Origin of the sequence: Streptomyces sp. NPDC007971 (genome assembly GCF_042958635.1) — a bacterium.
GTDB lineage: Bacteria > Actinomycetota > Actinomycetes > Streptomycetales > Streptomycetaceae > Streptomyces.
Window position 1 is genome coordinate 1 of the sequence record NZ_JBIBJK010000010.1, and the last position, 114127, is coordinate 114127.

Genomic DNA, 114127 nt, shown 5'->3' on the forward strand with positions numbered 1-114127 from the left:
TTCTGGATCGCACCACAGGCCACCAGCACGACCGCGGCGATCGCGGCACCCGGAAGAAGGATCCGCAGCGTGCCGCGCACCAGGTCGGACCAGAAGTTGCCCAGCTCACCGGTGCGCGAGCGCGCGAAACCACGCACCAGCGCCACCGCGACCGCCATACCGACAGCCGCCGAGACGAAGTTCTGCACGGCCAGACCGGCGGTCTGCACGACGTGACCCATGGTCTGCTCGCCGTAGTACGACTGCCAGTTGGTGTTCGTCACGAACGACACGGCCGTGTTGAACGACTGCGCCGGATTGACCGACGCAAAGCCCATCGAGCCGGGCAGGATGCCCTGCAGCCGCTGCAGCAGGTAGAGGAAGAGGACACCGGCGACCGAGAAGGCCAGAACACCGCGCAGATACGCGGGCCACGTCATCTCGGTGTCGGGGTTGGCACCGATGCCCTTGTAGATCCACTTCTCCACCCGCAGGTGCTTCTCGGAGGAGTAGACCCGGGCCATGTAGTTGCCGACGGGGGCGTAGACGAGCGCCAGCGCGCCTGTCAGGGCGAGCAGCTGGAGCAGGGTGGCCAGAACGGGACCCATACGTGTCTCAGAACCTCTCCGGGAAGATCAGGGCGAGGACGAGATAGCCCAGCAGGGCGACGGCCACGACCAGACCGACGATGTTCTCGGCAGTCACAGCTTCGTCACCCCCCTGGCGACAAGGGCCACCAGCGCGAAACCCGCGAGCACGGTGACGACGAAGGCCAGATCGGCCATCGCGAACTCCTGGAGTGAGGTTCGGTGAATCGGACGATTCGAGGAAAGCGCCTGGTTGGCCGGTTCCGGTCGCCCGTTGACGACTCTCTTACGGAAGCCCGCACGGCCTTGACGGGGCTCTTACGGCTCCTGATCCGCACCGACGGGTGAGGAGCCGTGGCAGGGTCACCGCGGTCACAGCCGGAAGCGGAGCCGGCAGATCACCGCGTCCGTCTCGCGGCGCACGGCGTGTGCGACGACGGCGCCCCGCTGGTTCTGCAGCAGCCGCTGCCACAGCCGCTCGGGCTCGGCCTCCGGGATCAGGACGGTGACCCGGGTGCCCGCCGGCTCGGAGGCGGCCGCCTCACGGGCGTACGCGGCGATGGGACGGCCGAGCGAACGCCGTTCGCAGGTCAGCCGGACCAGGGGCACCCCCGGGTTCCATTCGGCCCAGGCCCGCTCCAGGGCGTGCAGGTGGGCGCGGTCCTCGGGGTCCGGGTAGCAGACGGTCACGGCACGGACCTCGTCGCCGAGCGAGGCGGCCGCGGTGAGCGCCTCGGAGGTGAGCCGGGACAGGGACGAGACGGGGACGATCACCAGCGAGCGGTCGCGGTGCGGGGCCTCGGGGATGCGGCCGAGCCCGAGCCGCTCGCCGATCCGGGCGTAGGCGCGGTGCACGGCGAGGAAGGCGGCGACCAGCACGGGCAGCGCCACCACGATCAGCCAGGCGCCGTCGGTGAACTTGCTCGCGGTGACGACGACGGTCGAGACGCCGGTGAGCAGCGCGCCGAAGCCGTTGAGCAGCGCCTTGCCGCGCCACCCCGGGTCTCGGTCCAGACGCCAGTGCCGGACCATCCCCACCTGGGCGATCGTGAAGCCGACGAAGACGCCGATCGCGAACAGCGGCACCAGGGTGTTGGTGTCGCCGCCCGAGAAGACGAGCAGGGCGGCCGCGATCACGGCCAGCGCCAGGACGCCGTGCCGGTGGACCTGGCGGTCGGCCTTCAGGGCGAAGACGTGCGGCAGGTAGTTGTCGCGGGCCAGGAGCTTGAGCAGCACCGGCAGGCCGCCGAAGGAGGTGTTGGCGGACAGTGCCAGCAGGATCATCGTCGCGAACTGGATGACGTAGAAAGCCCAGTTGTGGCCGAGCGAGGCGTCCGCGAGCTGGGCGAGGACGGTGACGCCCTCGACCGGCTGGAGGTGGAAGCGGGAGATCAGCACCGACAGGCCGACGAGCATCAGGCCGAGGACGGCGCCGAGGGCGACCTCCGCGCGCTGGGCGCGCCTGACGCGCGGGACGCGGAAGGAGGGAACGGCGTTGGCTATGGCCTCGACGCCGGTCAGGGCGGAGCACCCGGAGGCGAACGCCCTGAGGAGCAGCAGGACGCCCACCGACGTGGCGTTGTCCGCGACCACCGACGCATGCCCGGCGGCGGTCGCCGTGCTCGCCGGGTGGGAGCGGAACAGACCGACCGCGATCAGCACGAAGATCGCCCCGACGAAGACGGCGGTCGGCACGATGAACGCCTTCGCCGACTCCACGATCCCGCGCAGGTTGACGCCCGTGATCAGGACGAGCACCGCCAGGCACAGCCACAGCCGGTCGGCGTAGAGGGCGGGGAAGGCGGACGTCAGTGCCGCCACGCCCGCCGTGACGGCGACGGCGACGTTGAGCACGTAGTCCAGCACCAGCGAGGCGGCGGCCACCAGGCTGGTGCGCGCGCCCAGATGCGTCTTCGCGACGGCGTAGGAGCCACCGCCGTCCGGGAAGGCCGCGATCACCTGCCGGTAGGAGGCCACGAGCACCGCGAGCAGGCCGGCGATGGCCAGGGTCAGGGGGAGGGTGAAGCCGAGCCCGTGCGCACCGGCGGCCGCCAGCACGAGGACGATCGCCTCGGGGCCGTACGCCACCGACGCCATCGCGTCCAGGGAGAGCGCCGCGAGTCCCGTGACGGCGGTCAGCCGGTGGCGTTCGCCGGTATCAGGCGGCTCCTCGCCGGCGGGGACGGCGTCCGGTTCGGTGGTCAGGACGGTCATGGGTGCGCGCTCCTTTGCCAAAAGCCGCGCACAAGGCCCGAAGTGTGCGCGGTGCACCCAGGTTCTGACCGTTTCCCGCCGCGTTCGAGCATTCCTTGCGGCTTCTTCGCGCTCGCATGGCCGACCTTGACGTGATCTTGACGGTCCCTGGACCTGCCGGAGACCTCAGACCGGGGGACCGCCGCATGGCCTTCGCCAAGATTCACCCGAAAGACATCAGAGCCGCATCAAAATGCGCCGATACGGTCCTGCGCGTCTCTACATTCTCGGGAATGGGACGCCGCGACAACACGCGCAGGCCATCGGTCCGCGCTCGCGCCAGGACATCCGCGGATGCGGTGCACGACCGCCGCTGGGCGGGCGACGTCAGGGATGCCGTCCGGTGCGCCGGTATCCTGCTCGTCCTGCTGATGCTCGTCGACTGGGGCTCCGGCCGGATCGCACCCTGGCGCGTCCTGCTGTGGCTCGCGCTCTCCCTCCTGCTGTTCCTCGTGCTCTTTCCCGCCCGGATCTCGGCAGGCCAGGACTGGCTGGCCTGCCGACGGCTGCTGCGCGAACACCGGATCCGCACCGATCTGCTGGTCTCCGTCCGGTGCCTGGACGGCGTCTCCCAACGGCTTCAGCTGCGGGACGCGCTCGGCGCGCGGGTCGAGGTGGATCCCGAGACCCTGGTGCACAATCCCCAGCTGTGGCACCGCCTGGACGAGAGCGCACGCAAGGCCGAGGCCGGCGGGCTGCTGCTGTGCGGGCACACCGCGCTGGAGCGTCTCTCGGCCCGCGTGGACCGCGAGACGGCGCTGGCCGTGTTCAGGGCGTCCGGCCTGGAGTGACCCCGCGGTGTCACCACCGGCGAACGGGTCCCGCGGTGCCACCTCCGCGCACCGGCCCCGCCGTCCCACCACCCACGCACGGATTCCGCAGTGCCGCACCACCGCCCCCGAACGGCCCCCCGCCGTCTGGCCACCCGCCCCCGGATCCCGCCGTCTCACCACCCGTGCACCGGTTCCGCCGTCCCACCACCCGCACCCGGCCCCCGCCGTCTCACCACCCGTGCACGGGTTCCGACTTGTCCGCGCCCACGGACCGTCCGGCGAAGGGCAGCGAGACGACCATGGTCAGCCCGCCGCCCGGGGTCTCCTCGGGCGTGACGGTGCCGTTCATCGCCTCGGTCAGGCCCCGGGCGAGGGCGAGACCGAGGCCGAGGCCGGTGGAGTTGTCGGTGTCGCCGAGCCGCTGGAAGGGCTCGAAGAGACGGTCCCGGCCGGACGGGGGCAGCCCCGGGCCCCGGTCGATCACCCGCAGCTCCACCCGGCCCGCCAGGGCACTCGCGCTGACCAGCACCTTCCGCCCGGGCGGGGTGTGCCGGGCGGCGTTGCCGGCCAGGTTGGCGATCACCCGCTCCAGCAGCGGCGGGTCGGCCAGCACCGGCGGGATCTCCTCCGTGTCCGCCACCTCGACCCCGTGGACGTCCGCCAGTGCCGTGGGCAGGACCTCCTCCAGGAAGGTCGGGCGCAGGTTCAGGGGCAGGACACCCGCCTCCAGGCGGCTGAGGTCGAGGAGGTTCTCCACCAGCCGGTCGAGCTTGGCCATGGACTCGTCGGCGGTGGCCAGCAGCTCCTCGCGGTCCTCCGCGGAGAACTCGACGTCCCGGCTGCGCAGCGAGGTGACCGCGGCCCAGCCCGCCGCCAGCGGGGTGCGCAGGTCGTGGCCGACGGCCCGCAGCAGCGCCGTGCGCATCCGGTCGGCGGCCTTGACGGGCTCCACCTCGGCCGCCGCCTCGGCCAGCCGGGCCCGCTCGACCGCGGAGCCGACGTGCGCGGCGAACGCGGCCAGCACGCGCCGCTCCGACGAGGACAGGGTGCGGCCGCGCAGCACGAGGCAGGCGCCGCGGCCGGCGGGCACGAACGTCACTCCGTCGGTGCCCGGCGGCTCGTCCGCCAGCTGAGCCGACTCCATGCCGAAGGTCTCCCGCGTCCGCTCCAGCAGCGCGGGGATCGTCGCCTCGCCGCGCACGATGGTGCCGGCCAGGGACGACATGGTCTCGGCCTCGGCGGTGGCGCGGGCCGAACGCCTGGACAGCCTCAGGGAGCGGTCCACGACCCCTGCCACGGTGGCCGCGACGACCACGAAGACGGCGAGCGCGAGCAGCGCGTCGGGATCGTTCAGCGTGAAGGCGCCGACCGGCGGTACGAACCAGTAGTTCAGCAGCAGCGAGGCCGTCACCGACGCGATCACCGCCGAGGCGACCCCGCCTATGCAGGCCACCCCCACCACGGACAGCAGGAACAGCAGGGCCTCGCTGGTGAGGTCCAGCGCGCCGCGTATCTGCGCGAGGACGACCGTCAGCAGCAAGGGCAGCACCAGACCGGCCACCGGGCCGGCGATCAGCCGGGCCGTGGACAGGGTGCGGCGCCTGGACGGCAGGAGGGTGCCGAGTCCGGCCCGCTCGTGGGTGACCCGGTGCACGTCGATGTCGCCGGACAGCTCGGTCACGGTCTCCCCCGTGCCCGGCCCGGTCAGGAACCGCGACAGCCGGCCGCGGCGGCTCGTACCCAGCACCAGCTGGGTGGCGTTCTCGGCGCGGGCGAACTCGACCAGAGCGGTGGCCACGTCGTCGCCGACGACCGAGTGGTAGCTGCCGCCGAGGTCCTCCACGAGTCTGCGCTGCCGGGCCAGCGAGGCGGCCGACACTCCGCCCGCCAGGCCGTCGCTGCGGGCCACGTGCACGGCGAGCAGATCGCCGCCCGCCGACCGGTCGGCGATCCGGGCGGCCCGCCGGACCAGCGTGTCGCCCTCCGGGCCGCCGGTCAGCGCGACGACCACCCGCTCCCGGGTCTCCCAGACCCGCCCGATGCCGTGCTGCGTGCGGTACTCCTGGAGCGCCTCGTCGACCCGGTCGGCCACCCACAGCAGTGCCAGCTGGCGCAGCGCCGTGAGATTGCCGGGGCGGAAGTAGTTGGCGAGGGCCGCGTCGATCTTCTCGGGGGCGTAGATGTTGCCGTGCGCCATGCGTCGGCGCAGCCCCTCGGGCGGCATGTCCACCAGCTCGATCTGCCAGGCCCGCCGGACCTGCTCGTCGGGCACCTTCTCGTGCTGCGGGACGTTCGTGATCTTCTCGACGACGTCGTTGAGGGACTCCAGGTGCTGGATGTTCAGCGCCGTGACGACGTCGATGCCGGCGGCGAGGAGTTCCTCGACGTCCTGCCAGCGCTTGGGGTTGCGCCCGTCCCCGGGGACGTTGCTGTGGGCGAACTCGTCGACGATCGCGACCTCGGGGCGGCGGTCCAGCACCGCGCCCAGGTCCATCTCCTCGAAGACACCGCCGCGGTAGGCGCAGCGGGCGCGGGGGACGGTCTCCAGGCCCTCGGTCATCGCCTCCGTGTTCGGCCGCCCGTGGCACTCCACGAAGCCCACCACCACGTCCGCGCCGCGCGCGGCGCGGCGCCGCCCCTCGTCGAGCATCCGATAGGTCTTGCCGACCCCGGGGGCCGCCCCGAGATAGACCTTCAGCCGTCCGGGCCGTACGTCACTCATCGCCGCCGACGCGCTCCGCTCGCTGGATCAACTCCCCTGCAAGGAAAGGGGACTCTCCCCAAGGAAGCGTTCCGGCGGGCCGGCCGGTGCCGCCGTTAGCGGTTCCTTGGCGCAGGCCGGGAGGACCTTGACACTGTCTTGACGCAACCTGGGCCGATAGGGTGAAGGCGGTGTGCCGGGAAGTCTGGTCGGCGGGGAGCCGGAGTGGCTCCTTCTCAGGTCCAGGGAGACGGCATGCGCAGCGTCGGCACGGTACTCGGGTTGGTCGTTCTGGCCACCGTCGTGGCCACCTTCGCGCGCCGTTGGCGCATTCCCGCCCCCTCGCTGCTGGTGGTCGCCGGTCTGGCGGTGGCGCTGCTGCCGGGCACCCCGCAGATCGAGATCAGCCCGGAGGTCATCGGGCTCGTCGTACTGCCGCCGCTGCTGTACGCCAGCGCCGAGGACATGCCCTGGCGGGAACTGCGCGCGGTGTGGAAACCGGTCGGCATACTCGCCATAGGGCTGGTCCTGGCCTCGGCGGCGGCCGTGGCCGCGGTGGCGGTCTGGGTGACCCCGCTGTCCTGGCAGATGGCGTTCGTGCTGGGCGCGATCCTGGCCAGCACCGATCCGGTCGCCGTGACCGCGCTCGGCAGAAGGCTCGCCCTGCCGCCCAGGGTGCAGGTGCTCGTCCAGGCGGAGAGCCTGTTCAACGACGCGACCTCGCTGGTGCTGGTCCGGGTGGCGGCGGGCATCGCCGTCGCCTCCGCGGCGGCGAACTGGGGTGCGGCCGGCGGCCAGTTCCTGCTGCTCGCCGGGGGCGGCACGGTGATCGGGGCCGCGGTGGCCGGGGTGGTGACGCTGATCCGCCGACGCACCGAGGAACCGGTCCTGGAAACGGTGATAGCGCTGGTCACCCCGTACGCCGCCTATCTGCTGGCGGAGGCCGCGCACACCTCCGGGGTGACGTCCTGCGTGGTGGCCGGGGTGGTCCTCGGCGGCCGCGGCGACCGGCTCACCAACGCCCGCATCAGGCTCCAGCTGCACGCCGTCTACGGAACGGTCGTCTTCCTCCTGGAGAGTGTGGTCTTCTCCCTCATAGGGCTGGCGCTGCCCGCGGAGGTACGGGCGCTGGCCGACGGCGACCGGGCCTGGCCGCTGTACGCCCTCGCCGTCGCCACCACGCTCATCGCCGTACGGCTGCTGTGGCTCGCACCGCTGTCGGCACTCGTGCAGCGCAGGGGCGGGATCGGCCGCATGAACTGGCGGGTACCGGTGGTGCTGACCTGGGCGGGCACGCGCGGCGTGATGCCGCTGGCCGCCGCGCTGTCCATCCCCGAGATCGCCAGGGACGGCGCTCCCCTGGCGGACCGGCCCCTGGTCCTCGTCCTGACCACGTCCGTCGTCGTGGTCACCCTCGTCGTACAGGGCTTCACCCTGGCCCCGGTCGTGCGCCGCTCCGGCATCGCCCTGGAGCCCGCCCACACCGAACGCGAGGAGATCCAGGCCCGCTCCCGGCTCGCGCACGCCGGACTCGCCCGGCTGGAGGAACTCGCGGAACTGGAGGCGGTACCGGACGTGGTCGTCGACCGGCTGCGGCGCGGCCTGACCGCCCGCCTGGACGACGCCCGCGACCGCCTCGCCGAGAAGAACGGCACCGCCACCGCGACCGAGTCCGCCGACCTGGTCTACCGCCAGCTGCGCCGCGACCTGATCACCGTGGAGACCGCGGAACTGCAGCGCCTGTACGACGACCACAGCATCAGCGACACGACCCGCCGCCGCCTGCAACGCTCACTCGACCTGGAAGAGGCCCGCCTGGCAGACGCCTGACCACCCGAAGAGGCACCCCCGAAGGGGCGGGGGGAACTGCGCGACCAGCCCCCACCGACCCGCAGGAGACCACCCACCCGACGGCCCCCGACCGACCACACACAGCACACCCCGAAGAACCAGGGGCACAACACCCCGAAGGGGCGGGGGGAACTGCGCGACCAGCCCCCACCGACCCGCGGCCGACCACGGTCTTCCGGGTGCTCGGCGCCGAATGCGGGAGCCGCGGCGGGCGTCGGGCCCACCGGCAGCCCCGCTCACACCCGCAGCCGGTAGGGCAGCATGCAGACCACGACGTCGGTGCGGGCCCGCAGCACGGTCGCCAGCAGCAGGCCCCGCTGGTTCTGCAGGATCTCGTAGCGGCGGTGGCGGGGTTCGACCTCGGGGATCAGGACCGCGACCTGCCGTCCGCCCCGGGCCGCCCGCTGCACGTAGTCGACCATCGGCTGGACCAGCGAGCGGTGCGGGCTGTCGATGACGTCGAGGCGCACCCCGGGATCCCATCTCGCCCACGCCTCCTGCAGGGCACGGGTCTTGTCCGGGTCGTTGTGGACGGCGACGGCGACCACCTCGTCGCCCAGCGCGAGAGCGGCGCCGATGGCGTGCCGGGCGAGCTTGCTGACGTCGCCGAGCGGGACGATCACCAGGCTGCCGGCGTGCGGCTCGGGCGGGCCGGGGATGCGCCCGAGACCCAGTTCCTCACCGACGGCCGTGTAGTAGCGCTCGATGTGTGCGAACAGCAGCATCAGCAGCGGTACGGCGATCACGACCACCCAGGCGCCCTCCAGGAACTTGGTGAACAGCAGGATGATCCCCGCCAGGGTGGTCAGCACCGCCCCGGTGCCGTTGATGAGCGCGCGGTGCCCCCACCCCTGCGGCCGCTCGCCGGCCCAGTGCCGTACCAGGCCGAGCTGGCTGAGCGTGAAGCCGATGAACACACCGATCGCGAACAGCGGGATCAGCCGGTGGGTGTCGGCGTCGGACGCGATCAGCAACAGCGTGGCCAGCAGGGCCAGCGCCACCACGCCGTAGCGGTAGACGGGCCGTTCGGCGCGCAGCCCGAACAGGTGCGGCAGCCGGTGGTCGCGGGCCAGCAGGCTCATCAGCACGGGCAGCCCGCCGAAACTGGTGTTCGCCGCGAGCAGCAGGACCAGGGTGACGACGAGGTTGGTCGCGTAGTACGGCCAGCCGTCGCCGTAGGCGCCCGCGGTGAGCTGGGCCAGGACGGTGACGTCCCCGCGCGGGGCGACATGGTCGCGGCGGATCAGCACGGCCAGGCCGATCAGCATCAGGCCCAGCAGCGCGCCCAGCATGAACTCGGTGCGCTGGGCGCGGGTGACCCGCGGGGTGCGGAAGGTCGGCACGGCGTTGGCGATGGCCTCCACTCCCGTCAGCGCCGAGCAGCCGGACGAGAACGCCTTGAGGACGAGCAGCAGGCCGAGCGCCTCGTGCGGCGGGAAGGACTGCGCCGTGCCGACCACGGCCGCCGGATGCGAGCGCAGGAGGCCGACGGCGACGATCCCGAGGATCGCCACGACGAACAGCAGGGTCGGCAGCATCAGCACCCGGGCGCTGTCGGTCACCCCGCGCAGGTTCACGGCCGTCAGCAGCGCGAGGCCCACCAGGCACACCACCAGCTTGTCGTGGGCGAAGGAGGGGAAGGCGGAGGCCAGCGCGTCGGCCCCGGCGGTGAGGCTGACGCAGACGGTGAGGACGTAGTCGACGACCAGACTGGCCGCGGCGAGCAGGGCGGCGGCCGCGCCCAGGTCCTTCTTGGCCACCGCGTAGGCGCCTCCGCCGTCCGGGTGCGCGGCGATGACCTGGGCGTAGGACACGACGAGCACCACGAGCAGGAAGGTGATCGCCAGCGTGACGGGCAGGGTGGCGCTGAGCGCGCCGGTCCCGGCGGCCACCAGGGCCAGCACGATGGCCTCGGGGCCGTACGCCACCGAGCTGAGCGCGTCCAGCGACAGCGCGGCCAGCCCTTCCAGGCTGGTGAGGTGGTGTTTCTCCCCCTCGCCCGGGCGCAGCGGGACGCGCGGTTCCACCTCACGGCGTGCCAGGCCATACGCCATCGGGACCTCACCACGGACGGCAGAACGGTCGCCACCAGTGTCTCCGCGGGACCGCCGTACGGCTTCCCGGGAACGGCCGGCCGGGCGTGCCCGGGGCGAGGCGGAGCAGGCCCGGGGCGACCGGCGGAGCATGCCGGGGGCGACGGCGGGGACACGAGTCACCCCAGGAATCCGCAGAGAATGTGTGCAGGAGTGCCACATGGGCCGCACACAGTCTTCCGAAAGCCTCGTTAGCGTTGCCAGCCGCTCGGTCCCCCGTGCGAAACCGGCCAGGCCACGGATTCAGGCCACCGAGGCCGCAGGCGCCGTCCACTCAGGCGCCGTCGACCCAGGAAGACAGCAAATGGACTACTGCTCCTCGTGCCGTCGGCATCTGAACGGCGCCCTGGTGTGTCCCGGGTGCGGTGCCTACGCCCCGGACATCGCGCCCCCGGCCACCGTGTCCATGGGCCCCACGGGGTCATCCACGGGACCTATGGCATCCACGGAACCCATGGCATCCACGGGATCCAAGGCCCTTACGGGGTCCACGGCCGGTGCGGGCCCGTCGGCGGCGACCGGGACGCCGGCGCACAGGGCAGACCCGGCCGGCGCCTGGTTCGGCGGCGGTCTCCCCGACGGGCCCGCACCGGCTCCCCACGACGGAACTCCCCGCAACGAGGCGCCCCCCTACGGAGCTCCCCACGACGAGGCTCCGTCCGGTGACGTGGACGGTGTTCCACGCGCGTCGCAGGGGCGGGCCGCCCGGCGCCGCCAGCTGGCCCGCTGGAAGAAGAGCAAGCGCCGGGCCGCTGTCGCGACCGCCGTCGCGCTCGTCGGCGGCGGGCTCACCCTGGCCGCGCTGGACCGGCAGTCCCCCGACCGGGCCCAGGCGGCCTCGGCACCCGACAACCGGCCCATGGGCGCCACGGACGGACAGACCAGCGCCGAGGACCGTCCGGAGCAGGCGACACCCGGCACCCACCGGTCCGCGCGCACCACGGCCCCGGCCCACGCCCGGCGGGCCGTGTCCGACGCGCCGCGCGGGTACACCCTCGCCGCCTCGCCCCGGACGTCCGCGCCGGACACCCACACCGACGGCGCGGCCACCCCCGAACCCGCAGGGACTCCGGCCGCGCAGCAGCACGCCGCCGCGCCGACCTCCGGCGGCAGCGGTACGACGGCCGGGCAGCAGCCGTCCGCGCCCGCCTCCGCCCCCGCGCCCGCGCCCGCCCACACCTCCCCCTCGACCGGCGGTGGAACGGGCTCGACCGGCGGCAGTACGGGCTCGGGAACCTCTCCGGCGAGCCCCTCCCCGGCGGCGACCTCACCGTCCCAGCTCTGTCTGCTCGTGGTGTGCATCGGCTGACCGCCGTCCACCGGTCCGGGCCGGCCGGCACAGCCGAGGAACAAGGGAGCCTCAGTTGTTCCAGGTCTCGTCGTAGGGATCGTGCGGAGTGGGTACGGGCCTGGCCGCGGCGACCTTCAGATAGGGGATCGGGCCGTTGTTGACGGGGTCGCGGGCCGTCCTGGCGCTGTAGGTGCCCGTGACCTCCAGCCAGGCGTCCGGCTGCAGGACCGGGGGCAGCTTTCCGGTCAGGGCGATCTTCACCGGCTGGGCGTCCGCCGCACAGCAGTTGAGGGCCATGCGGACCAGGTACGGAGTGCCGTTACGGTCCAGGGCGAGGAAGCCGGTGACGCGCACGGAGCGGCCGTGCAGGGAGCGGCCGTGGCCGTAGGCCGCCCGGGAGGCGTAGTCGACCACGCTGAGCGGGACCGGGTCGCCCGCGGGCAACGTGCCGTACGCGTAGGGCTTCTGCAGGGCCGTTCCCGCACGCACGGCGCTGTACGAGCCCAGGGCCGGCGGGGCGACGAGGATCAGGGAGAGCAGCGGCAGCAGCAGAAGCCAGGAGATGCAGGGCTCGGGGTGGGAGTGCCCGCCGCCCAGGGCCCGGGCCGCCTTGGCGCGCCTGCGCTCGTACCACGCCGTCGCCAGCGCCGCCACGATCAGCACCGCGCCCGACGCCAGCAGCAGCGGCTGCAGACCCGCCTTGACGTAGCGCAGATAGAGATCGGTGGTGCCCGCGTGCAGCAGGGCGGCGCCCAGCAGGAACATGACCGCCGCCTGCGCCTGCCGGTTCACAGCAGCACCGCCCCGGTCAGCACGCCGCCCGCCACGGCGAGGACGAACGTGGCGGGGGCGAAGCGCAGCGCGAAACCTCGGCCGAACGTCCCCGCCTGCATCGCGAACAGCTTGAGGTCGATCATCGGGCCCACCACCAGGAACACCAGCTTGGCCGTCAGGGAGAACTGCGTCAGCGAGGCCGCGACGAACGCGTCCGCCTCCGAGCAGATGGACAGCAGTACGGCGAGCACGGCGAGGGCGAGGATCGAGAACAGCGGGTTGTCGGCCGCCGTGCGCAGCCAGGCCGCCGGCGTCGCCGCCTTCAGCGTGGCCGCGGCCATCGCGCCCAGCACCAGGAAGCCGCCCGCGTGCATGATGTCGTGCCGGACCGAACTCCAGAACGCCTCCCCCTTGGTGGCACCCTCGTGCGCACCGTGGGCCGGCGGGCGCAGCCAGTCCGTACGGCCCACGCGCTGCCACAGCCAGCCCATCGTGCAGGCCACGAGAAGACTGGCCAGGAACCGGGCCAGGACCATCTCCGGCCTGCCCGGGAAGGCGACCGCGGTCGCGGTCAGCACGATCGGGTTGATCGCGGGGGCGGAGAGCAGGAAGGCCAGGGCCGCCGCGGGGGTCACGCCCCTGCGGACCAGCGCGCCCGCCACCGGGACCGAAGCGCACTCGCAGCCCGGCAGCACCGCACCCGCCACCCCCGCCACCGGCACGGCCAGGGCGGGGTGGCGCGGGAGGGCGCGCGCGAAGAAGGACGCGGGCACGAAGACCGCGATCGCCGCCGAGAGCAGGACACCCAGCACCAGGAAGGGCAGCGCCTGGACCGTCACGGCCACGAACACCGTCATCCAGCTCTGCATCAGCGGAGTGCCGAGGGCCCCGCGGATCCGGGACTGGGCGAGCACCGCCAGCAGCAGGACCAACGTCAGGACGAGCGGGGAGCTGAGACGCTTGCCGTCCGGTCCAAACTGCTGGCCCTGCGAGCCGGACCGACTGTCCTGCGAGCCGGACCGGCTGTCGTGTGTGCCGGAATGCCCGTCCTGCGTGCCGGAATGCCTGTCGTGGTGCGGGTGCGGTTGTTCGCCGTCAGGCCGGTCCAGGTGCTTCTCGGGCCTTTCACCGCCCGCCTGTTGAACGGACGGGCGTGCCGGAGCCCGCTCGGCGCCGGGCGGGGCGTCTTCGGTGATGGCCACGGGTGCGTACCTCCGGCTGTGTCTCCCTCCCCATCACTACGCGCTCCCTGCCACAGGTGTTCACCTCGTTGCTGGAACCCATCGTCTCCTTGGGGCAGTCTTTTCCCTCGTGGCGAGTGTTCCGAATCAAGGCGGGCCAGGTGCCCCGCCTGCGCAGATGGTGGTGTGCGGCGACGACGGGCTCGCGTACCGGCTTGCCGCCGAGCTGCGCGGGGTCCACCGCGAGCGGGTCACCCTCGTGGTGCCGCCGAACGAACGCACGCTGCGGCCCCCCGTGGTCGGGCGTGCCCGGGCCGCATCGGCCGCGCTGTTCGACCGGGTGGTCAGCGCCACCGTCGGCCGGGCCGGCGGCACCGGTGCCGCCACCACGGCCGGCGGCGCTGCCACCGGCCAACGGGCCGACGGCGAACGGGTGCTGGAGGCCGCCGACCTCACCGAGGCGGTGCTCGCCGAGGCCGGAGTGGAGCGGGCCGCCGCGCTGGCGCTCGTGTACGACGACGACGAGACCAACATCCGGGCCGCGCTGACCGCCCGCCGCCTCAACCCGCGTCTCAGGCTCGTCCTCAGGCTGTACAACCGGCGGTTGGGCCAGCACATCGAGGAACTCCTCGACCAGGCCTCCGCATTGGCCTTTGGCTCGGGGGCGGAGGGCGGGCCCGTGGCCTCCACCATCGTGCTGTCCGACGCCGACACCTCGGCACCCGCGCTGGTCGCCACCGCCGTCGCCGGCACCAGCAAGGTCGTCCAGACCGACAGCCTGCTGCTGCGGGCCGTGGAACGGCTGCCCGACCGGGACGGGCAGATCACCGCTCGCGGGCTGTGCACCCTGGCCCTGCTCTCGGCGACCGTCACGGATCCCGCCGGGCCGGACGGCTCCGAGGGCAACGGCGAGCAGGGGCCCCGGCTGCTGCCCGACGACGAGGAGGTGCGGCAGGCCACCGGGCGGGCCGCCGTGGTGCTGGAGCAGGTGTCGTCGTTCGGCGGACCGGAGTCGGCCGCCGCCCGGCGCGGAGTGGGCCGCGTACCGCCGCTCGCCTCCCTGTTCTCACGGCGTCTGCGCTGGTCGCTGGCCGGGCTCGTGGGCTGTGTGGTCGCGCTCGCCGTCGCGCTGTGGCTGGTCACCGGGATCCATCCGCTCGGCGCGTTCTATCTGACGCTGCTGGACCTGTTCGCGATCGACAACCCCGCCATCGGCGCGCCGCTGGGGCGGCAGATCCTCCAACTCCTCTCCGGGCTCGTCGGGTTGCTGTTGCTGCCGGTGCTGCTGGCCGCCGTGCTCGAAGCCCTCGGTACCTTCCGGACCACCTCCGGGCTGCGCAAACCGCCCCGCGGTCTGGGCGGGCACGTGGTGCTGCTCGGGCTCGGGAAGATCGGCACCCGGGTACTGACCCGGCTGCGGGAACTGCACATTCCCGTGGTGTGCGTGGAGTCCGACCCGGACGCGCGCGGCCTTGCGACCGCGCGGCGGCTGCGGGTGCCCGTGGTCCTCGGGGACGTCACGCAGGAGGGGGTGCTGGAAGCCGCGAAGATCCACCGCGCGCATGCGCTGCTCGCGGTGACCAGCGCGGACACGACGAATCTGGAGGCCGCGCTGTACGCGCGGTCCGTGCGGCCCGATCTGCGGGTGGTGCTGCGGCTGTACGACGACGACTTCGCGACCGCGGTGTACCGGACGCTGCGGGCGGCCCACCCCCATGCCTCGACGCGGAGCCGGAGCGTGTCGTACCTGGCCGCACCGGCGTTCGCGGGGGCGATGCTGGGGCGGCAGGTGCTGGGGGCGATACCGGTGGAGCGGCGGGTGCTGCTGTTCGCCGCGGTCGAGGTGGACGGGCATCCGGAGCTGGAGGGGCGGACCGTGGCGGAGGCGTTCCGGGCCGGGGCGTGGCGGGTGCTGGCGTTGGAGGGGCGGGCGGATGTGTCTGCCGGGCACGTGCTGGAGAAGGGGGACCGGGTGGTGGTTGCCGCCACTCGCCGGGGCCTGGCCGAGCTGGGCTGAACCACCCAGGGGGCTCCGCCCCCCGGACCCCCGTTCTTGCCCACCCACCCGACTCGGTCGGCCGAAAGCCGCACCGCCCAGCCTCGCGCAGCCGGGAAAGCACCGGGCGGGGAGGAACCCCCCGGGCAGGCGGCGAACTCCCCATGGCTCCCCATGGCTCCCGGACAAGCTCCCCCGATGGATGGGGAAGCCACGCCGGTGGGGAAGCTCTGCGGTTGGGGAAGTCACGCCGGAGGGGAAGCCTTGCCCGGGGGGCCGGTGGGCAATCCTTGTCCGGAGGGCCGGTGGGTGGGTGGGCTTTGGTGGGGGGCTAGTGGGCCGGCATGTGGCTGCCCGCGAACTCCATCTCCAGTCTCAGCTGCTTGATCCGCTCGTCCACGACCAGTGATCCGTGTCCGGCGTCGTAGCGGTACACCTCGTGCACCGCCCCGCGGGACTCCAGGCGCTTGACGTAGTTGTCGATCTGACGGATCGGGCAGCGCGGGTCGTTGACGCCCGCCGAGATGTAGACCGGAGCCTTGACCCGGTCGACGTAGGTCAGCGGGGACGACGCCTCGAAGCGCTCGGGGACCTCCTCCGGTGTACCGCCCAGCAGCGTGCGGTCCATGGCCTTCAGGGCCTCCATCTCGTCGTGGTACGCGGTGACGTAGTCCGCGACGGGCACGACCGCGACACCCACGGTCCACGCCTCGGGCTGGGTACCGAGGCCGAGGAGGGTGAGGTAGCCGCCCCAGGAGCCGCCCGTGAGGACCAGCCGGGCGGGGTCGGCGAGGCCCGAGGAGACCGCCCAGTCGCGGACCGCTTCGACGTCCTCCAGCTCGATGAGGCCGACCCGGTGCTTCAGGGCGTCCGTCCAGGCGCGGCCGTACCCGGTGGAGCCGCGGTAGTTGATGCGGATCACCGCGTAGCCGTGGTCCACCCAGGCGGCCGGGCCCGCGGCGAAGGAGTCGCTGTCGTGCCAGGTCGGGCCACCGTGCAGGTCGAAGACCGTGGGCAGCGGGCCGGTGCTGCCCGCCGGCTTCTGGATCAGGGCGTGGATGCGGCCGCCGGGGCCGTCCACCCACACGTCCTCGACGGGCACCGACGGCGGGCACGTCATGCCGGGCGGGTCCAGGACCACGTCGCCCGTCGTGGAGCGGACGGCGGGCGGCTCGGCGGCCGACGACCACAGGTACTCCACACTGCCGTCGGGGCGGGCCGTCGCCCCGGAGACCGCGCCGGGCGGGGTGGGGATGCGGCTCAGGTCGCCGGTGCCCAGGTCGTAGCGGAGCAGCTCGCTGCGGGCCTCGAAGCCGTGGACGACGAGCAGGGCGCCGCCGTCCGGATACCACTCGGCGCTGACGTCGCCGGGCAGGTCGAGGTCAAGGGCGGTCTCCTCGCCCGTGGCCACGTCCCACACCATGGGCTCCCAGCGGCCGCGGCGCTGGTGGCCGATGAGTAGCCGGGTGTCGCCGTCCACGGGTGCGAAGCCGAGGACCTCCAGGCCGAGCTCCTCGGTGCCGCCCTTGGTGTCGTCCAGGTCGGCGACCGCCGTACCGTCCGGCCGCAGGACGCGCAGGGCCGCGTGCATGGCGTCGCCGTGCTCGGTGTGCTCGATCGCGATCAGCGAGCCGTCGTGCGAGAGGTCGCCGACGCCCGCCGACTCACGGTGCCGGTAGATCACGACCGGCTCCTCGCCCGCTCGCGCGAGATGGATCGTGGTGCCCTCCTCGTCCGTCGAGCGGCCGACCACCGCCGTGCGGCCGTCGCGGGCCAGTCCGAGACCGGCCGGGTAGGCGGGCTCCAGACCGGGCACGGCCGTCTCGTCCGCGCCGCCGGCGAAGGGCTGGCGGCGCCAGACACCGAACTCGTCGCCGTCCTTGTCGTCGAACCACCAGATCCACGCGCCGTCCGGCGAGAGCACGCCGTCCGTCGTGCCGTTGGGCCGGTCCGTCGCCTGCCGCTGCTCGCCCGTGGCCCGGTCCCAGGCGTACAGCTCGTACGTCCCCGTCGCGTTCGACACGAACAGCGAACGGTGCGGTGCGTCCTCCGCCCAGTCGGGCAGCGAGACCCGCGGCGCCCTGAAGCGCTTCTCCCAGTCCGGCATCTGCGGCATGTCCGGCGTCCTGCTCTCACTCTCGGCCCCAGTCATGCGCCCATAGTGCCTGGCCCGGCCGACAATTCGCTGGCAGGTCCACCCAGCCTGTGGATAACTTCCGGATCATGAGCACCAAGTCCGCACACACGACGGCCCCGACACCCCCCGACGCACCCCGGTCCGCCCCCGACGGCTGGCGCGAGGACAACCGGGCCATGTGGGACGAGAGGGTCCCCGTGCACGTCGCGAGCGCGTTCTACGACCTCGACGGCTTCCGCGCCCGCCGGGACGTCCTGCGGGACTTCGAGACCGCCGAGGTCGGCGACGTCACCGGCAGGTCGCTGCTGCACCTGCAGTGCCACATCGGCCTCGACACCCTGTCCTGGGCGCATCGCGGCGCGGCCCGCGTCGTCGGGCTCGACTTCTCGGCGCCGGCCGTCGAGACGGCCCGCGGCCTCGCGGCCGATCTCGGGTACGGCCCGGACCGGGCGGCGTTCGTGACCAGCGACGTGTACGACGCGGCCGGCGCCGTGCCCGAGCCGTCGTACGACATCGTCTACACGGGGCTCGGCGCGCTGTGCTGGCTGCCGGACATCCGGCGCTGGGCCGAGACCGCGGCCCGTCTCGTCGCACCGGGCGGCTTCCTCTACCTCGCCGAGTTCCACCCGATCACCGACGCGCTGGACGACGCGACCGGCTCGCGGCTCGTGCGCGACTACTTCGCGCACGACGCCCAGGTGTGGGACGAACCCGGCACCTACGCCGACCAGGGCGCCGAAACCGTCCACAACCGCAGCGTCGAGTGGCAGCACACCCTCGGCGACGTCGTCTCCGCGCTCGCCGCGGCCGGCCTGCGCCTGGACTTCCTGCACGAGCACGACGTCTCGGTCTTCCCGCGCTTCGAGAACTTCGAAATACGCGACGGCTACCACCGCTTCCCGGCGGCCCATCCGCGCATCCCGCTCCTCTATTCGCTCAGGGCGACGCGGCCCGCCTGAGGGTCCGGGAACCGGACCCCGCAAAAAGTCCGGTTCCGGACCGCCGTACCGTGGAGGGCGTGTACCGGTTTCTGCTGACATCGCGCTGGTGGGGCATCAACGTCTTCGTGCTGCTCGCCATCCCGTTCTGCATCTTCATGGGGTCGTGGCAGCTGAGCCGGTTCGAGGGGCGGATGCAGGACCACCGTGCCGCGACCGAGCAGGCCGCCTCCGACAGACGCGAGGCGGCCCGGCCTCTCGCGAAGATGCTGCCCGTCGACAAGACCACCTCGGGACGGCGGGTCACCGCGAGCGGCCGCTACGGCAAGCAGCTCCTCGTGCCCGGCCGGGAGCTGGACGGCAGGAGCGGCTTCTACGTGCTGACGCTGCTGCGCACGGACTCCGGCAGGGCCCTGCCCGTGGTGCGGGGCTGGCTGCCGGGCACGGCGGATGCGGCGAAGGCACCCGCGGCGCCGGCCGGAGAGGTCACCGTCACCGGTGCGCTGCAGGCCTCCGAGACCCCGGGGGACAACGGCGTCGGCGACGAGGGCGGGCTGCCCGCCGGGCAGACGGCGGCGATCAGCTCGGCCTCGCTGGTCAACCTGGTGCCGTACCGGCTGTACGACGCATGGGTGACGCTCGACAAGGCCGACGCGGGGATGAAGGCCGTGCCCGCGACCGCGCCGAACGGCACCGGTCTCGACCTGAAGGCGTTCCAGAACCTCGGCTACACCGGGGAGTGGTTCGTCTTCGCGGGCTTCGTGGTCTTCATGTGGTTCCGGCTGCTGCGCCGCGAGGTGGAGTTCCAGCGGGACGCGGCACTCGGGCTGGTGCCGGAGGAGGAGCAGGAGACAGCCTCCTCCACCCCGACCGCCGTCTGAGCCGTCCTGCGGGCCACCCGCCGCCGGTTGGCCCCGCTGGTCCGAGGATCCCCCGTTGACCGGCCCGCCGTTCCAGGGCCACCCGCCGGCCGAGGGCCACCCGCCGGTCGGTCGCGCTGCTGCGGTGGCTACGCCCCCGCCAGCACCCCCGTGTAGTACACGGTCCCGGCGCACGCGTTCGCCACGGTGGCCGACACCGTGGGTCCCGTCTGGGCGGTGTCGGTGACCAGGACGCTGCCGTCGGCCGTACCGCCGTCCTCGGTGACGAGCTGGGTCGTGGTGCCCGTCGTGGTGCTGCCGGGGTCCGTGCCCCCGGCCGCGGCGGCGTCCTGGCTGGGCGTCGGGTCCGGCGAGGGGCCGCCGCCGCTGTCCGAGCCGCCGGTGGTGGTAGTGGTGTCGCCGCCGCCGGTGGTGGGGCAGGTCGCGGAGGGGACGAAGGCGAACTTCTCCTCGTAGGCAGCGCCCGGCTGCAGGACCAGCGCCGTGACCTCCAGGGAGGGGTCGGGCAGGCCGGCCGCCGGGTCCCCGGCCGCGTGCCGCGCCGTTCCGATCTTGGCCGGGTCGGCGGCGCCCTGTGCGGCGACCGCCACGGTGCCCGGGCCGCCGACGGTACAGCTGCCGGAGGACGTGTTGGTGACGCGGAAGGTGCCGTAGACGACACCCGTGGAGTCGGGGGCGTCGACGCTCTGGGTGGCGGAGCCCAGCTGGGACGCCGTGCACAGCGGGGCGTTCGCGGCCACGGTGGCGGACGCGCCGGTGCCGCCGGAGGAGCTGCCGCTCGTGCCGCCGGACTTGGCCGGCGAGCTGCTCTGGCTGCCGTTCCTGCCGTGTCCCGGGGTCTTGCCGGAGGAGCCGCCGACCGTGCTGGAACCGCCGCCGTCCGGGCTCTTGCCCTGGCTGGTCCCGCCCTGTGCCTGGGTCGACTGACCGGCCATGGCGGTGTTGGGGTCGGTGCCGCCGGAGTCGGAGACGTGGATCAGGGCCGGGATCGCGGTGCCGATGAACAGGGCCGCGGCCGCCATGCCGACGGCGGCCTGGCGCTTGCGGACCCGCCGGGCCGGCACGGCCCGGCGCAGATGGTCCAGGCTGCCGGTGCGCGGTTCGATGTCGTCGACGGCGGAGTGCAGCATCCGGCGCAGGGCCGACTCGTCCATGTCGAGACCGTCGAGCCCGCTGAGCCCGTCGAGGCCCGGGCCGGGCCCCTCGGGGCCCTTCTCGTCGGGGCCGTGGTTCACAGTTCTGTTCCCAGCGTGCGATTGCTTGTGCTCTTGCTCGTGGCGCTTCGTCGGTTCGTCGTGGTGCTTCGCCGACTCTTCGGGGCGTTCCGCCGGTTCGGCGTGGCGCTTCGCCGGCTCGTGCCGGACGTCGGGCTCTTGGCCGTCATCGGAGTGGGGTTCACGGGAAGCGCCCCCGCCCGTGTGCTCGCTCATGACGGTGCCTCCATGGCCACCCGCAGTGCGGCGATGCCCCGCGAACCGTACGCCTTCACCGAGCCGAGCGAGATCCCGAGCGTCTCGGCGACCTGGGCCTCGGTCATGTCGGCGAAGTAGCGCAGTACGAGGACCTCGCGCTGTCGGCGCTGCAGCCCCTTCATCGCCTTGATGAGGTCACGCCGCTCCAGCAGGTCGTAGGCGCCCTCCTCCGCGCTCGCCATGTCGGGCATCGGCTTGGAGAGCAGCTTGAGGCCGAGGATGCGCCGGCGCAGGGCGGAGCGGGAGAGGTTGACGACCGTCTGCCGCAGGTAGGCAAGGGTCTTCTCGGGGTCGCGGACGCGTTTGCGGGCCGAGTGGACGCGGATGAAGGCTTCCTGGACGACGTCCTCGCAGGAGGCGGTGTCGTCGAGGAGGAGCGCGGCAAGACCGAGCAGCGAGCGGTAGTGCGCCCGGTAGGTCTCGGTGAGGTGGTCGACGGTGGTGCCCACGACCGCGGCGTCCGCGGCGTCCGTGGTGGCCGTGGTGGCCGTGGTGGCCGTGGTGGCCGTGGTCCCGTCGGAGCCGTCGCGCTGGCTGGGTATGCGGGCGGGCCGCGCTGCGGGCATGGGCGCGATCACCGGCATGCCGCCGGGAATGCGCGGCCGGAGCGCCGCGCGGGACGGCCGGAGCGCCGCGATGCCGCGGGCCGCACTGAGTTCGAGTACCTCTGCCACGCCAGTTGGACACGTCTCCCCCCGCCAGGGTTGTACGTGCCGGACGTCACATATGCGACAACCGACGGTGCTTCAAGAGCCGTCATGCGCCCCGCTCTTCCCCTATGTCCTATATGAACGGGCGCCCCCACGCCCCGATCACAGCGCCCCCACGCCAGGATCCTCACGTCTCACGCCCCGCAAGGGTGACCGCAAAGACGCTCCCCGCCCTCCGCGTGGTTGCGGAGGGCGGGGAGTAAAATCCTCTGTCGCCGCCGGTTACGGTTCAAGTGGTTCGGACCATGCTCCTGGCCACATTTCTTACATGGAACCTACAAACGTCTTACCCATGGCCCGGCCGTCCTGACGCGGCCCAGCGGCTCTACGGACGCGCTCCCGTTTCCCCGGTGAGGTCCGCGGCCACCAGCTCGGCGATCTGCGCGGTGTTCAGGGCCGCGCCCTTACGCAGGTTGTCGCCGCAGACGAACAGTTCGAGGGCGGTCGGGTCGTCCAGCGCCCGCCGCAGCCGTCCGACCCAGGTCGGGTCGGTGCCCACCACGTCGGCGGGCGTGGGGAACTCACCGGCGGCGGGGTCGTCGAAGAGCACGACCCCGGGCGCGGTGGCGAGGATCTCGCGGGCGCCGTCGACCGTCACCTCGCCCTGGAAGCGGGCGTGGACGGTCAGCGAGTGCGTGGTGATCACCGGCACCCGTACACAGGTCACGGCCACGGGCAGGGCCGGCAGTCCGAGGATCTTGCGGGACTCGTCCCGTACCTTCATCTCCTCCGACGACCAGCCGTCCTCCCGGAGCGATCCGGCCCACGGGACGACGTTCAGCGCGACCGGCTCGGGGAAGGGCCCGGTGTCGTCCCCGACGGCGCGCCGCACGTCACCGGGCTTGGTGCCCAGCTCGGTCCCGGCGACCAGGGACAGCTGGGCCCTGAGCGTGTCGACGCCGGAGCGGCCCGCCCCGCTCACCGCCTGGTACGAGGACACCACCAGCTCGCGCAGCCCGAACTCGGCGTGCAGCGCGCCGAGGGCGACGATCATCGACAGGGTGGTGCAGTTGGGGTTGGCGACGATCCCGCGCGGCCTCAGCCGCACCGCGTGCGGGTTGACCTCGGGCACCACGAGAGGCACGTCCGGGTCCATCCGGAAGGCACCGGAGTTGTCGACGACGACCGCGCCGCGCGCGGCGGCGATCGGCGCCCACTGGGCGGAGACCTCGTCGGGCACGTCGAACATGGCGATGTCGACCCCGTCGAAGGCCTCCTCGGTCAGGGCCACGACCTCGACCTCCTCGCCGCGCACGGCAAGCTTGCGGCCGGCCGAGCGCGGGGAGGCGATCAGACGGATCTCGCCCCAGATGTCCGCACGCTGGGACAGGATCTGGAGCATGACCGCGCCGACGGCTCCGGTCGCTCCCACGACCGCGAGCGTCGGCTTCCCGGTCAGCGCCATCAGCGGCCCGTGCCTCCGTAGACAACGGCCTCGTCGGTGTCGGAGTCGAGTCCGAAGGCGGTGTGCACGGCGCGCACGGCCTCCGGCACGTCGTCGGCACGGGTGACGACCGAGATGCGGATCTCGGAGGTGGAGATCAGCTCGATGTTCACGCTCGCGTTGCTCAGCGCCTCGAAGAAGGTGGCGGTGACGCCCGGGTTGGTCTTCATCCCGGCGCCGACGAGGGAGATCTTGCCGATCTGGTCGTCGTAGCGCAGCGAGTCGAAGCCGATGCCGGAGCGGTTCTTCTCCAGCGCGTCGATGGCCTTGCGGCCCTCGGTCTTCGGCAGCGTGAAGGAGATGTCGGTCAGGCCCGTGGAGGCCGCCGACACGTTCTGCACGACCATGTCGATGTTGATCTGGGCGTCGGCGATCGTCCGGAAGATGGCGGCGGCCTCACCCGGCTTGTCCGGCACACCGACGACCGTGATCTTGGCCTCGGAGGTGTCGTGTGCGACACCGGAGATGATGGCCTGCTCCACCTTCTGGTCCCCAATCGGCTCACTGCTGACCCACGTGCCCTGCAGTCCGCTGAAGCTGGAGCGGACGTGGATCGGGATGTTGTAGCGGCGGGCGTACTCCACACAACGGTGGAGCAGCACCTTGGAGCCGGAGGCCGCGAGCTCCAGCATGTCCTCGAAGGAGATCCAGTCGATCTTCTTCGCCTTCTTCACCACGCGCGGGTCGGCGGTGAACACGCCGTCGACGTCGGTGTAGATCTCGCAGACCTCGGCGTCGAGCGCGGCGGCGAGCGCCACGGCCGTCGTGTCGGACCCACCGCGGCCGAGCGTGGTGATGTCCTTCTTGTCGGCGCTGACGCCCTGGAAACCGGCGACGATGGCGATGTTGCCCCGGTCCAGGGACTCCCGGATCCGGCCCGGCGTGACGTCGATGATCCGGGCTTTGTTGTGGACCGAGTCGGTGATGACGCCTGCCTGGCTGCCGGTGAACGACTGTGCCTCGTGGCCCAGGTTTTTGATCGCCATGGCCAGCAGGGCCATGGAGATACGCTCTCCGGCGGTCAGCAGCATGTCGAATTCCCGGCCGGCAGGCATCGGAGAAACCTGCTCGGCGAGATCGATCAGCTCGTCCGTCGTGTCGCCCATCGCAGAAACGACGACAACCACCTGGTTGCCGTTCTTCTTCGCTTCCACGATCCGCTTGGCGACGCGCTTGATGCCCTCGGCATCGGCTACGGAGGAGCCTCCGTACTTCTGCACGACAAGGCCCACGTGCGCTCCTCGCTCGGTTCGTTTGTGTCGGCTCAGTCTAACGAGCGCCCAATTCCGACCACCGTGCTCCCGCATGGTGAGACGTTGGTTGCTCTCTTCACACCGCCTGCCCCGCGCACCGCGAGCCACGCGGAAAGTGCCCCGCCTCACAGAGACCCCGGTGCATCGGATGTCAGGGGAGGACACGGGCGGCACGTCCTGCCCGCCCGTACGACAGCTGAACGCACGGCGTCCTCGACCGGCAGCGTTGCCCACAGGCTGTGGACAACCTGGTGACGGTGCCGCCCGGACCGGCGGACCCGGGCCCTACGCCCCCGGGTGCATCCCCAGGGGCTCGCCGATCTCCTCGGCCATGACCTTGCCCGCCTCGAACTCCAGGGTCTCGTCGCCCATGGCCGCCTGGTCGGTGTCGAGGCCGTCCAGCTCGTCCAGGGGCTGGTTCAGGCGGACGTGGATGAGGACCGACTGAAGGGCGCGGAGGGTGGCCGAGGCCGTGGGGCCCCAGTTGGAGAAGTAGGAGAACTGCCACCACCACAGGGCCTCCGTGGTGCGGCCGGACCGGTAGTGGGCCATGCCGTGGCGCAGGTCGGTGATGATGTCCGCGAGGTCGTCGGAGATACGCGCCGGGACGGGGGCCTTGCGGGGCTCGTAGGGGTCGAAGACCTCGGAGTAGACGTCGACGGGCTCCAGCAGCCGGGCCAGGTTCTCGCGGAGTTCGTCCACGTCCGGCTCGGGGCCCAGGTCGGGCTCGTACCGCTCGTCGGGGACGATGTCCTCGTGGGCGCCCAGGCGGCCGCCGGCCAGCAGGAGCTGGGAGACCTCCAGGAGGAGGAAGGGAACGGCCGAGCCGGGCTCGTCACCCCTCGCCACCTCCGTGACGGCCACCAGGAAACTCTCGACCTGGTCCGCGACCTGGACCGCGAAGTCGTCCGGGTTCTGCGACGTGGCGTGCAGCGTGGCGTCAGACATCTAGGAGTCGTCTCCCCTCGAAGGCGCGGCCGAGCGTGACCTCGTCCGCGTATTCCAGGTCGCCACCCACCGGGAGGCCGCTGGCCAGGCGGGTGACCTTCAGGCCCATGGGCTTGATCATGCGGGCGAGGTACGTGGCCGTCGCCTCGCCTTCCAGATTCGGGTCCGTGGCCAGGATCAACTCCGTGACCGTCCCGTCGGCCAACCGCGCGAGAAGTTCTCGTATACGCAGGTCGTCGGGGCCGACGCCCTCGATCGGGCTGATCGCGCCGCCGAGCACGTGGTACCGGCCGCGGAACTCACGGGTGCGCTCGATGGCGACGACGTCCTTGGGTTCCTCCACCACGCAGATCACCGCGGGATCGCGGCGCGGGTCGCGGCAGATACCGCACAGCTCCTCCTGCGCGACGTTGCCGCAGGTCGCGCAGAAGCGGACCCGCGCCTTGACCTCCAGGAGGGCCTGGGCGAGCCGCTTCACGTCCGTCGGCTCCGCCTGCAGGATGTGGAAGGCGATCCGCTGCGCGCTCTTGGGACCGACGCCGGGCAGCCGCCCCAGCTCGTCGATGAGGTCCTGGACCACGCCTTCGTACAACGGACTGCCGCCCTTCTAGGAGTCTTTCGGTACGTACCGTAGTTGCCCGCGGCCCGTCTTAGAAGGGCAGGCCGGGGATACCACTGCCGCCGCCCAGGCCCTGAGCCAGCGGGCCCAGCTTCTGCTGCTGGAGGGTCTGCGCGTTCTCCGCGGCCGCCTGGACCGCCGCCACGATCAGGTCGGCGAGGGTCTCGGTGTCCTCCGGGTCCACCGCCTTCGGGTCGATCTTCAGGGCCCGCAGCTCGCCGGAGCCGGTGACGGTGGCCCTGACCAGGCCGCCGCCCGCCTGGCCGTCGACCTCCGTGTTCGCCAGTTCCTCCTGGGCCCGCTGCAGGTCCTGCTGCATCTTCTGGGCCTGCTGGAGCAACTGCTGCATGTTGGGCTGGCCACCACCGGGGATCACGATCAGCTCCTGGTTGTTCGTCTGCTCCGCCGTCTTCCGTTGTGCACGAGCCTACGTGGTCTACGCGACCATCGCCCCGCCACTCTTTCGAGTGACAACCGTGTCAGGCCTATACCTGATCAAGGCCCTCTTCCGGGCGGAAAAACCGGGAAAGCTACGTCCGGGCCACCCATTGGGCGGTAGGAAGGGTGCCGCGCGTCGACATGCAATGTCACGCGGTGTGACCGGCCGCGACCAGTGCCGTGTATCAGTGCCGTGTTCGGTGTCGTGTTCAGTAGGGAGTGCCGGGTGGGTCAGCCGGAGATGCAGCCCGAGAGGCCGCCTCAGGACGGGCGGGGCGAGGGCGCGGCCGGGCTGCGGCCGGGCGATCTGACCGGGCGGGAGTTTCCGCTCGGGGACTGGGCGGAGCCCGCCGAGCGGCTCGACGAGCTGTATCGCTGGGTGGAGGAAGGGGCACTGCGGACGGCGGACTGGTATCTCGCGGACCGGGTGTGGAAGCGGCGGGGGGCATGGGCGCTGCGGGCCGGGTCGGCGGCGGGTGCGGTCTGCGGGGCGACGCTCCCGCTGCTGGATCTGACCGGGGTGGTCGGCAAAGTCGCGCCCTGGGGCTATCTGGCGCTGATGATCGCGGTGGCGTGCGTCGGTGTCGACCGGTTCTTCGGCGTCACCTCGGGATGGATAAGGGACGTGGCCACCGCGCAGGCCGTGCAGCGGCGGCTGCAGGCGTTGCAGTTCGACTGGGCGTCCGAGAGCGTACGGGAGGTCCTGGGGCCCGCGGAGGGGACGGCGAGCGAGGCCGCGGAGCGGTGCCTGACGGTGTTGCGGCGCTTCTCGGAGGACGTGCTGGAGCTGGTGCGGACCGAGACGGCCGACTGGATGGTGGAGTTCCGCACGGGGCCGGCGCCGCTCGGCATCCAGGCGGCGGTGGCCACGGGCGCGCGCACGGAGTCCGCCGCGCCCGTAGGAAGGTTTCCCCTCCCCCCGGCGAACGGCACCCGCCCGAACATGCCGAGACAACGCCCCCCGGAGCCCCGGTAGGCGCCGCAGGCCGGGGTCGGGGCCGGGGCCGACCGGGGCCCGGTTTCACGCACCCGCGCCTGCGGGGTGCCACCGCGCCGACCGAAGGCGGCTTCCGGGGGTTCGGTCCAGCCGGGCGAGCGGGTCTTTGTGGGCCCGTGGACGGCGGATGGTGGCTCCTACGAGCCCCCGGTGGCTACGCGCACAGCTTCATGCCCTCCGGGGTCCAGCAGGGCACATGCCCGTGGGTGCGGACGATGTCCTGACCGCTGCCCCGCGTCAGGAACGTCAGAAAGCTGGAGGCCAGGGAGTCCGCGGGAGGCCGCCCGTAGGTGTAGGCGTACTCGATCTCCCGGTACGGGTACGTGCTGCGACCGTGCTCGATGGCGTCCACCGAGGGGGCGTCACCGTCGAGTTCCACGACGCGCAGCCCCTTCGCCCGGGCGGCCAGGTTGAGCTCGCTGTAGCCGACGGCGCCCGGCAGCTGCGCCACCTCGGCCAGCACCTGCCCCGTGGAGTCGAGTTCGCAGCGGGTCACCGGCGCCGTCGGATAGTCCTTGTGGACGCAGTCGACGGAGGAGTTCGCCATCTCGCCCCGGCCCAGCACATGCCGCTGGAAGACCTGCCGGGTGCCGGAGTCGGCGTCCCGGCTGACCAGGTGCACGAGCAGAGAACGGCCGCCCACCTGCCGCCAGTTGGTGATCTCACCCCGGTACAGGCGCCGCACGTCCGCCGTCGAGAGGTTCTTCACGCCCACGTCGTCGTTCACCACGAGCGCGAAGACCGACAACGCGACCCGGTTCTCGCGCAGTTCGGGCATGTCGGCCGGCTTGGGACCGTCGGACATGGCCACGAGCGGCGGCGACCCCTTCCCCTTCGCCTGGGCTCCGCTCGCCGCCAGGTCCCGTATGCCCGCGGTGGATCCGTGCGCGTCGACCGTGACGGACGAGCCCGCGCAGTCCTTCTCGTACTTCTTCGCGACCTCCTGCATCACCGGCTCGAACGCGGTGGATCCCGTGACCGTCAGCCGGCCCTTCGCGCAGCCGATCGGGGGCGGTGTGCCGTCGCGGGCCACGACGATCGCCGCCAGGGTCACCACGGACAGCGTCAGCATGATGGTGATGAGCCGGGACGCCCGGCTGAACAGCGGCGCCTTGTCGTCGGGTGTGGCGCTGCGGTTGGGGTGGACCTCGCCCTCCCTGATCCCGCCGACGATCCGGATGTCCCGGCCGACGTCCCCGCCGGACAGCAGCACGAGCAGCTTGAAGTGGTCCCCCTTGTTCAGCGGGACGCGCGGGATGTGCAGGGTGTTGCCCTCGTAGCCGAAGCCGCGTTCGGCGGTGAAGTGGTCCATCAGATGGCCGGTGTCGGTCGGCTGGGTGACGGAGACCCCGCGGACGGTGCGGTCCGTGAACACCGCTGTCAGACCGCGGGTTCCGGGGCTGGTGTAGTCGTCGCGGTCGATGCCGAGCGAGCCGTCGTTCTCGATGCGCAGCAGGACGAGCGTCGCGTCGCTCATGTCCGGCGCCCCGTCGAAGTCGAAGAGGAGGAGGCCGAAGCGGCGGTTGGCACGGCCGGAACGCACGTCGTCCCCTATGGGGTTGTCCATCTGCACGCGGTAGCCGATGCGTCTGCGGCGCGGCACCCGGCGCTCGTACCAGACCATGCCCGCGGACGCGACGATGCCCAGCACCGCCGTGCCGACGGCGACGATGTTCTCCGTGCTCAGCCACTCCATGGGGTGCCCCCGCCACTGCCCGGAGTCGGATGGTGGGGTCACGGTACGGGCGGAGAAGGGGACGAACCGGACGCGTCCGCCGAAGTTCGCCGAGCGTTCAACTGCCCCAGCAGGAACGGCCGTTTCATCTCACTGCTTGCTGTACGTCAGGCTCTCCCCGCCGCTCCTCTTCGCCCGCTTCAGCTTCCCGTCACCCTGCAGCGTGATCTCGGTGGCCTCGCCGGGGGAGCAGGACGAGGCCGGCTCACCGGAGGAGACCGTGGACGGCCCGATCTCCAACGGGCCGTTGCCGCCCGGCTGTTCGGCGAGCTTCGCCTCGAAGACGCAGTGGTACGTGCCGCCGCCGTCGGTGGGGCCGTCCGCGACGAGCGTGAGGACGGTGTCGCCGACCTTGCCCTGCCGGATGGTCAGCCGGCGGGTGTTGGACCCGTTGGAGTTGTCGATCGTGGTCTGCCAGGTGCCGAGATAGGAGTCCGGGATCGCACCGTCCGCGGGCGCGGAGGAGGAGGTCGACGAGGTCGGGGCAGGCGGCTGGGACGCGCCGCCCGGCGTGGTCGCGCCGCCGGTCGGCGTGTGGCCGGCCGACCCGGTGGCCGTGCTCTGGCCGCCCCGCTTCATCAGCGCGTACACCGATCCGCCCGCGCCCAGCGCCACGACCAGCGCGATCACGACGAGCAGCGCGGTCGACCGCCCGTTCCTGCGCTCCGGCTCCTGCGGCACGCCGATCGCCGGCGGACCGTAGGGCGGGGTGGAGCCGAGCCCGCCGCCGTAGGGGTTGTACGCCTGCTGCGGATAGCCGTAGGCGGCGGAGGAAGGCTGCGACTGCTGTGGCTGTTGCGGGTACTGCGCGTGCTGCTGTGACTGCTGCGGGTGTTGCTGTGGGTGTTGCGCGTGCTGCTGCGGATGCTGTTGGGGCTGCTGTGGATATCCGTACGGACCGGGCGTCCCGTACGCACCCGGCGCACCCGGCGCACCCGGCGCACCGTATCCGGGAGCGGGGGCGGGAGCGGGGCTGGAACCGGGAGCGGGAGGAGCGGTGGGAGCGGCGGGAGGCGCGGTCGGCGGCGGAGCCTGCCCGGAGATCACGGTCGGAAGACGGTCGACGGGCCCGCTGCCGTTCTGGACCGGCCCCGGCCCCGACCCCGGCCTGCCGGGATCCGCGGGCGCGGACGGCGGCACGGAGACGTCGTCGGCGGCAGAAGCATGCTCCGGCGAGCCCTCGGGCCCGCTCCCCTGCCGATGAACCCAGGCGGGCACAGGCACCCCCGGCCCCTCCCCACCCGGACCCGCACCTGCGCCCGGGACGGCAGGACCCCCCGGAGGGGATCCCACACCTGGCGACGGCACGTGCGCACCCGCACCCGCACCCGCCGACGCCGCTTGCCCCCCATTGGGGCCACCCGCACCTGCCGACGGTGCCTGCGCCCCACCGGAGTCACCCACACCCGCCGACGGTGCTTGCCGCCCACCGGAGCCACCCGCACCCGCAGACGGACCGGCACCTCCGCCCGAGGCCGCCCCCGCCTCCGCTCCGCCCTCCGGATCCTCGGTCTCCAGCAACTGCACCGCATGCCGCCCCAGCTGCGCCACCAGCGCCCCCGGCAGCCACGGGTCCCGGGAGCGACCCCCGGCCACCGTGTCCTCCGCGCCCGTCCGCTCCAGGATCCGGTCCAGCGAGGGCCGTGCGGCGGGATCCTTCCTCAGGCATTCCCGCACCAGGTCCGCGACGCCCTCCGGCACCCCCTCCAGATCCGGCTCCTCCTGGGCGATCCGGAACATCAGGGCGTGCACCCCGCTGTTGGCGCCCCCGAAGGGCAGGACACCGGTCGAGGCATAGGCGAGCACGGACCCGAGGCAGAAGACGTCGCACGCCGGCGTGATCCGGTCACCGCGCACCTGCTCGGGCGCCATGAATCCGGGCGATCCCACCAGCGATCCGGTGCGGGTCAGCCCCTCCCCCGCCAGCGTCTCCATCGCCCGCGCGATCCCGAAGTCGATCACCCGGGGCCCGTCGATGGTCACCAGGACGTTCGACGGCTTCAGATCGCGGTGCACGATGCCCGCCGCGTGGATGTCCTTCAGCGCATGGGCGAGGCCCGCCGCCAGGATCCGTACCGACCGCTCGGGCAGCGCCCCGTGATCGTGGCCGACGACCTGTTGCAGGCTCGGCCCGGCGACGTACCCGGTGGCCACCCAGGGCACCGGGGCCTCGGTGTCCGCGTCGAGCACGGGCGCGGTCCAGTACCCGCCGACCCGCCGCGCGGCCTGCACCTCCTGCCGGAACCGCGCCCGGAACTCCTCCTGCTCGGCCAGTTCCCGGCGGACCAGCTTCACGGCCACGGTACGGCCCCGGTCGGACCGGGCCAGGTACACATGCCCCATCCCGCCCGCGCCGAGCCGTGCCAGCAACCGGTACGCGCCGATTCGCTGCGGATCCCCCGGTCCCAGCTTCTCCATCCCCGCGCCGCCTTCCCCCCATAGGTCTGCAACGGACCGAGAATAGTGCGGCCCTACGGAGAGTCGCGCGGAGCCGACTCTACGGTTCCATAACAGCCCCGTTCGGCGGACCGCCTCGTCCAGGACCGCCGGCAGCCGCTCCACCAGCGGTACCGGGCCCCGTCGGCGGCCCCGTCGGCATCCCCGTGGCCAACCCCGGCAGCGGCACCGAAAACGGCCCGGGCAACGACACCGGCACACCGCCCCGAGCACCTGTCACCCGGCGCCCCCGTCGACAACCTGTCGCGGAATCACCCCGTCCAAGGAACAAGACGCCGATGTCGCGTCCGCATCCCGGACATTTACGCTCGCCCGCATGACCCCTCAGCCCAACCCCGACGCCGGCGCCGCAGTGAAGGCCGCGGACCGCTCGCACGTCTTCCACTCCTGGTCCGCCCAGGACCTCATCGACCCGCTCGCCGTCGCCGGCGCCGAGGGGTCGTACTTCTGGGACTACGACGGCAAGCGGTACCTGGACTTCACCAGCGGGCTCGTCTTCACCAACATCGGCTACCAGCACCCCAAGGTCGTCGCCGCGATCCAGGAGCAGGCCGCGAAGATGACGACCTTCGCGCCCGCGTTCGCCGTCGAGGCGCGCTCGGAGGCGGCCCGGCTGATCGCCGAGCGGACCCCCGGCGACCTGGACAAGATCTTCTTCACCAACGGCGGCGCGGACGCCGTCGAGCACGCCATCCGCATGGCCCGTCTGCACACGGGCCGTCCGAAGGTGCTCTCGGCGTACCGCTCGTACCACGGCGGCACCCAGCAGGCGATCAACGTCACCGGCGACCCGCGCCGCTGGGCCTCCGACAGCGGCAGCGCCGGTGTCGTGCACTTCTGGGCGCCCTTCCTCTACCGCTCCCGCTTCTACTCCGCGACCGAGGAGCAGGAGACCGCGCGGGCCCTGGAGCACCTGGAGACGACGATCGCCTTCGAGGGGCCGGGGACGGTCGCGGCGATCGTCCTGGAGACCGTGCCCGGCACCGCCGGGATCATGGTCCCGCCGCCGGGCTATCTGGCCGGTGTCCGCGAGATCTGCGACAAGTACGGCATCGTCTTCGTCCTGGACGAGGTCATGGCCGGGTTCGGGCGGACCGGCGAGTGGTTCGCGGCCAACCTGTTCGACGTCGTCCCGGATCTGATGACCTTCGCCAAGGGCGTGAACTCGGGATACGTCCCGCTCGGCGGCGTCGCCATCTCCCAGAAGATCGCCGAGACCTTCGGCAAGCGCCCCTACCCCGGCGGTCTCACCTACTCCGGACACCCGCTGGCCTGCGCCGCGGCCGTCGCCACGATCAACGTGATGGAGGAGGAGGGCGTCGTCGAGAACGCGAAGCGGCTCGGCGAGAGCGTCGTCGGGCCCGCCCTCGCCGAGCTGGCCGAGCGGCACCCGAGCGTCGGCGAGGTGCGCGGTGTCGGCATGTTCTGGGCGCTGGACCTGGTGAAGAACCGGGACACCCGGGAGCCGCTGGTGCCGTACAACGCGGCCGGGGAGGCGAACGCCCCCATGGCCGCGTTCACGGCCGCCGCCAAGCAGCACGGCCTGTGGCCCTTCGTGAACATGAACCGGACGCATGTGGTCCCGCCGTGCAACGTGACGGAGGCCGAGCTGAAGGAGGGTCTCGCGGCTCTGGACGCGGCGCTGACCGTCGCCGACGGCTACACCGCGTAGCCGAACCGCGTCTGCCGCCCGGGCGGTCCGAACGCGTAAGGTGACGTGCTCGTAAGAGATGGCGAGTATGTGCGAGTACGTCACCCGTACGCGTGAGGAGAGGCCCGGACGATGCCCGGCAACGGCGCCGTGACGCGCAGCACCCTGCGCCAGCAGATCGCTGATGCGCTGCGTGACGAGGTGCTGGCGGGGCGTCTCATGCCGGGGCAGGCGTTCACGGTCAAGGAGATCGCCGACCAGTACGGCGTCTCGGCCACCCCGGTGCGCGAGGCGCTGGTCGACCTGTCCGCGCAGGGCATCCTGGAGGCCGACCAGCACCGTGGCTTCCGCGTCCCCGAGTACACGCTCGCCGACTACCGGGCCATGATCGAGGCCCGCAGCCTGGTCACCGACGGCATGTTCCAGGCCCTCGCCACGGGCCACAAGGCCTTCGCCGGCGCCGAGGACCCGCGGACCGCGGCGTCCCTGGCGGCCGTGCGCAGGCGCGGCGAGGAGGCCCAGCGGGCCGCGGCGGCCGGTGATCTCACCGTGCTCATCGGCTACGACCTGCGCTTCTGGCGCGAACTGAGCGGCCTGTTCGGCAACCCCTATCTCGCCGACTTCCTGCACCGGCTGCGGGTGCAGTCCTGGGTGTGCGCGGTCCAGCACCTGCGCCGCCTGCCCGACGTCCGCGGCCGTCTGTGGTCCGGCCACACCGCCCTGGTCGACGCCCTGGCCCGCCGCGAGACGGAGACGGCCCGCGCGATCGTGGCCACCGCCAACGCCCACTCCCTGGCCCTCGTCGAACAGCTGGCGGCGGAATGACGGCCCACCCCGCGACCGCCTCATGACCGCCCCGGTCAACCCGTCCGAGTCTGGGTATGGGACCAGCACCGGGGGAGCCGAGCCCGTGCACAGGGGGAGCTGAGCCCGCCCCCACCGATTACCCTTCCCAGACCACCTGCTGCCGTGCGTGAAGCGCGCGCCCGCCGATGCGAGGAGTTCTCTTTTGGCCTGTGACCTGTGGCTGGTACCGCTCGTGGACGTGTTGTGCCACACCCCGGACAACCCGTTCGCAGAGGAACTCGGGCACTACAACAACGCGCTGGCCACGGCCGGTCTCCCACCGGTGCCGGTGTACCAGTACATGCCGGGCCTGTCCGGCGATGTCGCCCCGGTGGCCGGTTTCGACTACGACGCACTGCACTTCCTGCGCCGCGTCTACCTGCTCCAGGTGTGCGGGCTGCCGGTGACCCCGGTCGACGAACTCGGGGGCGACTACGAGCAGCTGCTGGAGATGTTCGAGTCGACGGCCAAGCAGTCCCACCTGGTCTGGCACTACGACCACGCGGGCGCCTACGTCCCCGTGGACTTCCCGCACCCGCTGGAGAACGAGGACCTCCTCGCCGGCGGCGGCCCCCTCGGCTCCTCGCAGACGCTGCTGAGGGAACTCGAGTACGTGGCCCCGTCGATCGGCATCGATCCGGCCAACCCGCCGACCGCCCCCGAACCTCCCTCCGCCCCCACGGAGTTGGAGGAACCGGCCATCCCCGGCCCCTACGACCCCAGCCCCTTCGCCCGCGAGCGGCACGTGTGGCTCGGTCTGCACGCCGCGGCGACGCGGTCCCTGGCCCAGGGCTCGATGATCGTCTTCAGCTGAGGGCGTTGCGCAACAGGAGCGTGTGCACCGGACGGTCGGGGCCGGTGGGCGGACAGCGCCAGCCAAACGGCCAGGTCTGACCGCTGAGCGCGGGCACGGGAATGAAGCTGACCCGGTACGGGCCACTGGTCAGCCGGGTGACCTCGGGCGGCCAGGGGTGGTGGGCGGTGCTCCCGGGCGCCACGAGGAAGTAGACACAGCGCCGCCCGCTGCCGGACTCCACGACGGGCCCCGGGCTGCCTCCGGTCATCCGCGCGAGCCGGTCGGCGACGTCCCGCCCGTGGTCCGCGTCGAGCCGTACCACGTCGAATTGGACCCCTGCCTTGCGGAGTTGGATGCCGGTGGCGGGAATCCATTCCAGGACGGGGTGACTTTCCGTATTCATGGGACCAGTGTCAGTGGCGGCCACTACGGTCTTCCATAACTCTCCGTCGACCCTTCGAGACGGTCGGGAGTCGACGCGCCGCGGCCTGGGCCGACTTCCTCACCCACGCCGCGAAGCAACCGCGTTCCGCTTCGCGAACGACCAGGTGACCGCCGTCAGCAGGGGCGGGACGGCGAGGAGCGGCGCGTAGGCGAAGCCCCAGACCACGCGTGGCGTACCGCTCGCCACATACGTATGGCTGTCGACGGTGAGGGCGACCACCACCTGCCACACGGCCACCAGGACCAGCACGCCCGAGGCCGTCCAGGCGACCCCGGCCAGTGCACGGGGCCGCAGCGGCCGCCACCGCTCGCCGACCAGCAGCAGCGGGAACAGCGCGGCCAGCTCCGTGACGACGGACAGGCCGACGACGTAGGCGACGCCCCAGCCCGGTATGCCGTAGACGTCGCGCAGGATCCGGTCGCTGTAGCCCACGTAGATGCCAGAGGCCATGGCCAGGCGCCACAGGCCGGAGGGTGCCGCGCACCAGGCGATGGCGTGGGCGGCGCGGCGGGCCCATGCAGGGGCGGGAGGCGGGGCGGCAGTCACTGTGGTCATGCCGTACAGCCTGGCCCGGGGCCCGTGGCCGCGCGTCGTCCTCGCGGCCGGGTACCCTCCGCCGGGCGGCGGAGGGTACCCCTGCTGCGGAAGGAGCGTCCTAGAACACCGGCGTTCCGGCCTGGGTCAGCTTCCAGTTGGTGACCGCGAAGTCGGCCGGGTCGAGGCTCTTCTTCGCCGTGACGTAGTCGATCATCAGCTGGCGGATCTCGTTGGTCGAGCTGTAGGCGATCGGCGCGGCGGCGATGTGCGGGTAGCCCGAGCCGCCGTTGGCACGGTAGTTGTTGACGGCCACGACGAAGACCTGGTCGTCGGCGACCGGGGCGCCGTTGTAGGTGAGGTTCTTGATCCGGGAGCCCTCGGCCTGGGCGATGTCGATGTCGTAGGAGACGCCCGCCGCCGTGTCGTACATGTAGTCCCAGAAGTTGTTGGCGTTGGTGAGGGTCGCGGTGTCGACCTTCGTGCCGGCCGGGACCTGGTGGTAGTACTTCGCCCCGAACTCCAGGTAGTCCTTGAGCTGGGCGCCCGTCAGCTTCTTGCCGTACAGGGTGTTGTCGTAGATGTAGAGCCCGGCGATGTCCTTGATGGTGACGTTGCCCTGGGGGATGTCCGCGGTGCGGCTGAAGGGCGCGGCGACGGAGATCAGCGGGAGTGCCGCGTCCGCCGCGGACAGGCCGGTCTTCACGGTGTCCATCTGGACCTTGTGGATGAAGTCCATGATCGGCACGTCCTTCCAGCAGGAGTCGGCCGCCGAGAGGTCCTCGGTGCAGGTGCCGACCGTCGTGTTGACGTACTTCACGACCAGCTGGTGGTCGGCCTCCAGGAGCTTCTTGATCTCCGGGTCCTCGTCCACCGTGTTGGGGTTGAGGGTCTGGGCCGTCTTGCCGGTGACCTTCCACTGGCCGTGGTGCAGTTCGAGCTCGAAGTCGAAGACGCTCAGGCGGTAGCCCCAGCAGTACGGCTCGGAGAGGAGGACCTCCTCGCCGGTCTCCGCGTTCTTCACCGTGTACGACGGGACCTCGACGTGGGTGTGACCGACGAGGATGGCGTCGATGCCGGGCACCTGCTCGGCGACGAGGTTCGAGGCGTTCTCGACGTACGGGAGTTCGTCGCCGTAGGAGGAGGAGCCGTCCAGGCCGGAGTGGTCGGTGAGGAAGACGACGTCACAGCCGAGGGCGCGCAGCCGCGGGACGTACTTCTTGGCCTGCTCGACCAGCCCGGGGAAGACCATCTTCCCGCTGACGTTGTCCTTGTCCCACAGGGCGATGCCGGGGTTGGTGAGGCCGAGGATGCCGACCTTGATGTCGGGGGCGCCGGGTACGCAGATCCGCTTCACGGTGTACGGGTGGAAGGCGGGGCGCAGGGTCTTCGCGTCCAGGGCGTTCGCACCGAGGAGGGGGAAGTGGCACTGGCTCTCGAACTTGCGCAACGTGTCGATGCCGTAGTTGAACTCGTGGTTGCCGAGGGCGGCGGCGTCGTAGCGCATGTGGTTCATGGCGACGGCCATCGGGTGCTTGGGGCCGCGCTTGCCGTCGGTGCCGGTGATCGGGGCGACACGGGCGAAGTAGTAGGCCAGGGAGGTGCCCTGGATGATGTCGCCGGCGTCGACGAGGAGCGTGCGGTGCTCGCCCTTCGCCTCGCGCTGCTGCTTGATGAGGGTGGCCACCCGGGCGACACCGACGGAGTTGCCGGCCTTGTCGGAGTAGGCGGCGTCCTTGTAGTAGTCCCAGTCGAAGACGTGGCTGTGCAGGTCGGTGGTGCCCAGGATGGAGAACGACCAGGTACGCGGCGACTTTTCGGGCCTGTGTCCGGCTTCCGCGGCCTCTGCGGTGCCGCTGCCGACCGCTCCGGCAGCGGCCACGGCGGCGCCGGTGACGGCCGACTTCTTCACGAACTCCCGGCGGTTCATGGGACTGACGGGCATACGGGTCTCCTGAGACGCGCGCGAAGGGGTTGATGGACGGGCTGTACAGAACTACACGCGTAGAGCGTGGCGTCCCCCACTCCAACCCGAAACCAGAAACAAGCCATGTCCAGGTCAAGGATGGACCATGAACGGGGCATGCGGGGATGGCTGATCACACTCCCACCAATGCGAACAGCCGTGCGAAAAGGAGAGGTTGGCCCGTAGGGTGGATCAGTAACGTTCTTCGCAGAACGAAAGGCGGGGGCCTGTGACCAGAGGCGGCGGAGGCGGCGGGACAGCGCGCGAGGACGGGCCGACGTCCGTACACCTCGACCAACTCGCACCGGCGGCCGGAGGCGGAGGCGGAGCCGACTTCGCCTCGACCCCCGCGGAGAAACAGGCAGCCGCAAACGCCATCGAACAGCACCTGGAACCCGACACACGCAAGGCCGGCTCCTCCGCCGACGACAGCACGACCACGGCCGTGAAGGAGTTCGACGGCAAGGAGGCCGGCGGCTGGGCCGCCTCGGGCGCGCTGAAGGGCGCGCACAAGACGTGGCAGGACCAAGTGGCAGGACTCATGGGCCGGCTGTCCTCGGAGAAGACGGCGTTGCGCTCCGCGACGACGCTGTTCCAGAACACCGACCTCGGTGTGGACTCGCGCCTGCGCGCCGTGTCCCCACTCGACAAGTACTGAGCCGGGCCGGGACCACGAAGGCACCAGCGGAATGTTTCAGGGGTGGTGACCGTGGCCCCGACCACGGACGGAAAGCCCAAGGTGACACTCGACTATCAAGTCAATCTCTGGGACCGATACAACTGGACGCCGGCAAATCGACGAAGTTCCCCATGGGGCTCGTTGTCGAGGACAAGGACATGGGCCGCCTACACAAAGTGGGATTTGCGCAGGAGTTCGACATGCGAGGAAGCAGCTCGCCGTACACACATGACCTGAACAGCGGCTCGACTGCCACCATCGACCCGCCCGACCCTGGGCGGACAGGCTCCCGGGCCGATGTCTCCCGCGGCGACGAGGAGAACCGATGAGCAAACGAATTGCCGCGCTGTCCGGCGCCTTCTGCGCGGCGCTGCTCCTCACGGCATGCTCGTCATCGGACAGCGGGGTCACGGTGAGCCGTACGTCCGGCTCGGGGCCGACCTGGGACAAGAAGGCAGGTGCCCCGCAGGCCGCGTCCTTCATGAGGCTTCGTGTGCCGCCCGGTGCGACGGCCGTGAAGGGTGCGGTTCAGGTGAACCCGCAGGAAGACAAGTATCTGTTGTCCTTCGTCACCGACCGGGCGACCGCCGCGCATCTGGCAACCGAGCTGCACTTCGACCATCCGCTGAGCACGACCGAGAAAAGCGGTCTGGGCGGCTCCCTTTTCAAGCACCTCGGCCTCACCGATCCGGAGAAGCTGAACGGGGTGCGATGGTCCGGCGTCTGCCCTCCCTGCGTCGTGAAGCACGGTCGCGGGCAGGTGCAGTGGATCGAGATGTTCGTGCACGACGAGGGCAACGGACGGGCCCGGGTGTACCTGCAGGCCTTCTAGCGTCGGGCGGCTACGGCCGCAGGTCGGGCACGCGGCCGATGAGGCGGATCACCGGCGGCCACAGCACCCCGCTCGCCATCAGCAGCGAGGGACCGAGGTGCACCGGGCACACCAGCAGGGCAGGCCTGCCGTACCGGGCGATCTCGAAGACCGCGGGGTCGGAGCAGTCCGCGCCGCCGGCCTGGGCGCCTTCGCCGCCGTACGGTCCCCTGCACATCGGGGTCCGGTTGACGCTCATACTCCGATTGTGCACCTCGCCCACGACGGAACCGCCCGCCGATCACGCCCCGGAGGGCGGACCGGCGGGCGGCCGGAGCAGACCGGGGAAGCCCCGCGGCCTACAGGAACGAGTTGATCTCGATCGTCTCGTCCCGGCCCGGGCCCACGCCGATCGCGGAGATCGGGGCGCCGGACATCTCCTCCAGCGCCTTGACGTAGTTCTGGGCGTTCTTGGGGAGGTCGGAGAAGGACTTCGCCTTGGTGATGTCCTCGGACCAGCCCGGCAGGGTCTCGTAGACCGGCTTCGCGTGGTGGAAGTCCGTCTGCGAGTAGGGCAGCTCCTCGACGCGCTTGCCGTCGATCTCGTACGCCACGCAGACCGGGATCTCCTCCCAGCCGGTGAGCACGTCCAGCTTGGTGAGGAAGAAGTCGGTCAGGCCGTTCACACGGGTCGCGTAACGGGCGATGACCGCGTCGAACCAGCCGCAGCGGCGGTCACGGCCGGTCGTCACGCCCCGCTCGCCGCCGATGCGGCGCAGCGCCTCGCCGTCCTCGTCGAACAGCTCGGTCGGGAAGGGGCCGGCGCCGACACGGGTCGTGTACGCCTTGAGGATGCCGATGACCCGGCTGATCTTCGTCGGGCCCACGCCGGCGCCGGTGCAGGCGCCGCCCGCGGTCGGGTTCGAGGAGGTGACGAAGGGGTACGTGCCGTGGTCGATGTCCAGGAGGGTGCCCTGGCCGCCCTCGAACAGGACGACCTTGTCGTCCTCCAGCGCCTGGTTCAGGACCAGCACGGTGTCGGTGACGTACGGCCTGATCTGCTCGGCGTAGCCCAGCAGCTCCTCGACCACCTGGTCGGCGGCGATCGCGCGCCGGTTGTACAGCTTGGTGAGCAGCTGGTTCTTGACGTCGAGGGCCGCCTCGACCTTCTGCAGCAGGATCGACTCGTCGTAGAGGTCCTGGACCCGGATGCCGACGCGGTTGATCTTGTCCGCGTAGGTCGGGCCGATGCCGCGGCCGGTCGTACCGATCTTGCGCTTGCCGAGGAAGCGTTCCGTCACCTTGTCGACGGTCACGTTGTACGGCGTGATGATGTGCGCGTTACCGCTGATCAGGAGCTTGGACGTGTCGACGCCGCGCTCGTTCAGACCGCTCAGCTCGGAGAGCAGGACCGACGGGTCGACGACGACACCGTTACCGATGACCGGCGTACAACCGGGCGAGAGGATTCCGGAAGGGAGGAGGTGGAGTGCATACTTCTGGTCGCCGACGACCACCGTGTGACCGGCGTTGTTGCCGCCCTGGTATCGCACTACATAGTCCACCGAGCCACCGAGCAAGTCGGTGGCCTTCCCCTTGCCTTCGTCACCCCACTGAGCACCGAGCAGCACAAGTGCGGGCACGCGCGTACACCCCTTCCGGGCGGGGCATGTCCAAGGTCAGGGGCACGGGCGTAAGGTCACCGCCGCGTACCACCGCGACCGTCGTTGGCCGCACAACCGTCGGACCGGATGCCCCGGAATAGACGAAGCCCCTGGCGCAATAGCGCAAGGGGCTCTTGCACAAAGATGCTACCCGAGGAAGCGAGGCAGGACCGAGGTGGCAACCTTCGCGACGTCCGATCAGCTGCTGGTGATCATCGATCCGGCGGCACGGCAGACGGACGGTGAGTCCGTACGGATCGCGAAAGACGTGCTCAGCGCGGGTGCGACCACCAAGGTCTGTCTGCCGGAGGGGCCCGAGGAATTTGCCCGGGCGCTCGGCCGGCGAGGGTCCCGGCGCCCGGTGGTGGTCGGCGACGACCGGGCGCTGGTCCGCACGGTGACCCTGTTGCACCGCCACCGGGAGCTGGCCGGATGTGCACTGGCGGTGGTGCCGGTGGGCACCACGGCCCTGGCGGAGTCCCTCGGCGTACCGGCCGGCGCGGTGGCGGCGGCGCGGGCCGTGCTGGAGGGGGCCGAGCGGCGGCTGGACCTGCTGGTCGACGACAGCGACGGGGTGGTCCTGGGCGGGCTGGGCATTCCGCCGGCGCCGATGCGGGCTGCTGCCGCTGCCGAACCGGTGAGCGTCGCCCAGGGGCGGCCGTGGCTGCGCACGACGTACCGCTCCCTGGTCCGCACCCTGGCCCCGCGCCCGGCCCGTCTGACGTCCGTACCGGCCCCGGGACCCTCCCGGCTGAAGGTGGAGGTCGACGGGACGACGGTGGTCGACCTGGACCAGCCGGTGCAGTCGGTGTCGGTGACGCCGGGCGCGGCGGGCGCGGCCAGGATCGAGGTGCGGCCGCTGTCCCTGGGCGCGGAGGCGACGCCGCTGCAGGCTTCGGGCCGCAGCGTGACGGTGGCCGGGGCGGACTTCCGGTACCGGGCGGACGCCCTGGTCTCCGGGCCGGTACGGCGCCGGACCTGGACCGTGCGCGAGGCCGCCTGGGCGCTGACCCTGCCCGTCCATGCGTGACCGCAGGGACCCCCTAAAGGTCTGGTGACAAATATTTAACCGGGCCGACCCCTTGAGGGACCGGTTCTTCCTCCACCATCCTGCTCCATCAGGGCGCGGTGTCTGCGCGCGCGGAGCTGAGGAGAGGGGCCACCCGATGGCAGTGGACGAGGGCGTTGCCCCGGCGGCACATACGGACGACGACGAAACGGTTCATCGGCTGAAACCCAACGCCGTCGGGCTGCTGGGCGTGGTGTTCATGGCCGTCGCCACGGCCGCGCCGATCACCGCGATGACGGGCAACGTGCCCTTCATGGTGTCGTCCGGCAATGGCATCGGGGCGCCCGCAAGCTATCTCGTGGCAATGGTCGTCCTGGCAATCTTTTCCGTGGGTTTCACGTCGATGGCGAAGCACATCACGTCCACGGGCGCCTTCTACGGCTTCATCTCCTACGGCCTCGGCCGCACGGCGGGTCTCGCCTCGGGGCTGCTGGCGACCTTCGCGTACGTCGTCTTCGAGCCGGCGCTGATCGGGATCTTCTCCACCTTCGCCACCAACACCCTCAAGGACCAGACGGGGGCCCACGTCCCGTGGTGGGCGTTCGCGGTCCTGATGCTGGCGGTCAACGCCACCGGCACCTGGTTCGGGGTGAGCGTCGCCGAGAAACTGCTGGTGGTGCTGCTGGCGACCGAGGTGACGGTGCTGGCCGCGATGGCCGTCTCGGTCGCCCTCCACGGCGGCGGGCCGCACGGCTTCACCTTCGCGCCGGTCGACCCCGTCAACGCCTTCAGGGGAACGTCCGCCGGGCTCGGGCTCTTCTTCGCCTTCTGGTCGTGGGTCGGCTTCGAGTCGACGGCCATGTACGGCGAGGAGTCGCGCGACCCGAAGAAGATCATCCCCAAGGCGACGATGATCAGCGTCCTGGGCGTCGGCGTCTTCTACGTCTTCGTCTCCTGGATGGCCATCACCGGCAACGGCGAGGCCGCCGCCGTGAAGGCCGCCTCCTCCCCCAACCCCCTGGCCCTGTTCTTCGACCCGACCGAGCGCTACGTCGGCCACTGGGCGGTCGACGTCATGCAGTGGCTGATGATCACCGGGTCGCTGGCCTGCGGCATGGCCTTCCACAACTGCGCCGCCCGCTATCTGTACGCCCTCGGCCGGGAAGGCGTGCTGCCCTCGCTGAAGAACACCATCGGCCGCACCCACGCCCGGCACGGCTCCCCGCACCTCGCCGGCCTGGTGCAGACGGTCGTCAGCGCGGTGCTGATCGGCGCTTTCTGGGCCGCCGGCAAGGACCCGTACACCGGTACGTACGTCCTGCTCGCCATCCTCGGCACCATGGCGATCCTCGTCGTCCAGGCCGTGTGCTCGTTCGCGGTGCTGGTGTACTTCCGCTCGCACCACCCCGAGAGCCGCCACTGGTTCCGCACCCTCGTCGCGCCGCTCGTCGGGGGCGTCGCGATGCTCGGCGTCGTCGTGCTGCTGGTGTCCAACATGGGCGCGGCGGCCGGGCCCGAGTCCGGCTCACTGGTGCTGAAGGCGACGCCGTGGCTGGTGGCGCTGGTGGCGGGCACCGGTATCGGGTACGCGCAGTACCTCAAGCGGCGCTCGCCCGAGCGGTATGCCCTGATCGGGCGGACGGTGCTGGAGGAGACGAAGGAGCGGTGAGCTTCGCCGGGGGCCGGTCTGCCGAGGGTGCTGGTCTGCCGAGGGTGCTGCAATCGGCCGTCGGCGGGTGCGGCGTCCGTCGTGGCTTGTCGCGCAGTTCCCCGCGCCCCTTTCGGGGCGCTGAGCCGCGCGGCGTCGTCGGGGCTCGGGGTCTGCGACCTCAGTGGCCGAACTTCTCTTCCCGGTAGGTCTTCCAGCGTTCCATCATCTCGGCCACGTCCTTCTCGATGAACTCGAAGAAGGCCAGGGTCTCGGAGAGTCTGCGGCCGGCCGGGGTGCCGGGGCCCAGGCCGGCGACGCCGTCGCGCAGGGCGTCCTCCCAGCGCTTGATGATCGCCTCGCGACTGGTGAGCGCCTCGTACCACTGGTCGCTGTGCACCCGGTAGCGCTCCCGGCGCGAGCCGGGCTCGCGCTCGCGGGACACCATGTGCACCTGGGCGAGGCAGCGCACGGCGCCGGAGACGGCCGCGGGGCTGATCTGCAGCTGCTCGCCCAGCTCGGCCGAGGTCAGGGTGCCGGCGTCGGAGGCGAGCAGCGCCGCGAAGACCCGGGAGGGCATGCGCGGCATCCCCGCCTCCACCAGCTGTGCCGCGAAGTGCTCCACGAACCGCGAGACCGCCTCCGGGTCCCGCTGCGAACTCGGCTCCGTCATGCTCCTCACCCTATCCGGTGTTCATGCGCTTCCTTAACTTCACAAATTTCTGAACGAAGCGTACGTTCAAAACCATGACCACGGCAATCACGGTCTCCGGACTGCACAAGTCCTTCGGCCGTACGCATGCGCTGGACGGCCTCGACCTGGACGTCGAGGCCGGTGAGGTGCACGGCTTCCTCGGGCCCAACGGCGCCGGCAAGTCGACCGCCATCCGCGTCCTGCTCGGCCTGCTGCGGGCCGACGCGGGCGCCGCGCAGGTGCTGGGCCGCGACCCGTGGACGGACGCGGTCGAGGTGCACCGCCGGATCGCCTACGTCCCCGGCGACGTGACCCTGTGGCGCAACCTCTCCGGCGGCGAGGTCATCGACCTCTACGGCCGCCTGCGCGGGGGCCTGGACACGGCCCGCCGTGCGGAGCTGGTCGAGCGCTTCGAGCTGGACCCCGCCAAGAAGGGCCGCACCTACTCCAAGGGCAACCGGCAGAAGGTCGCCCTGGTCGCCGCCTTCGCCTCGGACGTGGACCTGCTGATCCTGGACGAGCCGACCTCGGGACTGGACCCGCTGATGGAGGGGGTCTTCCGGCGCTGTGTCGAGGAGGAGCGGGAGCGGGGCCGGACGGTCCTGCTGTCCTCCCACATCCTCAGCGAGGTCGAGGAGCTGTGCGACCGGGTCAGCATCATCCGCAAGGGCCGGACCGTGGAGACCGGCTCGCTCGCCGACCTGCGCCACCTCACCCGCACCAGCGTGAGCGCCGAACTCACGGGCCCGCCCAACGGGCTCGCGCACCTGCCGGGCGTCCACGGCCTCGACATACAGGGCCACAGGGTCAGCCTCCAGGTGGACACCGCCCAACTGGACTGCGTGCTGCGGCAGTTGAGCGAGTCCGGCGTGCGCTCGCTCACGTCGGCCCCGCCCACGCTGGAGGAGCTGTTCCTGCGCCACTACCAGGACGAGGGGTCACGATGACGACGCTCGCGGCACCGGCGCCGTCCGGCGGCTCCCGCCAACTGGCCGGCACCCGGACCCTGTTGCGCTTCGCCCTGCGCCGCGACCGGACGCTGATCCCGGTGTGGCTCGCGGTGAACGCGCTGATGGTCCTCTCCATGCCGAACACGCTGAAGAACCTCTACGGCACCGCGACCGAACGCGCCGCCCTGACCCACCAGCTGGAGACCAACGCCTCGTTCCGGGCCCTGATCGGACCGGTCTTCGACACCTCGATCGGCGCACTGACCGCCTGGCGCGTCGGCGTCTACGCGGGCGCGCTGGCCGCCGTCATGAGCCTGCTGATCGTCGTACGGCACACCCGGGACGAGGAGGAGAGCGGCCGCCAGGAGCTGGTGGCGTCCGGGATGGTGGGCCGCCGGGCCTCGCTCACGGCGGCCCTGCTGGCTGCGGCCGTCGCCAACGCCGTACTCGCCCTGCTGGTCACGGCCGGCCTGTCCGCACAGGGGGCCGCCGGCGCACTGTCCTTCGGGCTCGGACTCGCGGCGACCGGCATGGTCTTCGCCACGACGGCGGCGATCGTCGCCCAGCTGACGCAGAGCGCGCGCCTGGCCCGTGGTCTGACGGCGGCGGTGCTCGGCACGGCCTTCGTGCTCCGCGCGGCGGGCGACGCGGCGACGGACGAAGGCTCCTCGGTCCCGACCTGGGTCTCGCCGCTGGGCTGGCTGGAGAACCTGCGCTCCTTCGCCGGCGAACGGTGGTGGGTGCTGCTCCTGTTCGCGGCGGCGGTGACCGCACAGGGCGCGCTCGCGTACGCACTCGCGGGGCGCCGGGACCTCGGCATGAGCTTCCTGCCCACCCGGCCCGGACCGCCCACCGGCCGTATCGGCACGGCGGCCGGGCTGGCCTGGCGCCTGCAACGCGGCGGCGTCCTCGGCTGGTCGGCCGGCTTCTTGCTCGCCGGGGTCGTCCACGGCGGGCTCACGGACGGCGCGGCCGATCTGGTCCGTGACAACGACAACGCCCGGCAGATCTTCGAGCGGATGGGCGGGCACAGCGGCCTCACGGACGCGTTCCTCGCCTCCATGGTCGGCATGCTCGGCCTGATCGCGGCCCTGTTCGTGGTGGCCTCGGTCCTGCGCCTGCACGGGGAGGAGACGTCGGGCCGCGCCGAACCGGTGCTGGCGTGTGCGGTGGGGCGGCTGCGCTGGGCGGCGAGCCATCTGGCGATCGCCTTCGGCGGCTCGGCCCTGATCATGCTCCTGGCGGGCCTGGGCTTCGCGGTGGGCTACGGCAGGCAGACCGGCCCGATCCTGGTCGCCTGCCTGGTGCAGCTCCCGGCGGTGTGGGTGATCGGAGGGGCGGCGGTGCTGCTGTACGGGACGGCGCCCCGGCTCGCCCCGGCGGCCTGGGGCATCGCCGGGGCGGTCCTGCTGATCGGCTGGGTCGGCCCGGCCCTGGACGCACCCCAACCGGTCCTGGACCTTTCCCCGTTCGGCCACCTGCCGAAGCTTCCGGGCGGCGGGATGGAGTGGGGTCCGGTACTGGCCCTCACGGGGCTGGCGGCGGCGCTGGTGGCCGCGGGGCTGGCGGGCCTGAGGAGGCGGGACATCGTCGGGTCGTGAGGCTGCGGTTGCCAGTGACGTGAGACTGCGGTTGCGAGAGCCGTGAGGCTGAGGTTGCGGGTGGAGTCGCGGGCGCCGATAGTGGGAGAACAGCCGCGCTCGGATCAGATATCCCCCGGCGGTCCGTTCGTACGGCGCCGGAGAGCGGACCTGACGGCCAGTCGGCGATGCTGTCACCCCCTCTTCCTCGGAGAGGAGCACCCCCATGCGCAAAAACGCCCGCGCACGCCGTCTCCTGACGGTGCCGACGGTCTTCGTGGCCGGGGGCATCCTGCTTCTTCCGGCCCCCGCACGCGCGGACCTCGCCGCCGGGGCGCCGCGCATCTCCGGAGCCTCCTTCCAGATCCGTAACGTGCAGACCGGCAAGTGCGCCACGATCGCCGGAGGAACCCTGCCCGACAACAACCTCCAGATGGTCCAGTTCACCTGCGACACCGACGCCTCCCGCCGCTGGAACCTGGTCAACTTCGACGGGGACTCGTACCAGATCAGGAACGCGAAGACCGGCAAGTGCATGACGATCGCGGGCGGCACCCTGCCCGACAACAACCTGCAGATGGTCCAGTTCACCTGCGACACGGACACCTCGCGCCGCTACCGGGTGGCCAACTGGAACGGCGTCTCCTACCAGCTCGTCAACGCGAAGACCGGCAAGTGCGCGACGATCGCGGGCGGCACCCTGCCCGACAACAACCTGGAGATGGTCCAGTTCACCTGCGACTCCGACCCGTCGCGGCGCTGGGTCCTGCGACTGGCCGGCTGACACGCCTTCGAGGTCTCGCACCGCGCCCGTACGCACACCGCACCTCGGCGCACCGCCTCTGAGCGCACCGCCCCTGAGCGCACCGCCCCTGTGCACACGGTCTCTCGGCGCACCGCCTCTCAGCGCACCTCCACCCGGAGTCCATCCAGCCCCCGGATCACGAAGTTCGGCTTGCGCTCCGGCTGGGCCGCCAGGCTCAGGGTGGGGGCCTTCTCCAGCAACGCCGCCATCGAGGCCGCAAGTTCGATGCGTGCCAGCGGTGCCCCGATGCAGTAGTGGATGCCGGCGCTGAAGGAGATGTGGGGGTTGTCCGTGCGGGTGAGGTCGAGTTCGTCAGGGGCCCGGAAGACCTCCGGATCGCGGTTGGCGGAGCCGAAGAGCATGGCGATCTCGGCACCCCTCGGGATCACCGTGCCGTCGATCTCGATGTCGTCCAGCACCCAGCGCTCGAAGAGCTGGAGCGGGGTGTCGTAGCGCATCAGCTCCTCGATCGCCGAGGGGATCAGGGAGCGGTCGGCGCGGAGGGCGGCCAGCTGCCCGGGGTTGCAGAACAGGGCGTACCAGCCGTTGACGGTGGCGTTGACGGTCGCCTCGTGCCCGGCGTTCAGCAGCAGGACGGCCGTGGAGATCATCTCCTGTTCCGTCAGCCGGTCGCCCTCGTCGTGGGCCGCGATCAGGCCGGAGATCAGATCGTCCCCGGGCTCCTTGCGACGAGCCGCGATCAGCTCCCGCAGATACTCCGAGAACTCGACCGAAGCCCGCACCGCCTTCTGCGCCGTCTCCCGCGGCGGATTCAGCTCGTACATCCCGCAGATGTCCGCCGACCAGGGGCGGAGCCGGGCGCGGTCCGCGTCGGGGATACCGAGCATCTCGGCGATCACCGCCACCGGCAGCGGTTCCGCCACGTCCGCGAGCAGGTCGCCGCCGCCCGCCCGGACGAGCCCGTCCACCAGCTCGCCCGCCAGGGCCTGCACATACGGCTTCAGCCGCTCCACCGTGCGCGGGGTGAACGCCTTCGACACCAGGCGCCGGATCCGCGTGTGGTCCGGCGGCTCCAGGTCGAGCATGCCGTGGTCGTTGAGGGTGTGGAACGGCTCGTGCTCCGGCGGGGGCGCGCTGCGGCCGAAGTCCTCGTGCGTGAAACGGTGCTGGTAGGCGCGGCCCAGTCGGCGGTCGCGCAGCAGCGCCGAGACGTCCGCGTGGTGCGGGACCAGCCACTGGTCGGTCGGCTCGTACCGGATCACCCGGCCGCGGGCGCGCAGCTCGGCGTAGGCCGGGTAGGGGTCGGCGAGGAACGCGGGGTCCCAGGGGTCGAACGCGAGGTCACTCTGGCCTGCCATGCGGGGACGCTAGCGTGCCGGCCCGGCCTCTGACCAGGGGTGTCCGCCCCCGACGTGCACCGGTTGCGCGGCAGCCGCTGCGCCGCTCAGATCCAGTCCGCGACCAGGACGTAGTCGTAGTAGAGGGGATCGCCCTCCTCGTCCACCGGCTGCTCGTGGCTGCTCTGGTTCGCGAGGATCACCTTCAGCTCCGGCAGGGCGTCGAAACCGAGGTCGTCCTCCTCGATGACGTGGCCCCGCAAGGCGAGCTGCTCGAAGAGGTCCTCGCTCGGGGTGCGGAAGACGTCCAGCCCGTCGAACAGTATCCGCACGTCGGCGTCCTCGTTCCGGAACCGGAACAGCTCCACACCGCTCAGTGCGCCGCGGGTGAATCCGAGCACGACGTCCAGCCCGGACTCCTCGTGCCTGAGGACGATCTGCCCCGGGCTCGTATCGTCCGCGACGGGCCGGAAGGGCCCGGATGCGTGGAAGGTGCCGCGCGCCTGAGCGACCGACATGCCGAGCCGGAAAGGCCCCACGCCGACCTGCGGGCGGATCTCGACCTCCATGCGTACTCCCTCACTCGGTGGCGACAGGACGTCCGGGAAGGACGTCTCGCGCCATCATCCCGGTGTCACCAGCCGCGCCTCGTACGCGAAGACCGCCGCCTGGGTGCGGTCCCTGAGGCCCAGCTTCACCAGGATGCGGCTCACGTGGGTCTTGATCGTCGACTCCGCCACCACCAGCCGCCCGGCGATCTCCCCGTTCGACAGGCCCTGCGCGATCAGGATCAGTACCTCCGTCTCGCGTTCCGTCAGCTCCCCGTAGGCCGCCTGGGCCGAGGGCATCAGGCGCGGTGTGTCCGCCAGCCGCGAGAACTCCGTGATCAGCCGCCGGGTCACCGAGGGGGCGAGCAGCGCCTCGCCGGAGGCGACCACCCGTACTCCGTCGGCGAGCTGGCGGGCCGAGGCGTCCTTGAGGAGGAAGCCGGAGGCTCCCGCGCGCAGCGCCTGGTACACGTACTCGTCGAGGTCGAAGGTGGTCAGCACGAGCACCTTCGCCGTCCCGTCCGCCGCGACGATCTCCCGGGTCGCCTCGATGCCGTTCAGCTCCGGCATGCGGATGTCCATCAGCACCACGTCCGGCGCCAGTTCCCGTACCCGCTCGACCGCCTCGCGGCCGTTGACGGCCTCGCCGACGACCTCGATGTCCGCCATCGCGTTCAGCAGGACGGAGAAGCCCTCACGGACCATCATCTGGTCGTCCGCGATCAGTACGCGGATCGTCATGCCCCACCCTCGATCGTGCTGTCCGCCACGGGCACCGGCAGGAACACCGTCACCTCGTAGCCCCCGTCGGCCGCCGGGCCCGCCGTCATCTCCCCGTTCAGCATCGAGACGCGCTCACGCATCCCGGTGATGCCGTGCCCGGCACCGGGCGAGGGCTTGATCAGGGCGGGGGCGGGCGGCGGCGCGTTGACTATGCGCAGGCCCAGGCCGCCCAGGACGTATCCGATCTCGACCCGCGCACTCGCGCCGGGAGCGTGCCGCAGCGTGTTGCTCAGCGCCTCCTGGACGATCCGGTACGCCGACAGCTCCACGCCCTGCGGCAGTTCGCGCGTCGCACCGGTCACCACCCTGTCCACGTCCAGTCCGGCCTCCCGCACATTGGCGAGCAGCCCCTCCAGATCGGCGAGGGTGGGCTGCGGGGCGTCCGGCGCCTCGTAGTCCTCCGCGCGGACGACGCCGAGGACCCGGCGCAGCTCGGCCAGGGCCGCCACCGCGTTCTCCCGGATGGTGACGAAGGCCTTCTCCAGCTCCGGCGGCGGGTTCTCCACCCGGTAGGGCGCGGCCTCCGCCTGGATGGCGACCACCGACATGTGGTGGGCGACCACGTCGTGCAGTTCGCGGGCGATGGTCGTGCGCTCCTCCAGCAGCGTGCGCCGCGAGCGCTCCACCGCGGTCACCGTCTGCTGGGCACTCACCTCCTGCCGGGCCTCGCGGCGGGTGTGACGGACGGTGACGGCCAGCAGGATCAGCGCGGACAGGAACAGCATCGGGGCGGCGTTGCTGTCGTAGTGGCTCCCGCCGAGGAGGGTCACGCTCCAGAAGCCGAACAGCGCGGTCAGCACCCACATCCAGGCAGCGGTGCGCGGCCGGGTGCGTATCGCCACGACCGTGAGCACCACCAGGTGGGAGATGAAACTGCCCGGCAGCCACGGCCACATGCCCCAGCCGTCGCCGACCGTCGAGGTGATGGCGGTCGCCCAGAGCGACAGCCAGAACGCGCCGACCGGGCGCACGAGGGTCAGCAGCACCGGGATCAGGACGAGCGCCCCGCACACCAGCTGCGTCATCCCGTGGCCGGCGAACGTCGCCGCGTTGGCGAGCAGCGCCACCGTGCCGGCCGCGACCACCACGGCGTGCGGGGTCCAGGGCGCGTACTCCCGCAGGCGGCCGGGCAGGCGCCGGGTGATCGGGCCGTCGACGCCCATGCGGGGCAGCGGGCGGTAGGCGAAGGCTCCCTGGAACAGGTCCTGCCGCAGCCCGCGCAGGGCGTCGACGACCAGCCGGAACTCCGGGCTGCGCGGCCTGCCGGCCGCCCCCGGCGGTGGTGTCTGCGTGTGCGTCGTCTCGGTCACGTGCAGAACGGTAGGCGGTCGCGGGGGTCGCGGTCGTCCCCTCGCAGAGGGGTCCTCGGGGATCCTTCTCAGGTACTACGCGTCGGGGGTGGGGTGGAGGGGCGGGGCGGGGCGGAGCCGCGGCCGGGAGAAGGGGGGAGGTCAGGGGCAGGGGCAGGGGCTGAGGCAGGGACTGGGGCTGGGGCAGGGGCGGGTCAGCGGCAGCCGGAGGCGGACCCGGCCGGTGTCGGGGGTTTGGGCGGGGTCGGGTCAGCGGATTCCGGGGCGGACCGGGCCGGACTCAGGGGCGGGGTCGGGGGCGGGGTCGGGGGCCGGTCAGCGGCTGCCGGGGCGGACCAGGCCGGACTCGTAGGCGAAGACCGCTGCCTGGGTGCGGTCCCTGAGGCCCAGCTTCACCAGGATCCGGCCCACGTGCGTCTTCACCGTCTGCTCGGCCACGAACAGCCGCTCGGCGATCTCCGCGTTCGACAGGCCCTGCGCGATCAGTGCCAGCACCTCCGTCTCCCGCTCGGTCAGATCGCCCACCCGCTGCTTGAGCGGAGCCCGGGGCGTGCCGCCCAGGCGGGAGAACTCGGCGATGAGCCGACGGGTGATCCCCGGGGCGAGCAGCGCGTCACCGGCCGCCACGATCCGGACCGCCTCGGCGAGCTGGGCCGCGGAGGCGTCCTTGAGCAGAAACCCGGAGGCACCGGCGCGCAGCGCCTCGTAGACGTACTCGTCCAGGTCGAAGGTGGTCAGGACGAGAACCCTGATGTCCGGGTGGTCGGTGGTGATGCGGCCGGTCGCCTCGATGCCGCCGACATCGGGCATCCGGATGTCCATCAGGACCACGTCCGGGGTCAGCTCGCGGGCCCGGGCGATCGCGTCGCGGCCGTCCACCGCCTGTCCGACGACCTCGATGTCGGGCTGGGTGTTGAGCAGCACGGTGAAGCCCTGCCGGACCATCTGCTGGTCGTCGGCGATGAGTACGCGGATGGTGCCGCCGCTCGTCATGGAGTCACTTCTCCTGTTCGGACGGGTCGGACCGTTCAGACCGGTCGGACAGGTCGGACGGGGTTGTGGTCGGGGTGGCGTCCCGGGGCAGGAAGGCCATGACCCGGAAGCCGCCGTGCCGGGTCGCGTTCGCGTCGACATGGCCGCCGAGCATCGTCGCGCGCTCGCGCATCCCGAGCAGCCCGTGTCCGGCGCCCGGGGAGGGCGGGACGGGCTGCCGCGGGCGGGAGTTGATCACTTCCAGGTGCAGGCCGTTCGGGAAGTGCCCGACCTCGACGCGCACCCGCGAGCCCGGTGCGTGCCGCAGGGCGTTGCTCAGCGCCTCCTGCACGATCCGGTACGCCGACAGCTCCACGCCCGGCGTGTAGGGCCGCGCCTGGCCCACGACCTCGCAGGCCACGTCCAGCCCGGCCGCGCGGGTGTTCTCGATCAGCGCGTCGAGCCGGTCGAGTGTGGGCTGGGGTGCGTCCGGGGCCGCTCCGGTGCCGGGAGCCCCCAGGCCGTAGGGATCCTGGGGGTTCTCCGAACGCAGCACACCGAGCACCCGGCGCAGCTCCGTGAGCGCCTCCAGTGCGTTCTGCCGGATCCCCGCGAGGTTCTCGATCAGCTCGTCCGACGGGCGTTCGACGAGGTGGGGGGCCACCTGCGCCTGGATGGAGATGACCGACATGTGGTGCGCCACCACGTCGTGCAGCTCCCGTGCGATACGGCTGCGCTCCTCCAGCAGGGTGCGGCGGGCCCGCTCCTCGGCGGTGAGCGTGGTCTGCTCGACGAGTTCGGCGCGGGCCTCGCGACGGCCGCGCAGGGCGATGCCGAGCACCACGACGACCGCGGACAGCACCACCGCGAGGACCCCGGTGGGCTGGTAGTGCGCCCCGCCCCACACGCCCTCCAGGACGTAGGTGACCAGCGCGGTCAGGGCCAGCGCCTCGACCGACACCCGGGTGCGTACCCGCAGCGTGAGCAGCAGCAGGACGAGCAGGTGCGCGATGATGCCGGCCGCGGTCCAGGGCCAGGTGAACTCCTCCCCGGCCACCATGCCCTGGCTTCCGTGGACGGCGACGGCTCCCACCACGGTCGCCGTCATGGACAGCCACCAGGCCGGAAGGGGCCGCCACAACCCGAGGACGATCGCGCCGCCCTGGGACAGACCGATCAGGAAGGCCGGTCCGGAGCTGAGGTGCCCGTTGTCGCCCAGCTGTGCCACCGCGCCGAGCGTGACCGCGAACGCGGCCAGGCAGAGCACACCGTGCGGCAGCCAGCGCAGCCACACGGAGGGCGGCAGCGGATCCGGCCTGAGCGTCCACAGGTCCTCGTGCAGCACCCTCAGCCAGCGCCTGAGCCTGCCCGCCGACGCCAGCCTGAGCCTGCCCGCCGACGCCGCGAACACCCGGCGGCCCCCCGTTTCCGTCACGCGCCACACCTTAGACACGGCGGACCGGCCGTGCGGTTGGCGCCTGTGCGGCCCGGTGTACCCGGACCACCCGCGAGCGCCGCCGTGCGCCGGTGCCCGCCGGACGGCGGCGGCTCCCCTGCTCGAAGGAACGGAACGCGGTCCAGCACAGGGCCAGCACCAGGGTGAACACCGGGAGCCACAGGAGCCGGGCCGCCACCCAGTCCAGGCCGTCTGGGAGGGTGTGCAGGCCGGGCAGGCGGCCCGCGGTGAGCGCCGTGGCCGTCGTGGCCATCAGCGCGGTCAGGTGCCACAGGTAGATCGTCATCGCGGACAGGTTGACCAGGGCGACGCCCGCCCAGGCGAGCGGGCGGCGCATGGCCCGGCGCAGCGGGTCGCGCAGCAGCAGGGCCAGACCGCACTGGGCCAGACCGAAGGTCACGGCGGCCAGGGTCGGCGGGTTGAGGTTGGAGACCGCGGCGCCCGGGACACCGACCATCGACGCCGGGTAGCCCGCCCACAGCACGAGCGCGGCGGTGACCGCCGTACCGCCGAGGAGCAGGACCCAGGCGGCGCGGCGGGTCTCCAACTCGCCGCGGGTCCAGGCGGCGCCCAGGGTGTACGGGACCAGCCAGCCCGCCGCCAGGTTGACCCAGCCCAGCCAGGAGGGGCCGAGGTGCAGTCCGAAGTGGACCACGTCCACGTGCAGGACGACAGCCAGGGGCCAGAGCGGGTGGAGGCGGGCGACCAGGGGGGTGGCCGCCGTCAGGGCGGCGAAAACCAGCAGGAACCACAGGGGCGACAGGGCCAGTTTGACCAGGGTGTGGAGCGTCCCGAAGGAGGTGCCGGTCAGCAGCAGGGCCGTCGCCGCCACCGTCCACAGGACGAGGAGGGCGACGACCGGCCCGAGGAGGCGGGCCAGACGGGCGCGCAGCCATGCGCCGTACGACGCGCCGCGGGCCCGGGCCGAGGCGTGGCTGCACGTCGCCACATGGCCGCCCACCAGGAAGAAGACGGCCAGGGTCTGGAACACCCAGGAGACCGGGGCCAGCCAGGGCATGTGCTGCAGCGGGCTCGCCGTGTGCAGCCCGCCGTCCTGCGCGACCAGGGCCGTCACCAGCCAGTGGCCGAGGACGACACCGAGGATCGCGAAGGCGCGCAGGGCGTCGACCGCGCGGTCCCGGGACGCGGGTGTGGCGGTGTCCACACGGTGGGCACCCTGGCGTATCGCGTGCAGCGCGCGGCGCGGGGCACTCAGGGCCGGCTCAGGCACGGGTCACCTCCGAGGTCTCGCCGAGGGTGATCCGGGCCAGGTTGGCGAGGGAGACCGAGCCCGGAGTGAAGTAGCCGCTGTGGTCGGCGTCGGCGGCGTCGAAGACCTGGGCGCCGAAGGCGTGGGAGACCGGGTCGGTGCCGAAGCCGACGGTGATGCCGAGGAGGTCGGCGCGGACGTGCGGTACGTGGGCCACCCAGTCGTCGCTGCCGCGGGCCGCCCATATGCGGGCGGGTGTGTGCAGGCCGGCGACGGAGTCCGCACCCGTGCCGGGGCTGCCGACGAGGACGATGTCGTCGACGGGCAGGCCGGGTGCGGTCCTGCCGCAGACGACCGATCCGTAGGAGTGGCAGAGCAGGGAGATACGGGCCCGGGCGGGGGTCAGGGCGTGCAACTCCCCCACGAGGGCGCGCAGACGGGGGGCCGCCCGGTCGGCTCGGGTCGTGGTGGTCACCGTGGTGCTGACCGTGCCCGGGGTCCGGTACCCGAGCCAGGCGACCACGGCGACGCGGGTGCCGGCGGGGGCACGGCGGCCGAGGTCCCCGTACAGGGCTGCCGCCGCCCTGTGGAAGCGGCCGTAGGTGTCCACGGAGGTGTCGGATCCGGGGACGAGGACCGCCACGCGGTCGGCGCGGGCCAGGTCCCCGAGGACCTCCGTGGCCAGTCCGGTGCCCCGGCCGTCGAAGGCGAGGAGGTTGCGGGACGGGTCGGCCAGGGCGCGGTCCGCGGCGGCGCGGTGCCCGTCGCCGTCGGCGGCGGCCATGCGGGCCGCCTCGGCTGCGTCGGCCCGGTTCGCCTCGTACGCGGTGTGCAGGGTGGACGGGGTGAGGGGCGCGAGGCGGGCCGGGGGCGGGGCGGGGATGGCGGGGTGGGCCGCACCGGCGAGGGGGGCGACTATGGCGGCGGTGAGGAGAGCGCAGAGTCCGGCACGGAGCCAGGCGGGGGCGCGCCGCCCGGCCTTCGACCGGGCCCGCCCTCCGGCCCGCGCCTCCCCTGCACCTGGCTGGAGGGCTGCGGACCGGGAGGCGGCCGGTTCGGGGCGGTGCGTCTTCGGTGAGGGGCCGTGGGGCCCGTCGGACGGAGGTGCCGTCGGCGGGTGCTGGTCCGTGGTGTCCGGACGGGGTCGCCCCATGGTCGGCTTCCTTTCAGATCGCCCGGCCATCGGGCTTGTCTGACAAGGAAGTTAGAAATCGAAGGGCGTCGTCGGCGTCCCGCCAGGGAGCTGTTCCGGGCCGTAGTTCTCAGGTACTACGGGTATGACCGGGGGCGGGCCCCTACGGGGGCGCCGGATGCGCCGGGTGCGCCGGGCTCTTCACCAGGCGAGCTGGGCGATCTCCTCCGCCACCACCGCGCACGCGTCCGCCGCCGGGTCGATCAGCGGGAAGTGGCCCACGTCCTCCAGCAGCGTCAGGCCCACCACCTCGCCCGCCTTCGCCGCCGCGTCCGCGTACGACTCCGCCACCAGGTGCGGCACCACCAGGTCCGTGCGCCCCTGGACCAGGGTGGTCGCGATGCCCGTCGGCAGGAGCAGCGCGGGATCGGCGTACGGCCGGCGCTCGGCGAACCGGTCGTGGCCGCCGAGGAGTTGCAGCGCCGCGTTGCCGCAGACGTCCAGCTTCTCCGACACGGCGAAGTCCGCGATGGGGGCGAGCGCGACGACGCCGCGCAGCAGGGCCGGGGCGCCGGTGCGCCAGGGGGCGCCGGCGGGCAGGACGTGGCGGGCCGCACCCCACAGGGCCAGGTGGCCGCCCGCCGAGTGACCGGTGAGCACGGTGCGGCGGGGGTCGGCCTGCGGAAGCGTTTCGGGCAGGAGTGCGGGGAGGGCGTCGAGGGCGGCGGCCACGTCGTCGAAGGTCTCGGGCCAGCGGCCGGCCAGGGGGGCCGCGGGGCCGGAGACGGACGGTGCCGATGCCGTCGCGGGTTCCGTGGGCTGCGCGGGGATCTGGGGGGCGCCGCCCCTGCGGTACTCGACGTTGGCCACGGCGAAGCCCCTGCGGGCGAGGTAGTCGGCGAAGGGGGTGATGTGACGGCGGTCGTAGCGGGCGCGCCAGGCTCCGCCGTGCAGGACGACGACCAGGGGAGCGCGGGTGGTGTCGGTGCGGGGAGCGTAGAAGTCGATCACCTGGTCGGGGTGGTCACCGTAGGTGGCGGTGACGTCGGGGGCGACCGGAGGGTGTGAGAAGGCCGACTCCTCCTCGGCGGCGGCGCGGGCTGCGGCGGCGTCGTCCGGCATGCTCCAACCTCTCAGCGACAGAACAGTTTTGGCGGACCAGGCGGAATTCCTCGTCGGCCGTTGGCGGGGACGGTATCAGGCTGGTGACATGCGCGGACATGGGGATGTCACGGAGGGTGAAGATAAACGGTTCTGCGGCACGGGGGCGAGGCCTGGTCGCGCCCCGCCCCCGCTGTCCGGTCCCGGCAGCCGCCCGGCCTTCCGTTACCTGAGGACCTCCCCCAGGACCTCCCCGAGCACCCGGGCCGCTCGTTCCGCGTCGCCGAACCCGACGTAGAGCGGGGTGAAACCGAAGCGGAGGATGTCGGGGTGGCGGAAGTCGCCCACGACGCCCCGGGCGATCAGACGCTTCATGACCTCGCCCGCGTCGGGGCAGCGCAGGGCGATCTGGCTGCCGCGCTCGCCGTGCGGCTCCGGCGTCACCGAGGCGACGCGGCCCGGCTCCGTGTAGGCCGCCACGCACTCCAGGAAGAAGTCCGTCAGGGCCAGCGACTTGGCCCTGACCGAGGAGACCGGGACGCCGTCCCAGACCTCCAGGGCCGCCTCCAGGGCCAGCATGGACAGGATGTCGGGCGTGCCGACGCGACCGCGCAGGGCGCCCGGCGCCGGGGCGTACGACGGGCTCATGCCGAAGGGCTCGGCATGGGAGTTCCAGCCGGGCAGGGGGGAGTCGAAGCGGTCCTGCAGGTCGCGGCGGACGTACAGGTACGCGGGCGAACCGGGGCCGCCGTTCAGGTACTTGTAGGTGCAGCCGACCGCAAGATCGACCCCGTGCTCGTCCAGGCCGACCGGCAGCGCGCCCGCGCTGTGGCACAGGTCCCAGACGGCGAGTGCGCCCGAGGCGTGGATCGCGGCGGTGAGGGCGGGCAGGTCGTGCAGGCGGCCGCTGCGGTAGTCGACGTGGTTCAGCAGGACCGCCGCCGTACGGCCGCTCAGTGCCGACGGCACCTGCGACGGGGTGAGGGCCCGCAGCGTGCGGCCGGTCATGCGGGCCGCGGACTCGGCGATGTAGCCGTCCGTCGGGAACGTCGTCGCGTCGACCAGGATCTCGTCACGGTCGTCGCCCGCCATCCGGACCGCCGCCACAAGTGCCTTGAAAACATTGACACTTGTGGAGTCGCCCACGACGATCTGGCCCCGCGCCGCACCCACCAGCGGGGCGATCCGGTCACCGATCCGCTCGGGCGCCGTCCACCAGCCGCTCTCGTCCCAGGAGCGGATGCGCAGCTCGCCCCACTGCCTGCGGACGACGTCCTCGACGCGGCCCGGGACGTGCGCCGGCAGCGCACCGAGGGAGTTTCCGTCCAGGTAGACGACGCCCGCGGCGTCGGCCGCGTCACCGGCCGCGGTGTCGAGGACGAAACGGGAGCGCAGCGGGGCCAGTTCATCGGCCGCGTCCAGCTTCTGCGCGCGCAGCACCAGCTCAGACATGGGACCTCGCCGTCCACAGCTCGGGGAACACGTTCTTGCGGGCGCGCTTCTCCAGCCAGGCCACACCGGCCGAGCCGCCCGTGCCGGGCTTGGCGCCCATCGCGCGGCGGGTGGCGACCAGGTGATCGTTGCGCCATCGCCAGACCAGCTCGGCGACGTCGGTCAGCGCCTCCCCGAGGCGGGCGGCTTCGGCGTCCTGGTCGCCGGCGTAGATCGCCGACCACACCGACTCCACGGCGTCGGAGGGCTCGTAACGCCCGGCGACGTCCCGGTGCAGCACGGAGGCGGGGACCGGGTGGCCGCGGCGGGCGAGGAACCGCAGGGCCTCGTCGTACAGGCTCGGCTCGTGCAGGGCCTTCTCCAGCTCCGCGTGGACGCGCGGGGCGCCGCGGTGCGGGACGAGCATGGACGCGGACTTCTCGCCGAGCAGGAACTCCATGCGGCGGTACATCGCCGACTGGAAACCGGAACCCTCACCGAGGGCCGAGCGGTACGAGTTGAACTGCACCGGCGTGAGCTGGCCGAGCGGCTTCCAGGAGGCGTTCAGGGCGTCCAGCTCCCGTACGGAGCGCTTCAGCGCGGCGACGGCGGCCGGGACGTCGTCCGAGCGGAGCGCCTTCGCCGCGGTCTCCCACTCGTGCACGATCACCGTGAACCACAGCTCCATGACCTGGGTCGTCACCAGGAAGACCATCTCTCCGGGGTCGTCGGAGAGGGTCTGCTGGAGGTGGGTGAGCACGTCCGCCTTGACGTAGTCCTCGTACGGCGTCGTGCCCGCGAAGTCGAGATGCGGGGTCTCGGGCTCAGCGGCCTCGGAAAGGGGGTGACCCTTGGGGGACATCGCTGTCTCCTGTTGTTGCTACGGGTAGCGGTCCGCCCCTGCCGATGCCGGCACGGGGGCCCCGGTCCCCAACCGGAATCCTCCGCAATCCCACCGGATACGGCAAGGCCCGTCCGCCACCGGACGGGCCGCACCGGGAACTCCCGTCGGGGTCAGCCGAGGGTCTGGGCCGCCGTCGGGGAGGAGTCCTTCAGGAACTGCGAGCAGCGCTCGTACTCCTCCTGCTCGCCGATCGACTGGGCGGCACGGGCCAGGGCGTGCAGGGCGCGCAGGAAGCCGCGGTTGGGCTCGTGCTCCCAGGGGACCGGGCCGTGGCCCTTCCAGCCGCCCCGGCGCAGGGCGTCCAGGCCGCGGTGGTAGCCCGTACGGGCGTAGGCGTACGACTCCACGACCGAGCCCCGCTCGAACGCCTCGTCGGCCAGCTGGGCCCAGGCGAGGCAGGAGGTGGGGTACTTGGCGGCGACGTCCGTCGGGGCCGTGCCCTGCGCGAGCAGCTCGCGGGGCTCCGGGTCGTCGGGCAGGTGGGTGGGGGGCGGGCCGCCGAGGAGGTTCTCGTGAATCGTCATACCCCCAGTTTCCCGCACCCGGCCCCGGGGGGCTTGCCCGGTGCACACGAAAAGGGCCGGGGGTTCCACTGACCCGGTGCGTACAGCGAGGGCCGGGGGTCCGGGGGGCCGGGGGTCCGGGGGTCCGGGGGGGCCGGGGGCTCGCTTGCCGGTGCTGCGGCTGGGCGGGGCGGGTTTTCGCTTGCCCGCGCTTGCGGGGTGCCGCTGCGCCCACCCGTGCCGCCCCCAGCGGCACGACGGCCCGCAGCCGGAGGAGGCCGCGAAGCCCTCAAAGGGGCGCGGGGAACTGCGCGACCAGCCACCACGGACCCGCGGACGAAAGGCAGCAGGGCACAGCCACATACGGCACCCATACAGCCCACGCAACCCCAACCCCCAAGGGGCGTGGGGAACTGCGCGACCAGCCACAACGGACTCGCGCACGAGGGACGGCGGGGCGGAGCTACGGGCCCCGCCACGGACCCGCGGACGAGGGACGGCGGGGCGGAGCTACGGGCGGTGGCCCGACTCCAGGGGTGGGGACGTGATGCAGCCGTGCGTCCTGCACTCCGGATGCCGGCAGTCCGGCGCCGGCCGCCGCACCAGCGCGAAAGCCAGCGCCGCCCCCACCACGAGCACAGCCGCACAGATCGGCATCGCCCGGTCGAACGCCGCGTCGAAAGCGGAAGCGGACCGGTACGCCTCCGGCCCCATCCCCGCCACCAGCGGAAGCCCGGCCACCGCCACCAGCCCCGCCGCCCGCGCCGCCGCGTTGTTGATGCCGCTGGCCAGGCCCGCCCGAGCGGTGTCGACGGAGGCGAGGACCGTGGCGGTGAGCGGGGCGACCAGGGTGACCATGCCGAGGCCCATCACGAGGACGGCCGGCAGGACGTCGGTCAGGTAGTCCGCACCGACGCCCACGCGGAGCATCAGCAGCATCGCCGCGGCGCACAGCAGCGGCCCGACGGTCAGCGGCAGCCGCGGCCCCGTACGGTCGGCCAGCGCCCCGGAGCGGGCGGAGAACAGCAGCATCAGGGCCGTCGTGGGCAGCAGGGCCGTACCGGCCTGCAGGGCGGAGTAGCCGGCCACCACCTGGAGCTGGAGCGCGGTGAGGAAGAAGAAGCCGCCGAAGGCCGCGTACACGCACAGCGTGACCAGGTTGACCGCCGTGAACTGGCGCGAGGCGAAGATGCCGGGCGGGAGCATGGGATCGGCGCGGTGCTTCTCGACGTACACGAACGCGACGGCCGCGGCCACGCCCGCCACCGCGGTCACCGCCACCGCCGGGGAGCCGCCGGGTGCCTCGATCAGCGCGTACGTCACCAGGGCCAGCGACACGGCGCCCAGGGCCGCGCCGAGGACGTCGAAGCGGCCGTGGGCGCGCTTGCCGGACGACTCGGGAACGTGGCGCAGGGCGACGGGCACGCACAGCAGGGCCAGCGGCACGTTGAGCAGGAACACCCACCGCCAGCCGGGGCCGTCCACCAGCCAGCCGCCCAGGAAGGGGCCGACGGCCGCGCCGATCCCGCCGAAGCCGGACCACAGGCCGACCGCCGGGCTGCGGTCGTCCGGGTGGAAGGAGGCCTGGATGAGGGCGAGGGAGCCGGGCGTGAGGAGCGCGCCGCCGATGCCCTGGAGGGCCCGGGCGCCGATGAGGACGCCGGGGGTGGGGGCCAGGCCGCAGAGCAGGGAGGCGGCCGCGAACCAGACGACCCCGAGGACGAAGATCCTGCGCCGGCCGTAGCGGTCGCCCAGCGAGCCGCCCAGCAGGATCAGGCCGGCCAGCGTGACCATGTACGCGTTGACCGTCCACTGGAGGGCGGACAGGCTCGCGTCGAGGTCCCGGCCGATGGTCGGGAGGGCCACGTTGACCACGGTCGAGTCCAGCATGGCCATGCTGGAGCCGAGGACCGTGGTGAACAGGATCCACCTGCCCTGGGACGAGGCGAGCCGGACGTCGGGCATGTCCCCAGGTATACAGCGAGCCCGACGCCTTGCGCAGGCGCCGGGCTCACCGGGCTGTCACGGCACGGGTGCCGCGACGGGTTACTTGATCTTGTTGCCCGCCGAACGCAGGTTCTTCGTGGCCTCGAGGACACGCGCGGCCATGGACGCCTCGGCCAGCTTGCCCCAGGTGCGCGGGTCGTAGGTCTTCTTGTTGCCGACCTCGCCGTCGACCTTCAGGACGCCGTCGTAGTTCTTCAGCATGTGGTCGGCGACCGGACGGGTGAAGGCGTACTGGGTGTCCGTGTCGAGGTTCATCTTGACGACGCCGTTCTCCAGCGCGGTCTGGATCTCCTGCTCGGTGGAGCCGGAGCCGCCGTGGAAGACGAAGTCGAACGGGGACTGCTTGCCGAACTTGGCGGCGACGCCGTCGTTCAGCTCCTTCAGCAGGTCGGGGCGGAGCACGACGTTGCCCGGCTTGTACACGCCGTGCACGTTGCCGAAGGAGGCGGCCAGCAGGTAGCGGCCCTTCTCGCCCAGGCCCAGCGCCTCGACGGTGCGGATCGCGTCCTCGACCGTGGTGTACAGGGAGTCGTTGATCTCGTGCGAGACGCCGTCCTCCTCGCCACCGGTCGGGGTGATCTCGACCTCAAGGATGATCTTGGCGGCGGCGGCGCGGGGCAGCAGCTCCTGGGCGATGGCCAGGTTGTCGGCCAGCGTCTCGGCGGAACCGTCCCACATGTGGGACTGGAACAGCGGGTTGCGGCCGGCCTTGACGCGCTCCTCGGAGATCGCGAGCAGCGGACGTACGTACCCGTCGAGCTTGTCCTTCGGGCAGTGGTCCGTGTGCAGCGCGATGTTGACCGGGTACTTCTCGGCGACGATGTGCGCGAACTCGGCGAGGGCCACCGCGCCCGTCACCATGTCCTTGCTGTACTGGCCGCCCAGGAACTCGGCGCCACCCGTGGAGATCTGGACGATGCCGTCGCTCTCGGCCTCCGCGAAACCGCGCAGGGCGGCGTGCAGGGTCTGGGACGAGGTGACGTTGATGGCCGGGTAGGCGAACTTGCCTGCCTTCGCCCGGTCGAGCATCTCGTTGTAGACCTCGGGGGTTGCGATGGGCATGTGTCCGCTCCTTGAGTGTGCGGGTTGGCGTTCTGCGTACTGCGGCCCTGACCTAGACCTGGGGAGTGACGTCGTCGTCGGCCCCATCTTTCCAGACCTGACGCCATGCTCGGCGTCCCGGTCAAGTCCAGGTCAAAGGCGCGCGTCAGTCCAGGCCCAGTTCATCCTTCGAGAAGGCGAACCGGTAGGGAACACCCGCGCCGGCTTCGATCTTCTCGGCGGCACCCGTCGCCCGGTCCACGATCGTCGCGACGGCGACGACCTCGGCACCGGCCTCGCGGACGGCCTCCACGGCGGTGAGCGGGGAGCCGCCGGTGGTGGAGGTGTCCTCGACCACGAGCACCCGACGGCCCGCGATGTCCGGCCCCTCCACCCGCCGCTGCAGCCCGTGCGCCTTCGCCGCCTTGCGCACGACGAAGGCGTCGAGCTTCCTGCCGCGCGCGGCGGCCGCGTGCAGCATGGCGGCGGCGACCGGGTCGGCGCCCATGGTCAGGCCGCCCACCGCGTCGAAGCCGAGGTCGGCCGTCAGGTCCAGGAGCACCTGGCCGACCAGCGGGGCGGCCTCGCCGTCGAGGGTGATGCGGCGCAGGTCGACGTAGTAGTCGGCCTCCAGACCCGAGGAGAGGGTCACCTTGCCGTGCACCACGGCCTTGTCCTTGATCTGCTGCAGCAGCTCGCCACGTACGTCCGTCATGCCGACCAGCTTAGAGGCGGCGCCAGCTCCAGGTGGTCGTCGCCTCCAGCGGCTCCACCGGCGTGACCAGGCGCGGGAGGGTGTTCAGGCCGTTGGGCGGCCCGGTCTGCGGCTCCACGCAGACGGCCTCGTCCTGCTCGTCGTAGACGACCACCCACTCCTCGCGGCTGGTCACCTTCAGCTTCAGCTGCCCGGGCCAGGTGAGGGTGACGTCGACGCCGCCGGGCATGCCGAAGCAGTCGTCCCAGGGGCCGGGCTTCGGGTCGATGCGGTTGCCGGTGGGCAGGTGGTCGGCGCCGCGCTCCTCCTGCCAGGCGGGCGTGAAGTCCAGCCGTGCGTGGGCGCCGACGGTACCGTCGGCGCCCACGAGGGTCCGGTTGAACCAGGGGTGCCAGCCGATCTGTGCCGGGAAGGAGTCGTCGTACGCCTCCACGGACATCGCCAGCGTCAGGCTGTCCTCGGCCAGCGTGACGACGTGGGTGACGCGTCCGCGGTGCGGCCAGGGATCGACCAGGTCGTAGGTGATGACCGCCTCGTCCGCCGAGGTGCGGGCGGTGCGCCAGGCACCGTCGCGTGCGGTGCCGTGGATGGCGTGCGGCGGGGAGTTGAGGGGCATCTGGCGGACGGTGGCCCCGTCCAGGAAGCGGCCCTCCCGGATCCGGCCGCACCAGGGCACCATCGGGAAACAGCCGTAGCGCTCGCCCTGCCGCAGCAGCTCCACGCCGCCGATCCGGAGCCCACCGATGCGGCCGCCGTTGCCGGGCCGCACGCTCACTTCCGCGTCGCCCGCGGTCAGCGTGATGTCTTCGTTACTCACGGCACGACCCTACTGGGGCGATCAAGAGGGCGTGCGCCGCCCGACGCGTCCGACCGGCACTCGATCGGCACTCGATCGGCACTCGGTCAGTAACGGCGTCTGCGCATGGCTCGGCCGACCACGATCGCCGAGGCCAGGGCGAGGGCCGCCGCGGGGGCCGCCCAGCGCAGGACCGGGTTGCCGGCGACGGTCTGGGGGGCCGGCACGGGGGCGTAGCGGCCGCGCGGTGGAGCGTGGTCGACCTCCTCCGCGCTGCGGCCGATCATCGTCCGGCGGGCGTGCGCCGCCTCGGCGGGCGGCTCGCCCGTGTCGCCGAAGTCGCCGAGGAGACGCTCGTCGTCGGCCGCGGCGGGGTGTTCGGCCGCGGCGTACTCGTCCGCCGTGTACTTGTCCTTCGCGTCCTCGTCGGGCGCGTGGCCGTCCGTCGTGTACTCGGCTGCGGTGTCGTCCGCGGCGGGGTCCAGGGACGGTGGGGGGACCTCGGTGTCGAAGACGGAGGTGTGCCCGGGTTCCGGCTCCGGTTCGGCCTCCGGATGAGTCTCCGGACGAGCCTCCGGGCGGGCCTCCGGTTCGGGCTCATGTGCGGGTCCGGCCTCCCGCTCGGACCCGTCGGCCGGCTTCTCCGCGCGCTCCGGGCGCTCCGGGCTCTCGGGGCTCTCCGGGCTCTCCGACAGGGCCTCCGCGCAACGGTTCAGCAGACGGGTCAGCGCCGCGTGCACCGCGTCCTTTGGGAGTTCCGCGATGCGGCCGCCCGCGTCCGCCGCCGCGTCGAGGACGACGGTGGTCCCGTCCCCGGTGTCCGCAAGGGTGAGGGTGAGGGTGAAAGTGACGGTGCCGGTGCCGCGCGCCTCGACGGCGTCGCCCTCGACGGTGTACGTGCCGTCCTCGCGGGGCGTGATGCGGAGGGTGCCGCGGTAGGTGACGGAGTGGCCGCCGACCCTCAGCTTCAGGCGTCCGGCGACGGGTTCGGCACCGGCGTCCTGCTGGAGGCCGGGAACCGCACCGGCCACGCGGGAGGGGTCGGCGAGGGCTGCCCTCAGCCGGTCCGGCGGAACCGGGACGAAGACCTGGTACTCCATGTCGGCTGAGCCTACCCAGTCGTAGCCGGAACGTACCCTCCCCGCCGGGGCTCCGCCCCCGAACCCTCACCGGCCCGACCGTCCATCCACCCTTCTCGGTCGGCAGAACAGAACAGGAGGATCCTGGGCCCGGCGGGAGACGTGGCCGGATCGCTGTGGAACGACCGGACCTCCCGCCGGGTCCGTGGCCCTCAGTAGCGCGGGTGCACCAGCGTCGACGCCGGCAGGCCGCCGATCCGGGTGCGGGATGCCGCCCGGGCGTCGGCGGCCAGGGCCGGGCGGGTCAGGGTCCGGAGGTGCGGGCCCCTGGGATCCAGGGTCGGGCGGGGAGCCGAGGGGCCCGGGGCCGCCAGGAGGAAGCCCCAGTCGTGGGGGGCCCGGGATGCACCTGCCGAGCGGTCGGGGCCCGCCGGGAAGCCGGAGTCGTGTCCGAGGACCCGGTAGGGGGACACGGCGAAGCCCGCTGCCCTCAAGGTCGCCGACACCGTCCAGAAGGCGCGGGGGCGGGCGGCGACGGGGCCCGCGTGCACCACGAGGCGGCCGCCGGGGGCGAGGACGCGGCGGGCCAGGCCGTAGAACTCCTGCGAGTACAGCTTGGTGCTGGCCGTGATGCCGGGGTCGGGCAGGTCGGCGATCACCACGTCGTACGCCGACTTCGGCGCCCCGCGCAGCCAGGTGAGCGCGTCGGCGGTCGTGACGCGGACGCGCGGGTCGTCGTAGGCGTGGCCGTTGAGGGCGGACAGGCCGGGGTCGTGGCGGGCCAGACCGATCAGGCCGGGGTCGAGTTCGACGACGTCGACGCGGCGCACACCCCCGTGGCGGAGGACCTCGCGGGCGGCCAGGCCGTCGCCGCCGCCGAGGATGAGCACGCGCGCGTGCGGGCCCGCCATCGCGGGGTGGACCAGGGCTTCGTGATAAGTGCGCTCGTCGCGGCCGCCGACCCGCAGCCGGCCGTCCAGGAAGAGGTCGAGGGGACGGCCGTGGGTGCCGCCCGCGAGGACCACCTCCTGCACGTCGGTCTGCAGCGCGACCCGGACGTCCCTGCCGTACACCGCGCGCCGGGCCGCCCGTTCGAAGTCGCCGGCGAGGGCGACCGCGGAGGCGAGGACGCCGAGGACGGCGAGGCCGGCGACGAGCAGCGTCCAGCGGGCGCGACGGGTCAGGTCGCGCCGGAACAGGCCGAGGACCAGGGCGCCCCCGGCTACGACGTTGACCGTGCCGGTGAGCAGCGCGCCGGTCAACTGGCCCAGGAAGGGCAGCAGGAGGAAGGGGAAGGCCAGGCCGCCGACGAGCGCGCCCACGTAGTCCGCGGCGAACAGATCGGCGACCGCGCCGCCGGCGTCCTGGCGGCGGATGCGCTGGATCAGCTCCATCAGCAGGGGGACTTCGGCGCCGATGAGCAGGCCGATGGCGAGGGAGAAGGCGACCAGCAGACAGCGCGGCCCGGCGGCCCACACCCCGCCCCATCCGCCGGTCCAGGCGAAGACGGCGTACAGCGCCATCGCGCTGCACCCGCCGACCAGCGCGAGGACGGTCTCGATCGCGCCGAAGCCGGCGGCCGCGTGCCAGCGCAGCCGTTTGGCGACGAGGGAGCCGATGCCCATCGCGAAGACCATCACGGACAGCACGACGGAGGCCTGGGTGACCGAGTCACCCATCAAGTACGAGGCGAACGCGACGAGTTCGAGTTCGTACACGAGTCCGCAGGCCGCGCAGACGAAGACGCACACGAGGACCAGGAACCGCCCGGTGCCGGGCCGGACGGGCAGCCGTGCGGGGCCGGCCCAGGGCGAGGCGCCGGGGCGTGCGGGGGCGTGCGGTTCGATCACGTTGCGACGTTACGTCACATGCTCGGTACGCTTCGTCACCCACACGTGTGGATCTGCGGCCAGTTGACGTATCGGGGTTTATGCCGACCGGGAGGCGCGGGGCGCGCTTCAGCCGGTCTGGGCGGCGGACACCCGCGCTCCCACGCGCGTGCGCGTCGCCACCAACTGCCCGTCCTGCGGGTAGGCGTGCCAGGTGCGCCAGTGCACCTGGCCCTCGTGCCGCTGGGCGAGCATCGCGGTGAACGCGTGCGGGCTGCCGGGGAAGACACCGGCGAGGCCGTGCGGGTGGTCGGCGACGAGGGCCAGCAACTCCTGGGCGCGGCCCGCGAACGAGCCCGGTGTCAGCACCTCGACGCGCGCCGCGAACTCGTACTCCCAGTCGTCGACCCGCTTGGCCACGCCCAGCGGAAGAGGCGTGCTGGATCCGGGGATGCACGCGACCGTCTCCGAACAGTTGCCCCGCTCCTCCTCCAGCAGTACCTGGTGGGATGCGCCGAGCAGTCTCAACTGCAGCTTCGCCCCTGTCAGTTCCAGATCCAGGGTGGCCAGGGCAGGCAGCGGCTCGCGCCCGAGCGCCCAGGCGAGATCGGCAGCGCGGGTATCGGTGTAGGAGGTGTTCAGGGTCGTGAGCATGGGTCGGCTCCGCTAGCACGCACAGAAGGGGGGAGTTCGGCCATGTCAGCCCGGTCAGCCCAGCCTGCCCGGCCGGGGAGGGGGGTCTGCGGAAAGTCCGAGGGGCTGCGTAGGTGATTGAGAGGGAATCATGGACAGTGGCGCCGCCACAGGTTTTTTACCCAACTTCGTGGGGTTTCCATCCCTCAGAGGGCTCCACAGCTCAATTGTTCAACTATGGCGTACGCCGGGCGCAGGCCGCGAACCGGAAATGCGACGGCCGGGCGCCCGCCGGATGCCTTCCCCGGCGGGCGCCCGAGAGCGGGAAGCTCAGCTGCCCCGTGTCAGCTGCCTCCGCCGCATCCGCCCCCGCCGCCGCACGAGGACCCCCCGCCGCAGGACGAGTGACCGCCGCACGAGTGACCGCCCCCGCAGGAGTGGTGGCCCCCGGAGTGGTGGCCGCCCGAGTGGTGGCCGCCGGACGACGAGCCGCCGTCTCCCCCGCCGGCCCACCAGCTGCCGCCCGCGCCGGACGACGAGCCGTACACCCCGTTGCGCCCGCGGCCCTTGCCGAGCGACGGCCCGGCATGCCGCCTGCGACGGACCTTGCTCGCCGCGATCAGCACGACCACGACCACCGCCAGCATGATGAGTTCGATCGCGTTGTCACTCATGGCGTCGACCTCCTTCCGTTCCCCCGAAGCGGCCCCCCGTGGGCGCCTCGCCGGTCCCCGCCTCTGGTGCGGTGAGCGAGGGATTCCCGGCCCCCGGCAGACTCAAAGCAGAGTTGAGGAACTCCAGAGGGTTCTCTCGGGGCAACGGCCCCTGACCTCCGTGGAAGGGCAGTTCAGGGGCCGTCAGAGTCCCACTGGGCCGTCTGCGGGCCGTGATCTTTAGTGCAACGAGCCGCCACCTGCCGCCGAGTGGTCCACTTGCGAGTACGCGCGTCTGCACAAACGCTGGAGTGGAGGGAGGGACCCGGACATGAACGCCTTCCTAGGCGTTCAGAATAAGGAGTCGGATCACATGTCCGTTCGAAGCATGACGTCAGCACGGCTCACGGACGGCCGCCCGCAGGTGTTCGCGGGAAGCAACCATGGGCTGTTCACCAGGTGGAAGGTGAGCGAGCTCCCGAGTGCCGCTTGGACCTCCTGGCAGCCGTTCAACTTCGACCACGGCCGTGTGGTGTCGCTCGCTGCGGCCCCGCTCACGGACGCACGGCCGCAGATATTCGCCGTGACCGACGGCGGCGAGCTCTGGACGACCTGGAAGGTGACCACCGACGCGAGCGCTGCCTGGGCCGACTGGACGAAGTTCAACGGCCTGCCGGGATCAGCCCGCAGCGTGGGTGTGGCCACTCTGACGGACGGCCGTCCACAGATCGTGGTCGGCACCGACACCGGTTCGGTGTCCTCGTGGAAGGTGAGCACCAACCCGGACGACGCCTGGACCGACTGGTCCCCCTTCGACGGTCCACCCGCCTGATCCCGAGACATACGACGCTCGGCTGGGGTCTCCCAGCCGAGCGTCTTGCGCGGGAAGGGCCCATCAAAGAAAGGCCCTTGAACTCCGCAGCTAGGCATATCAGGGCCGTCAAAGACTCGTTGGGCTGTGAACTTCCTGGGAAAGGCGCTGAAACACCATGTCGATGGCGCGGCGGGCACGCTCGCGGCTGTCGGGCATCAGGTGTGCATACACCCGCAGCGTCAGTGCCGGGTCGGCATGCCCCAAGTACTCACTGACGGCCTTAATCACACTCTGGCCCGCCAAGGGCCGATGCACCGGACCGAGCCTGATCCCCACCCTTGCCCCACACCACCAGGCCCGACCTGGAAGCGGGCGCTGCCACCCAGGGCCGTGCGCATGATCCGCCACGGATCCGAAAGGCGCTTTGATCCAAAAGCAGGTGCGCGACGGCTCGGGACTCCGCCGGACCGTGGGGGCCGTGGTGGGTGGGATCGTGGGTGGCTGGGGCGGTCGGCTCCACGGACCGCTCTGTAAGGTGCACGGCAGGGGGCGCCATGGTCGATCAAAACTGGGACGACGACACCAAGTACCACCAGGCCAAAGGACGGGCATGGCTCATGGTGGCTATTTCTTCTTGCTGCTCGCTGCTGGTCCTCGCGCTCGTGGCCTTCGCTGTTTTCGGCGTGGGCCTCTTCGTGGCTGTCGTGGAAGTCCTCAGCAGATGACCCGCGGCAGTGCAGCAACGCCCGCAGCCGTCGCCGACCGTCACGGACCGCCAGCGGTTGACTGACCAGCCATGCAGACCCCAGCAACCCTTGTAGCCATAGTTCGGGCCCGGTCCCCGGGCCGTGCCACTTTCGTGCCAGAACGGGCGGGGACTCACGGGGAACTGAGGTTCAGAGGGGTACTTCCGCGGGGATCCAGAGATCTTTAATGGCTGGGGTTACGAAGCATCCCCTTGGACGGGCCATGGGCGCCGCGCCGAACCATCGATCTGGCAAGGTCGACCGCCAAGGTTGGCGGCAGGCTGCTGATCGCTGCGACCGTCGCCCACGACGTCCACGATGTGGCGGCCGCACCGAGCGGACCCAGACGGCCATCCACGACGGTGTCAGCCTGGCGGGCGGCCTCGCGGGCGCGGGTTACGGCGCCAGGTTCGGGGCGGACCTCGGGTCTGCCGGTGGCCCTGTCGGGCCCGTGGTCGACAGGAACTTGGGAGGTGGCGTGGTCGGCAGCGGCAGCGGCATCGGCATCGGCATCGGCATCGGCGAGGGCATTGTGGACGGGATCGAGGATCTGTTGTAGATGAGGACTTGGCTGGAGGGGCTGTTCAGAAAGGGACGGCGACGCACCGCGGATGAGACCTCGCCGGAGAGCCGGGCGGTGACCTCGCCCGAGGATGCGGCGGTGGGCCGGGCGGAGATCTCGCCCGAGGAGCGGGCGGTTCTGCTCGTCGGAATCCTCGACGACCCCGCGGCGCGCGAGGATGAAAAGGACGACGCGGCGATGTATCTGGAGGACTTCTCCGGCCCGCTCGTCGAGTCGGGCCTGATCCGGACCATTCGCGCCGAGGACTTCACCAGCGTGCTGGCCCAGCAGTGCGCGGAGTCCCTCGGCGGAATCTGGGCCAGGACGGGCCACGTGGACCCCGCCTTCATGGCGGAACTGCGGGGGCCGGCGAAGGACGAGGTCTTCGGCATCCTCGGCATCCGCGCCCCGCACCTGCTGCCCCCTAACGCCCTCTAGAAGATCTTTAACGGATGAGGTTGCGGAAGTTGGAAGGCAAGCCCGGTTTTGGCGATGAGGCCCTCGGTCAGCACCCTTCGGGCCGTCTCGGGGCCGTCGGAGAGTGCTCAACGACGACTCCACGGACCTCACGTCGTCGTGGTCTCCCGCGACCGCCGAGCCATCCACACGTAGCCCGCCAGCCCAAGCGAGCCACGCACCATGAAGTCAGCCCACAACTGCATGAGCTCACCGACATCCTCCATACGCAGGGCCACCAGCAAGGCCGAGGCTGTGAGGACTCCCGCAATCGCCAGGGCCGAAGCGTAGGTGATCAAGCCCCCATGGTTGAGGCCCAGCCTCGTACCCAGGAGCCCGGATGGGATGTGCACGAATACGTGAAAGCCCACGCAGTAGACCAGCAACATAGCGAAGATCACGAACGGGGGGATGTCTGCTGAAGGGTCGCTGGCTGGTGCCGCGCCGTAGGCATCGAGAGCCCAGGCCGGAGGGATCACGTAGGTGAACAGCAAGATCACACCACTCAGATGCATAGCGCCGAGGTGGCGTGCGACCTGTCGGAGAGGGCCTCGCGACGGGCCGCTCGGCCCGAGCGGACAAGCCATGCCTGTGTTCACGTGACCCCCTGGTCCCTGACAGCGCCCCTCCATCTGGGCGGCAGAGTACAGCCACCGGTCAGGCTGCTGCTGAGGTGATCCAATCAGCGGCGGCCGCAGTGATCGCCCGTTGGGCCGTCCGTGGGCCGTCCGCGGGCGGCCGACGACGACTGATGACGACAGTTGTCAACGGCTGTGCCCCTGGTCAGAGATGGCGCATTGGATACCACCGCAGGTGTTCATCCGCGAAGCTATGTTGAGGAACTCCAGAGCTTGGGCGCAGGATGACCGGCATGACCTCCAGCGCGCGTCCGCACCTCAACCGCCGTCTCGCCGAGTTCGGGACGACGATCTTCGCCGAGATGTCCGCCCTCGCGGTGTCCACCGGGTCGATCAACCTGGGCCAGGGCTTCCCGGACACCGACGGCCCTCAGGAGGTCCGCGAGGCGGCCGTGCGGGCGCTGCGCGACGGGCGCGGCAACCAGTACCCGCCGGGTCCGGGCATCCCCGAGCTGCGCACCGCGATCGCCGCGCACCAGCTGCGCCGCTACGGGCTGGCGTACGACCCCGAGACCGAGGTTCTGGTGACGGCCGGAGCCACGGAGGCCATCGCCGCCTCCCTGCTGGCGCTGGTGGAGCCGGGCGACGAGGTCGTGGCCCTGGAGCCGTACTACGACTCCTACGCGGCGAGCATCGCGATGGCGGGCGGCCGGCGGGTGCCGGTGACGCTCAGGCCGGACCACGGCGGCTTCCGGCTGGACCTGGACGAGCTGCGCGCGGCGGTCACGGACCGCACCCGGCTGCTGCTGATCAACACCCCGCACAACCCGACGGGCACGGTCCTCACGCGCGCGGAGCTGGCCGCGATCGCCGAGCTGGCGGTGGAGCGCGACCTGCTGGTGGTGACGGACGAGGTCTACGAGCACCTGGTCTTCGACGACGCCGAGCACCTGCCGCTGGCCACCTTCCCCGGGATGCGGGAGCGCACGGTCACCATCGGCTCGGCCGGCAAGACGTTCTCCTTCACCGGCTGGAAGGTCGGCTGGGTGACGGCCGCGCCGGGGCTGGTCAGCGCCGTGCGCGCGGTGAAGCAGTTCCTCACCTACGTCTCCTCGGGGCCCTTCCAGTACGCGGTGGCCGAGGCGCTCGCGCTGCCCGACGCCTATTTCGAGGGCTTCCGCCGCGACATGCTCGCGCGCCGGGACATCCTCGCCGGGGGCCTCGCCGAGGCGGGCTTCGAGGTCTTCCGGCCGGCGGGCACCTACTTCATCACGACCGACATCCGGCCGCTGGGCGAGAAGGACGGCTTCGCCTTCTGCCGCGCCCTGCCCGAGCGGGCGGGCGTGGTGGCCATTCCCAACGCGGTCTTCTACGACGACCGGGAGGCCGGGGCGCCGTTCGTGCGGTTCGCCTTCTGCAAGCGCGCGGAGGTCCTGCGGGAGGCGGCGCAGCGGCTGCGGAACATGTGAGGCGGCAGCGGCACGGCGGCAGCGGACGATCGGCGCGGCGGCTGCGGCCGAGGTGAGAGGGGGCGGCCGCGCTTGATGTGAGGCGGCGGCGCGGCGGCTGCGGACCGGGCGGCGCGGCCTGCCGTGATCCGGGGGCGGACGCCCCCGGACCTCAGATGTGGCAGGGAGCCGGGATCACTCCTCGTCGCCGTCCTGCTCCTGCGTGCCGTCGACCTCCTGCTCCAGGCCCAGCTGTTCCACCAGCCACCGGTCGAACTCGATCGCGGCCCGCACCCAGCTGACCGTGGAGGAGACGAAGTGGTTGAGGTCGACACCGGTGCCGATCAGCATCTGGGCCTCGCCGATGAGGCGGACGGTGCCGTCGTCGTGGGTGTGGGTGTACACCTTGGGCCACAGGGTGCGGCGGTTCCAGTCGTCGATGGACTCCAGCAGCTGCGGCTTCTCGTCGATCTTGTGGGGGCGGTCGTAGAAGGTCCGCACCGAGAAGACCGACTGCTCGGCCTCCCCGCGGAACATGAAGTACGTGCGGAACTGCTCCCACGGCGCAGCGAGGTCACCCTCCTCGTCGACGACGTACTTCAGCTCCATCTGGTCGAGGAGCTGCTTCACGAGGTCCTGATCCGGGACGACGGGGCCCGCCGGCCCTTGGGGCTGCGGCTCGGGCTGGCCCCCGAAGTTCGGAATCGAGGACGGGTCGATGGTCACCGTGTTTTTCCCTTCGTGCGGATTCCGCCATCCTCCCTCATGCGGGGAGGGGGGTGGCAAGCCCCGACCGTGCATGTCAGCCGTCGGCTGACATGATGCGTCCCGCCGGGCAGACGGCCCGCGGACGTGGGGGAGGCGGCGTGGGGGCGCAGGAACGGAGACGACGGAGACGACGGGGCCTGATCGCGGCGCTCGCGGCGGTTGCCTCACTCGGCTTGCTCTGGCTGGCCGTGGCCGTGTGGAGGATCATGACCTGGGATCCGTCCGACGATGCCCGGAAGGTGCCGTGCGCCGAGGCGCTGGCCTTCGGCGGGGCAGAACTGCCCCGGGGGGCGTACGACACCGAGTGCACGGTGCGGGCCTGGATGGACACCGACTACACGGCCCGCTTCCGGATGCCGAAGGACGGCGTGGGCGACTGGCTGAGGAGCACCTATCCGAACGCGCCGGAGCCGAAAGGGGAGCACTGCATCCCGGACTCCGTCGACCTCTGTGTGCACCTGGAGTTCCAGAAGGGCTACGCGGACTACGCCGGCCAGGTCCCGGGCGCGTCCGACCCGGGCTTCGGCGCGTACGCGCTGGACGTCGACGTGACGTACGAGGGCCCGGACCGGGCCCTCGTACGGTTCTCCGCGTTCACCACGTGAGCGTCACAGCGTCTTCCCGATCGCCGGGCCCACGATCAGGCCCTCGCCGAAGCGGTCCACACGGACCGTGTCGCCGTCCTTGATCTCGCCGGAGAGGATCTCCCTGGCGAGGCGGTCGCCGATGGCGCTCTGCACGAGACGGCGCAGCGGGCGGGCGCCGTAGGCCGGGTCGTTGCCCTCGTCGGCGAGCCAGGCAAGGGCCTCGGGCGTGACCTCCAGGGCGAGCCGGCGTTCGGCCAGCCGCCTGGCCAGGCGGTCGATCTGGAGCTGTGCGATCCGGGCCAGCTCGTCCCTGGTCAGCGCCGAGAAGACCACCAGGTCGTCGAGCCGGTTGAGGAACTCGGGCTTGAAGGAGGCCCGGACCACCTCCAGGACCTGCTCCTTCTTCTCGTGCTCGCTGGTCGTCGGCTCGACCAGGAACTGGCTGCCCAGGTTCGACGTCAGCACCAGGATCGTGTTGCGGAAGTCGACCGTGCGGCCCTGACCGTCGGTCAGACGGCCGTCGTCCAGCACCTGGAGGAGGATGTCGAAGACCTCGGGGTGGGCCTTCTCCACCTCGTCCAGCAGCACCACGCTGTACGGGCGGCGGCGGACGGCCTCGGTGAGCTGGCCGCCCTCCTCGTAGCCGACGTAGCCGGGGGGAGCGCCGACCAGGCGGGCGACGCTGTGCTTCTCGCCGTACTCCGACATGTCGATGCGGACCATGGCCCGCTCGTCGTCGAAGAGGAAGTCGGCGAGCGCCTTGGCGAGTTCGGTCTTGCCGACACCGGTCGGGCCGAGGAAGAGGAAGGACCCGGTCGGCCGGTCGGGGTCGGCGATGCCGGCCCGCGAGCGCCGTACCGCGTCCGAGACGGCCCGTACGGCCTCGCTCTGGCCGATGAGCCGCTTGCCGAGTTCGTCCTCCATCCGCAGCAGCTTCTGCGTCTCGCCCTCCATGAGGCGCCCGGCGGGGATGCCGGTCCAGGCGGCGACGACGTCGGCGATGTCGTCGGAGCCGACCTCGTCCTTGACCATGGTGTCCTTCGCGACCTCCTCCTCGGCCTCGGAGGCGGCCTCCAGCTCCTTCTCCAGCTGCGGGATCTCGCCGTAGAGCAGCTTGGCGGCGGTGTCGAAGTCGCCGTCGCGCTGGGCGCGTTCGGCCGTGCCGCGCAGCTCGTCGAGCTTCTCCTTCAGCTCGCCGACCCGGTTGAGGGACTGCTTCTCCTTCTCCCAGCGGGCGGTCAGGCCGCGCAGCTCCTCCTCCTTGTCGGCGAGGTCGCGGCGCAGCTTCTCCAGGCGCTCCAGGGAGGCCGGGTCGGTCTCCTTGGCGATCGCCAGCTCCTCCATCTTCAGCCGGTCGACGGAGCGCTGGAGTTCGTCGATCTCGACGGGCGAGGAGTCGATCTCCATGCGCAGCCGGGAGGCCGCCTCGTCCACGAGGTCGATGGCCTTGTCGGGCAGGAAGCGGGAGGTGATGTAGCGGTCGGACAGGCCGGCGGCGGCCACCAGCGCGCTGTCCGCGATCTGCACCTTGTGGTGGGCCTCGTAGCGGCCCTTGAGCCCGCGCAGGATGGCGATGGTGTCCTCGACGGTCGGCTCGGCGACCAGCACCTGCTGGAAGCGGCGCTCCAGGGCGGGGTCCTTCTCGATCCGCTCCCGGTACTCGTCCAGCGTGGTGGCGCCGACCATGCGCAGTTCGCCGCGGGCCAGCATCGGCTTGAGCATGTTGCCCGCGTCCATGGCGGAGTCCCCGCCGGCGCCGGCGCCCACGACGGTGTGCAGCTCGTCGATGAAGGTGATGATCTGCCCGTCGGAGTCCTTGATCTCCGCGAGCACGGACTTGAGCCGCTCCTCGAACTCACCGCGGTACTTGGCGCCCGCGACCATCGCGCCGAGGTCGAGCGAGACGAGCCGCTTGTCCTTCAGGGACTCGGGCACGTCGCCCTTCACGATCCGCTGGGCGAGCCCCTCGACGACGGCGGTCTTGCCGACGCCGGGCTCGCCGATGAGGACCGGGTTGTTCTTCGTACGGCGGGAGAGCACCTGGACGACGCGCCGGATCTCCTGGTCCCGGCCGATGACCGGGTCGAGGCGGCCCTCGCGGGCGGCGGCGGTGAAGTCGGTGCCGAACTTCTCCAGGGCCTTGTACTGGCCCTCGGGGTCGGCGGTGGTCACGCGGCGTCCTCCCCTGGCCTTCTGGAAGGCCTCCTGCAGCTTCTTGGCGTCGGCGCCCTGCCCCCGGAGCACCTCACCGGCCGCGCCGCCCTTCGCGGCGATGCCGATCAGCAGGTGCTCGGTGGACAGGTACTCGTCACCGAGCGCCTTCGCCCGCTCGGAGGCGTCCGCGATCACGGCGAGCAGCTCGCGGTTGGGCTGCGGCGGCGCCACCGTCGAGCCGGCCACGCTGGGCAGCCCGGCCAGCACCCGCTCGGCACCCGACCGTACGGCGGCCTGGTCGGCCTCGACCGCGGCCAGCAGGTCGGTGATGTTCTCGTTGTCCTGCCCCGCGAGCAGCGCGAGCAGGAGGTGGGCGGGGGTGAGGTCCGGGTGCCCCGCGGTCACGGCCCGGTTGCCGGCCGCGCTGATCGCTTCCCGGCTCTTGTTGGTCAGCTCGGCGTCCACGTTCGCGTTCTCCTCCTCGGCGCCGGCCCGTCGGCCGCGTCTCTCACACGTCTCCCACTGCTGACTTCACCAGCGTACACAAAGTTGAGTCTATTCCACTCAAGGCTGGGGCCGGGAGGTTCTGCGGCTAGGTTGCGGACCATGACTGCCATGACCTCGCACTCCGTGGACCCGGGCACCCCGGACGAGCCGTACCTCGCCTTCTGGCGGGAGCGGCATCTGTGCACGCTGACGACCCTGCGCCCCGACGGCAGCCCGCACGTGGTGCCGGTCGGGGTGACGTACGACCCCGAGGCGGGGCTGGCCAGGGTGATCACGAACGGGACCAGCGCGAAGGTGTCCCACATCCGCGCGGCCGGCCCCGGGGGCGCGCGGGTCGCGGTGTGCCAGGTGGACGGGCGGCGGTGGGCGACGCTGGAGGGCCGGGCGCGGGTGCACGGCGACGCGGATCGGGTCGCGGAGGCGGAGCGGCGCTACGCCGAGCGCTACCACCGCGTGCCCGGCGAGAACCCCTCCCGGGTCGTGATCGAGATCGAGGTGGAGCGGGCGCTCGGGCACGGCTGAGGCGAGGAGGTCAACCGGTCGGTTCCGGCCACTCCCCAGAAGAGGTCAACCGGTTGGTTTCAGCCACCGCCGCAGAAGAGGTCAGCCGGTCGGTTTCGGCCACCACCAAGAAGAGGTCAGCCGGTTGGTTTCGGCCACCGTGAAAGCGCTCCCATACATCGAAATGTCGCCACAAACTGCAGCGGCGTCACCGTGTTCAGGTCACGGTGACGCCGCTGCGGGGGGAAGCACCTGAGCGATTTTTTTACGACGGGGGAATCGCGTCAGGCACTGCGGGGGGTGGCCGAGATGGTCGTCAGGTCCGGTTCCTCCGGCTCCGCAAGCCGATGGTCCCGTTGGTCCAGGTTCACAAAGATCATGCCGTAGCGGATGGCACACCGCACCGGCTGCGGCGCCCCGCGGGGCTTGCGCAGACACCGGTACGCGCGCACGTCCTCGTCGTCGTCCCTGGTGACGACGACCGGCTCGCCGAACACCGTCACCATCAACGAGTCACCGCTGTGGGGGATGGCGGTGACCAGGTCGATGAAGTGCCAGCCCGAGCGGTAGGCGGTGGCCATTTCGCGTCGGAAGGAACGGTCGTCTGGTGGAGTGGTCATAGTCAGTCAGTCCCAGACACTGTCATCCATGCTGACCGGAGTCTTGACGCCGACAGCAACCGTCCCCGTGGTCCGAGTACCACTCGCCTTGTGGCCGTCCCCCTGCATACCGGAGAGGCCAGCCAGTGTTCCGAAGGCCACAACGGCGGAGAAGGCGGCGACAAGCACCGAGCGAAGCATTCTCTTACGCATAGTCGGCTTCGTCCTCACTTGAAGGTCCCCTCTTCCCCCGTCGAGTAAGACGATGGCTCATTCGGGCACGTCATGACCACACGATCGGTGCATCATGTTCCTGCACGTTCAGGACCCTGGGGGGTGGAGATTTGGCAACAAATGGGACTAAGGCGGCACATCCCCATGCGGTGACCGAGTTGTGTGACGAAGGCAACCGCCTCTATGCGACGGCGCTGCGCACCGGCCGCATCGCGCGGTCGGATGCCGAGGCGGCTCCTTGCCTGATGGAGTTCGCCCTGCTCCACCCCGATCCGGACGACGCCGGCTGGCTGCGCCCCGTGCTGCCCTCGGTGGCTCTCGCCCAACGGCTCCACCCCCTGGAACGCGAGATCAGCGACCGGCGCCGGATGTCCGTGGCCCTGGCCGAGGCCTTCGAGCCCTTCATGGCACTCAGTGCCCAGGAAAACGCGCCCACCCACTCGATCACCGTCCTCGAAGGGCTCGACCGGATCAACGCGGCGCTGGACCTGGCCACGGCCCAGTGCCGGACGGAGATGCTCACGGTGCAGCCGAGCGGCCGCCGCCGCCCCGAACACCGGCTCCTCGAGGGCCTGGAGCGGGACAAGCCGCTGATCGAGCGCGGGGTGCGGATACGGACCCTGTACCAGCACACGGCCCGCTACAGTCCCGACCGGCTGGCCTACGTCGACCAGTTCACCAACGGCAAGGTGGAGTACCGCACCATCGACGAACTGGTGGAGCGGCTCATCATCTGCGACGAGACCGTGGCGTTCATCCCCATCCGGGACGACCGTCAGGTGGCCCTCGAACTCCGCCACCCCGGCCTGGTCGGCTACCTGACCAAGGTCTTCGAGTTCATGTGGAACCGCGCGGTGCCGCTGACGGCCGGCGCGCCCTACGAAACAGCCCCCGACGGCATCACCGACATCCAGCACTCCATCGCCAAGCTCCTGGTGGAGGGTCACGTCGACGAGGCCATCGCCCGCAGACTGGGCATGAACGTGCGCACCTGCCGGGCCCACATCGCCAAGCTCGCCCAGGCCCTGGGCAGCGGCAGCCGCGCCCAGCTCGGCTATCTCATCGCCCAGTCGGGGATCCTGGACCGGGACCACTGAGCCGATGACCACGCCTGGAGACATACGGGGAGACAGGCGGGATCACCCTCACCCACCGCTGCCCGTGCATGCGACGGGCGCGCACCGGCGGTCGCGGCCCCGGAGCGGGCAGAGGTTACGGGCCCGGGGCGCCGGCGCCCTCGCGCGCACGGGCGAGGACGGCCTGCCGCGGCCGGACTCGCGGATTCACGGGCAGCAGGGCGCCTCCGCCCCGGCTCCGGCCCCGCCGGGGCTGCTGTACGGTGTCGCGCGAACCGCCGCCGGTGAGTCCGCCGTCCCAGACCGGCACCAGGAGGCCGACCGGTGACGCACCCCATACACGGCGCCGACGAACTGTGCGACGCGGGCAGGGAGTTGTACACACGCGTCCTGCGCGAGGGACACGTGAGCGCCGCCGAGGCGAGGAGCGCGCCCTGCCTCGTGGACCTCGGCCTGCTCCGGCCGGCCGTCGCGGACATGGACCGGCTGGAGCCGGTGGCTCCCGGCGTCGCCCTGCAGGAACTGCTGCGCGCCTCCGAGGAGCGCATCACCGACGAACGCCGCCGCGAGAGCCGGCTCACGGAGGCCTTCGCACCGCTGCTCCGGGTGAGCGCCGGCCTCGCCGGGACCACGGGCGACTCCCCGGCCGTCCGGGTGCGCAGCGGCTTCCCCCAGATCAACCGGGCCATCGACGCCGCCGCCGCGGACGCCCGTGAGGAGTGCCTGACGGTCCAGCCGCACGCGACCGCCCACCTGGCCCCCGAGCTGCGCGCCATCGCCCTGCGGCGCGACCAGGCCATGCTGGACCGGGGCTGCCGTATCCGCGCGCTGTACCAGCACACCATGCTCCACGCGCCCACGATCCAGGACCGCTACGAACAGCTGCGCGGCGACGTCGAGGCCCGCACGCTCGACGAGATCACCGAGCGTCTCGTCATCTTCGACCGGACCGTCGCCTTCATCCCGGCCAGCAAGGACCGCACGCTCGCCCTGGAGATCCGCACCCCCGCCATCGCCGACTACCTGGCGACGTCCTTCGACCGGCTCTGGCACCTGGCCACCCCCATGTACCCCCAGGCCGTCCAGAAGCCCTCCCTCAACGGGATCACACCGCGCCAGCGCGCCATCGCCGCCCTCCTCACCGAGGGCCACACGGACTCCGTCATCGCCGACCGCCTCGGCATGAACGTGCGCACCGCCCGTCTGCACATCGCCAAACTCGCCGCCACCCTCGGCAGCGAGAGCCGCGCTCAGCTCGGCTACCTCATCGGCGAGTCCGGCATCCTGAAGAAGGAAGCGGACAACGACGGGGAGGAGGCGGCCGAGTGACGGCGGGCCCGCACCGGGAACACGCAGCGGACGAACTGTGCACCGCCGGGGCGAAACTGTACGCACAGGCCCTGCGGGACGGTCGCCTGCGCGCCGACCAGGCCCTCCAGGCACCCTGTCTGACCCGCTTCGGCCTGCTGCACCCGGCTGCCGGCGACCCCGCCCGCCTCGAACCCGTCGCCCCCGCGGCGGCCCTGAACCGGCTGCTGCGCGGCTCCAGGACCCGGATCGCCGACGAGTACCGGCGCGAGGAACAGCTGGTGGAGCTGCTGGAGCCGCTGGTGCGGACGGCCGGGCCGCAGGGGGCGGGCGTCGCCGCCGGGACCCCGATGCTGCGCCTGCACAGCGGGACCCAGCGCATCAACCAGGCCCTCACCGAGGCAATGGCGGAGACCCGCGGGGAAGTCCTGTGCGTGCAGCCGCACTCCGGGCTCGCCGGTGCGCGCGGCGAAGCCGCCCACAGCACGGCCTTCCGCCGTGACCAGGCGCTGCTCGACCGCGGCGGCCGCATCCGGACGCTCTTCCAGCACACGGTCGTCCATCTCCCGGCCGTCCACGGCTACAACGAACGGCTCACCGGCGACACCGAGGCCCGCTGTCTGGACGAGCTGACCGACCGGCTCATCGTCATGGACCGGAGGGTGGCCTTCGTCCCGGCCGACGAGGACGGCACGCTCGCGCTGGAGGTCCGCCATCCCGCGCTGGTCGGCTACTTCGCAACCACGTTCGACCGGCTGTGGCGGCTCGCCACCCCGATGTACCCCGAAGCCGTCCAGCGCCCCACCCTGAACGGCGTCACGCCCCGCCAGCGCGCCATCGCCGCCCTCCTCGTCGAGGGCCACACCGACACCGCCATCGCCGACCGCCTCGGCATGAACGTCCGCACCGCCCGCGACCACATCGCCCGGCTGGCGGCGACGCTGGGCAGTCAGAGCCGGGCCCAACTCGGTTACCTGATAGCGAGGTCCGGGATGCTCGAACCGGAGGAGGCGGGCGCATGAGTCACTGCCGGCACGGGATCGAGGAGCTGTGCGACACGGGCGCCAAGCGGTACGAGCAGGCGCTGCGGGACGGTCACCTGCGCGCCGAGGACGCGGTGGACGCCCCCTGTCTGACCGACCTCGGACTGCTGCACCCCTCCCTCGACGACCTCGGCCGCCTCGAACCCGTCGCCCCCGCCGCCCTGCTGAACCACCTCCTGCGCGGCTCCCGCGCCCGCATCGCCGAGGAACGCCGCCGCGAGGACCGCCTGACGGCGCTGTTCGAGCCCCTGCTGCACGGTGCGGCGGAGCACGGGGCGCACGCCGACACCCCCACCCTGCGCATCCTTACCGGAACGGACCGCATCAACGACGCGATCAGCGACGCCATGGCCGAGGCCACCCACGAAGTGCTCTGCGTCCAGCCCAATGTGCACTACCACAACGAGCGCGGCCGGGCCGCCCAGGCGGTCGCCATGGACCGCGACCAGGCGGTGCTCGACCGGGGCGCCCGTATCCGCACCCTCTACCAGCACACCCAGCGCAACGCGCCGCTCGTCCTCGCCCGGTACGAGCAGCTGCGCGGGGACGCTCAGGCGCGCGCCCTGGACGAACTGCCGGACCGGCTCATCCTGATCGACCGCACGGTCGCCTTCGTCCCTGCCGGGGAGGACGGCCGCCTCGCCCTGGAGGTGCGCCACCCGGCGCTGCTCCGGTTCTTCGCGACGGCCTTCGACCGGCTGTGGCGGCTCGCCACCCCCATGTACCCCCAGGCCGTCCAGCGCCCCACCCTGAACGGCGTCACACCGCGCCAGCGCGCCATCGCCGCCCTCCTCACCGAGGGCCACACCGACACCGCCATCGCCGACCGCCTCGGCATGAACGTGCGCACCGCCCGCGTCCACATCGCCAAACTCGCCACCACCCTCGGCAGCGAGAGCCGCGCCCAACTCGGCTACCTCATCGCGCGCTCGGGGATCCTTGATCCGGAATCGTGAGCGCGGCGGGCGTGGCCCCGGGGCCCGAGTGCTGGAGCTGGTCCAGGCCCACCTGGGCGATGCGCACGCCCAGTTGGGTACGGCTCGCCGCGCCGAGGGTGTCCGACAGGCGGGCGATATGGGCCCGGCAGGTACGGACGCTGATGCCGAGGCGCTCGGCGATCACCGCGTCCTGGTGGCCCTCCGCGAGGAGCGCGGCGATGGACCGCTCGCGGTGCGAGATGCCCTCGATGCCGGTGTCGGGAAGGGCGGCCGTCAGGGGCAGCGCCAGGCGCCACAGGCGTTCGAAGACGGTCACCAGGTACTCGACGAGGGCCGGGTGGCGCAGCTCCAGGGCCATCGTGCGCTCGGTGTTGGCGGGGATGAACGCGACGGTGCGGTCGAACAGGATCAGCCGGTCGATGACCTCGTCCAGGGTGCGCGCCTCGACCGTGTCACCCATCAGCTCCAGGTAGTTGAGCAGCCCCTGCCCGTGCCGGGCCACGTGCGTGTACAGGGCGCGCATGTGCACACCCCGGCCGCGCAGGGCCACCGCACGGTGCATCCCCTCGGTCAGCTCGGCCTCCCGCCGGATGCCGCCGGGCTGCACGATCAGCACCTCGCCGGTGCACGCCTCGGTCGCCTCGTCCATCGCGGCCTGGATGCGGGAGAGCCCGTCCAGGACGCGGATGGCCGTGCCCTCGCCCGGTGCGGACAGCGCCTGCAGCTGGCGGCCGAGGCCGGCGTACCACTCGAAGGCGGCCACCGCCGAGCCCACCCGCCGCTGGCTCTCCCGGACTTCGTCGTGCACCCCGCGCAGCAGCCGGGTCATCACCTCCGCCGGGGAGGTCGGCACCAGCCAGTCCATGTCGTCGGGGTCGGGGTGCAGCAGGGCCAGTTCCAGCAGGCAGGGCACCGGTTCCGCGTCCGTGCGTGGCACACGTCCCCGGCGCACGGCCCGGGAATACACGCGATCCCCCGGCCCGCACAGCCGGTCGGCTCCGTGTGGATGCTCCTCCGTCCCGCGCCCGGTCATCGCCCATTCCACCCCCGGCCTGCTGCCACTTCCGCAGCGCAACTATGCGCGGCCGGGACCGGGTCCGCAACACGGCTCGCCCGACCAGGGGCGCCGTTAACTGCTGGTTTGAAGGCTTTTCTCCCGGCCTCCGCCCCTCGCATTGCAACAAGATGATGGTGGTGGCGCGATCGTCACGGAGGCATCGTTGTTCCCGCTTCCCCCGGGTGCATCAGCACCCGGAGCGGCCCCGGCCGGACACCCCCCCGTTCGGCCGGGGCTGTCGTATCGCGCTCACGGGGGTGGTGCGATGCGAGAGGGCCGCTCAGGCACGTGGCGCGGCGACCGTCGAAAACCCGCCGACGGTCGTCGCGTCTCGTGTCGTCTCCCGTGGCCCGCCGGCCGCTCGCCGGCCCGGCCGTCCCGCACGTGCGGGTGACACGGGCCCGGGCCGCGCTTGACCGGGCTGCGGCGGCAACGCCCGTCCGGACCGCCGCCACGCCTGCCCGGACCGCGCCCGCCGCCCCGGTCCCGCCGCGACCGAAGCCGGGCGGGGCTCCTGCTTCAAGCCGATCGCCGTGCAGACCGCCTGCTTCAGGCCGACCGCCGTGCAGGCCGCCTGCTTCAGGCCGATCGCCGTGCAGACCGCCTACTTCAGGCCGACCGCCGTGCAGACCGCCTGGGCCGACCGCCGTGCAGACCGCCTACTTCAGGCCGATCGCCGTGCAGGCCGCCTTGTACTTGGCGGTGCAGATGTCGCCGACGGTGTAGATCCCGTCGTCGATGACCGTTTCCTTGATCTTGCTCTTGGTCAGCTCGGTCACCTGGACCAGCTTGGACGCGATGTCCTTGTCGGTGGGGCTGTCCACCTTGTCCTGGGTGAGGGCGTCGAACTGGATGTCCTTGCCCTGCACCTTGGTGACGGCCATCTGGGCGGCGGCCTCGGCCTCGTCCGGGTAGGACTTGTAGACGCTCATGTACTGCTCGCCGGCCACGACCCGCTGCACCGCGTCCAGTTCGGCGTCCTGGCCGGTGATGGGGGGCAGCTTGGTGACACCGGCCGCCTCCAGGGCCTTGATGACACCGCCGGCCATGCCGTCGTTGGCGGCGTAGACCGCGGCGATGTTGTTCTTGCCGATCTTGTTGATCGCCTCGGTCATTTCGGCCTGGGCGTTCTCCGGCTTCCAGTCCTTGGTGTCGAAGCTGTCCGCGATGTCCACCTTGCCGTTCAGCTCGGAGAGCGCGCCCTGCTTGAACTGCTTGGCGTTCGGGTCGGTGGGCGAGCCGTTCACCATGACGACCTTGTCGGAGGTGTCGACGCCCGACCCCAGGGCCGCCAGCAGCGAGCGGGCCTGCACCTCACCGACCAGCTCGTTGTCGAAGGAGATGTACGCGTCGATCGGGCCCTCGGCCAGCCGGTCGTAGGCGATGACCGGAATGCCCGCGTCCTTGGCCTTCTTGACCTCGCCGGCGATGGCGTGCGAGTCGACCGCGTCGAGCAGGATGATGTCGGCCTTGTCGTCGATCATCTGCTGCATCTGGGCCGCCTGCCGGGCGGCGTCCGCGTTGGCGTTCGCGTACGCAACCTTGCCCTTCTGGTGGGTCAGCTCCTCGACCTTCTTCTTGATGATCGGGTAGTCGAACCTGTCGTAGCGGCTGTTCGCCTTCTCCGGCAGCAGCAGCCCGATGGTGACCTCGTCGCCCTTCGTCGGGCTCGCGCTCGCACCGTCCCCCGTCGCGTTCAGCACGCCGCAGCCGGCAAGCGAGAGGGTCATCGTGGACGCGGCCACGGATATGGCGATACGACGCATTCGGGTGCTCACTTCAGGTGCGTTCCGGACGTGGGTGCTGCTTTACGACCCAGGTGTCTGAAAAGACAACTTGCAGGCGCCACCCGGCGTCAAGACGAACTACTTAACGAGTGCGCAACAGCACGCTCCGCTGCACCTGTGAAGAAGGAGCGGAATCGCCTGCAAACGCTCTTTACGGACCCTCCATCCAAAGGGGGGTCCATGAGATGGCAAAGGAAGTGATTCGATCACACGATCGAACAGAGCTGGCCAACTGCGCGGTGCACGGGAAGCGGTGCACGGGAACAGGGACCCCGCTCCGGGCGTCCGGCGTCCGGCTCGATCCCGGGCAGCCGGCTGCTGCGCGGCAGGAAGAGCCCCGGCGCGTTCTCCGGGCAGCCCGCAGGGGCCCGCACACGGGGGACGTCCGTACACAGGGGACGTCCGCACACGCGAGGTTCCGGGGCGGTCCGGGCGCCCCGCACGGACGCGGGCCCGCGGACGCTGGACGTCCACGGGCCCGGTTGTCGTGAGGCGGCGTCAGTCCGAGGACTGCTGCCGCTTCGGCCGCCACACCACCAGCGCGCTGGTCTGCTGCACCTCCTGGTACGGGACCAGGTCGCGGCGGTAGGAGGCGTGGACGGCGGCCTCGCGCTGCTGCATCGCGGCCGCCGCGCCGTCCAGGGCCGCCTCCATCTCCACGAGGCGGGACTGGAGCGCGGCGACCTGGTTCTCCAGTTCGATGATGCGCTTGATGCCGGCCAGGTTGATGCCCTCGTCCTGCGACAACTGCTGCACCTGGCGGAGCAGTTCGATGTCGCGGGCCGAGTAGCGGCGGCCACGCCCGGCCGTGCGGTCCGGGGAGACCAGACCGAGACGGTCGTACTGGCGCAGCGTCTGCGGGTGGAGTCCGGAGAGCTGGGCCGCCACCGAGATGACGTAGACCGGAGTCTCCTCGGTCAGTTCGTACGGGTTGCGCCGACGGCCGTCCATCTCCCTCAGTCTCCCTTCGCGGCCTCGAACAGCTCCGCCCGCGGGTCCTCGCCCGCGGTCGCCTCGCGATACGCCTCCAGTGCGTCACGAGCCTTCCCCGACACGTCCTTGGGGACACTCACCTCGACGGTGACCAGCAGATCGCCGCGGGTGCCGTCCTTGCGGACCGCGCCCTTGCCCCGGGCGCGCATGGTACGACCGTTGGGCGTGCCGGGGGGGAGCTTCAGGGTGACGGAAGGGCCGCCGAGGGTCGGGACCCGCACCTCGCCGCCGAGAGCCGCCTCGGCGAACGTCACCGGCACGGTGACGGTGAGGTTGTCGCCCTTGCGCCCGAACACCGGGTGCTCGCCGACGTGGACCATCACGTACAGGTCGCCCGCCGGTCCGCCCCGCTCGCCGGGCGCTCCCTTGCCGCGCAGCCGGATGCGCTGGCCGTCGGTCACCCCCGCGGGGATACGGACCTGCATGGTCCGCGACGACTTGGCGCGCCCGCTGCCCTTGCACTCCAGGCAGGGGTGCTCGGCGATCAGGCCGCGGCCCTTGCAGTCGGGGCAGGGGTCGGTGAGCGAGAACCCGCCGCCCGAGCCCCGCGCCACCTGCCCGGTACCGACGCAGGTCGGACACACCCGCGGGGTGCCGTTCTTGTCGCCGGTGCCCGAGCAGGCCTTGCAGGGCGCCTGGGAGGACATCCTCAGGGGCACCGTGGCGCCCTCGATGGCCTCCGTGAAACTCAGCGTGACCTCGGACTCGATGTCCTGGCCGCGCCGGGGCTGGGTACGGGTTCCCGAGCCACCGCCGCGGTTGAACAGGCCCCCGAAGACGTCACCTATACCGCCGCCGAAGCCTCCGCTCTGGGCGGAACCGCCGCCTCCGAAGAGGTCGCCCAGGTCGAAGTTGTAGGAGCCGCCGGCGCCCGGACCGGGGCGGAAGCCGCCGTTGCCGAACAGGGCGCGTGCCTCGTCGTACTCCTTGCGCTTCTTCGGGTCGCCGAGGACGTCGTTCGCCTCGGAGATCTCCTTGAAGCGCTCCTCGGCCTTGGTGTTGCCCTTGTTGGCGTCCGGGTGGAACTCGCGGGCGAGCTTCCGGTACGCCTTCTTGATCTCGGCCTCGGTGGCGTCCTTGGGGACGCCGAGGACCTTGTAGAAGTCCTTCTCGATGAAGTCCTTGGTGCTCATCCCCGACGTCCCTCCTTCCCGTCTGCGGTGATTACGTCAGCCCTCGTCCGGGCCACCGTTCTCCTTGTCGTCGGCCGCCGCGCTCTCCTCGGCCTCCTCGGCCTTGGCCGCCTGCGCGCCGGGCTGCGGCTCGGCCACGGCCACCCGCGCGGGGCGGATGGTGCGCTCGCCGATGCGATACCCGGGCTGCAGGATGGCCACGCAGGTCGTCTCGGTGACGTCCGGCGCGTAGGAGTGCATCAGGGCCTCGTGGATCGTCGGGTCGAAGGGCTCGCCCTCCTTGCCGAACTGCTGCAGGCCCATCTTCGCCGCGACGGTCTCCAGCGACTCGGCCACCGACTTGAAGCCGCCGACCAGTTCGCCGTGCTCCCGCGCGCGGCCGATGTCGTCGAGCACGGGCAGGAGCTCGGTCAGGAGGTTCGCGATGGCGATCTCCTTGACCGCGATCCGGTCACGCTCGACCCGGCGGCGGTAGTTCTGGTACTCGGCCTGGAGCCGCTGGAGGTCCAGGGTGCGCTCGTTGAGCGCCGTGCGCACCTGGTCCAGCTGAGCCACCAGACCTGCGTCTGCTGCTGCGTCCCCGGCCGGGGCCGCCCCCTCCTCGGGGGCGGCCTTCGACTCGGCGTCGTCGGGGGTGGCGCCGGAGGGGACGTCGGGCTTCTCCTCGAAGCCCGGGGTCTCCTCCGTCACGCGGCACCGTCCTTGCGCTCGTCGTCGACGATCTCGGCGTCCACCACGTCGTCGTCGGCCTTCGGGGCCTCGGCACCGGCGGCGCCGCCGGCGGCCTGCGCACCCTGGGCGTCGGCGTACATGGCCTGGCCCAGCTTCTGCGAGACGGCCGCGACCTTCTCGGTGGCGGTGCGGATCTCGGCGGTGTCCTCGCCCTTGAGCGCGGCCTTGAGCTCCTCGACGGAGGCCTCGACCTCGGTCTTGATCTCGCCGGGGACCTTGTCCTCGTTGTCCTTGAGGAACTTCTCGGTCTGGTAGACCAGCTGCTCGCCCTGGTTGCGGGTCTCGGCGGCCTCGCGGCGGGCGTGGTCCTCCTCCGCGTACTTCTCGGCCTCCTGGCGCATCCGGTCGACCTCGTCCTTCGGCAGCGAGGAGCCGCCGGTGACGGTCATCTTCTGCTCCTTGCCCGTGCCCAGGTCCTTGGCGGTCACGTGCATGATGCCGTTGGCGTCGATGTCGAAGGCGACCTCGATCTGCGGGACGCCGCGCGGCGCCGGCGGCAGACCGGTCAGCTCGAACATGCCGAGCTTCTTGTTGTAGGCCGCGATCTCGCGCTCGCCCTGGTAGACCTGGATCTGCACGGACGGCTGGTTGTCCTCGGCCGTCGTGAAGATCTCGGACCGCTTGGTCGGGATCGTGGTGTTGCGCTCGATCAGCTTGGTCATGATGCCGCCCTTGGTCTCGATACCGAGGGACAGCGGGGTGACGTCGAGCAGCAGGACGTCCTTGACCTCACCCTTGAGGACACCGGCCTGCAGGGCGGCGCCGATGGCGACGACCTCGTCCGGGTTGACGCCCTTGTTGGCCTCGTTGCCGCCGGTCAGCTCCTTGACGAGCTCGGCGACGGCGGGCATACGGGTGGAGCCGCCGACGAGGACGACGTGGTCGATCTCGCCGAGCGCGATACCGGCGTCCTTGATGACGTTGTGGAACGGCGTCTTGCAGCGCTCCAGCAGGTCGGCGGTCAGCTGCTGGAACTGGGCGCGGGTCAGCTTCTCGTCCAGGTGCAGCGGGCCCTCGGCGGACGCCGTGATGTAGGGCAGGTTGATCGAGGTCTCGCTGGACGAGGACAGCTCGATCTTGGCCTTCTCGGCGGCCTCGCGCAGGCGCTGGAGGGCCATCTTGTCCTTGGACAGGTCCACGCCGTGGCCGGACTGGAACTGCTTGACCAGGTAGTCGACGACGCGCTGGTCCCAGTCGTCACCACCGAGGTGGTTGTCACCGTTGGTGGCCTTCACCTCGACGACGCCGTCGCCGATCTCCAGGAGGGACACGTCGAAGGTGCCGCCACCGAGGTCGAAGACGAGGATCGTCTGGTCGTCCTTGTCGAGGCCGTAGGCGAGCGCCGCCGCGGTGGGCTCGTTGACGATGCGCAGGACGTTCAGACCGGCGATCTCGCCGGCCTCCTTCGTCGCCTGGCGCTCGGAGTCGTTGAAGTAGGCCGGGACGGTGATGACCGCGTCCGTGACCTTCTCGCCCAGGTAGGCCTCGGCGTCGCGCTTCAGCTTCTGCAGGATGAACGCGGAGATCTGCTGCGGGTTGAAGTCCTTCCCGTCCAGCTGGATCTTCCAGTCGGTGCCCATGTGACGCTTCACCGAGCGGATGGTCCGGTCCACGTTCGTGACCGCCTGGCGCTTGGCGACCTCGCCGACGAGCACCTCACCGTTCTTGGCGAAGGCGACGACGGACGGCGTGGTCCTGGCACCCTCGGCGTTGGTGATGACGGTGGGCTCGCCGCCCTCCAGAACGCTGACGACGGAGTTAGTCGTGCCCAGGTCGATGCCGACCGCACGTGCCATTTTTGTTTCCTCCAACTGACTTGAGTGGAACAGGCTCAAGTGTGCACGAGGAGAATCGCTCGGTCAACAGACCTGAGTCAGACGGACTCAACTCTTATCCGTTCCTTACACGCAACCGGCCGCTGACCTGCGTAGATGTGTCCCGGCGCGGCGGCTGCGGCGGTTGAACAGGCACCCGAAGGAGTACGAGCACGGCGAAGAGCGCCCCGCCCGCCACCCACAGCACGGCCCCCCTGCCCGTCCACCCGGTGTGCACGAGCACCCCCACGAGGACCGCGGAGAAGGAGCCGGCCCCGAGCAGCACGACGGCCCCCTGGGGCGTGAGGCCGAGCCGCCGCAGCCGGTGCGCGAGGTGGTCCGGGCCGCGCCGGAGCAGCGGCCGGCGGGCCGCCCCGCGCGCGAGGACGACCAGCAGGAAGTCGGCGGCGACGACGGCGCCGAGGCAGAACAGCACGCCCGCGGTGGGCCCAAGCGCATAGCCCGCGCGCGTGAAGACGGCGGCCGAGGAGAGCAGGAACCCGGTGAACAGCGAGCCGCAGGCCCCGAGCCCGACCCGCGCGGGGTGCCAGTTGTGCATCAGGAAGCCGGTGAGAGCGGCGGCGAAGACGCTGAGCAGCACGGCGAGCCCGTCCATCACCTCGGCGGCGGCGCAGACCCCGGCGCCGAAGGCGGTGATCACCCCCACCGTGCCGGCCAGCCCGTCGGCGTGGTCGAGCCCCTTGAAGGCGAGCGAGACGAAGACGATCCAGCCCACGGCCAGGATCCCGCCCCAGATGCCGGTCTCGTCGTAGGGCACGACGAAGGCCGCGGCGACGGCCGTACCGGCGACCAGGACCCGCGCCCGCAGCCGCCACACGTCGGCGACCAGCCCCAGCAGGGCGATCCCGGCCCCGGCGACGAGCAGTTTCCCGACCCCGTCACCCAGCCGGGCCACTCCCGTCCACTCCCCCGCCCAGGAGACCAGACAGGTGACGGCCACGACGGCCAGGCCCCCGACCACCGGCACCGGCCGCTGCCGCCGCCGGTCGACGAGCCCCGCCCGCCGGGCGGGCACCCTGAGCAGCGCCGCGAGCACGGCGGTCAGAAGCAGGGCGGCGGTGGCGGCTGCGATCCCGTAGAGCACGGCTCTAAGTTAGGCGCGAAAGTAGCAATTCGGTACGAATAACACGATCGGAATGCCGGTCCCCTCAGGCTCACCTCAGCGACCCAGATCACCCCACTCCTGGCTACAGTGCGAGGAGGGATGCGGGTAGTCTCGAACGGACTGCATAAGTTACCGCTTAGTAATGTCCCCTCGCAGGCCCGAGGAGCCCCGAAATGCAACTCGCCGCGATCATCGTGTCGCTGGTTCTGATCGTGGTCGGCGTGGCCCTCTTCGCCCGCGCCCTCCTGCAGATCTACACCTTCATGCGGCTCGGCCAGAACGTGCCCGCAGGCACCCGAACCGACGAGCCGGTCCAGCGCACCCTCACCGTGGCCAGGGAGTTCCTCGGCCACACCCGGATGAACCGCTGGGGCATCGTCGGTGTCGCGCACTGGTTCGTGGCGGTGGGCTTCTTCTCGCTGCTGCTGACGATCGTCAACGCCATCGGCCAGCTGTTCCAGGCCGACTGGATCCTGCCGATCATCGGCGACTGGACGCCGTACAACATCTTCGTCGAGTTCATCGGCACGATGACCGTGCTCGGCATCGCGGTCCTGATCGTGATCCGCCAGTTGAGCAAGCCGAACAGGCCGGGCCGCAAGTCCCGCTTCGCCGGCTCCAACTTCGGCCAGGCGTACTTCGTCGAGGCCGTCATCCTCATCGTCGGCGTCTGCATCTTCATGCTGCACGCGCTGGAGGGCGCCCAGCACCACGTGGACGGCTACGAGGCCTCGTTCTTCATCTCGTACCCGGTGGTCCACTGGCTGGAGGGCATGGACGTCTCCACGCTCCAGAACCTCACGTACTTCTTCGCGGGCGTGAAGATCGCGACCTCCTTCATCTGGATGATCACGGTCGCCCTGAAGACCGACATGGGTGTCGCCTGGCACCGCTTCCTCGCCTTCCCCAACATCTGGTTCAAGCGGAACGCGGACGGTGGGACCTCCCTGGGCGCCCTGCTCCCGATGACCTCCGGCGGCAAGCCGATCAACTTCGAGGACCCGGGCGAGGACGACGTCTTCGGCGTCTCCCAGGTCGAGCAGTTCTCTTGGAAGGGTCTGCTCGACTTCTCCACCTGCACCGAGTGCGGCCGCTGCCAGTCGCAGTGCCCCGCCTGGAACACGGGCAAGCCTCTCTCCCCGAAGCTGCTGATCATGTCGCTGCGCGACAACGCCCACGCCAAGGCGCCCTACCTGCTCGCGGGTGGCGGCAAGACCGTGGAGGGCGAGGAGAAGGCGTCCGAGGAGCAGCTGAAGGACGTTCCCGCGGCCGCTCTCGCCGAGGCCGAGCGCCCGCTGATCGGCACCGCCGAGGAGAACGGCGTCATCGACCCGGACGTCCTGTGGTCCTGCACCACCTGCGGCGCCTGCGTCGAGCAGTGCCCGGTGGACATCGAGCACATCGACCACATCGTCGACATGCGCCGCTACCAGGTGATGATCGAGTCCGCGTTCCCGTCCGAGGCGGGCACGATGCTCAAGAACCTGGAGAAGAAGGGCAACCCCTGGGGCCTGGCGAAGAAGCAGCGCCTGGAGTGGCTCAAGGAGGTCGACTTCGAGATCCCGGTCGTCGGCAAGGACATCGAGGACCTCACCGAGATCGAGTACCTGTACTGGGTCGGCTGCGCCGGCGCCCTGGAGGACCGCGCGAAGAAGACCACCAAGGCCTTCGCCGAACTGCTGCACATCGCGGGCGTCAAGTTCGCGATCATGGGCGGGGACGAGAAGTGCACCGGTGACTCCGCCCGCCGCCTCGGCAACGAGCCCCTGTTCCAGGAGCTCGGCATGGAGAACGTGATGGCCCTGAACACGGCGTTCGGCGAGGAGCTGGACGACGAGGGCAAGGTCACGGCCGAGTCGAAGAAGCCGAAGTCGGCGAAGAAGATCGTCGCCACCTGCCCGCACTGCCTCAACACCCTCGGCAACGAGTACCCGCAGCTCGGCGGCGACTACGAGGTCATCCACCACACCCAGCTGCTCCAGCACCTGGTGGACGAGGGCAAGCTGGTCCCGGTCACCCCGGTCGAGGGCATCATCACCTACCACGACCCGTGCTACCTGGGCCGCCACAACAAGATCTACACGCCCCCGCGCGAGATCATCGGCAAGGTCCCCGGTCTGCGCAACGAGGAGATGCACCGCCACAAGGAGCGCGGCTTCTGCTGCGGCGCCGGCGGCGCCCGCATGTGGATGGAGGAGCGGATCGGCAAGCGCATCAACAACGAGCGCGTCGACGAGGCCCTCTCCCTCAACCCGGACATCGTCTCCACGGCCTGCCCGTTCTGCCTCGTCATGCTCACGGACTCCGTGAACGGCAAGAAGAACGACGGCAAGGCGAAGGAGTCCATCCAGGTCGTGGACGTGGCCCAGCTGCTCCTGGACTCCGTCAGGACGCCGGTCGACCCGGCGGGCGAGGCGGAGACCGAGAGCGAGCCGGAGCCGGAGCCGGTGAAGTGACCGGTTCGCCGACCGGTTGAAGCCACCGGTCGGCGAAAAGCCCGACGGCGCCCCCTGACCCGCACAGGCAGGGGGCGCCGTCGTCTTTGCGCTAGGCCCCCTTCGGACCCGCCTGCTGCACCACCTCGAAGGACCACAGCGTGGAACCGGAGGCCGCCGGGCGCGGCCGTTCGCCCTCCGCGCCGCCCTGGTGCGCCGCCTTCATCGGCCCCTCCATCCACGCCTGGAACGACTCCTCGTCCCGCCAGCGCGTGTAGACGAGGTAGGTGTCGGTGCCCTCGACGGGCCGCAGCAGCTCGAACCACTCGAAGCCGTCGGAGTTCTCCACGGCGTGGGCCCGCGAGGCGAACCGCTTCTCCAGCGTCTCCCGCTGCTCGGCGGGCACGGTCAGCACATTGATCTTGACTACGCTAGGCACATGACACCTCTCGTCAAACGGGGCCCCGACTGGACCCCTCACCTGGACCATGTGCGCGCAGTGTCCTACATCCGGCAGTGAAAGAAGCGTGAGGACGACTCCGCGTCGTCCCCCGAAGCGCAGCGAACCAAGTGCGAGGCACTGATCACGGCCAAAGGCTGGGACAACGCGGGTCACTTCGCCGACGTCGGTAAATCCGGCTGGGACCCCAAGGTCGTCCGGCCGGAGTTCGAGGAGATGATGTCCGCCGTTCGCGCCGGGCACGTAGACGCAGTGGTCGTGTTCTCGCTGTCCCGCCTCACTCGACAGGGCGCCCTTGAGGCCATGCTGATCAATGAGGAGTTGGCCAAACACGGCGTGCTGCTCGTCAGCGTCGAAGAGCCCTACCTGGACACTTCCACCCCCATGGGCGTCGCGATCTTCGGCCTTATCGCTGCGCTGGCCCAGCAGGAGAGCGACCTCAAGTCCGCGTACATCACGGCGACGAAAGAGACTCTGCGCGCTGCCGGCTCCCACGTGTCCGGCATGGCCCCGTATGGCTTCCAGTCGACGCGTGAGCCGCGTGGAGAACTGGTGGTGGTCAAGCTGATCTCCGATCCCGCTGAGGCCCCGTACGTGCGCGACATGGTGTCCTGGGCCCTGGGCGGCATGACCGCATCGGCCATCGCTCGCAAGCTGAACACTGAGGGAGTGCCGACCAAAGCAGCGGACATGTCAGCGCGTGTGACCGCCCGCCGGGCCCGAGGCACAAGCCAGCCGTTGGAGCGTACGACGTGGGTGTCGTCCACTGTGCTCCGCATCCTCCGTGACCCGCGCCTTGCTGGCTACGCCGCCGAACGCCAGGGGACCAAACGCGTCATCCTGCGCGACGACTCAGGGGCCCCGCTGGCTGCGCATGAGCCGATCATTCCGCCGGATGACTGGTGGCGCCTTCAAGACGTACTCGACGGCCGTGCGCCCCAGGCGGCTCGCCAGGGTGGGCGCTCCGTGCCGTCGCTGCTGGGTGGCGCCGGGATGCTCTTCTGCGGCGTCTGCCGGTCGTCCATGGTGACCGACCGGAGGAACGGCAAGCAGCTCTATCGCTGCAACCGGGCCCAGTCCGGCGCCGTACCGGGACACGGGGGTCTGGCCATCAACATGGACGATGCCGATGACGTGGTGGCCCGTACCGTGTGGTCCCGCCTGACAGCCCTGGACCCCGAAGACCCGGAAGACCTCGAATGGCTCGCCGAGGCCGCACGCCGGTTTGCAGCGCAAGCGGACACGGGCGAGCGACAGGCCGAACTAGCAGCTGCACGCGCCGAGTTGGAACACGTACGGGAAGCGCTCCGCACCCTGTATGTCGACAGGCAGGCAGCAGGCTTGTACGTGGGTGGCGTAGGTGACCAGGTGTTCCGTGAGTCCGTGGAGCGGTTGACAGCGCACGAGGCGCGAACGGCCGGACGCGTGGAAGAACTGGGGACCGCCGAGGCTGGCACGGTGGCGATCCCCTCGGAGTGGACGGACCCGGAGGGTGACCCGCTGGGGCCGGAGTCGACGTGGGCCGGTTGGACCCTTTCCGAACGACGGGAGTTCCTTGCGCTGTTCGTTGACCGTGTGAACGTGGCACGCAGTGTGGGTAGGGGCCGGAACGCGAACACGGCGGAACGGGTGGCCGTGCACTGGGCGCAGACGCCAGCCAAGTAGGCGCTTGAGCTCCCCTATGAGCCCCGCTCGGGAATCCCTGGTCTGGGGATCGGGCGAGGCCTTCTCGTGCCCGCAGACAGCCGTACAGCGCACTGGGAAGCCTTTGCGCTCCTGGCTAGAGGTGCGTGGCGCGTCGGCGTAGGTGACGGCAGTGACGATCAGGGCATGGCGACGAAGAACACCGGAACCTTGAGCGAGACATGATCGTTGAGCGGACGCGCGCCGGGCCGGACGCTGCCAAGGCTCAGGGCCGGACCGGCGGCCGGCCCACCGTCATGGATGCTGACAAGCTCGCTGCGGCCAAGGCGCGTAAGGCCAAGGGGGAGAGCGTCACAACCATTGCCAAGGCGCTCCATGCCTCCCGCGCGACGCTGTACTGGGCGCTTGCCGACACGGAGTCCCACGCCCCGGCCCGGGCGCCCTGCCGCGGCGGCCCCGCTGACGTGGCCGGGCCCCGCCCCACCCTTGGCGAAAAATAACCGAACTCACGTACAACCCTTACGCGGCGGCGCCGGTCTCCTGTTCGCCGACCGTTTGGTTAACCGTTGGACAACTCACGGCGAACACGGACGGTCCGCACCCCATCGACTGCGGATGCCCGCCAGGCATCCCCCGCATGCCGCAGGAGAACAGCATGCACACGCACCGCCGACTCGCCCTCGCAACGGCCACCGCGGCCGCGCTGACGGGCGGTCTGCTCACGTTCACCGCCTCGCCCGCCACGGCCGCCGACTCCTTCAAGGTCGCCAAGGCCGACTTCAACGGCGACGGCATCGGCGACGTCGCCACCAGCGCGGCCACCGCCTACGTCAGCGGCCACAAGGGCGCCGGCCAGGTCGTCGTCCTCTACGGCACCACCACCGGCGTCACCTCCGCCAAGCGCTCCACCCTGAGCCAGAACACCTCCGGCGTCCCGGGCACGGCCGAGGCCGGCGACGCCTTCGGCGCCGAGCTGGCGTACGCCGACTTCAACAACGACGGCTACGACGACCTCGTCGTCGGCAGCCCGGACGAGAAGGTCGGCACCGACACCAACGGCGGCGGCGTCGCCATCCTGTGGGGCTCCAAGAGCGGCCTCACCGGCCAGGCCTCCGACGTGCCCGACCCGGCCCCCTCCTCCCACGACTTCTGGGGCAAGGACCTGGCCGCCGGCGACTTCGACGGCGACGGCAAGGCCGACCTGGCCGTCGGCAGCTCCTCCGCCACCCTCTACCTCTACAAGGGCGGCTTCAGCACCACCGGCGCCTACGGCAGCCGCACCACCGTCAAGCCGCCCATCCAGCCGGGCACCAACGACTACCCGTTCGGCCCGATGAGCCTGACCGCCGGTGACATCAACGGCGACGGCCGCACCGACCTCGTCGTGGACGGCTACGAGACCACGACGAAGTACGGCTGGAACACCAACTACTGGCTGCCCGGCACCGCGAGCGGTCTGAGCGGCTCCTCCGCCAAGGCCCTCAAGCCCGGCATCGTCACCGCCATCGGCGACATCAACGGCGACGGCTTCGGCGACATCGTCAGCGGCGCCGGCTGGGACGCCACCACCGAGGACGGCACCCCCGTCCCGGACGCCTCCAACGGCGGCCGCGTGAACGTCACCTACGGCTCCGCCTCCGGCCCGGCCTCCACCACCGGCATCACCCAGAACACCGGCAGCGTGCCCGGCACCTCCGAGAAGGGCGACGCCTTCGGCTGGGACCTCGACCTCGGCGACATCAACGGCGACGGCTACCAGGACCTCGTCGTCAGCAGCCCGGACGAGGACATCGACGGCGTCAGCAACACCGGCATGGTCACCGTCCTGTACGGCTCGGCCTCCGGCGTGAACACCTCCACCGGCGTCCAGTCCTTCGAGCAGAACACCCCGGGCGTCCCCGGCACCAGCGAGAAGAGCGACCTGTTCGGCGCCGACGTCAAGCTGGACGACGTCACCGGCGACGGCAAGGCCGACCTGGTCGTGGGGTCGTACGAGAACAGCGCCAACGGCGCGGTCACCTACCTGCCGTCCGACGGCACGAAGATCACCGCGAGCGGTTCGCGTTCCTTCGGCCCGAGCAACGTGGGCGTCTCGACGACCGGCACCCCGCAGTTCGGCGCCCTGTTCGCCGACTGATCCGCCGCACCCCCGTCGCACCGTACGGCCGGACCCGCACCCCCGCGGGCCCGGCCGTACGGCCGCCGCCTCGTGAACCCGGCAGCGCCCCCACGACACCTGCCACCTCCCGCCCGACCGCCCCGTGCCCCCCGCTCTCCCGCCCGGCCGCCCCGTGCCCCCTGCCCGGCCCTCCCATGACCTCCCGGAGGAACCCCCGATGTCCCGTCCGCGCAAGGCCGCTCCCGCCGCCCTCGCGGCCGCCCTCCTCGCCGCCGGCCTGACCCCGCTGGTCCTGGCCGCACCGGCTGCCTCGGCCGCCCCCGCGCGCTTCTACGACGACTTCAACGGCGACGGCTACCGCGACCTCGTCACCGCCGCGCCCTCGGCCACCGTCGGCGGAAAGGCCCGGGCGGGTGCCGTGGTCGTGAACTACGGCTCCGGATCCGGGATCAGCGGGTCCCGGCACACGGTGATCACCCAGAACACCGCGGGCGTCCCGGGCACGGCGGAGCAGGGCGACGAGTTCGGCTCGGCCCTCGCCTCCGGCGACCTCGACCGCGACGGCTACGCCGACCTCGTCGTCGGCGTCCCGGACGAGAACGGCGAATCCGGCACCGCGGTCGTCGTCCGAGGCGGCAAGAACGGCCTCTCGGGCGCCTGGACCGTCCCCGACCCGGCGCCCTCGGCCCACGACGACTACGGCCAGTCCCTGGCGGTCGGCGACTTCACCGGCGACGGCCGCGCCGACCTCGCCGTCGGCAGCACCGGCAAGGACGTGTGGATCTTCCGGGGCGGCTTCACGAAGGCCTCCGGGGCCGCGTCCCGGTTCGTCCTCGACACCGATCTGGAGACGGGTGCCATTTACGGCGCCGAGGCCCTGTCCGCCGCCGACGTCAACGGCGACGGCACCGACGACCTGGTGATCACCGGCACGTACCACCCGGACGACTTCACGTACGACGACGGCCAGCTCGTCTACACGGGCTCGGCGGGCCCCTCGCCGCTCACCCTGCAGACGGTGCTGCGCTCCGGCGGCTACGAGACGGCCGCCGTGGGCGACCTCAACGGCGACGGCTACGACGACGTGATCGCGGCCGTTCCCCCCGGCACCGGCTCCGCGAACCTCGGCGGCGCGGTCCGCGCCTACCTGGGCAGCGCGAGCGGCGTCCGCTCCACCCCGCAGACCACGATCACCCAGGACAGCCCCGGTGTGCCCGGCTCCGACGAGAAGAGCGACTGGTTCGGCCACTCCCTCTCCGTCGGCGACGTCAACGGCGACGGCCACGCGGACGTGGCGGTCGGCGCGATCTACGAGGCGATCGGACCCGACTGGCAGACCGGTTCCGTCACCGTGCTGCGCGGCTCGGCCGCGGGCCTGACCGGCACCGGCGCCCAGTCCTTCTCCCAGGACACGGCCGGTGTCCCGGGCAGCTCCGAGGACAACGACTTCTTCGGCTCGGCGGTCCGTCTGTCCGACCTGAACGGCGACCACAAGGCCGACCTGTCCGTCGGCGCCTTCGGTGAGAACGACTCCGACGGCGCGGTGTGGAGCCTGCGTGGCTCCGCCTCCGGCATCCGTACGACGGGCGCGGTCTCCTTCGGACCGGCGACCACCGGTGTGCCGACCACGGGCTACCCGGGCCTGGGCCGTCTGATGAGCCAGTGACACCGCGGCCGGTCCCACCGTCGCAAGAGGCGCCGTGGGAGCGCCCTGTGCCTGGCGGCCGCGGGCGCATGAGGCTCTGATCACGTCGCCCCACGGGAACGGTGCCCGGCGTCTAGGGTCTCCTTCCGTGTGTCGAAGGCGATCTGCGAACCGCGGACTGCCGGCGTCGACACGTACGAGGACGTGGACGGCCCGTTGGGGGAAACGCGGTGGAGTACAGGACGCTGGGGCAGCGGTACGAGCTGGTGGAGCAGCTCGGCCACGGTGGGATGGGCACGGTGTACCGGGCCGTCGACCACCGCCTGCGCCGTACCGTCGCGGTCAAGACGCTCTCCGCCGAGCTGGTGCGGCAGCCGCAGTTCCTCGCCCGTTTCCAGCGCGAGGCACACGCGGCCGCCGCGCTCAACCACTCCGGCGTGGCGACCGTGTACGACGTGGGCGAGGACGCGGTGGACGGCTCCGCCGTGCCCTACCTGGTCATGGAGTACGTCGAGGGCCGGACCCTCGCCCAGGCACTGGGGGACGGACCGCTGCCGGCCGAGCAGGCGGTGGACGCGGCGGGGCAGGTGCTCGACGCCCTGCAGCACAGCCACGGCCACGGCATAGTGCACCGGGACATCAAGCCGGCGAACGTCATGCTCACCCGGGCCGGGACGGCCAAGGTCCTCGACTTCGGCATCGCGAAGGCGCTCAGCGAGACGGCGACCCGGCTGACCGGGACGGGCGTGGCGGTCGGCACGCCCGCCTATCTGGCACCGGAGCAGATCGAAGGCCGCGACACGGACCACCGGACGGACCTGTACGCGGTGGGCTGCCTGCTGTACGAGTTGCTGACCGGCCGCCCTCCGTACACCGGGGAGTCGCCGTTCTCGGTGATGCACCAGCACTTGGTGCAGGAGCCTGTGCCGCCGTCGCGGCTGCGCCCGGGGCTGCCGCCGGCCGTGGACGCGGTCGTGCTGCGGGCGCTGCACAAGCGCCGGGAGGGCCGGTTCGCCGACGCGGCGGAGATGAAGGCGGAACTGGACCGGGCCGCGCGGATACCCACGGCGCCCACGATGCCGGCCCCGACCGCCATGGATCCCCGTGCCCGGGCGGACCGGCCGCCCGTGCCGGTTCAGGCCGCGCGGCCCGACCGGCCCGCGACGGGACGGGACCGGATCCGGTCCCTGGGCCGGGTGGCGTTCCAGCCCACGCCGGAGGGGATGGTCGCGCTTCTCGGCAGCACCCTCGCGGTGGTGGTGTCGCGGTCCGAGATGATCACCACCGAGCACTTCCCTCTCGTCGCGCTGCTCAGTGGCCTCGCGGGCTGTGTACTGCTGCTGTGGTCGGCGCGCCTGGCGTGCGCCGTGGCCTGGGCTCCGGTGGCGGAGGCCGTGGCGGTGTGGTCGGCGTTCTCCCGCGCCAACACGGGCTGGGAGACGGAGTACGTCGTCATCGCCCTGCTGCTGGGGCTCGTCGCCGGGTTGTGCCTGACCGCCGGCTACCGGGACGAGCGCTCGGGCGGGATCGCGCTGGTGGCGTTCTGGTTCACGGGGCTGACGTCGGTGTGGTACTTCCTCGACGACCTGCGCAAGATCGGCGTGTTCTACGTCCTGCTGCTCGGCGTCTGCCTCGCCCTCGGCGCCCAGACCCTGAAGACCCGTCTCACCGAGTCCCGCAACCCCGCCGCCCCGGCCCGGGAGCCGGCCATCCGCTGAGCCGGCCGCCCCTGCCCGCCACATGCCGCGACGACGAAGGAAGGCCCCCGGCGCTGTGCCGGGGGCCCTTCCTGTCGTCCTGCCGGTGTTCGGCCGATCTCAGAACGTGCCCAGCTTCACGATCGACAGCAGTGCGACCAGCTGGATCGCCGATGCGCCCAGCGCCTTCGGCCAGGGCAGGTCGTGGGAGCGGGAGACCATCAGCGTCAGCAGCGCGCCCGCGCCGATCCAGGTGGCCCAGCCGAGCAGCTGGACGAAGCCGGCGTCCCCGCCGAAGAACATGGCGAACAGCAGGCGGGGGGCGTCCGTGAGGGACATGATCAGCATGGACAGGCCCACGGTGGGCTGCCAGGCGCCGTCGCCGCCGAGCTGGCGGGCCAGGGTGTGGGTGACCACCCCCAGGACGAAGGCGCTCAGCACCATCGCGACGGCCGTGATCAGGACGATCGGGACCGCGTTGGAGAGCGTCGCGTGGATCGCGTCCGAGCGGGCCGTGTCGAAGCCGAAGACGGCGAGCAGGCCGTAGAGGAAGCTGACGATCAGGGCCGGGGCCCACATCGTGTAGTCCCGCATGCGCAGGAAGGTCGGGCTGGGGGCGAACACGATGCCCCGCAGGAGTTCCTTCCAGTGCAGGGGCGGGCCGGTGGGGCCGGAGGGCGCGGCGGAACCTGCGTGGTAGGTCTCGCCCCGGGTGTAGCCGGCGGCCTCGTCGACGGAGAAGGCCTGGGTGTGGCCCGGGTTGTTCGCCGCGTACGGGTCGTGGCCGCCGCCCGGCCCCTGGCCCGGGTAGCCGCCGTCGCCGAAGTACTCCGGGCCGTCGTCGGCCGGGCCCGGGTAGCCGTAGGACGGCCCGGGCTGCGGGTAGCCGCCCTGCTGTCTCTGCGACCCCTGGTGCGGGTACGGCGGCTGCGGCGCCTGCGGACGGCCGTACGACGGTCCCCGCTGCCCGTTGGAGGGCCCCCCGGGCTGTCCCTGCCCGTACGACGGTCCCGAGGGCCGCCCGTGTCCGTGCGACGATCCCTGCGGCGCCTGCTGTCCTTGGGGGGTGCGGTTGTCACGGCCCCCACGTCCGATCCTGAATCCAGCCACGTCAACGAACGTACCCGGTCCCGCGGAGTGGCGTGCCCGGCCCGGGCGTCCGGGCCGGGCTTTGCGGCCGACCTGTGACATCCCCTAAGGGACCGTCAGGGGGGCCGGTCCGGGACATCCCCCCGTTTCACCGCGGGCGACGCGGCCCGCGGCACGTTTGTTCGGCCCCTGAGCTACCGTCCGGGTCTCCCGGATCTCGAAGTCCATCGCATCCCCTTGCCAGCATCTAAGATCTCCGTTTGCCACTACAGAGATCTCAGATGGCTTCACACTGACAGTGAGCCGCTGCCACATGGCCGAGAAATCCCTGCATGTGACCCGCAAGGGGTTGAGCGATGACCGTCTTCGAACCGATCACTGGCCGCTATGTCGCGGTCAACGGTGCACGCACCCACTTCGACGAGGCCGGCGAAGGCGGCTGCAGCGAGACGGGCTGGTCGATGTGCTCCCCCGCTCGGGATACCGGATCCTGCCTGTGACCTTGAAGGGGGCACGCGATCTGTGCGCCTTCCGCCGGCTTCTGGAGACGGAGGCCGCCGCCCTCGCGGCAGAGCGCGGCTGCCCGCAGGATGATCTCGCCCGGATGGAAGAACTCCTCGGCCAGTCCGACGAGCATCGCGATACGGAGAGCATCGAGGCATTCCTCCGCGCCACTCTGGAGTTCGATGCGATCATCGCCGACAACTGCGGTGACGACAGGCTGGCCCGGTCGGTCATCCAGGTCTTCGACGCTGGAACGAGTTCTGCGGATCACCTTGGCATCGCTTCCGTTCTCGGCATCAGCCGCACATCAACGACGCATGGTCTGGGAAAAGATCCGCGACCGCGATCCGGTCGCGGCCCGAACCGCCATGGACGACCGCACGCGAACCTCTCAGCAGCAGATCATCGACGCGCTCACGGCCAGCCCGTCGATCGCCGAGGCCGACATCACCCTCTCCCGTTGAGACGTCTGCTTCCCGACGGGACGTCTTCGTTGACTGCGGATCCCCCCTTTTCTTCAGGGGGCGGATTCAACGGGCCCTTGCCGTGGTCGTGCCGTGGTCGTGCCGCACTAGGCGTCGAGAACCTGCCCCTCGCGCTTCACCACGGGAGGCAGGACGCTCCAAGGGAAGTTGATCCACTCATCGGTCCGCTTCCACACGTACTCGCACTTCACGAGGGAGTGGGACTTCTCGTAGATCACGGCGGAGCGCACCTCGGCGACGGTGTCGAGGCAGAAGTCGCGCACCAGCTTGAGCGTCTTGCCGGTGTCCGCGACGTCGTCCGTGATCAGCACCTTCTTGTCGGAGAAGTCGATCACGTTGGGGACGGGCGCCAGCATGACGGGCATCTCCAGCGTCGTCCCGACGCCCGTGTAGAACTCCACGTTCACCAGGTGGATGTTCTTGCAGTCCAGGGCGTAGGCGAGCCCGCCGGCGACGAAGACGCCGCCACGGGCGATGCTGAGCACGATGTCGGGCTCGTACCCGTCGTCGGCGATGGTCTGCGCCAGCTCGCGGATGGCGGCACCGAACCGCTCGTAGGTCAGGTTCTCCCGCACCACGTCACTCATGTCGTCGTCGCCCTCACACCTGGGTCCGATGGAAACTCTGGAAGGACCGCGATGCGGTCGGCCCGCGCTGCCCCTGGTACCGGGAGCCGTAGCGCTCGCTGCCGTACGGGAACTCGGCGGGCGAGCTGAGCCGGAACATGCACAGCTGGCCGATCTTCATCCCCGGCCAGAGCTTGATCGGCAGGGTGGCGAGGTTGGACAGCTCCAGGGTCACGTGTCCGCTGAAGCCCGGGTCGATGAACCCGGCAGTGGAGTGCGTGACGAGCCCGAGCCGCCCGAGCGAGCTCTTCCCCTCCAGCCGCGAGGCGAGATCGTCGGGAAGCGAGATGACCTCGTAGGTGCTCGCCAGCACGAACTCGCCGGGGTGCAGGATGAAGGGCTCGTCCCCCTCGGGCTCGACCAGCCTGGTCAGGTCGGCCTGCTCGATCGAGGGGTCGATGTGCGGGTACCGGTGGTTCTCGAACACCCGGAAGTACCGGTCCAGCCGGACGTCGATGCTCGACGGCTGCACCATGGTTTCGTCGTAGGGATCGATCCGTACCCGCCCGGCGTCGATCTCGGCCCGGATGTCCTTGTCTGAGAGAAGCACGTCCCGAGGATACGCAAGGCGCGCGGAGCCGTGACAATCGTGACGACCCGCGCGCCTTTCGATCTTCCTGGTCCGGTCCCGCCGGAGCGGTCGACCGCTCCGTCCGCTACCGCTTCTCCAGGGTGACCGGCACCACACTGCGGAGCCGGGCACACCGGGGACACCTCAGCAGCCGACCGGGGCCGAGCCGCTCGGCCTGCTGCATCGGGAACGAAGCGGTGCTGAAGACATGCCCGTCCGCACAGCGAACGACGGTGCGTTGCATCAAATCCCTCAAGTCCCTTCCCCAAGAGCCGTGTCCGGCTTACTGCCCTGACGACAAAAGCCACATTACGGGATCAAAGAGACAACTCTCCAGGAGGCTCTCCGGCTCCGCACGGACCCTCTCCGGGGCCCCCACGGTACGCCCCAACTCCACTCCCCCGCACGGGGATCCCCCGCCTCCGCCCGACCCGCCACCCATGCTCCCCACACGGGCGGTCGGCGATGAGGTACAGTGAGCGAGCGTTCGGACATCAACTCCTCCAGAGTCGATCTGTCCATATTACGCGGGTGTAGTTTAATGGTAGAACATCAGCTTCCCAAGCTGAGAGCGCGAGTTCGATTCTCGTCACCCGCTCCATGAAGAAGGCCCAGGTCAGCGACCCGGGCCTTTTTGCTGTCCATCGTGATCAGTCGTCGCGTGCCAGATCCGTGCCAGAAGGCCTGTCAGGCGCCTTCTTGGCTGCGACGGCCCGTGCCTTCCGGACGGTGGCGTCGAGGCCGGCGGCGACCTCTTCCTGCCGCTCGTCGTCGGAGTGCTGATAGATCAGCGCCGCCTTCTCGGAGGACTGCCCGGCGCGAACCATCGTGTCCTTGAGCGTGGCACCGGATCGGGTGGAGAGCGTGTGCCCGGTGTGCCGGAGGTCGTAGAACCGGAAGCCCTCGGGCATACCGACGATCTCGCGCGCCTTGCGCCACTTCCGGCCGAAGGTGCTACGGCGGAAGGGCGCCCCCTTCTCCCCCACGAAGAGCAGTCCATCGGGTCCCGGCTCGGCGTACGACCCCAGGTGCCAGCGGAGCTCCCGGCGGAGGAACGCGGGAAGAATCACAGTCCTCGTTCCGGCCTCACTCTTGGTCTCGCCCTGGACGCGTCGCCCGTTCATCCGCTCCGGCTCGGCGAGACGAACGCGGATGCGGAGGGTGTCCGGGTCGACGTCCCGGCGGCGGAGGCCCGCCAGCTCTTCCGGCCGCATCGGGCCGTAGGCGCCGAGGTAGACCATGAGCCGCCACCGCATCCCCACGGCTTCGGCGAGGGCGTCGACCTGAGCGACGGTGGCGATACGGCGCTCGGCGGCCTTCTCCTTACCGGCCCCCTTGATCCGGCACGGGTTGCGCTGGATCAGCTCGTCGTCGACGGCCGTTTCCATGACGCCCTTGAGGAACCGGTACGCCTTGGCAATCATCGTCTTGGCACCCGTGACGCGGAGCTGCTCGGCTCTCCATTCGCGGACGCGCGGGGCGGTGATCTCGTCCAGGTCCGAGTCGGCGAAAGCAGTCAGGTGCTTGTCGAGGAGGTAGCGGTAGAGGTCCTGAGTGAGCGGGGCCAACTCGCGTTCTTCCACCCACTTGTCGGCGTAGGCACGGAAGCTCACCGCTCCGGCCTCGAGGTCTCGCCACTCTCCCCGGCGGATCTCGGTCTGTTTCTCCGCGAGCCAGTCGTCGGCGTCTGCCGTCGTCTCGAAGGTGAACGGTGCCGGACGCATGACGCCGTCCGGGCCCGGATAACGCGCCTGGTACCGACCGGAGGGGAGCCGTCTGATGGCTCCGAAGCGACGCCGCCTGCCCTTGCCGTTGGCCATCAGGCAGCCCTCCCATAGCGCGGACGAGGCCGCCTCAGCGGCTCCACCGTGCGGGACTTGATGAACTCCTCGACCGCAGTTTCGGGGATACGGACGTGCCGGCCGACCTTCACGTACTGGATACGCCGCTCCTCGATGAGCCGCCGGGGAAAGCGGGCGGTCGTGCCGAGCAGCTCGGCCACCTGGTCGACTGACAGGTAGCGGTCGTTCATGCGGTGGGCTCTCCTTCCGTTCCGGGGGCAGGTTCAAGGGATGCGGCGAGCCAGGCTTCGGCGTCGGACAAGCCGGTTCCGGCGAAGACCCAGTGCGCAAGGACGTAAGTCGTGCCTGGCGTCGGGGCGTTCGCCGTTGCTGCCTGCGCTCGACGCCATTCGGCACGGGCGTCTCGGAGGGTGCCGAGGGTGGTCGAGTAGCGGCGGCTCCGAGGTATGGGTCAGTCAGTGGCGGGCCGCGGCTGGACAGTCGGGCCCGTGGATTCGATGGGCCTTGCGGGAACGTCCGGCCGGAAGGGCGTGAGCGAGGGCAGGTCGGGCACCAGGTGAGCCCACTCCCGGCAGATGTCGGCGGCTTCACCGAGGGAGAGGTACGGGGTGCGGATGCGGGACCAGCCGCCTGAGGTGTCCCCCGCAACGGCGAGGCCGGGACGTTCGGGGGCGATGGCGCAGGCAGCCAGGACGGCTTCCGGTGCGATGTCGCCAAGGGCCATCTTGGCGGAGGCTTCATCGTTGACCCGGTGGCAGACACGGCCGGTGAGCTGGGCGCGGAGCATGGTGGCGCCCTTGCCGAGTTCGGCGCCGAAGCGCTGCCCGCAGACTTCCAGATAGATGCCGGCCGCGCGGCCGAGCTGGGCAAGTCGGATGAGCTGGGTGACCATCTCGTCCCGGCGCTCCTCGTCCTTCTTCGTGGCGACGAGGAACAGCTCGGCGACTTCGTCCACGAACAGCACGATGGGCACGGGCCGTTCGCTTCTGGGCAGGCCCCAGATGTCGGAGGTGATCTCCTCCTCAGGTGTGTCCGGTGCGATGCCCTGCCGGGCCTTGATCAGGTCGTATCGGTCCTCCATTTCCTTCACGAGCACTGGCAGCAGATCTGCGGCTTCGGCCGGGTCGGTGGCGAGCGCGGACAGGCGCGGGGCGAAGGGCGCCAGCTCCACACCCCGTTTGCAGTCGATGCCGACCAGGGCGACGCACTGAGGGGCGAGCCCGGAGATGAGGTGGCGCAGGTACATGGACTTGCCCGACAGCGTTGCGCCGAGGGTGAGCTGGTGGGGAACGGTCCGGTAGTCGCGTACGAAGGGCATGGCGTCCTCCCGCAGCGCAACCGGGACCTTGAGGAACCCTGCTTCGGTCTTGCGTGGCATGCGCACCTTGCGCAGGACGTCGAAGCCGACCAGGCGCAGTTCCACGACACCCGGCTTGACGGTGGTGACATAGACGGCGTGTACGCCCCAGGCGTGCCGAAGGCGCTCGGCCGAGGCGGCGAGGTCGGCGGGTTCCTGTCCGGGCGCGAGGCGGAGCCGGAGCCGTAAGCCGGTCGTGGTGGGCCGGATGATGCCCCGGCGGGGTGGTACCGGCCGCACTTCACGTCGGGTGGTGGCCTTCATGGCAAGGACGCGCAGCCGCGAGGGCGCCACAGTCAGGCCGCACGCCTCCATGACCGAGGCGTACGAGCTGAGCAGCCGGGCGGTGGACGCCGGGCCGCCGACCGTGCACCAGAAGAGGACGGGGTGCTTGGCCCGGGCATAGGCGGCCCCAGCGCCGAGCGCGGCGACAGGACCACCCACTCCCAGGAGCGTTGTCAGGTCGGACATCAGGCAGCGTTCCCCATGGCGTTCGGGAAGGCGGCCGGGGTGACGGCGGCGGCGCGGTAGGCGATTCCGTGACGCTGCTGCCCGTTGAAGACGCTCTCCCACGGCCGGGCGATGAGCCCCGGCAGCGAGACCGGCGAGCCGAGCACCAGCCCCTCGGAGACACCGCCCTCGGGGATGGTGACCTTGATGAGCGAGGACTCTCCTTCCTCGATGTAGACGACGCCGATAGTCATCAGCGCCTCGCCGCTGGTGGCGTCCTTGGCGATCTCGCCGGTCTGCCGGTCGCGGACCTTCGGCTCCGGTGCCTCGGTGAGGAGGATCGTGGCGGCGGCGGTCTCAACACGGATGGTGCGCAAGGCACACACTCCTATCCACTCGTCTATACAAGATGCAATCTGCGAACCCGATCTCCCGGGGTCGCGCGATCACCTTGCCACACAACTTGCCCACTCGTCTATACGAGTATGCCTGTTGGGATGTACGAGTTCGGAGAAGTGCCCTGAGCCCCTGTCAGACCCACCCGCCAGAATCCACCCATGCTGATTGCGACCAACGGCCGAGGCCACGTGGTGAAGCGGCCCTCGAAGCCAGCCATAGGAACCATGCTCGCCAACCTGCGACGCGGGAACGAGTACTTGATCCTTGAGCGGCAGGACGAGGCCATCGAGGGCGACTGGTACATCCAGGTCTGGTTCCGCGAGAACAACACCTACCAGTTGGAACACCGCGACGGCGTCCCCACGGAGCACTACCAGACACAGACGGTGTCCCAGGAGAAGGTCCTGCAAGCACTCCTCGCCTGGGTGGCCGACAAGCCCGACTGGCGGGAGAGCTTCATGTGGAACAACATCGGCCGCATGTTCACGCCTCGCACCCCCGACGACGAGGGCGAACCGACCGCCTAGAGCCGTGCCGCCGCTCATCCGGTCACGTCGCCGGAAGCTGGTACGACAAGACGTACGCGTCCGCCGCCATGACCGTGTCGCAGACCTCGACCGCTCGCCCCTCGGTGTCGAAGGCGGTACGGATCAGGTGGATGACGGGCACGCCGGCCGCCAGGTGCAGCGTCTTGACCTCGGCGGGCGAGGGCATCCGGGCACGGATCTCTTCTTCGAAGTGGTCGAGCTGATGACCCAGCTCTTCGAGGCGGGCGTAAATGCCGCCGGGGCCGGGGTTCGGCTCGGCAATCGGGGTCCCGCGGGCGATGTCGAGTGGGAGGTAGGAGGCGGCGAACTCCACCGGCTTCCCGTCGAGCAGGTACCGGCGCCGACGGGCGAGGACTCTCCGCACGGACCCGAGCCGGGTGGAGATGTCCTGGCTCGGCTTCTCCTCCTTGACCTCCAGGCTGTCGACCTTGGGGTGACCGCCGGCCGCGTCGGCCTCCACGATGAAGGCGGACTTGCCCTGCTCCCGGTGCCGCCGGGCGAACCGGTCGGAGGCGAGGCGTCGCACGGGCGGACGGGGCCGGACGAAGACGCCCTTGCCGTGCTCGGCGTGCACCAGGCCCTCGCCCGTGAGGACGGAGAAGGAGTTGCGGACGGTCATCCGGGACACCCCGTAGTGATCCACAAGCTCGGCTTCCGAGGGCAGCTTTTCACCCTCGCGGAATCGCCCACGGTCGATGGCCTCACGCAGCTGGTCGGCGATCTGCCGGAAGACCGCACGATCGCTCGTGGGATCGAGATCACCGAGAAGGCCCGAAGGGAGAGGGCTCACGTTGAGTACTCCTTTAGGTATCTAGACGAGTGGGCGAGTGGTGTTGCTACGGTGGAGAGCCTAGCCAGCCGAGAGGGCCGAGGAACGTGAGCACAGAACGCCCGCACTCCGTGAGCGTGGCCGGAGTCGTCGTCGACGACCATGGCCGGGCCCTCCTGATCCAGCGCCGGGACAACGGTCACTGGGAGCCGCCGGGCGGCGTCCTCGAACGCGAGGAAACCATCCCCGAGGCCCTCCAGCGCGAAGTCCTCGAAGAGACCGGCATCAAAATCGCCCTTCCGGCGACCCTGACCGGCGTCTACAAGAACATGACGGGCCTGATCGTCTCGCTGGTGTTCCGCTGCGAGGCCGCAGACGGCACGCCCACCACTGGCGACGAGACCCGCGCACTGCGCTGGGCCACCCGCGAAGAGGTATCCGAACTTGCCGACGAGGCGTACGCGATCCGCGTCCTGGACGCACTCGACGCGGCGTCTCCGCCGGCCATCCGCGCCCACGACGGCGTGAAACTCGTCTAGCCCGAACCCGCTGCACATGGCGGCCTACCAGCATGAAGGAACTTGTATGCACGAGTATACGAGTACGGCGAAGGTCTGGGGGCTCAGTTGCCCAGGATTCCCGGAAGAGGTGAGCCGGGCCCGCCGATGGACCCGCGACATCCTGCGAGACTCCCCCTTAGCGGAAGACGCCGAACTGATCGTGAGCGAGCTGAGCGCGAACGCGATCCTCCACACGGCCAGCGGCTACGAGTCCGGCAGCTTCCACCTGGCCGTCGCCGTCTCGGCACAGGTGGTCGCAGTGTCGGTGACGGACGACGGGGGCGCGGCTAGCGCTCCGAAGGTCGAGCACCAGGACCAGGACGCCGAGCACGGCCGAGGCCTGGGAATGGTCAGCGCGATCGCCCATCGAGTGGTCGTCCACGACAGCGACCAGGGCCACACGGTCACCGCGGAGTTGTTCGCGGGTACTCACGGAGGAGGCCACCCGTGCTGATGGGCAACACCCGACGCGGCTTCTGGTGCGAGTGCTGGACGGAAGACCTCACTGAGCAGCGGGGGCCGGCGCTACTGGCATCCTTCGACGCCTACTCAGCTCCACAGGCTGATCGCTGGGTCGCGGTTGCGCTGCGCACGATCTCGCCAGCGCTGGATGCGGACGCTTCGGACGAGGCGTGGGAGTGGCTGTACGACGACCGGACCGAGACCAGACGAGCCCTGCTGCGTTCCGAGTCCTGCACGGTGTCCGTCACCCATGCTGACACCCGCATCACCTGGACGATCCGACCGGTGACCTACCTGCCGCTCGCCCATCGCGAGGGCATCGAACTCCCAGCCTGCGCTTACGACTTCAAGCCCCGGCCCACAGAGTGAGTTACAACTTTCTCTACTAGTTCAAGGCGGCTCGCTCCGCTCACCGCGCGCGGCCCGGCCCCCGGCCGGACCTACGCTCCTGTCTCCGCCCCGCTCCAGCCCGGCCGGCGCCCGTGCCGCGCGCACAGCAACCAGCCGCCTGATGCCAGAGAAGGGGTACACCGTGGCTGGGGCGGTCGGCTCCGCGGCTTTACGGAGCCACTTTGGCGCGAGCCTCGCAGATCATGGCCCCAACGTCGTGCTTTACCGGGCAGGTCCACAGACTGCCCGACACGCCGCAAGCTTACGGGGCCATGATCACTCGCGCCATAGCAGCGCCACCCCAAAGCCGCTGCACCGACCTTGCGTAAGACCGCCCAGCAGCCCGTCGCGTCCGGTTCGCGCAGTGTTTTGCGGGGTTGTGGATCGTATCGCGGGCCGCCGATGGGTAGGGGGCAATGAGGCCATTCCAGGCGTAGGGGGCCCTGGGGTGCTCTAGCGTGTGGTCGGCGTGAATACCAGTTGCCGGGGCGCTCACCTGGTGCAGGGGCGCCCGGTTCGGGGGGTGCGGTGTGGCTGAGGTTGATCGGTTCGACGCGTTCGTGTCGTATGCGCATGAGGATGAGCCGTGGGCGAAGACCCTGGCGGAGAATCTGCATCGGCTGGGTCTTGATGTGTGGCTGGATCAGTGGGAGCTGGTCGGGGGCGAGCGGGTGGCGTCGCGGTTGCAGGACGGGCTGGCGACAGCTGGTGCTGTGGTGACTGTCGTCAGCCGGCACTGGGTGGAGTCCGGGTGGTGCGGTGAGGAGTTCGATGCCGCCGTGGCCGCCGCAGTGAAGCGAGGACAGCGCCTGATCCCGGTCCTGTTGGGCGAGGTGGAGCTGCCGCCTTTCATCGCAGCGCGGCTGTACATCGACTTCCGTTACGTGGCTTCCCCGGCCCAGTACGTGGAGCGGGTGAGGCAGGTGGAGCGGGCGGTGCGGGGGCTGTCGTCGGCGCAGCGCCCGGAGCGGGGCGGGGCGCTGGTGGTGCCCGATGCGGTGGCCTACCGGCCGGACGGGCCCACGCATGCGGAGTTACGGGTCGGCACGGGGGCGGTGGCGTTCTCCACCGTGGGCGGTGAGATGTCCTGTGTGCCGCGCGGGGTGGATCGCGGTCTTGAGCAGCAGTTATGGATGCTGCAGCGAGCCCGTACTCGGGCCACCAGCGGCCTGGCCACGCGGCGATCGCCGTCCCTGGTGGAGACAGCCGCTCCCGGAGGGGTGGCAGGGGCGCTGGTTGCCGTGGGTGGGGCGCTGGGTGAGCGGTTCGTGTGCGGTGAGGTGGCGGCGGCTCTGGCCCGGGAGGAGCAGCTGGCCCAGGCGCGTCATGCGTCGTTGCGGATCGGGCTGGCAGTGGATGACCCGGGGTGGGTAGATCTGCCGTGGGAGACCCTGACTGTTCCGGGTGCGGTACGGCCGTTGGTGCTGTCGGAGCAGGTGGAGCTGTACCGCACGGTGCGGCGCCAGAGTCCGCCGGTCGCGGTGCAGGTGCCGGGTCCGTTGCGGATTCTGGCGGTGGTGGCCAGCCCGGAATCCGGCGGGGGTGAACTTCTTGACTACGAGCGGGAGCTGGGCCGGATCCTGGACGCCGTAGACCCGGCACGGTCCGAGCACGGCGCCTACGTGCGGGTGCTGAATTGGGGCAGCCTCGCCGAGATCCGCAGGATTCTGGAGCGGGAACGCTTCCACATCCTGCACCTGTCCTGCCATGCCAAGCCGGGCATCCTGCTGCTGGAAGGCGAGCAGGGCCAGGTCGACGAGGTCGATGCGCAGCGGTTCATGGCAGAGGGCCTGCCCACCGATCGAGGGGTTCCGTTGGTGGTGCTGGCCGGCTGTTCCACCGCCCGCACCCCCGTGACACAGGATGCGGAGGAACCGGAAGAGCTGCCCTCAGGTGACGAGGGGGGCTCCGACTCCGACGCTGAAGGGCCCGGTGCTGATGTTGTGAGTGAGGTGGGGCGGGTCCGGGCCGGGCTGGCGCGCGCCTTGCTGGAGCGCGGGGTGCCGGCGGTGCTGGCGATGACCGATTCCGTCACGGACCACTACGCCACCGAACTGGCTGCAGAGATGTACGAGGCGCTGGCGCGGGCCGAGCACCCCAACCCGCTGACCGCTCTCTCCCAGGCCCGCCGCACCCTGGAGACCCGGCGCCGGCAGCTGCCGGAGAA

General features: G+C 71.3%; 102 protein-coding genes, 1 tRNA gene and 4 pseudogenes (1 of these 107 cut by a window edge). 42 read left to right on the forward strand and 65 right to left on the reverse strand.

Features of this window, described 5'->3' with window-relative positions; all coding sequences use genetic code 11:
* The 3 genes from ACFZCP_RS21685 to ACFZCP_RS21695 all read right to left on the reverse strand — a co-directional run.
* Positions 1-587 (reverse strand): potassium-transporting ATPase subunit KdpA (locus ACFZCP_RS21685; RefSeq protein ID WP_391428991.1); only part of this gene is annotated, 587 nt, incomplete at its 3' end.
* A 7-nt stretch (positions 588-594) separates the two neighbouring features.
* Entirely contained in the window at positions 595-684 is a 90-nt protein-coding gene (gene kdpF, locus ACFZCP_RS21690; protein WP_016434100.1) for a K(+)-transporting ATPase subunit F, read from the reverse strand.
* Between the two features lie 254 nt (positions 685-938).
* Complete coding sequence (locus tag ACFZCP_RS21695; RefSeq protein WP_391428993.1) at positions 939-2780, reverse strand: amino acid permease; 1842 nt, start codon at positions 2778-2780, stop codon at positions 939-941.
* Between the two features lie 272 nt (positions 2781-3052).
* Between ACFZCP_RS21695 and ACFZCP_RS21700 the strand changes: the two genes are divergently transcribed.
* A complete protein-coding gene (locus tag ACFZCP_RS21700; RefSeq protein ID WP_391428995.1) occupies positions 3053-3610 on the forward strand; it encodes a hypothetical protein in 558 nt (185 codons plus the stop codon).
* A gap of 211 nt (positions 3611-3821) precedes the next feature.
* Here ACFZCP_RS21700 and ACFZCP_RS21705 read toward each other — a convergent pair whose 3' ends face one another.
* Positions 3822-6314, reverse strand: a complete 2493-nt coding sequence (locus tag ACFZCP_RS21705) for an ATP-binding protein (RefSeq protein WP_391428997.1) — start codon at positions 6312-6314, stop codon at positions 3822-3824.
* A 234-nt stretch (positions 6315-6548) separates the two neighbouring features.
* Here ACFZCP_RS21705 and ACFZCP_RS21710 point away from each other — a divergent pair, with 234 nt between their 5' ends.
* Positions 6549-8123, forward strand: coding sequence for a Na+/H+ antiporter (locus ACFZCP_RS21710; protein ID WP_391428999.1), 1575 nt, complete (start codon positions 6549-6551; stop codon positions 8121-8123).
* Between the two features lie 257 nt (positions 8124-8380).
* Here ACFZCP_RS21710 and ACFZCP_RS21715 read toward each other — a convergent pair whose 3' ends face one another.
* On the reverse strand, positions 8381-10198 hold the full coding sequence (locus ACFZCP_RS21715) for an amino acid permease (protein WP_391429001.1): 1818 nt from the start codon (positions 10196-10198) through the stop codon (positions 8381-8383).
* Between the two features lie 493 nt (positions 10199-10691).
* On the opposite strand from ACFZCP_RS21715, the gene ACFZCP_RS21720 reads away from it, so the two are divergent.
* Positions 10692-11546: a hypothetical protein gene (locus ACFZCP_RS21720; RefSeq protein ID WP_391429003.1), complete on the forward strand. Its 855-nt coding sequence runs from the start codon at positions 10692-10694 to the stop codon at positions 11544-11546.
* 51 nt (positions 11547-11597) lie between these two features.
* Here the strand turns inward: ACFZCP_RS21720 and ACFZCP_RS21725 are convergent, their stop codons facing one another.
* Complete coding sequence (locus ACFZCP_RS21725; protein WP_391429005.1) at positions 11598-12320, reverse strand: TIGR03943 family putative permease subunit; 723 nt, start codon at positions 12318-12320, stop codon at positions 11598-11600.
* Positions 12317-13504 carry a permease gene (locus ACFZCP_RS21730; RefSeq protein WP_391429008.1) on the reverse strand — a complete coding sequence of 396 codons (1188 nt, stop codon included), beginning with the start codon at positions 13502-13504 and terminating at the stop codon, positions 12317-12319. The genes ACFZCP_RS21725 and ACFZCP_RS21730 overlap by 4 nt, the downstream gene beginning before the upstream one ends.
* Before the next feature lie 157 nt (positions 13505-13661).
* Between ACFZCP_RS21730 and ACFZCP_RS21735 the strand changes: the two genes are divergently transcribed.
* On the forward strand, positions 13662-15500 hold the full coding sequence (locus tag ACFZCP_RS21735; protein WP_391429010.1) for an NAD-binding protein: 1839 nt from the start codon (positions 13662-13664) through the stop codon (positions 15498-15500).
* Positions 15501-15810: 310 nt separating this feature from the next.
* Here ACFZCP_RS21735 and ACFZCP_RS21740 read toward each other — a convergent pair whose 3' ends face one another.
* Positions 15811-17631, reverse strand: coding sequence for a prolyl oligopeptidase family serine peptidase (locus tag ACFZCP_RS21740; RefSeq protein ID WP_391429012.1), 1821 nt, complete (start codon positions 17629-17631; stop codon positions 15811-15813).
* A 161-nt stretch (positions 17632-17792) separates the two neighbouring features.
* On the opposite strand from ACFZCP_RS21740, the gene ACFZCP_RS21745 reads away from it, so the two are divergent.
* Both ACFZCP_RS21745 and ACFZCP_RS21750 read left to right on the forward strand, forming a co-directional pair.
* On the forward strand, positions 17793-18575 hold the full coding sequence (locus ACFZCP_RS21745; RefSeq protein WP_391429552.1) for a methyltransferase: 783 nt from the start codon (positions 17793-17795) through the stop codon (positions 18573-18575).
* Between the two features lie 59 nt (positions 18576-18634).
* The gene (locus ACFZCP_RS21750) at positions 18635-19435 is read left to right on the forward strand and encodes an SURF1 family cytochrome oxidase biogenesis protein (protein ID WP_391429013.1); all 801 of its coding nucleotides are present in this window, start codon (positions 18635-18637) and stop codon (positions 19433-19435) included.
* 128 nt (positions 19436-19563) lie between these two features.
* Here the strand turns inward: ACFZCP_RS21750 and ACFZCP_RS21755 are convergent, their stop codons facing one another.
* The 7 genes from ACFZCP_RS21755 to ACFZCP_RS21785 all read right to left on the reverse strand — a co-directional run bounded on the left by ACFZCP_RS21755 (position 19564) and on the right by ACFZCP_RS21785 (position 26257).
* The gene (locus ACFZCP_RS21755) at positions 19564-20670 is read right to left on the reverse strand and encodes a hypothetical protein (RefSeq protein ID WP_391429015.1); all 1107 of its coding nucleotides are present in this window, start codon (positions 20668-20670) and stop codon (positions 19564-19566) included.
* 191 nt (positions 20671-20861) lie between these two features.
* The gene (locus ACFZCP_RS21760; RefSeq protein ID WP_391429018.1) at positions 20862-21581 is read right to left on the reverse strand and encodes a SigE family RNA polymerase sigma factor; all 720 of its coding nucleotides are present in this window, start codon (positions 21579-21581) and stop codon (positions 20862-20864) included.
* A 361-nt stretch (positions 21582-21942) separates the two neighbouring features.
* Complete coding sequence (locus ACFZCP_RS21765) at positions 21943-23022, reverse strand: aspartate-semialdehyde dehydrogenase (protein WP_391429020.1); 1080 nt, start codon at positions 23020-23022, stop codon at positions 21943-21945.
* On the reverse strand, positions 23022-24293 hold the full coding sequence (locus tag ACFZCP_RS21770) for an aspartate kinase (RefSeq protein ID WP_362698290.1): 1272 nt from the start codon (positions 24291-24293) through the stop codon (positions 23022-23024). Before ACFZCP_RS21770 ends, ACFZCP_RS21765 begins: the two co-directional genes overlap by 1 nt.
* A gap of 306 nt (positions 24294-24599) precedes the next feature.
* The gene (locus ACFZCP_RS21775) at positions 24600-25262 is read right to left on the reverse strand and encodes a DUF5063 domain-containing protein (protein WP_391429026.1); all 663 of its coding nucleotides are present in this window, start codon (positions 25260-25262) and stop codon (positions 24600-24602) included.
* Positions 25255-25854, reverse strand: coding sequence for a recombination mediator RecR (gene recR, locus ACFZCP_RS21780; protein WP_184967449.1), 600 nt, complete (start codon positions 25852-25854; stop codon positions 25255-25257). Before recR ends, ACFZCP_RS21775 begins: the two co-directional genes overlap by 8 nt.
* 58 nt (positions 25855-25912) lie before the next feature.
* On the reverse strand, positions 25913-26257 hold the full coding sequence (locus ACFZCP_RS21785) for a YbaB/EbfC family nucleoid-associated protein (RefSeq protein ID WP_391429029.1): 345 nt from the start codon (positions 26255-26257) through the stop codon (positions 25913-25915).
* A 288-nt stretch (positions 26258-26545) separates the two neighbouring features.
* Here ACFZCP_RS21785 and ACFZCP_RS21790 point away from each other — a divergent pair, with 288 nt between their 5' ends.
* Entirely contained in the window at positions 26546-27295 is a 750-nt protein-coding gene (locus ACFZCP_RS21790) for an SLATT domain-containing protein (RefSeq protein WP_362698298.1), read from the forward strand.
* A 175-nt stretch (positions 27296-27470) separates the two neighbouring features.
* Here the strand turns inward: ACFZCP_RS21790 and ACFZCP_RS21795 are convergent, their stop codons facing one another.
* Entirely contained in the window at positions 27471-29012 is a 1542-nt protein-coding gene (locus tag ACFZCP_RS21795) for a substrate-binding domain-containing protein (RefSeq protein ID WP_391429031.1), read from the reverse strand.
* 129 nt (positions 29013-29141) lie between these two features.
* Entirely contained in the window at positions 29142-31469 is a 2328-nt protein-coding gene (locus ACFZCP_RS21800; RefSeq protein ID WP_391429034.1) for a protein kinase, read from the reverse strand.
* 355 nt (positions 31470-31824) lie between these two features.
* Between ACFZCP_RS21800 and ACFZCP_RS21805 the strand changes: the two genes are divergently transcribed.
* From ACFZCP_RS21805 to ACFZCP_RS21815, 3 genes are all read left to right on the forward strand, one after another.
* Positions 31825-33180: an aminotransferase class III-fold pyridoxal phosphate-dependent enzyme gene (locus tag ACFZCP_RS21805; protein ID WP_391429036.1), complete on the forward strand. Its 1356-nt coding sequence runs from the start codon at positions 31825-31827 to the stop codon at positions 33178-33180.
* A gap of 111 nt (positions 33181-33291) precedes the next feature.
* The gene (locus ACFZCP_RS21810) at positions 33292-33984 is read left to right on the forward strand and encodes a GntR family transcriptional regulator (RefSeq protein WP_362698307.1); all 693 of its coding nucleotides are present in this window, start codon (positions 33292-33294) and stop codon (positions 33982-33984) included.
* A 184-nt stretch (positions 33985-34168) separates the two neighbouring features.
* On the forward strand, positions 34169-34819 hold the full coding sequence (locus ACFZCP_RS21815; RefSeq protein WP_362698310.1) for a hypothetical protein: 651 nt from the start codon (positions 34169-34171) through the stop codon (positions 34817-34819).
* On the opposite strand, the gene ACFZCP_RS21820 is transcribed toward ACFZCP_RS21815, so the two are convergent.
* The 3 genes from ACFZCP_RS21820 to ACFZCP_RS21830 form a co-directional block, all read right to left on the reverse strand.
* Complete coding sequence (locus ACFZCP_RS21820; RefSeq protein ID WP_391429039.1) at positions 34812-35204, reverse strand: hypothetical protein; 393 nt, start codon at positions 35202-35204, stop codon at positions 34812-34814. The genes ACFZCP_RS21815 and ACFZCP_RS21820 overlap by 8 nt on opposite strands.
* A 99-nt stretch (positions 35205-35303) precedes the next feature.
* Positions 35304-35801: a hypothetical protein gene (locus tag ACFZCP_RS21825; protein WP_391429041.1), complete on the reverse strand. Its 498-nt coding sequence runs from the start codon at positions 35799-35801 to the stop codon at positions 35304-35306.
* A 100-nt stretch (positions 35802-35901) separates the two neighbouring features.
* Positions 35902-37725 carry a 5'-nucleotidase C-terminal domain-containing protein gene (locus ACFZCP_RS21830; RefSeq protein WP_391429043.1) on the reverse strand — a complete coding sequence of 608 codons (1824 nt, stop codon included), beginning with the start codon at positions 37723-37725 and terminating at the stop codon, positions 35902-35904.
* Between the two features lie 250 nt (positions 37726-37975).
* Between ACFZCP_RS21830 and ACFZCP_RS21835 the strand changes: the two genes are divergently transcribed.
* Together ACFZCP_RS21835 and ACFZCP_RS21840 are read left to right on the forward strand one after the other, a co-directional pair.
* Entirely contained in the window at positions 37976-38404 is a 429-nt protein-coding gene (locus ACFZCP_RS21835) for a hypothetical protein (RefSeq protein ID WP_391429045.1), read from the forward strand.
* 346 nt (positions 38405-38750) lie between these two features.
* Positions 38751-39257, forward strand: coding sequence for a hypothetical protein (locus tag ACFZCP_RS21840; protein WP_391429047.1), 507 nt, complete (start codon positions 38751-38753; stop codon positions 39255-39257).
* Positions 39258-39267: 10 nt separating this feature from the next.
* Here the strand turns inward: ACFZCP_RS21840 and ACFZCP_RS21845 are convergent, their stop codons facing one another.
* Both ACFZCP_RS21845 and ACFZCP_RS21850 read right to left on the reverse strand, forming a co-directional pair.
* Positions 39268-39495, reverse strand: coding sequence for a hypothetical protein (locus tag ACFZCP_RS21845; protein ID WP_391429049.1), 228 nt, complete (start codon positions 39493-39495; stop codon positions 39268-39270).
* Between the two features lie 100 nt (positions 39496-39595).
* Positions 39596-40879, reverse strand: a complete 1284-nt coding sequence (locus ACFZCP_RS21850; RefSeq protein WP_362698325.1) for an adenylosuccinate synthase — start codon at positions 40877-40879, stop codon at positions 39596-39598.
* 196 nt (positions 40880-41075) lie between these two features.
* Here ACFZCP_RS21850 and ACFZCP_RS21855 point away from each other — a divergent pair, with 196 nt between their 5' ends.
* Complete coding sequence (locus ACFZCP_RS21855; protein ID WP_391429050.1) at positions 41076-41930, forward strand: diacylglycerol kinase family protein; 855 nt, start codon at positions 41076-41078, stop codon at positions 41928-41930.
* Positions 41931-42066: 136 nt separating this feature from the next.
* Entirely contained in the window at positions 42067-43578 is a 1512-nt protein-coding gene (locus ACFZCP_RS21860) for an amino acid permease (RefSeq protein ID WP_391429052.1), read from the forward strand.
* Positions 43579-43738: 160 nt separating this feature from the next.
* Here the strand turns inward: ACFZCP_RS21860 and ACFZCP_RS21865 are convergent, their stop codons facing one another.
* Positions 43739-44230 carry a MarR family transcriptional regulator gene (locus ACFZCP_RS21865; RefSeq protein WP_391429056.1) on the reverse strand — a complete coding sequence of 164 codons (492 nt, stop codon included), beginning with the start codon at positions 44228-44230 and terminating at the stop codon, positions 43739-43741.
* 74 nt (positions 44231-44304) lie between these two features.
* Here ACFZCP_RS21865 and ACFZCP_RS21870 point away from each other — a divergent pair, with 74 nt between their 5' ends.
* The 3 genes from ACFZCP_RS21870 (at position 44305) to ACFZCP_RS21880 (ending at position 47565) form a co-directional block, all read left to right on the forward strand.
* The gene (locus tag ACFZCP_RS21870; protein WP_391429059.1) at positions 44305-45198 is read left to right on the forward strand and encodes an ATP-binding cassette domain-containing protein; all 894 of its coding nucleotides are present in this window, start codon (positions 44305-44307) and stop codon (positions 45196-45198) included.
* Positions 45195-46802: an ABC transporter permease gene (locus ACFZCP_RS21875; protein ID WP_391429061.1), complete on the forward strand. Its 1608-nt coding sequence runs from the start codon at positions 45195-45197 to the stop codon at positions 46800-46802. The genes ACFZCP_RS21870 and ACFZCP_RS21875 overlap by 4 nt, the downstream gene beginning before the upstream one ends.
* 205 nt (positions 46803-47007) lie before the next feature.
* Entirely contained in the window at positions 47008-47565 is a 558-nt protein-coding gene (locus tag ACFZCP_RS21880; RefSeq protein WP_391429062.1) for an RICIN domain-containing protein, read from the forward strand.
* 119 nt (positions 47566-47684) lie between these two features.
* On the opposite strand, the gene ACFZCP_RS21885 is transcribed toward ACFZCP_RS21880, so the two are convergent.
* From ACFZCP_RS21885 to ACFZCP_RS21980, 20 genes are all read right to left on the reverse strand, one after another.
* Positions 47685-48905, reverse strand: coding sequence for a cytochrome P450 (locus ACFZCP_RS21885; protein ID WP_391429064.1), 1221 nt, complete (start codon positions 48903-48905; stop codon positions 47685-47687).
* A gap of 86 nt (positions 48906-48991) precedes the next feature.
* A complete protein-coding gene (locus ACFZCP_RS21890) occupies positions 48992-49453 on the reverse strand; it encodes a hypothetical protein (RefSeq protein WP_391429066.1) in 462 nt (153 codons plus the stop codon).
* 54 nt (positions 49454-49507) lie between these two features.
* Positions 49508-50173, reverse strand: coding sequence for a response regulator transcription factor (locus tag ACFZCP_RS21895; RefSeq protein ID WP_362698350.1), 666 nt, complete (start codon positions 50171-50173; stop codon positions 49508-49510).
* A complete protein-coding gene (locus ACFZCP_RS21900) occupies positions 50170-51525 on the reverse strand; it encodes a histidine kinase (RefSeq protein ID WP_391429068.1) in 1356 nt (451 codons plus the stop codon). Before ACFZCP_RS21900 ends, ACFZCP_RS21895 begins: the two co-directional genes overlap by 4 nt.
* A 315-nt stretch (positions 51526-51840) precedes the next feature.
* Positions 51841-52518 (reverse strand): response regulator transcription factor, encoded by a 678-nt coding sequence (locus ACFZCP_RS21905; protein WP_362698356.1) that lies wholly within the window; start codon positions 52516-52518, stop codon positions 51841-51843.
* A 4-nt stretch (positions 52519-52522) separates the two neighbouring features.
* Positions 52523-53932, reverse strand: a complete 1410-nt coding sequence (locus ACFZCP_RS21910) for a histidine kinase (protein ID WP_391429071.1) — start codon at positions 53930-53932, stop codon at positions 52523-52525.
* A gap of 10 nt (positions 53933-53942) precedes the next feature.
* Complete coding sequence (locus ACFZCP_RS21915) at positions 53943-55184, reverse strand: acyltransferase family protein (protein ID WP_391429072.1); 1242 nt, start codon at positions 55182-55184, stop codon at positions 53943-53945.
* Positions 55177-56316: an alpha/beta hydrolase gene (locus ACFZCP_RS21920; RefSeq protein WP_391429074.1), complete on the reverse strand. Its 1140-nt coding sequence runs from the start codon at positions 56314-56316 to the stop codon at positions 55177-55179. The genes ACFZCP_RS21915 and ACFZCP_RS21920 overlap by 8 nt, the downstream gene beginning before the upstream one ends.
* Positions 56317-56496: 180 nt before the next feature.
* Positions 56497-57417 carry an alpha/beta hydrolase gene (locus tag ACFZCP_RS21925; RefSeq protein WP_391429076.1) on the reverse strand — a complete coding sequence of 307 codons (921 nt, stop codon included), beginning with the start codon at positions 57415-57417 and terminating at the stop codon, positions 56497-56499.
* A gap of 204 nt (positions 57418-57621) precedes the next feature.
* The gene (kynU, locus tag ACFZCP_RS21930; RefSeq protein ID WP_391429078.1) at positions 57622-58848 is read right to left on the reverse strand and encodes a kynureninase; all 1227 of its coding nucleotides are present in this window, start codon (positions 58846-58848) and stop codon (positions 57622-57624) included.
* On the reverse strand, positions 58841-59689 hold the full coding sequence (locus ACFZCP_RS21935; RefSeq protein WP_391429080.1) for a tryptophan 2,3-dioxygenase family protein: 849 nt from the start codon (positions 59687-59689) through the stop codon (positions 58841-58843). Before ACFZCP_RS21935 ends, kynU begins: the two co-directional genes overlap by 8 nt.
* Positions 59690-59841: 152 nt before the next feature.
* Positions 59842-60255 (reverse strand): DUF3151 domain-containing protein, encoded by a 414-nt coding sequence (locus ACFZCP_RS21940; protein WP_362698374.1) that lies wholly within the window; start codon positions 60253-60255, stop codon positions 59842-59844.
* A 489-nt stretch (positions 60256-60744) separates the two neighbouring features.
* Positions 60745-62199 carry a DHA2 family efflux MFS transporter permease subunit gene (locus tag ACFZCP_RS21945; protein ID WP_391429082.1) on the reverse strand — a complete coding sequence of 485 codons (1455 nt, stop codon included), beginning with the start codon at positions 62197-62199 and terminating at the stop codon, positions 60745-60747.
* An 81-nt stretch (positions 62200-62280) separates the two neighbouring features.
* Complete coding sequence (fbaA, locus tag ACFZCP_RS21950) at positions 62281-63303, reverse strand: class II fructose-bisphosphate aldolase (RefSeq protein WP_362698380.1); 1023 nt, start codon at positions 63301-63303, stop codon at positions 62281-62283.
* A gap of 145 nt (positions 63304-63448) precedes the next feature.
* Positions 63449-63997 (reverse strand): orotate phosphoribosyltransferase, encoded by a 549-nt coding sequence (gene pyrE, locus ACFZCP_RS21955; RefSeq protein WP_362698383.1) that lies wholly within the window; start codon positions 63995-63997, stop codon positions 63449-63451.
* A gap of 10 nt (positions 63998-64007) precedes the next feature.
* Positions 64008-64814 carry an aldose 1-epimerase gene (locus tag ACFZCP_RS21960; RefSeq protein ID WP_391429085.1) on the reverse strand — a complete coding sequence of 269 codons (807 nt, stop codon included), beginning with the start codon at positions 64812-64814 and terminating at the stop codon, positions 64008-64010.
* 86 nt (positions 64815-64900) lie between these two features.
* Positions 64901-65893, reverse strand: coding sequence for an SRPBCC family protein (locus tag ACFZCP_RS21965; RefSeq protein ID WP_391429087.1), 993 nt, complete (start codon positions 65891-65893; stop codon positions 64901-64903).
* Positions 65894-66084: 191 nt separating this feature from the next.
* Positions 66085-67722 (reverse strand): polyamine aminopropyltransferase, encoded by a 1638-nt coding sequence (locus ACFZCP_RS21970; protein ID WP_391429089.1) that lies wholly within the window; start codon positions 67720-67722, stop codon positions 66085-66087.
* A gap of 108 nt (positions 67723-67830) precedes the next feature.
* On the reverse strand, positions 67831-68355 hold the full coding sequence (locus tag ACFZCP_RS21975; protein WP_391429091.1) for a DUF2617 family protein: 525 nt from the start codon (positions 68353-68355) through the stop codon (positions 67831-67833).
* Positions 68356-68678: 323 nt separating this feature from the next.
* Positions 68679-69008 (reverse strand): hypothetical protein, encoded by a 330-nt coding sequence (locus ACFZCP_RS21980; RefSeq protein WP_391429093.1) that lies wholly within the window; start codon positions 69006-69008, stop codon positions 68679-68681.
* 352 nt (positions 69009-69360) lie between these two features.
* Between ACFZCP_RS21980 and ACFZCP_RS21985 the strand changes: the two genes are divergently transcribed.
* Positions 69361-69819: a hypothetical protein gene (locus ACFZCP_RS21985; protein WP_391429095.1), complete on the forward strand. Its 459-nt coding sequence runs from the start codon at positions 69361-69363 to the stop codon at positions 69817-69819.
* Positions 69820-69927: 108 nt separating this feature from the next.
* Here the strand turns inward: ACFZCP_RS21985 and ACFZCP_RS21990 are convergent.
* A pseudogene (locus tag ACFZCP_RS21990) lies at positions 69928-70101 on the reverse strand (site-specific integrase); the annotation flags it as partial.
* Between the two features lie 254 nt (positions 70102-70355).
* Here ACFZCP_RS21990 and ACFZCP_RS21995 point away from each other — a divergent pair.
* On the forward strand, positions 70356-70526 hold the full coding sequence (locus ACFZCP_RS21995) for a hypothetical protein (RefSeq protein WP_391429097.1): 171 nt from the start codon (positions 70356-70358) through the stop codon (positions 70524-70526).
* A 580-nt stretch (positions 70527-71106) separates the two neighbouring features.
* Positions 71107-71547 carry a hypothetical protein gene (locus tag ACFZCP_RS22000; protein ID WP_391429099.1) on the forward strand — a complete coding sequence of 147 codons (441 nt, stop codon included), beginning with the start codon at positions 71107-71109 and terminating at the stop codon, positions 71545-71547.
* Between the two features lie 128 nt (positions 71548-71675).
* On the opposite strand, the gene ACFZCP_RS22005 is transcribed toward ACFZCP_RS22000, so the two are convergent.
* Positions 71676-72059 carry a hypothetical protein gene (locus ACFZCP_RS22005; RefSeq protein ID WP_391429101.1) on the reverse strand — a complete coding sequence of 128 codons (384 nt, stop codon included), beginning with the start codon at positions 72057-72059 and terminating at the stop codon, positions 71676-71678.
* 368 nt (positions 72060-72427) lie between these two features.
* Here ACFZCP_RS22005 and ACFZCP_RS22010 point away from each other — a divergent pair, with 368 nt between their 5' ends.
* Positions 72428-73612, forward strand: coding sequence for a pyridoxal phosphate-dependent aminotransferase (locus tag ACFZCP_RS22010; RefSeq protein WP_391429103.1), 1185 nt, complete (start codon positions 72428-72430; stop codon positions 73610-73612).
* Between the two features lie 174 nt (positions 73613-73786).
* Here ACFZCP_RS22010 and ACFZCP_RS22015 read toward each other — a convergent pair whose 3' ends face one another.
* Positions 73787-74317: a YbjN domain-containing protein gene (locus tag ACFZCP_RS22015; RefSeq protein WP_362698404.1), complete on the reverse strand. Its 531-nt coding sequence runs from the start codon at positions 74315-74317 to the stop codon at positions 73787-73789.
* A 248-nt stretch (positions 74318-74565) separates the two neighbouring features.
* On the opposite strand from ACFZCP_RS22015, the gene ACFZCP_RS22020 reads away from it, so the two are divergent.
* Positions 74566-74964 carry a hypothetical protein gene (locus ACFZCP_RS22020; protein WP_391429105.1) on the forward strand — a complete coding sequence of 133 codons (399 nt, stop codon included), beginning with the start codon at positions 74566-74568 and terminating at the stop codon, positions 74962-74964.
* Between the two features lie 3 nt (positions 74965-74967).
* Here the strand turns inward: ACFZCP_RS22020 and clpB are convergent, their stop codons facing one another.
* Positions 74968-77565 (reverse strand): ATP-dependent chaperone ClpB, encoded by a 2598-nt coding sequence (clpB, locus tag ACFZCP_RS22025; RefSeq protein ID WP_391429107.1) that lies wholly within the window; start codon positions 77563-77565, stop codon positions 74968-74970.
* Between the two features lie 141 nt (positions 77566-77706).
* Here clpB and ACFZCP_RS22030 point away from each other — a divergent pair, with 141 nt between their 5' ends.
* The gene (locus ACFZCP_RS22030; RefSeq protein WP_362698413.1) at positions 77707-78129 is read left to right on the forward strand and encodes a PPOX class F420-dependent oxidoreductase; all 423 of its coding nucleotides are present in this window, start codon (positions 77707-77709) and stop codon (positions 78127-78129) included.
* Between the two features lie 263 nt (positions 78130-78392).
* Here the strand turns inward: ACFZCP_RS22030 and ACFZCP_RS22035 are convergent, their stop codons facing one another.
* On the reverse strand, positions 78393-78728 hold the full coding sequence (locus ACFZCP_RS22035; protein ID WP_361113140.1) for a hypothetical protein: 336 nt from the start codon (positions 78726-78728) through the stop codon (positions 78393-78395).
* Positions 78729-79051: 323 nt separating this feature from the next.
* Here ACFZCP_RS22035 and ACFZCP_RS22040 point away from each other — a divergent pair, with 323 nt between their 5' ends.
* From ACFZCP_RS22040 to ACFZCP_RS22055, 4 genes are all read left to right on the forward strand, one after another.
* Positions 79052-80038, forward strand: coding sequence for a helix-turn-helix transcriptional regulator (locus tag ACFZCP_RS22040; protein ID WP_391429110.1), 987 nt, complete (start codon positions 79052-79054; stop codon positions 80036-80038).
* Positions 80039-80341: 303 nt separating this feature from the next.
* Complete coding sequence (locus ACFZCP_RS22045; RefSeq protein WP_391429112.1) at positions 80342-81346, forward strand: helix-turn-helix transcriptional regulator; 1005 nt, start codon at positions 80342-80344, stop codon at positions 81344-81346.
* Positions 81343-82347, forward strand: a complete 1005-nt coding sequence (locus tag ACFZCP_RS22050) for a helix-turn-helix domain-containing protein (RefSeq protein WP_391429114.1) — start codon at positions 81343-81345, stop codon at positions 82345-82347. Before ACFZCP_RS22045 ends, ACFZCP_RS22050 begins: the two co-directional genes overlap by 4 nt.
* Positions 82344-83324 carry a LuxR C-terminal-related transcriptional regulator gene (locus tag ACFZCP_RS22055; RefSeq protein WP_391429116.1) on the forward strand — a complete coding sequence of 327 codons (981 nt, stop codon included), beginning with the start codon at positions 82344-82346 and terminating at the stop codon, positions 83322-83324. The genes ACFZCP_RS22050 and ACFZCP_RS22055 overlap by 4 nt, the downstream gene beginning before the upstream one ends.
* On the opposite strand, the gene ACFZCP_RS22060 is transcribed toward ACFZCP_RS22055, so the two are convergent.
* From ACFZCP_RS22060 to ACFZCP_RS22090, 7 genes are all read right to left on the reverse strand, one after another.
* Positions 83287-84339 (reverse strand): LuxR C-terminal-related transcriptional regulator, encoded by a 1053-nt coding sequence (locus ACFZCP_RS22060; RefSeq protein WP_391429118.1) that lies wholly within the window; start codon positions 84337-84339, stop codon positions 83287-83289. The two genes, ACFZCP_RS22055 and ACFZCP_RS22060, sit on opposite strands and share 38 nt — an antisense overlap.
* Positions 84340-85022: 683 nt before the next feature.
* A complete protein-coding gene (locus ACFZCP_RS22065) occupies positions 85023-86129 on the reverse strand; it encodes a substrate-binding domain-containing protein (RefSeq protein WP_391429120.1) in 1107 nt (368 codons plus the stop codon).
* 519 nt (positions 86130-86648) lie between these two features.
* Positions 86649-87101 (reverse strand): heat shock protein transcriptional repressor HspR, encoded by a 453-nt coding sequence (locus tag ACFZCP_RS22070; RefSeq protein WP_362698431.1) that lies wholly within the window; start codon positions 87099-87101, stop codon positions 86649-86651.
* A gap of 5 nt (positions 87102-87106) precedes the next feature.
* On the reverse strand, positions 87107-88276 hold the full coding sequence (dnaJ, locus tag ACFZCP_RS22075; protein ID WP_391429123.1) for a molecular chaperone DnaJ: 1170 nt from the start codon (positions 88274-88276) through the stop codon (positions 87107-87109).
* A 36-nt stretch (positions 88277-88312) separates the two neighbouring features.
* Entirely contained in the window at positions 88313-88966 is a 654-nt protein-coding gene (grpE, locus tag ACFZCP_RS22080) for a nucleotide exchange factor GrpE (RefSeq protein WP_362698437.1), read from the reverse strand.
* Positions 88963-90804 carry a molecular chaperone DnaK gene (gene dnaK, locus ACFZCP_RS22085; protein ID WP_362698440.1) on the reverse strand — a complete coding sequence of 614 codons (1842 nt, stop codon included), beginning with the start codon at positions 90802-90804 and terminating at the stop codon, positions 88963-88965. Before dnaK ends, grpE begins: the two co-directional genes overlap by 4 nt.
* A gap of 94 nt (positions 90805-90898) precedes the next feature.
* On the reverse strand, positions 90899-91927 hold the full coding sequence (locus tag ACFZCP_RS22090) for an MraY family glycosyltransferase (RefSeq protein ID WP_391429126.1): 1029 nt from the start codon (positions 91925-91927) through the stop codon (positions 90899-90901).
* Between the two features lie 194 nt (positions 91928-92121).
* Between ACFZCP_RS22090 and ACFZCP_RS22095 the strand changes: the two genes are divergently transcribed.
* Positions 92122-94404 carry a heterodisulfide reductase-related iron-sulfur binding cluster gene (locus tag ACFZCP_RS22095; RefSeq protein WP_391429128.1) on the forward strand — a complete coding sequence of 761 codons (2283 nt, stop codon included), beginning with the start codon at positions 92122-92124 and terminating at the stop codon, positions 94402-94404.
* A 91-nt stretch (positions 94405-94495) separates the two neighbouring features.
* Here ACFZCP_RS22095 and ACFZCP_RS22100 read toward each other — a convergent pair whose 3' ends face one another.
* Positions 94496-94822: an antibiotic biosynthesis monooxygenase gene (locus ACFZCP_RS22100; RefSeq protein ID WP_391429130.1), complete on the reverse strand. Its 327-nt coding sequence runs from the start codon at positions 94820-94822 to the stop codon at positions 94496-94498.
* 111 nt (positions 94823-94933) lie between these two features.
* Between ACFZCP_RS22100 and ACFZCP_RS22105 the strand changes: the two are divergent.
* The 6 genes and pseudogenes from ACFZCP_RS22105 to ACFZCP_RS22130 form a co-directional block, all read left to right on the forward strand.
* A pseudogene (locus ACFZCP_RS22105) lies at positions 94934-95764 on the forward strand (recombinase family protein); the annotation flags it as partial.
* A gap of 72 nt (positions 95765-95836) precedes the next feature.
* A complete protein-coding gene (locus tag ACFZCP_RS22110; protein ID WP_391429554.1) occupies positions 95837-96508 on the forward strand; it encodes a recombinase zinc beta ribbon domain-containing protein in 672 nt (223 codons plus the stop codon).
* Between the two features lie 200 nt (positions 96509-96708).
* Entirely contained in the window at positions 96709-96987 is a 279-nt protein-coding gene (locus ACFZCP_RS22115; protein ID WP_391429132.1) for a helix-turn-helix domain-containing protein, read from the forward strand.
* A gap of 155 nt (positions 96988-97142) precedes the next feature.
* Positions 97143-98624 (forward strand): FG-GAP-like repeat-containing protein, encoded by a 1482-nt coding sequence (locus ACFZCP_RS22120; protein WP_391429134.1) that lies wholly within the window; start codon positions 97143-97145, stop codon positions 98622-98624.
* Between the two features lie 199 nt (positions 98625-98823).
* Complete coding sequence (locus ACFZCP_RS22125) at positions 98824-100272, forward strand: FG-GAP-like repeat-containing protein (protein WP_391429136.1); 1449 nt, start codon at positions 98824-98826, stop codon at positions 100270-100272.
* A 209-nt stretch (positions 100273-100481) separates the two neighbouring features.
* Entirely contained in the window at positions 100482-101969 is a 1488-nt protein-coding gene (locus ACFZCP_RS22130; RefSeq protein WP_391429138.1) for a protein kinase, read from the forward strand.
* Between the two features lie 99 nt (positions 101970-102068).
* Here the strand turns inward: ACFZCP_RS22130 and ACFZCP_RS22135 are convergent, their stop codons facing one another.
* Positions 102069-103139, reverse strand: a complete 1071-nt coding sequence (locus ACFZCP_RS22135) for a YIP1 family protein (RefSeq protein ID WP_391429140.1) — start codon at positions 103137-103139, stop codon at positions 102069-102071.
* Positions 103140-103350: 211 nt separating this feature from the next.
* On the opposite strand from ACFZCP_RS22135, the pseudogene ACFZCP_RS22140 reads away from it, so the two are divergent.
* A pseudogene (locus ACFZCP_RS22140) lies at positions 103351-103728 on the forward strand (FCD domain-containing protein); the annotation flags it as partial.
* Between the two features lie 130 nt (positions 103729-103858).
* Positions 103859-104005, forward strand: a complete 147-nt coding sequence (locus ACFZCP_RS22145; protein WP_391429142.1) for a hypothetical protein — start codon at positions 103859-103861, stop codon at positions 104003-104005.
* 107 nt (positions 104006-104112) lie between these two features.
* On the opposite strand, the gene ACFZCP_RS22150 is transcribed toward ACFZCP_RS22145, so the two are convergent.
* Both ACFZCP_RS22150 and dcd read right to left on the reverse strand, forming a co-directional pair.
* Entirely contained in the window at positions 104113-104613 is a 501-nt protein-coding gene (locus tag ACFZCP_RS22150) for a phosphoribosyltransferase family protein (RefSeq protein WP_391429144.1), read from the reverse strand.
* A gap of 13 nt (positions 104614-104626) precedes the next feature.
* On the reverse strand, positions 104627-105202 hold the full coding sequence (dcd, locus tag ACFZCP_RS22155) for a dCTP deaminase (RefSeq protein WP_362698472.1): 576 nt from the start codon (positions 105200-105202) through the stop codon (positions 104627-104629).
* A gap of 548 nt (positions 105203-105750) precedes the next feature.
* On the opposite strand from dcd, the gene ACFZCP_RS22160 reads away from it, so the two are divergent.
* Positions 105751-105824: transfer RNA gene (locus ACFZCP_RS22160), tRNA-Gly, on the forward strand.
* A gap of 49 nt (positions 105825-105873) precedes the next feature.
* Here ACFZCP_RS22160 and ACFZCP_RS22165 read toward each other — a convergent pair.
* The 5 genes and pseudogenes from ACFZCP_RS22165 to ACFZCP_RS22185 all read right to left on the reverse strand — a co-directional run bounded on the left by ACFZCP_RS22165 (position 105874) and on the right by ACFZCP_RS22185 (position 109209).
* The gene (locus ACFZCP_RS22165) at positions 105874-107043 is read right to left on the reverse strand and encodes a tyrosine-type recombinase/integrase (protein ID WP_391429146.1); all 1170 of its coding nucleotides are present in this window, start codon (positions 107041-107043) and stop codon (positions 105874-105876) included.
* Positions 107043-107255, reverse strand: coding sequence for an excisionase family DNA-binding protein (locus ACFZCP_RS22170; protein ID WP_391429148.1), 213 nt, complete (start codon positions 107253-107255; stop codon positions 107043-107045). Before ACFZCP_RS22170 ends, ACFZCP_RS22165 begins: the two co-directional genes overlap by 1 nt.
* Positions 107252-107467 (reverse strand): annotated as a pseudogene (locus tag ACFZCP_RS22175) (replication initiator); the annotation flags it as partial. The gene ACFZCP_RS22170 and the pseudogene ACFZCP_RS22175, both read right to left, overlap by 4 nt.
* 9 nt (positions 107468-107476) lie before the next feature.
* Positions 107477-108853 (reverse strand): FtsK/SpoIIIE domain-containing protein, encoded by a 1377-nt coding sequence (locus ACFZCP_RS22180; protein ID WP_391429150.1) that lies wholly within the window; start codon positions 108851-108853, stop codon positions 107477-107479.
* Positions 108853-109209, reverse strand: coding sequence for a hypothetical protein (locus tag ACFZCP_RS22185; protein WP_391429152.1), 357 nt, complete (start codon positions 109207-109209; stop codon positions 108853-108855). Before ACFZCP_RS22185 ends, ACFZCP_RS22180 begins: the two co-directional genes overlap by 1 nt.
* Positions 109210-109389: 180 nt before the next feature.
* Here ACFZCP_RS22185 and ACFZCP_RS22190 point away from each other — a divergent pair, with 180 nt between their 5' ends.
* Positions 109390-109758, forward strand: coding sequence for a hypothetical protein (locus ACFZCP_RS22190; RefSeq protein WP_391429154.1), 369 nt, complete (start codon positions 109390-109392; stop codon positions 109756-109758).
* Between the two features lie 22 nt (positions 109759-109780).
* On the opposite strand, the gene ACFZCP_RS22195 is transcribed toward ACFZCP_RS22190, so the two are convergent.
* Positions 109781-110569: a UTRA domain-containing protein gene (locus tag ACFZCP_RS22195; protein ID WP_391429156.1), complete on the reverse strand. Its 789-nt coding sequence runs from the start codon at positions 110567-110569 to the stop codon at positions 109781-109783.
* A gap of 110 nt (positions 110570-110679) precedes the next feature.
* On the opposite strand from ACFZCP_RS22195, the gene ACFZCP_RS22200 reads away from it, so the two are divergent.
* The 4 genes from ACFZCP_RS22200 to ACFZCP_RS22215 form a co-directional block, all read left to right on the forward strand.
* A complete protein-coding gene (locus ACFZCP_RS22200) occupies positions 110680-111087 on the forward strand; it encodes an NUDIX domain-containing protein (protein ID WP_391429557.1) in 408 nt (135 codons plus the stop codon).
* A 46-nt stretch (positions 111088-111133) separates the two neighbouring features.
* Entirely contained in the window at positions 111134-111562 is a 429-nt protein-coding gene (locus ACFZCP_RS22205) for an ATP-binding protein (protein ID WP_391429159.1), read from the forward strand.
* Positions 111562-111939 carry a hypothetical protein gene (locus tag ACFZCP_RS22210; protein WP_391429559.1) on the forward strand — a complete coding sequence of 126 codons (378 nt, stop codon included), beginning with the start codon at positions 111562-111564 and terminating at the stop codon, positions 111937-111939. The genes ACFZCP_RS22205 and ACFZCP_RS22210 overlap by 1 nt, the downstream gene beginning before the upstream one ends.
* Positions 111940-112490: 551 nt before the next feature.
* On the forward strand, positions 112491-114127 hold part of the coding region annotated (locus ACFZCP_RS22215; protein ID WP_391429161.1) for a tetratricopeptide repeat protein (this coding region is incomplete at its 3' end). The annotated region continues 2780 nt past the right edge of the window; 1637 of 4417 annotated nt are visible.

Coding starts and splice junctions, on each gene's coding strand:
- ACFZCP_RS21695 (WP_391428993.1), bottom strand. CDS start 2,780: ATGACCGTCCTGACCACCGAACCGGACGCCGTCCCCGCCGGCGAGGAG.
- ACFZCP_RS21700 (WP_391428995.1), top strand. CDS start 3,053: ATGGGACGCCGCGACAACACGCGCAGGCCATCGGTCCGCGCTCGCGCC.
- ACFZCP_RS21705 (WP_391428997.1), bottom strand. CDS start 6,314: ATGAGTGACGTACGGCCCGGACGGCTGAAGGTCTATCTCGGGGCGGCC.
- ACFZCP_RS21710 (WP_391428999.1), top strand. CDS start 6,549: ATGCGCAGCGTCGGCACGGTACTCGGGTTGGTCGTTCTGGCCACCGTC.
- ACFZCP_RS21715 (WP_391429001.1), bottom strand. CDS start 10,198: ATGGCGTATGGCCTGGCACGCCGTGAGGTGGAACCGCGCGTCCCGCTG.
- ACFZCP_RS21720 (WP_391429003.1), top strand. CDS start 10,692: ATGGCATCCACGGGATCCAAGGCCCTTACGGGGTCCACGGCCGGTGCG.
- ACFZCP_RS21735 (WP_391429010.1), top strand. CDS start 13,662: ATGGTGGTGTGCGGCGACGACGGGCTCGCGTACCGGCTTGCCGCCGAG.
- ACFZCP_RS21740 (WP_391429012.1), bottom strand. CDS start 17,631: ATGACTGGGGCCGAGAGTGAGAGCAGGACGCCGGACATGCCGCAGATG.
- ACFZCP_RS21745 (WP_391429552.1), top strand. CDS start 17,793: ATGTGGGACGAGAGGGTCCCCGTGCACGTCGCGAGCGCGTTCTACGAC.
- ACFZCP_RS21765 (WP_391429020.1), bottom strand. CDS start 23,022: ATGGCGCTGACCGGGAAGCCGACGCTCGCGGTCGTGGGAGCGACCGGA.
- ACFZCP_RS21775 (WP_391429026.1), bottom strand. CDS start 25,262: ATGTCTGACGCCACGCTGCACGCCACGTCGCAGAACCCGGACGACTTC.
- ACFZCP_RS21795 (WP_391429031.1), bottom strand. CDS start 29,012: ATGGAGTGGCTGAGCACGGAGAACATCGTCGCCGTCGGCACGGCGGTG.
- ACFZCP_RS21800 (WP_391429034.1), bottom strand. CDS start 31,469: ATGGAGAAGCTGGGACCGGGGGATCCGCAGCGAATCGGCGCGTACCGG.
- ACFZCP_RS21805 (WP_391429036.1), top strand. CDS start 31,825: ATGACCCCTCAGCCCAACCCCGACGCCGGCGCCGCAGTGAAGGCCGCG.
- ACFZCP_RS21810 (WP_362698307.1), top strand. CDS start 33,292: ATGCCCGGCAACGGCGCCGTGACGCGCAGCACCCTGCGCCAGCAGATC.
- ACFZCP_RS21820 (WP_391429039.1), bottom strand. CDS start 35,204: ATGAATACGGAAAGTCACCCCGTCCTGGAATGGATTCCCGCCACCGGC.
- ACFZCP_RS21825 (WP_391429041.1), bottom strand. CDS start 35,801: ATGACCACAGTGACTGCCGCCCCGCCTCCCGCCCCTGCATGGGCCCGC.
- ACFZCP_RS21830 (WP_391429043.1), bottom strand. CDS start 37,725: ATGCCCGTCAGTCCCATGAACCGCCGGGAGTTCGTGAAGAAGTCGGCC.
- ACFZCP_RS21840 (WP_391429047.1), top strand. CDS start 38,751: ATGAGCAAACGAATTGCCGCGCTGTCCGGCGCCTTCTGCGCGGCGCTG.
- ACFZCP_RS21845 (WP_391429049.1), bottom strand. CDS start 39,495: ATGAGCGTCAACCGGACCCCGATGTGCAGGGGACCGTACGGCGGCGAA.
- ACFZCP_RS21860 (WP_391429052.1), top strand. CDS start 42,067: ATGGCAGTGGACGAGGGCGTTGCCCCGGCGGCACATACGGACGACGAC.
- ACFZCP_RS21865 (WP_391429056.1), bottom strand. CDS start 44,230: ATGACGGAGCCGAGTTCGCAGCGGGACCCGGAGGCGGTCTCGCGGTTC.
- ACFZCP_RS21870 (WP_391429059.1), top strand. CDS start 44,305: ATGACCACGGCAATCACGGTCTCCGGACTGCACAAGTCCTTCGGCCGT.
- ACFZCP_RS21875 (WP_391429061.1), top strand. CDS start 45,195: ATGACGACGCTCGCGGCACCGGCGCCGTCCGGCGGCTCCCGCCAACTG.
- ACFZCP_RS21880 (WP_391429062.1), top strand. CDS start 47,008: ATGCGCAAAAACGCCCGCGCACGCCGTCTCCTGACGGTGCCGACGGTC.
- ACFZCP_RS21885 (WP_391429064.1), bottom strand. CDS start 48,905: ATGGCAGGCCAGAGTGACCTCGCGTTCGACCCCTGGGACCCCGCGTTC.
- ACFZCP_RS21890 (WP_391429066.1), bottom strand. CDS start 49,453: ATGGAGGTCGAGATCCGCCCGCAGGTCGGCGTGGGGCCTTTCCGGCTC.
- ACFZCP_RS21895 (WP_362698350.1), bottom strand. CDS start 50,173: ATGACGATCCGCGTACTGATCGCGGACGACCAGATGATGGTCCGTGAG.
- ACFZCP_RS21905 (WP_362698356.1), bottom strand. CDS start 52,518: ATGACGAGCGGCGGCACCATCCGCGTACTCATCGCCGACGACCAGCAG.
- ACFZCP_RS21920 (WP_391429074.1), bottom strand. CDS start 56,316: ATGGGGCGACCCCGTCCGGACACCACGGACCAGCACCCGCCGACGGCA.
- ACFZCP_RS21925 (WP_391429076.1), bottom strand. CDS start 57,417: ATGCCGGACGACGCCGCCGCAGCCCGCGCCGCCGCCGAGGAGGAGTCG.
- kynU (WP_391429078.1), bottom strand. CDS start 58,848: ATGTCTGAGCTGGTGCTGCGCGCGCAGAAGCTGGACGCGGCCGATGAA.
- ACFZCP_RS21935 (WP_391429080.1), bottom strand. CDS start 59,689: ATGTCCCCCAAGGGTCACCCCCTTTCCGAGGCCGCTGAGCCCGAGACC.
- ACFZCP_RS21940 (WP_362698374.1), bottom strand. CDS start 60,255: ATGACGATTCACGAGAACCTCCTCGGCGGCCCGCCCCCCACCCACCTG.
- ACFZCP_RS21945 (WP_391429082.1), bottom strand. CDS start 62,199: ATGCCCGACGTCCGGCTCGCCTCGTCCCAGGGCAGGTGGATCCTGTTC.
- fbaA (WP_362698380.1), bottom strand. CDS start 63,303: ATGCCCATCGCAACCCCCGAGGTCTACAACGAGATGCTCGACCGGGCG.
- pyrE (WP_362698383.1), bottom strand. CDS start 63,997: ATGACGGACGTACGTGGCGAGCTGCTGCAGCAGATCAAGGACAAGGCC.
- ACFZCP_RS21965 (WP_391429087.1), bottom strand. CDS start 65,893: ATGGAGTACCAGGTCTTCGTCCCGGTTCCGCCGGACCGGCTGAGGGCA.
- ACFZCP_RS21975 (WP_391429091.1), bottom strand. CDS start 68,355: ATGCTCACGACCCTGAACACCTCCTACACCGATACCCGCGCTGCCGAT.
- ACFZCP_RS21980 (WP_391429093.1), bottom strand. CDS start 69,008: ATGAGTGACAACGCGATCGAACTCATCATGCTGGCGGTGGTCGTGGTC.
- ACFZCP_RS21985 (WP_391429095.1), top strand. CDS start 69,361: ATGTCCGTTCGAAGCATGACGTCAGCACGGCTCACGGACGGCCGCCCG.
- ACFZCP_RS21995 (WP_391429097.1), top strand. CDS start 70,356: ATGGTCGATCAAAACTGGGACGACGACACCAAGTACCACCAGGCCAAA.
- ACFZCP_RS22000 (WP_391429099.1), top strand. CDS start 71,107: ATGAGGACTTGGCTGGAGGGGCTGTTCAGAAAGGGACGGCGACGCACC.
- ACFZCP_RS22010 (WP_391429103.1), top strand. CDS start 72,428: ATGACCGGCATGACCTCCAGCGCGCGTCCGCACCTCAACCGCCGTCTC.
- ACFZCP_RS22020 (WP_391429105.1), top strand. CDS start 74,566: ATGACCTGGGATCCGTCCGACGATGCCCGGAAGGTGCCGTGCGCCGAG.
- ACFZCP_RS22030 (WP_362698413.1), top strand. CDS start 77,707: ATGACTGCCATGACCTCGCACTCCGTGGACCCGGGCACCCCGGACGAG.
- ACFZCP_RS22035 (WP_361113140.1), bottom strand. CDS start 78,728: ATGACCACTCCACCAGACGACCGTTCCTTCCGACGCGAAATGGCCACC.
- ACFZCP_RS22055 (WP_391429116.1), top strand. CDS start 82,344: ATGAGTCACTGCCGGCACGGGATCGAGGAGCTGTGCGACACGGGCGCC.
- ACFZCP_RS22060 (WP_391429118.1), bottom strand. CDS start 84,339: ATGACCGGGCGCGGGACGGAGGAGCATCCACACGGAGCCGACCGGCTG.
- ACFZCP_RS22065 (WP_391429120.1), bottom strand. CDS start 86,129: ATGCGTCGTATCGCCATATCCGTGGCCGCGTCCACGATGACCCTCTCG.
- ACFZCP_RS22070 (WP_362698431.1), bottom strand. CDS start 87,101: ATGGACGGCCGTCGGCGCAACCCGTACGAACTGACCGAGGAGACTCCG.
- dnaJ (WP_391429123.1), bottom strand. CDS start 88,276: ATGAGCACCAAGGACTTCATCGAGAAGGACTTCTACAAGGTCCTCGGC.
- dnaK (WP_362698440.1), bottom strand. CDS start 90,804: ATGGCACGTGCGGTCGGCATCGACCTGGGCACGACTAACTCCGTCGTC.
- ACFZCP_RS22095 (WP_391429128.1), top strand. CDS start 92,122: ATGCAACTCGCCGCGATCATCGTGTCGCTGGTTCTGATCGTGGTCGGC.
- ACFZCP_RS22110 (WP_391429554.1), top strand. CDS start 95,837: ATGCTCTTCTGCGGCGTCTGCCGGTCGTCCATGGTGACCGACCGGAGG.
- ACFZCP_RS22115 (WP_391429132.1), top strand. CDS start 96,709: ATGATCGTTGAGCGGACGCGCGCCGGGCCGGACGCTGCCAAGGCTCAG.
- ACFZCP_RS22120 (WP_391429134.1), top strand. CDS start 97,143: ATGCACACGCACCGCCGACTCGCCCTCGCAACGGCCACCGCGGCCGCG.
- ACFZCP_RS22125 (WP_391429136.1), top strand. CDS start 98,824: ATGTCCCGTCCGCGCAAGGCCGCTCCCGCCGCCCTCGCGGCCGCCCTC.
- ACFZCP_RS22135 (WP_391429140.1), bottom strand. CDS start 103,139: ATGTCACAGGTCGGCCGCAAAGCCCGGCCCGGACGCCCGGGCCGGGCA.
- ACFZCP_RS22145 (WP_391429142.1), top strand. CDS start 103,859: ATGGTCTGGGAAAAGATCCGCGACCGCGATCCGGTCGCGGCCCGAACC.
- ACFZCP_RS22150 (WP_391429144.1), bottom strand. CDS start 104,613: ATGAGTGACGTGGTGCGGGAGAACCTGACCTACGAGCGGTTCGGTGCC.
- ACFZCP_RS22165 (WP_391429146.1), bottom strand. CDS start 107,043: ATGGCCAACGGCAAGGGCAGGCGGCGTCGCTTCGGAGCCATCAGACGG.
- ACFZCP_RS22170 (WP_391429148.1), bottom strand. CDS start 107,255: ATGAACGACCGCTACCTGTCAGTCGACCAGGTGGCCGAGCTGCTCGGC.
- ACFZCP_RS22180 (WP_391429150.1), bottom strand. CDS start 108,853: ATGTCCGACCTGACAACGCTCCTGGGAGTGGGTGGTCCTGTCGCCGCG.
- ACFZCP_RS22190 (WP_391429154.1), top strand. CDS start 109,390: ATGCTGATTGCGACCAACGGCCGAGGCCACGTGGTGAAGCGGCCCTCG.
- ACFZCP_RS22205 (WP_391429159.1), top strand. CDS start 111,134: ATGCACGAGTATACGAGTACGGCGAAGGTCTGGGGGCTCAGTTGCCCA.
- ACFZCP_RS22210 (WP_391429559.1), top strand. CDS start 111,562: ATGGGCAACACCCGACGCGGCTTCTGGTGCGAGTGCTGGACGGAAGAC.